The organism is Duganella sp. SG902 (genome assembly GCF_013376005.1).
In the GTDB taxonomy this organism is placed as follows: domain Bacteria; phylum Pseudomonadota; class Gammaproteobacteria; order Burkholderiales; family Burkholderiaceae_D; genus Rugamonas.
Genome location: NZ_JABMJK010000015.1, coordinates 57,672 through 139,207, shown reverse-complemented (window position 1 = coordinate 139,207; position 81,536 = coordinate 57,672). Strand labels below are relative to the sequence as shown.

The window sequence follows — 81,536 nt, the reverse complement described above, 5'->3', positions numbered from 1 at the left end:
CCGCCCGACTGGAGCGCGGGCACGCGGTACGAGGCGCCGCAAGGCGCCGCCGAGCAGGCGCTGGCCGAGGTTTGGGCCGAGGTGCTGGGCCAGGAACGCATCGGCCGGCATGATAATTTCTTTGAACTGGGCGGCCATTCGCTGACCGTCATGACGCTCGCCGCGCAGTTGCGTCAGCGGCACGGCATCAACCTTCCGCTGCGCGCGGTCTTCGAATCGCCGACCATCGCCGCGCTGGCGGCCATGCCGGCACTGCAAGGCATGAATGGTGGCGCCAACGACGACCTGGCCGCTATCGACGCTTTACTCGCTGAACTGGAATCCTGAAACATGCAATTTGATCCCCTCCAACTCGCGGGCCGGGTTGCCGCTTTACCGACCGACAAACGCAAGCTGCTGCTGCGCCGCTTGACCGAGCAGGGCGTGGACGTCGGCGCCTTGCCGATCGTTCGCGCCGCGCGCGACGGCAGGCTGCCGCTCTCGCATGCCCAGCGCGGCATGTGGCTCACCTGGCGGCTGGCGCCGTCCAGCGCGGCCTACAATATGGAAGGCACGCTGGTGTTGCGCGGCGCGCTGGACGCGGCGGCCATGGCGCGCGCGGTCGATGCGTTAGCCCAGCGCCATGAGGTGCTGCGCACGGTATTTCGCGCCATAGACGACAGCGATGCCGAACAGCTGGTGCTGGAGCAGCCGCCGTCCGCTTTGCAAACAGTGGACCTTTCCACGCTGCCGGTCGACGCCCGTCTGGCGCGCGCGGCCGAGCTGGCGACGGCCAACAGCGTCGCGCCGTTCGACCTGGAGACGGGGCCTGTCTGGCGTGTGCGCCTGGTGCGTCTGGACGCGCAAACCCACTGGCTGTCCATCGTGGTGCATCACATCGTGGCAGACGGCTGGTCGGCGTCGGTGTTGATGCGCGATCTGGGGGCGCTGTATGCCGCCTACGCCAGCGGCGCCATGCCGGCACTGCCTGAGTTGCCAATCCAGTTCGCCGATTACGTGCTCTGGCAGCGTGACTGGATCGAGGCTGGCGAACTGGATCGCCAGTTGGCATACTGGCGCCGCCAGCTCGGGGATGATCACGCGCCACTGGCCTTGCCGCTGGACCGCGCACGGCCGCGTGAACGTTCCGACGCCGCCGCGCGCCATGTCTTCGTCCTGCGTGACGCCAGCGCCGCAGCCGTCCAGCAGCTCGCCGAAAAACACGGCTGCACGCGTTTCATCGTGATGCTGGCGGTGTTGAAGCTAACGCTGGCGCACCTGAGCGGCGCGCGGCATGTCGCCGTTGGCGCGCCGGTGGCAAACCGCCAGCGCGCGGAGACGCAGCATCTGGTTGGCTACTTACTCAATGTGCTGGTGCTGCGCACGAGCATCGATATGAATGCTAGCTTCGATCAACTGCTGGAGCAGGTCCGCGCCACTGTGCTGGACGCACAATCGCACGCGGACTGTCCGTTCGATCTGCTGGTGTCGGACCTGAAGGTACGCCGCGAGGCCGGTGTTCATCCGCTATTCCAGGTCAAATGCACCGAGCAGCAGCAGGTGGCTGGCATCGCCGGCTTCGGCGGGCTGGAGGCCAGCGTGTACGACGGCGCCGCCAAGCTGGCGCACTTCGACCTGAGTCTGGACTTCGCCGCCAAGGATGGCGACATCGTCTGCGGCCTGGCCTATGCCTGCGACATCTTCGACGCCGGCACCATCGCCGGCATCGCGAGCCTGTTTGAAGCAGTGCTGCTGCGGGCTGGCGCGGACGCCGGTGCGCCGTTGCATCACCTGCTGCCGGAAAAGCAAGCATCTCACAGCGCCGGTGAAGCAGTGCCACGCGACGACGGACACGACGTGCTCGCATGCTGGGCAGGTGCCGTCGCATCCACGCCCGACGCACCGGCGGTGCGGCACGAGGACGATGTATTGAGCTTCGCCGCGCTGGACCGCCTGAGCGACAGGCTGGCGCTGCGCCTGCGCAAGCAGGGGGTGACAACGGAGGTCCGTGTGGGCGTCCACGCGCCGCGTTCGATCGAGCTGGTTCTTGGCTTGCTGGCTGTGTTCAAGGCCGGCGGCGTGTATGTGCCGCTGGATCCGGCGCTCCCCGTTGAACGGCTGCGCTACCAGGCGTCGGACAGCGGTATCGCCGTTCTGCTGCACGCCGCCGCGCCGGCATGGGACAGCGGTGTGCCTCTGCTGGACCTGGCGGCCGCGCTGGCGGACGCCGAAGACCTTGCGCGGCTTGAGCCTGCGCCGATCTCGCCAACCCAGGCGGCGTACGTCATTTATACCTCCGGTTCTACCGGCCAGCCCAAGGGCGTCGTCGTCAGCCGGGGCGCGCTGGCAAACTACGTGCAGGGCGTGCTATCCCGCCTGGGGCCGGACGTTGGCGGCATGGCGATGGTGTCGACAGTGGCGGCGGACCTGGGCCATACGGTGCTGTTCGGGGCATTATGCGGCGGCCGTCTGCTGCATCTGATTTCCGCCGAACGCGCTTTCGACCCCGACCGCTTTGCCGAATACATGGCGCGTCACGACGTGAGCGTGTTGAAGATCGTGCCGAGCCACCTTCAGGCCTTGCTGAGCGCCGCCGATCCCGCCGCTGTGCTGCCGCGCGATTGCCTGGTGGTCGGGGGCGAAACCACACGCTGGCCGCTGCTGGAAAAGCTCGGCCAGTTGCGCTCTGCGATGCGGGTGCTGAATCACTATGGGCCAACCGAAACCACGGTTGGCATCCTCACCCAACCGGCCGGAGAAGCCAGTCCGGCATCGGCCAGCTTGCCGCTCGGCCGTCCACTGCCCAACAGCGAAGCCTGGGTGCTGGACCAGAATCTGGAACCCGTGGCGTGCGGTGCGGCCGGCGAATTGTATCTGGGCGGCGACGGCGTTGCGCGCGGCTATCAGGCACGCGCGGCGCAGACGGCGGAACGCTTTGTCGCCCACCCGTTCGCTGAAGGCCGGCGCTTGTACCGCAGCGGCGACCGTGTTCGCATGCTGGCCGACGGCACGCTGGAATTCCTTGGCCGCGTGGACGATCAAGTCAAGATACGCGGCTATCGCGTTGAATTGCGCGAAGTCGCCCAGGCCCTGTCGGCACTGGACGGTGTCGCCGCCGCCGAGGCGATCGCCCGCGACAGCGACGATGGCCGCGCCAGATTGTATGGCTACGTGGTTCCCCATGAGGGTCGTCAACTGGGTGCGGTGGAACTGACGGCGCAACTGGCGGCGCGTCTGCCGGATTACATGGTGCCGGCGGCTATCATGCTGCTTGAGGCGATGCCACTCAACGCAAACGGCAAGATCGACCGCCACGCATTGCCGGAGCCGGAGCGCACCGCGCAGGAAGGCGACGCACCGCAGGGCGACACAGAGGAGGCATTGGCCTCGGTATGGTGCGAGGTGATGGGGCTGGAACACGTCGGCCGTAATGACAATTTCTTTGAACTTGGCGGCGACTCCATCCTCAGTCTGCAAATTGTGGCGCGCACCCGTAAGCGTGGCTACCGGATCGCACCGAAACAGCTGATGGAAGTCCAGACCATCGCCGCACTGGCTGCGTTGGCGCAGCCGATTGCCGCCGCCGCGCCGGCGCAGCGCAAGTCCGGGACGGCGCCAGAGGCAGGTGGCCTGCTGCCTGTCCAGCACTGGTTCTTTGAGCAGAATTTTGCCACCCCCACGCACTGGAACCAATCGATGCTGCTGTGCTGCACCGAACAGGTGTCGGCGGCGCGCATTGGCGACATCATCGCGCAGCTGGTCCGGCACCACGAGGCGCTGCGAACCCATTTCACCCTGGGCCCGCAGGGCTGGGAGCAGCACCCGGAGGAAGCGGGAGAAGTGTTCACCAGCGTGGATCTGGGCACCGAGACAGATCCCGTCGCCGCCATCACCCGCGTCGCGGACGAGGCGCAGCGCAGCCTGACCTTCGCCTTGCCGTTCCGTGCCGTGTGGATGTCGCTAGGCCAGCACCAACCCGGACGCCTGCTGCTGGTGGCGCACCACCTGGTGGTGGACGGCGTGTCGTGGCGCGTGATCCTGGAAGATTTGCAAACTCTGTACGCTGGCGAGGTGTTGCCCGCGCCGACCACCAGCATAAGCGCATGGTCGGAAGCACTGCGCCGCTACGCCAGCAGTGACGCGTGCGCCGCGCAGCTGCCATACTGGGGCGCGCTGAAGAGCGAGCCGGCGCTTCCCGCCGATGATCCGCAGGGATCGAACACGCTGGCGGATGCCCACACGCTGCAACTGGAACTGGACGCGGACCTGACCGCGCAACTGCTGGGCCCCGTCCACAAAGCCTATCGCACGCAGATCAACGACCTGCTGCTGGCGGCACTGGCGCGCACGCTCTGCGCATGGGCGCAACGCGACAGCGTGCTGGTCGAACTGGAAGGACACGGCCGCGAAGACCTGGTCGAGGGGCTGGACCTGAGCCGCACCGTTGGCTGGTTCACCGCGTTGTATCCACTGCGGTTGTCGGCCGCGGCGAAAGGTGAGGCGGCGCTGATCCAGTCGATCAAGGAACAGCTGCGCGCCGTTCCCGACCACGGCATCGGCTATGGCGCGCTGCGTTACCTGGCGCGCGATGCCGGACTGGCAAACGCCGCGCATCGTCCGCTGGTGACGTTCAACTATCTGGGACAGACGGCGCAGACGCTGGCGCCGCAGGCGGCATGGCGGCTGGCGTCGGAAAGCGCGGGCGTTAGCCGCGCGCCCGACAGCGCGCGCCGCAGCTGGTTCGACGTTGGCGCGATTGTGCGCGACGGCCGCATGCAACTGAGCTGGACTTTCAGCCGCGTGCTGCACCGCGAAGACACGGTGGCGCGATTGCTGGACAGCTTGCGGCACCATCTCACGCTGCTGGTCGCGCATTGTCGCGGCGGCGCGGCCGGCATCACGCCGTCCGACGTACCGCTGGCTGGCCTGAGCCAGGCGCAATTGAACACGCTGGAAGTGCCGGCAGCGCGCATCGAAGATCTGTATCCGGCGTCGCCGATGCAGGCCGGGATCCTGTTCCACCACGCGCTGGCGCCAACTGGCAGCGCCTACGTCAACCAGCTGTGCGTCGATATCGACGGCCTGGACGCCGAGCGCTTCGCGCAGGCTTGGCGCGCCGCCGTCGCCCGCCACGCCATCCTGCGCACCGGCTTTATCCTGCACGAACAGGGACCGCTGCAATGGGTGTGCCGCGATGCCGATCTGACGCCGCAGCTGCTGGATTGGCGCGAATATGACGATCTGGCTTCAGCGCTGGAGCGGCTGGAGCGGGAAGATCTGGCGCGCGGCTTCGACCTGGCGCGCCCGCCGCTGATGCGCCTGACGCTGGTGCGCACCGGACCACAACGCCATCGCGTCATCTGGACCCGACACCACCTGCTGTCGGATGGCTGGAGCAGCTCGCGTCTGCTGACCGAAGTGCTGAGTCGTTACGCCGGCCTGCCGCCGGTCGGACAGCCGCCTCGCTATCGCGACTACATCGGCTGGCTGGCGGCACGCGGTGAACCGGCGCAGCGCGCGGCGCAGACCTACTGGCGGCGGCTGCTGGCCGGCTTGGGGCAGCCATCGCTGCTGGCCGCCGCCGTGCGTCCGCCGGGGGTTGCGCAGGGCTACAGCTATCACTTCGATGTGCTGGACGCGCAAGACACCGCCGCGCTGGCGTCCTATGCGCGGACCGAGCGCGTTACCGCCAATACGCTGATCCAGGGCGCGTGGGCGCTGTTGCTGCAGTTGTACACCGGCAGGCGGGAGGTCGTTTTCGGCGCCACCAGCGCCGGCCGGCCGCCGGAACTGGCCGGCGTCGAACAGATGATGGGCTTATTCATCACCACCTTGCCGGTGCTGGCCGCGCCGCATGACGACGAGGACGTGGGCGGCTTCCTGCGCCAACTGCAAGCGCAGAATGTGGCGTCGCGCGAGCATGAGCATGTGCCGCTGTACCAGATCCAGCGTTACGGCGGCCACGCGGGAAGGGCGTTGTTCGACACGCTGCTGGTGTTTGAAAACTATCCGGTCGACCGCGCGCTGCGGCAGGACAGCATGAGCGGCCTGACGCCGGGCGTCATGGTCAGCCGGGAGGAAGTCAGCTACCCGCTGACGCTGACCATCGACATGGGCACGACGCTGAACATCGAATACGCTTATCAAGGCGAGATGCTCGATGCGGCGACAGTGTGCCAGATCGCTGCGCAGCTGCGTGGCATGCTGTTGGCGATGGCCGCCCGCCATGCGCCGACGGTATCCGCGCTGCGGCGCGGCCAAGCGGCGCCCCAGGGCGAGACGGAACAGGCGCTGGCGGCGCTGTGGACGGAGTTGCTGGGCGTGGAAGAGGTGGGCCGCCACGACAACTTCTTCGAGTTGGGCGGCCATTCGCTGCTGGCGTTGCGCCTGGTGCGCATGGCGGCGCAACGGCTGCCGGATTTGGGTCTGAGCCTGGCGGACCTGATGCGCGCGCCGACCATCGCGCAGGCCGCGCGGCCGGCATAAAAAAAAGGCCGTGGCGCGATGCCACGGCCCCAGCGTGGAAAACCGCCGCTTACCAGCGATAGGTGGCGGTAACCAGCACCTGGCGCGGATCGCCGTAGTTGCAATAGCCGCTGCCGCATTCCGCGAGATAGCGGCGGTCGGCCAGGTTCTTGAGGTTCAGCGCATACTTCCAGTGGCCTTGCTGGTAATTCAGGCCGGCATCCAGCACGGTGTAGGCGGGCACGGTGTAGTTATCGCCCGAAGACAGCGTCGAACCGACATAACGCACGCCGCCCCCCAGGCGCAGGCCGGGCAGGCCGGCCCCCGTGAACTGATAGTCGGCCCAGGCCGAGGCCATGCTGCGCGGCGTGTTAGGCTGGCGCAGGCCTACCGAGGCTTGGTCCGCAGCGCTAGCCTTGGTGATCTTGGCGTCGGTGTAGGTGTAGGACGCGATCAAGCGCAGGTCGCGGCTCACATCGGTGCGCGCCTCCAGTTCCAGGCCGCGCGCGCGCACGGCTCCCAATTGCACCGAATAGTCGCTGTCGACCGGATCGGTCGACAGCACGTTGCTCTGGGTGAGCTGGTACACCGCCGCCGACAGCAGCGTGTTGCTCTGCTTCGGCTGGTAGCGCACGCCGGCTTCATACTGCTTGCCCTTGGTCGGTTTGAAGCGCTGGCCTAGCCGGTCGCTGTCGCTTTGCGGCTGGAACGACTGGCTGTAGCTCAGGTAAGGCGCCACGCCGCCGTCGGCCAGGTACACCAGGCCCGCGCTGCCGGTGGTGGCGCTGGTTTTCTCCTCGTTCCAGTTCGTCACGAAGTAGCCGCTGTTCTTGTATTTGACGTCGTCGTGACGGGCGCCCGCCACCACCACCCAGCGCTGGTCGATCTTGATCTGGTCTTGCGCGTACAGACCGACCAGGCGCTCCTTGCGCTTGTAGCCGTCGGCGCCGTCGTCGCCGTACGGCTTGGCGCCGTACACCGGCGCGAACAGGTCCAGCGGCGCGATGAACTGGTAGGCGCGCAGGCGACGGTTGTCGGCGTCGCTGGCGTCCACGCCCAGCACCACCTGGTGCGTTGCCGCGCCGGTTTGGAAGCCGGTTTGCAGATAGGCGTCCATGGTCCAGGCCTTGACGTGCTCCATGCGGTTCACGTAGAAGCGGTTCAGCGTGCGCAGGTCGTCCTGCAGCGAGTCGCGTCCGGCGTAGTTCCAGTGCATCAGGGCGTCGCTGTGGCGGGCGGCGAAATTCAGGCTGGTCTGCTCGCCCAGCTGGTGCGAGATCAGCAGCGCGATGTTTTTATGCGTGTCCTCTTTCTTGTCGGTCGGCTCGCCGATATTCAGGTCGTACGGCAGCTTGCCGTTCGGGTTGGGCAGCAGCGAGCCTTGCGGCGCCACGCCCCACTGGCGGTTGTAGCGCGATTTCTGGTACTGCGCCAGCAGCGTGATCGAGGTGCCGGCCGCCGGCTTCCAGGTCAGCGCCGGCGCCACGTACAGGCGGTTGTCCGGCACGAAGTCGATGAAGGTGTCGCTGTCGCGCTTGAGCACCGTGAAGCGGTATGCCAGGCTGCCGTCGTCGTTGAGCGCGCCGCCGAAGTCGCCGGTGACCTGTTTGCGTTGGTAGCTGCCCAGTTCCACGCTGACCTCGTGCAGGCTGTCGGTGGTGGGGCGCTTGGTCACCAGGTTGACGATGCCGCCCGGCTCGGCGGCACCGTACAGCAGCGAGGCGGCGCCGCGCAGCACGTCCACCCGCTCCAGGCCGAACGGCTCCTGGGCGCCGGTGAAGGTATTGCTCGGCGAGCGCAGGCCGTCGCGGCGGATGCTGCTGTTGTCGACGGCGAAGCCGCGCAGCACCACGTTGTCGGCGTCGCGGTAGCCATTGCCCTGGATGCCGACGCCGGGCGTGTAGCCCAGCGCCTCGCGCAGCGAGGTCGCGCCCAGCGCCTCGATCTGGTCGGCGGTGACCACCGACACCGACTGCGGCGTCTCGATCAGCGGGGTATCGGTCTTGGTGGCGCTGGCGCTGCGCTTGGCCACGTAGCCGTCGACGTGGCCGGTGGCGGTCTGCTCGACGGCGCCGCTGACGGTCACCGTCGCCAGGGTTTTTTCCTCGGCCTGCTGGGCGTGCGCGTACGGCACGCTGCACACCGCGCCCAGCAAGGCGGCCTGCAGGGAGCGCGACAGCACATGGCGTTGAGGGAGGGTTGGACGCTGCTTGTTATGTTTGTTTTTCATAGACTTGCTTGGTCATGCTGGTTGATAAAAAGGGAAGGGTGCTCACGCCGCCAGTGGCGACGGCTGGCTGGCGCGTTGCAGAGCGCGCCGCGCGGCGGCAACCGCGACGGCGAAAATCTCGATCACATGGTCAAGCTGCGCCTCGGTGATGATCAGCGGCGGCAGGAAGCGCACCACGCTGCCGTGCCGGCCGCCAAGCTCGATGATCAGGCCGTGCCGAAGGCACTCGGCCTGGATGGCCCTGGCCATGGCGGTGGCCGCCGCCGGATGGCCCAGGCGGTTGCGCGGCGCGTCGGGATCGATCACCTCGACGCCGACCATCAGGCCGCGCCCGCGCACGTCGCCCAGTTGTGGATGCAGGCCCTGCAACTGGCGCAGCCCCTGCATCAGCCGCTGGCCCATGCGCTCGGCGTGCGCGGGAAGGTTCTCGCGCCGCAGCAGGCCGATGGTGGCGGAGCCGGCCGCCATGGCCAGCTGGTTGCCGCGGAAGGTGCCGGCATGGGCCCCGGGCTGCCACAGGTCCAGCTCCTGGCGGTACACCACCACCGACAGCGGCAGGCTGCCGCCGATGGCCTTGGACAGCACCACCACGTCGGGCGTGATGTCGCCATGCTCGAAGGCGAACCACTTGCCGGTGCGGCCAAAGCCGCTTTGCACCTCGTCCAGCAGCAGCGGCACGCCGGCCTCGCGCGACAGCTCGCGCACGCCGCGCAGCCAGGCGGCCGGCGCCGGGATCACGCCGCCTTCGCCCTGGACCGCCTCCAGGATGATGCCGGCCGGCGCCGGCACGCCGCCTTCCGGATCGGTCAGCACGGTATGCAGATAGTTGAGGCCGGCCTGCACCCCGGCGTCGCCGCGCTGGCCAAACGGGCAGCGGTAGTCGTAGGGATAGGGCATGAACTGCACGCCCTGCTGCAGGCCGCCCAGCGGCTGCTTCGGTCCGAGCGAGCCCATCAACTGCAGCGCGCCCTGGGTCATGCCGTGGTAGGCGCCGTGGAAGGCCAGCATGGTGGCGCGGCCGTTGGCGGTCTTGACCAGCTTGAGCGCGGCCTCCACCGCGTCGGCCCCGGTGGGGCCGCAGAACTGGATGCGGGCGTTGGCCGCCAGCGCCGGCGGCAGGATCTCGTACAGGTCCTGCACGAAGCGGTCCTTGACCGGCGTGGTCAGGTCCAGCGTGTGCAGCGGCAGGCCGTCGTCCAGCACCTGGCGGATGGCGTCCACCACCACCGGGTGGTTGTGGCCCAGCGCCAGCGTGCCGGCGCCGGCCAGGCAATCGATGAACACCCGGCCCTCCATGTCCTCGACATAGATGCCGTGCGCGCGCCGCAGCGCCAGCGGGATGCGGCGCGGGTAGCTGCGCGCGCTCGATTCGCGCGCGTCCTGGCGTTCCAGCAGCGGGTGGCGGGTGAGGGTGTAGGGGGCGCTCAGCGCCTGGTGGCGGCCGGCCAGTTCGCGGCCGAGCGCGGCGCTGCCGCCGTGTACAACGGATGAGATGGACATACGGGTCTCCAATAGGGGGCGGAGGCGGAAAGCCGGGCCGCGTTACCTGCATAGACGCGCGAGGCGGCCGGCTGTTTAATCGGTGGCGATTAAACAGGCGGCTGGCTGGGCCGTCTTGTACAGATCGATACGGACGGGAAGATGGTTTATGCGCACTCAATCTCTGCGTTTTGGCTTTGTCATGGCCTTCGGCGCGGCGCTGTTGGCAACCACAGCGTCGGCGGTGGAGACAAGGGTGCGCCGCACGGCCGACGGCGTGGTCCACGTGCGTGCCGCCGATTGGCGCGGCCTGGGGCTGGGCGTCGGCTATGCGCAGGCGCAGGACGCGCTGTGCACGCTGGCGGACGCGTTTGTCACCTTCGAGGGGCGGCGTTCGCTGTATTTCGGTCCGCAGGAGCGGCCGGCTTATCCCTCCACGTCCGGCCGCCCCGCCAACTTGGAGCTGGACGTGTTTTTCCTGGCCGTGGCCGACGAGGCGACGGTGGCGCACTACCGCGCCGCCCAGCCGCCGGCGTTGCGGCGAATGGTCGATGGCTATGTCGCGGGCTATAACCGCTACCTGCGCGAGGCTGGGCGCGAATCGCCGCCGCGCGCGCCGGCGTGCGTCCGGCAGCCGTGGGTGAGGCCGATCAGCGACGCCGACCTGTACCGCCGCATGTTTGCCGCCAGTGTCGCCGGCGGCTATGCGCGCTTCATCCCCGAACTGGCCAAGGCGGGGCCGTCGCAGGCGCCGGCGGATGGCGGCGGTCTGGCGGCGCTGTTGTCGCACAGCATCGGCGAGTCGGCCGGGCTGGGCAGCAATATGCTGGCCTTTGGCCGGGAGGCCAGCGGCGCCGATGGCGTCCTGCTCGGCAATCCCCACTGGTATTGGGGCGGCGTCGACCGCTTTTACCAGATGCAACTCACCATTCCCGGCAAGATCGACGTCGCCGGCGTGGCCTTCCTCGGCATTCCGGTGGTGATGCTGGGTTTTAATCAGCACGTGGCATGGAGCCATACCGTGTCGGCCGCGCGCCGTTTCGGCCTGTTCGAGCTAACGCTGGACCCGGCCGATCCCACGCGCTATCTGGTGGATGGCCGGTCCGAGGCGATGCAACGGCGTGAAATCGTGGTGCCGCTGGCGGACGGCGGCAGCGTGCGCCGGGTGCATTACAGCAGCCGCTACGGACCGTTGATCGACCTCGGCGGCCGCCATCCTGCGTTTGGCTGGAGTGGCCAGCGGGCACTGGCGCTGCGTGACGTCAACAGCGACAATCCGCGCGTGTTCAGCAACTTCCTGGCGTGGGGGCAGGCGCGCTCGCTGGACGAGTTCATCGCCATCCAGCGGCGCGACACCGCCACGCCATGGGTCAACACCGCCGCCATCGGCCGTGGCGACCCGCGCGTCTGGTACGCCGACATGGGCGCCACCCCCAACGTGCCGGACACCCTGCGCAGCAACTGCGCGGGGGCGCTGGCCAGTGCCTTCGCGACGGTCGATCCATTGACGCCGCTGCTCGATGGCAGCCGTAGCGCCTGCGACTGGCGCAGCGACAGCCAGGCGCGGCAGCCGGGCACGCTGCCGGCCGTCGCCATGCCCAGCCTGCTGACCGAACGCTACGTCGCAAATATGAACGACAGTTATTGGCTGGCGCAGCCGGCCATGCCGCTGGAAGGTTATCCGCTGATTCTCGGCGGCGAGCGCAAGCCGCTGTCGCCGCGCGCCCGTCTCGGGCATAGGCTGGCCGCCGGGTTGCTTGAGGAGCGGCCAGGCTCGCCGGCGGTGCTGGCGCAACGCTTGATGCAGGCCGCGCTGGAGCCGCGCAACGAGGCGGCGCGGCTGTTCAAGCAGCCGTTGCTGGAGCAGGCGTGCGGCGAGACCGACCTTGAACCCGCTTGCCTGGCGCTGCGGCGCTGGGGCGACAATGCCGATCCGGACGATCGCGGCGCCGTGCTGTGGGACGCTTTCTGGTCCGAACTCGATGCGATCCCGGCGGCGGAACTGTATGCGACGCCGTTCTCTCCTGAAGCGCCGCTGCAAACCCCGGCCGGGGTGCGCGCCGGGGACGCGCGGGTGGCGCAGGCGCTGCGGCGCGCGGTGGCGCAACTGGCGCGGCAAGGATGGGCGCTGGACGCGCCGCTGCGCAGCCAATTGACGGTGCGGCAAGGCGGCGTGGCGCTGCCCCTGTACGGCGGCTGCCATGACAGCGGCTATTTCACCGTGATGTGCCAGCCAGGCGGCGGTTACGCGATGGACGGGAATACCCATGGCAATAGTTATCTGCAGGTGGTCTATTTCGACAAGGATGGCGTGCATGCCCACACGCTGCTGGCCCACGGGCAGGGCGAGACGGCGCTGGACGGCGCCGCCACCGATCCGGCCATCGCGCGTTATGCACGCAAGGACTGGCTGCGCTTTCCGTTCACCGAGCGCGAGATCATGGACGCGGCCGGCGCCACTCAGGTGCTGCGCGAGTAGCGCGGGTCCAGCGGGCAGCACTCGCAGAATTCGCGCCCTGGCAGCAGATAAACCAGGCAGCACTGCCGGTGCAGCGTGTGGGTGACGGTGGCGCCATCCACGTTCAGCGTGGCCCGGCGCCGCCGGGTGTAGAGCGGGTTAGGCTCGCTGGCTGCGCTTAGCGGATTGTCGAGCAGCGCGTGGCGGTCGCTCGCCACCAATCCGGGATGGCCGAGACGCGGCTCCAGCGGGGCGGCATGCGACAGCACGCTGTCGATGTAGCGCGCGGCATTGCCCCACAAAATCTTCAGCGGCACGCCGCTCAAGGCCGCCAGCGCGCCGAACAGCGGCGCCAGATGTGCGTCCAGCAGTTGCCGATAACGGCCAGGCAACTCGGCGTTGGCGTACGGACGTCCCTGGTCGGGCAGGTAAAAGCGCTGGACGGCGCCGGCCGCGTCCAGGTCCACCAGCAACCGCGCGGGCGCCAGTTCAAAGCGGTGGCGCAGCAGGGTGGCCGCCACCACTACGGGCGGCAGCAAGGCGTCCAGGTAGTGCCGGCTCCAGGCCGAGGCTACCGGGCGCATCGCGTCGCTGCCGCACTGGCGCCCGTGCGCGGCCAACGCCTGCCGCAACAACGCCGGGCTGGCGATCAGTTCCGACAGCGGCACGGCGGACGGCGGCGGGGATGCGCAGCTGAGGGCGGCCCCGTAGGGCGCCCATTCGCCGCGAAAAATCGGGGCCAGCACGGTCATCATGGCCGCACCCCGGGAGATCTGATTGTTTGCATGCCGTCATAGACGCTTGGCGGGGCGCAAAAATTAGTAAACATCTGGCCGGGCCACCCGTCTATAGGGCCAGGACGGGCGCACCGTCCTTTTTTTGACGCTTAACAGGGATTTTCATGCTGTCTTATCTGATCAGGCAATCGCGCCGGCTGCTGGTCGCGGCCGCGCTGGCCAGCGTAATTTCGGGCGTCTGCAGCGTGCTGTTGCTGGTGCAGGTCAACACGGCGCTGACGGCGGAGGCCGGGGAGCGCGCTGCCCTGGCTTGGCTGTTTGCCGCCGTGGCGGTGCTCACCATGGTGGCGCGGATGTTCGCCGCGGTGCTGTTCGAGCGCCTGAGCCAGCACGTGCACGCCGAGCTGCGCACGTATATCTCCGCGCGGGTGGCCGACACCGACTACCGCAAGCTGGAGCTGCTGGGCGGCGCGCGCGTGCAGTCGGCGCTGGCCGAGCACAGCGCCCGGGTGGCGGAATTTTTCGTCAGCGTGCCGTCGCTGATCATCAACGGCATCGTGGTGCTGGGCTGCCTGGCCTACATGGCCTGGCTGTCGTGGCTGGTATTTTGCGTGGCGGTGCTGGTGATCGGGCTGGGCGGCCTGGGCTACCACCTGGCCCATCTGCGCGCCATCGGCCACCTGGACGCGGCCGCGCGCGAGCAGGACCGCCTGTTCGACTATTTCCGCGCGCTGGTCGATGGCGCCAAGGAGCTGCGCCTGCACCGCGACAAGCGCGCGGTGTTCTCCGAAGCCGTGCTGGGCGGCTCAATCGAGGCCGTGCGGCGCGAGCGCACGCTGGGGGCGTCGATCTTCGCCGTCTCGGCCAGCTGGGGCAATTTCCTGGTCTACGCGTTCATCGGGTTGGTGCTGTTCGTGCTGGTAGGCGACACGCCGGAGCGCGCGCGCATCATGACCGGTTTCGCATTGATGTTTCTGTACATGGTGACGCCGCTGGAAAACCTGCTGCTGAACGTGCCCCGGCTGAACCTGGCGCGCGTCTCGGCGCGCCGCATCGACGCCATCGCCGAAGACCTGCCGCCGGCGCCGCCGGAAGCCAGCGCGCCACCGGCGCCGCTGCGCCGGCTGGCGCTGGAGGACGTGCGGCACAGCTACTACCACGAGGTGCTTGACGATATTTTCACGCTGGGGCCGGTCCGGCTCGACTTCGCACCCGGGCAGATCACTTTCCTGGTGGGCGGCAACGGCAGCGGCAAGACCACGCTGGCCAAGCTGCTGGTGGGCCTGTACGCGCCGGAACAGGGGCGCATCGTGGTCAACGGCGAGGCGGTCAACGAGGCGGGGCGCGACCGCTACCGCCAGCATTTCAGCGCGATTTTCTCCGACTTCTATCTGTTCGACAGCTTGCTGGGCGATGCCAGCGCCGCGCGCGATGCGCGCGCCAACGCGCTGCTGACCAAATTGCACCTGCAGCACAAGGTGCAGGTGCGGCAGGGCGCATTCACCACGCGCGCGTTGTCGCAGGGCCAGCGCAAGCGCCTGGCGCTGGTGGTGGCGTATCTGGAGGACCGGCCATTCCTGGTGTTCGACGAATGGGCGGCCGACCAGGACCCGGTGTTCAAGGACGTGTTCTACCGCGAAGTGCTGCCCGAGTTGCGCGCCCAGGGCAAGGCGGTGCTGGTGATCTCCCACGACGACCGCTATTTCCCGCTGGCCGACCGTCTGGTGCGCCTGGAGAACGGCCAGGTGGTGGCGGTGGAGGAGCGGCGCGCGCCATCGGCGCAGAGCGGCCGCGCGTTGGAGGCCGATCCGGCATGAGCATGGTTGCAAGGATGTGGCCGGGGCGCGGCCTGCTGGTGCTGCTGCATCGCTACGTGGGCCTGGTGCTGGCCTCGTTTCTGCTGATCGCCGGTGTGAGCGGCACGCTGCTGGCCTGGAACGACGAGCTCGAAGCGCTGGCCGCGCCCGAGTTGATGCTGGCGCCGGCGCCGCCCGGCGCCACGCCGCTCGATCCCTTGCTGCTGCGGCAGAGCGTGCTCGAGCATTTCCCGGACCTGCTGCTGCCTTACACCGCGCTGCACGTCGAGCCGGGCCGTAGCCTGATGTATTCCATCAAACGCCGGCCGCCGGCGCCGGATGGCACGGCGCGCGACGACCAGGCATTCTTCAATCCCTACACCGGCGAATTGCTGGGCACACGCAAATGGGGCGATCTGTCGCAGGGCCGCAAGAACTGGATGCCGTTCATCTACCGGCTGCACACCTCGCTGCTGCTGGGGGTGGTCGGCACCTATGTGTTCGGCGTGGTGGCGTTGTTGTGGACGCTGGATTGCTTTGTCGGCGCCTGGCTGACGTTCCCGCCACGGCCGCAGCGTCCGGCGGCGAAGTCGTGGGCGGCGCGCTGGTGGCCGGCATGGCGGCTGCGGTCGGCGGGCGGCTACAAGCTGGTGTTCGACCTGCACCGCGCCGGCGGCCTGTGGCCGTGGGCCATGCTGCTGGTGATCGCCTGGAGCAGCGTGGCCTTCAACCTGAACGAGGTCTACCAGCCGGTGATGCGCGCGGTGTTCGCCCATCAACCGGGAGAGGACGCCTATCGGCCGCTGCCCCAGCCCCGGCTGCGGCCGGCGCTGGCGTGGCCCGCCGCGCTCGAGCGCGCGCGCGGGCTGATGGCGGACCAGGCGGCCACGCTGGGCTTCACCATCCACGATGAGGACACGCTGGCCTACGTGCCCCAGCTTGGACTGTACGTGTATGACGTCCGCAGTTCGCTCGACGTGATGCGCACGCACGGCGTGACCCGGATTGTGTTTGACGGAGATACTGGCGAGTTCCGGGGCCGCTGGCTGCCCAGCGGCGGCGCCGCCGGCGACACCATACGCTCCTGGATCACGCTGATACACCGCGCGGCGGTCGGCGGCGCGCTCGGCGGCTGGCCGATCAAGCTGCTGATGAGCGCGGCCGGCATCATGGTCGGCGTGTTGAGTGTGACCGGCGTCTGGATCTGGGCGCGCAAGCGGCGCGCCAGATCGCTCAGCCCGGCGGCATCGAGAGTGGCACGCGCACACGCCGGTTCAGGTTCAGCGCCTTGATGTCCGCGCCGAATTCCTCTTCGATCAGGCGCGCCTTGAGACCGGTGGCCTCCGCTTCCCTCAGCGCGCGCTCGATAATGGGGCGGTAGTGCGCGACCGATGGGTTCAGGTAGTAGGCGAAGTCGGCGTGGTACTCCAATAGCAGGTGCTGTTCCACCGCCAGTTCGGGATGCCGGCGCGCCTCTTCCAGCACCTCGATCACGCCGCGCGGCAGATAGTCGACGTGGCGATTGCCCGCCGCCACCATGGCGTAAATCGTGCTCCACGGGGCGGCGTGCTCGTACAGCGGCAAGCCCGCCGCCTTCCACACTTTGGTGTCGCCCCAGCCAGCGCCGAACCCGGCGATGCGTCCGGTGCGCTTCAAATCCGCCACCGAGCGAACCTGGGCGAAAACCTGGGTGTCGGCGTGACGTATCAACAGCACGCGCTGGCCGATCAGGCCATTGGTCAAACCGTGGCGCACCACAACCAGCCGCCTGTCGTTATCCTTTTCCTTCGACTGCATGCCGTAGAAAAGATTGATGTCGTCCTTGCCCAGCATCCACCACATGCGACGCGCGGGAATGTCCTTCACGTACTGGATATGGTAGGGCTGCTTGATCAGCTTCAGCGACGCTTCGAGCAGGCGGGTGAAGTAAGCGGCGTGGCCATCCGACACCACCGCGATGCGCAATTCCAGCGGCGCGGGGGGCGCCGATCCAGACGAGGGCGATATAAACAGGGCGCAGGCGAGAAAACCCATCCATCGCAGCTTGAACATCATTTCCGCGACTCCGGCGAAAAGTCGGGATTGTAGCCTAAGACGCCGGGAGCCCGCGAAATCAGGCGGGGCTGGCCTCGCCGGCGCCCATCACCAGGTTCAGGTCCACATAGCCGGCGCGCCAGGCGCGGTCCAGGTCCTGCTCGACCTCGTCCAGCGAGGTGCGCTGGAGGTTGGCGAAGCCGCGCACGCCGTAGGCGCGGTTGCGGCCGTTGCTCTTGGCCAGGTACAGCGCCATGTCGGTCAGGTTCACCACCCGCTCCCACGACAGCGGCTCGCCGGCCGGCGCCAGCGGGAAGGGCGCGTAGCCGATCGAGACCCGCACCGAGATGTCGCGCTCCTGGTGGCGCAGCGATTGCGACGACACGCCCAGCAGCACGCGCCGCGCGATCTCGTCGATGCGCTGGCGCGGAACGGCCGGCACGAAGGCGAGGAATTCCTCGCCGCCCCAGCGCACGATCAGGTCGGCGTCGCGCAGCGCCTGGCGCAGGCTGCCTGCCACCATCTTGAGCACGGCGTCGCCGGCGGCGTGGCCGTAGCTGTCGTTGATGTGCTTGAAATGGTCGACGTCCAGCAGGAACAGCGCGCCGATCAGGTTGTCGCCGGCCTGCGCCGGCCTCGCCTCCAGGCCGGCCATGACTTCGTGGCAGTAGCGGCGGTTGTACAGCCCCGTCAACGGATCCAGCGTCGATTGCTCCTTCAGCGCCAGGTTCTTGGTTTCCAGCGAGGCGTTGGCTTGCCGCACCTTGCGGTACAGCAGGCCGACCACCACCGACGCCAGCGCGAACACGGCCGCCAGCAGCCACCACACGCGCTGCTGCATCAGGTGGTGCTGGTTCTCGCTCTTGAGCGATTCGATCTGGCGCTGCTTCTTGTCCGCCTCGTAGCGCTCCTGCAGTTCCAGCATGGTGTTCTGGCGCTTGGTTTCAAACAGCTTGTTGGAGATGGTGCGCTCGCGGTGATAGGCGGCCAGCGCGCCGCCCAGGTCGCCGGCGTCCTCCAGCGCCTCGCCATATTCCAGCAGGATCTCCTGCTGATCCGGCAGGCTGTGCGATTGCTCGACCCAGGCCAGGCCGGCCTCGAAGTTCTTCTTGCCTTCGGCCATGCGCCCCATGCCCAGGTAGGCGTGCCCCAGGTTCACGTGGGCGGTGGCGTCGCCATCGAAGTTGTCCAGGCCCTTGCTGGAGGCCAGCGCCTCCGTCGCGTAATGGGCGGCGCGCGCGTAGTCGCGCCGCTTCAGGTAGGTGTCGGCCAGATTGTTCAGCGTCGAGTTCAGCATGTGGCGCGCGCCCAATTGACGCTGCAGCGCCAGGCTGTCCAGCTGCGCGCGCAGGGCGCGGTCCTGCTGGCCGAACGAACCGGCCACGGTATGCTCGCTGGTTTTCAGCAGCACCATCTGGATCGGCAGCCTTTGCTTCTCCGCCATGGCCGACAGTTCCGCCAGCGTGTCGAAGGCCTTGCCGCGCTCCTTGATCCGCACGTACATGCTGGTCAGCGCGCGCAGCGCGTGGAACAGCAGCATCGGGTCGTCGCCCACCTGGCGCGCATGGTCGACCGCCAGTTGCAGCTTGGCCAGCGCGGCCGGGAAGTTGCCTTGCTCGGAGTGGGCCGTGCCCACCGCCAGCTCGGCCCGCACCAGCACCGTCTGGTCGCCGCCGCGCAGCGCCAGTTGCTCCGCCTCGAACGCCAGCCGGTGCGCGGCGACCCGCTCGTCGCGCGCGATCAGCACGGCCGACCTGGCCAGCAGGCCGTTGGCCACGATGACGTCGTCGCGCAGGGTCTTGCCGTAGGCGATGACCTGCTCGGCGGTGGCTTCCGCCGTGCCCAGCTGGTTCAGGTGCTTGCGGGCCAGGCCGATCTGCGCCAGCAGCTCGGCCTGGACGCGCGGCGTGTCGGCGCGCGCCGCGGGCTGGAGCGCGAGCAACTCGGCCAGCGACTGGTCGGGCACCAGGCGCATCTGGTCGCGCAGCTGCATGATGCGCCGGTCCAGCTCGGTCCGGGCCAGGGCCGGCAGGGGCGCGCACAGGACGGCCGCCATCAGCGCGCCCAGCCAGGCGCTTCTCCAGGATGCGTGGTGTCTGCACTTTGCCAACTGAGGCTCCCGTTCGTGTTTTCCCTTTGCGATCCGGTGTCAGGCGCCCAGCAGCGCGCGCGCCGGCGCGGGCGGCGCCAGCCGGAACGCGCCCACCATGTCGGTCAGCCTTTGCGCCTGCTCGCGCAGCGACTCCGAGGCCGACGCCGCCTGTTCCACCAGCGCGGCGTTCTGCTGGGTGGTCGCGTCCAGCTCGATGATGGAGCGGTTGATCGCGCCGATGCCGATCTCCTGCTCGTGGCCGGCCGCGCTGATCTCGCCCATCATGTCGGTGACGCGGCGGATGCTGGCGACGATCTCGGCCATCGTGGCGCCGGCCTGGCCGACCAGCTTGTCGCCGCTGTCGACCTGGTGCACCGAGCTGCCGATCAGGGCCTTGATGTCCTTGGCGGCCTCGGCGCTGCGATGGGCCAGGTTGCGCACCTCGGCCGCCACCACCGCGAAGCCGCGGCCCTGTTCGCCGGCGCGCGCGGCCTCGACCGCCGCGTTCAGCGCCAGGATGTTGGTTTGAAAGGCGATGCTGTCGATCACGCCGATGATGTCGCCGATGCGCAGCGACGAGGCGCGGATCTGGCTCATGGTGCTGACCACCTCCGTCACGATGGCGCCGCCCCGGGTGGCGACCTCGGACGCGGCCTGCGCCAGCTGGTTGGACAGGCGCGCGTTCTCGGCGTTCTGCTGCACGGTGGCGGTCAGCTGCTCCAGCGACGCGGTGGTGCGCTCGAGGCTGGCCGCCTGCTGCTCGGTGCGGCGCGACAGGTCGAGGTTGCCGACCGCGATCTCGGCCGTGGCGGTGGCGATCGCGGCGCTGCCGTCGCGCACGCCGCCGACCGTGTCGGCCAGCCGCGCCTGCATGGCGGCCAGGCCGCGCATCAGCACCGCCATCTCGTCGTGGCCGCCGGTGTCGATCGGGTTGGCCAGGTTGCCGGCGGCGATGCTGGCGAAGTGCGCGGTGGCCTGGTTGACCGGCGCCAGGATGGCGCGCGCCAGCGAGACGGTGGACAACAAGATCATCGCCACGCCGGCGGCGATGGCGCCGATGGTGAGCCAGCGCAGCTGGCGATACGAGTTCTGGCTGTCCTCGTGGTGCTCGCGGTTGCTGCTTTCCTGGAATTCGGTGAGCCGGCTGGCGCTGTCCGACATGCGGCTGAACAAGGGCTGCATGAGGTTCATGGTGATGGCGTCGGCGCTGGCGTGGTCCTTGCGTCGCAGCGCCGCCAGCAGCGGTTGCAGGCCCTCGCTGAGGAAGCGCTTGCGCTGCGCGTCCATGTCGTCGGACAGGCGTTTTTCACCGGGGTCCTGCGGCAGCGCCAGGTAGCGCGCCCAGGACTGGTCGGACTGCGCCACGAACATGGCGGCGCGCTCGAGGATTTTTGCGGTGCCCGGGTCCTCCGGATGCATGGTGGCCCGGTCCAGCGCCAGCCGCGCGCGGCACATCGCCAATTGACTGTCGGCGATGGCGCTCATGGACGGCACGGTGTTGGTGTTGATGTCGCGCAGGCTGGCGTTGACCGTGTTCATGCCGTACAGGCCGCTGACGCCGGTGACGACGATCAGCAGGCCCAGCAAGGTCATGGTCGCGGTGACGCGCTGTCGGATGGTGGTCTTGATTAACATGCGAGGGCTCTCGAGAAAGGCGTGGGGGCGTCGGCGGTCTTGAAGGTGGCCACCATGTGCGTCAGGCTGTCGGCCTGCTCCTGCATGGCGGCGGCGGCGGCCGCCGCTTCCTCCACCAGCGCGGCGTTCTGCTGGGTGACGTGGTCCATCTCGCTGATGGCCTGGTTGATCTGTTCGATGCCCATGCTTTGCTCGGCGCTGGCGTTGGTGAGCTCGCCGATGATGCCGCTGACGTGGTTGATGCTGGTGACCACCTCGTCCATCGTGGCGCCGGCCTGGTCGACCAGCTCGGTGCCCTTGCCGAGCTCGGCCACGGAATCGTTGATCAGCTGCTTGATCTGGCGGGCGGCGCCGGCCGAGCGCTGCGCCAGGTTGCGCACCTCGCCGGCCACCACCGCGAAGCCGCGCCCCTGGTCGCCGGCGCGGGCCGCCTCGACCGCCGCGTTCAGCGCCAGGATGTTGGTCTGGAAGGCGATGCCGTCGATCACGCCGATGATCTCGACGATCTTGCTGGACGAGGCGTTGATGGCGCCCATGGTGGCCACCACCTGGCCGACCGCCACGCCGCCGCGCGCGGCCGCCTCGGTGGCGTCCAGCGCCAGCCGGCGCGCCTGCCGCGCCTGGTCGGCGCTTTGCTGCACGGTGCTGGTCAGCTCCTCCATCGAGGAGGCGGTTTGCTGCAGCGCGCTGGCCTGGCGCTCGGTGCGGCTCGACAGGTCGAGGTTGCCGGTGGCGATCTCGCGCGAGGCGGCGGCGATCGCGTTGGCGCCGCCGCGCACCCGCCCGACGATGTCGTTCAGGCTGCCGTTCATCTCGCGCAGGGCCAGCAGCAGCAGGCCCGACTCGTCGCCGGAGCTGACCGTGATATCGCTGCTCAGGTCGCCCGAGGCCACGGTCTGCGCCAGCGCCACCGCCTGCGCCATCGGCCGCGTGATCGAGCGGCTGATGCGCCACGCCACCAGCGCCCCCAGCAGCATCGCCGCGCCCGACAGGGTCAGCATCAGGCGCAGGGCCGCGTGGTAGGCGTGCTCGGCGTCCTCCATGTCCTCGCGGTTGCGCGTGGTCTGCAGCGCGATGAATTCATCGATGGTGTTTTGCCAGACGGTGTTGGCCGGGCCGGCGGTCTTCAGCAGGAAGTTGATGGCTTGCACGCGGTCGCCGTGGCTCATGGCCAGGAAGCGCTCGTTGAGCGGCTCGGTGACCTCCTGCTGCCGCCTGATGTCGGCCACCAGGCGCTGACCGCGCGGGTCCAGCGGCAGCTTTTCCAGCGCCGCGCTGGCCTGGGCGTAGGTCGCGCGCGCGGCCTTGACCTTGTTGTACTCGAAGGCCATGGCGTCGGCGTCCTCCAGCAGCGCGATGCTGCGGATCACGCGCGCCACCACGTGGGTCTGCGTGCCCATGGTTTGCAGCAGCAGCACCTTCTGGCTGTTGACGTCGACGACGTGGTGCAAGGCCTCGTTGGCGCGCGTCAGCCCCTGCACGCCGCACAGCGCGACGGCCGCCAGCAGCAGCAGCAGCAAGGCGTGGCTGATGCCGAGACGGGCAGCGATTTTCAGATTGGCGATCTTCATGACCCTATTCCTCATGCTTTAAGGTGAACCTCATGCCAGACACAGCATGGCGCGCAGCTTAGCTGAACAGGCGGGGTCGGCGGTAGCAAAAAATCGGCTTTTTTTTCGAGCGTTGTATTTGCTCGAATCGCCGCGCCGGCGCGCCAAAAAATTTCGCGGCGCGCGCGCGGGCGCCGGGCGGACGGCCGCGCGCCGGCGCCTCATAGGGCGGCGCGGCCGCGGCCGGGCACGCGTGTCAGGATTTCCCTACCCCCGATGAAGGATGCCCTACAGCACATTCAAGAATGCCCGATAGCGCGACAGGCGGCGCTCAGGCATGCTGGCACGGGACTTCAACTGTCGTTGAGGCCGCTGAAGGAGAACCAAGTGAATCAAACCGTCAGCGCCGACCAGGCGCCGGCAACGGGTCGTCCGTGTCACACCATCCTGATCGTCGATGACCGTCCGGCCAACCTGGGCTTTGTGGTCGACCATCTGGAGTCGCTGGGCTACCGGGTCATCGTCGCGCTGGGCGGCGCCGAGGCGCTGCGCCGCATCGGCTTCGCGCAGCCGGACCTGATCCTGCTCGACGCCATGATGCCGGACATGGACGGGCTGGAGGTGTGCCGCCAGCTGCAGGCGCAGGGCAGCATGAGCGAGATCCCGGTGATCTTCATGACCGCGCTCAAGCAGGCCGACGTCAAGCTGTCGGCGTTCGCGCTGGGCGCGGTCGACTACGTCACCAAGCCGGTGCAGGTGGACGAGGTGGCGGCGCGCGTGGGCACCCATCTGCAGCTGCGCGACATGCGCCTGCAGCTGCAACGCCAGACCCATCAGCTGCAGCAGGTGCGGCGCGACCTGCTGAGCGAGGCCGAGATCCGCACCGCCGAGCTGAAGGAGATCAACCGCCGCCTGCAGTTCGAGCTGGCCGAGCGCTACGCGGCCGAGCTGGCGCTGCAGGCCAGCATGGTGGGCTACCAGGAGATCTTCGACCACGTGTCGGACGCGCTGTACCTGCTGGAGGCCGGCGACGACGGCCAGTTCCGCTACGTGCAGATCAACCCGGCCTTCGCGCGCCTGATCGGCCTGCCGCACAGCGCGGTGCTGGGCCAGCCGGTGTCGCGGCTGTTCGGCGCCGCCGCCTGCGAGCAGCTGCAGGCGGCCTGCCGGCGCTGCAGCGCCGACGGCCAGACGGTGGAGCAGGAGCTGGTGCTGGACTTGCCGGCCGGCCGCACCATCCTGCAGCTGACCATGGTGCGCTCGTGCGTGCCCAGCCGCAGCGGCAGCCACCTGGTCGGCATCGGCCGCGACGTCACCCGCCTGCACGATTACCAGTCGCAACTGAGCTTCCTGGCCAAGCGCGACCCGCTGACCGGGCTGCCCAACCGCCACAGCTTCCGCGACCGCCTGACGCTGGCGCTGTCCCAGGCCGCCCAGCACGGCGGCCGGGTCGGCGTGCTGCTGCTGGGGCTGGACCATTTCCGCGACATCAACGACGGGCTGGGGCGCGAGATCGGCGACCGCCTGCTGATCGCCAGCGCCCGCCTGCTGGAGCAGGCCGTCGGCGGGCTGGAGCGCGTGGCGCGCATCGGCGGCGACGAGTTCGCCGTGCTGATCGAGGCGCGCGACGAGGGCCACGGCACCAGCGCGCTGGCGCGGCGCCTGCTGCGCGCGCTGGCGCGGCCGGTCGACATCGACGACTACGAGCTGGCGGCCGGCTGCAGCATCGGCATCTGCCAGGCGCCGCAGGACGGCGCCGACGCCGAGACGCTGCTGTGCCACGCCGACACCGCGATGTACCGCGCCAAGGCCGACGGCGGCAACCGCTACCAGCATTTCACGGCCGAGATGAGCACCAGCACGCGGCGCCGCCTCGAGGTCGGCAACGCGCTGCGCTACGCGGTGCGCCACGCCGAGCTGTCGCTGCATTACCAGCCGCGCGCCAGCCTCAGCGGCGGCGCCGCGGTCGGCATGGAGGCGCTGCTGCGCTGGGACGGCCAGCTGCTGGGGCGGGTGGCGCCGTCCGAATTCATCCCGCTGGCCGAGCAGAACGGCCTGATCCTGCAGATCGGCGCCTGGGTGCTGCAGCAGGCCTGCCAGCAGGCCCAGGCCTGGCGGGCCCGGCACGGCGTGGTGCTGCCGGTGGCGGTCAACCTGTCGGCGCGGCAATTCCGCGACGCCGACCTGGTGCGCATGGTGGAGGCCGCGCTGCAGGTCAGCGGCCTGCCGCCGCAGCTGCTCGAGCTGGAGCTGACCGAGAGCATGCTGATGCAGGACGCCCGCCGCACCCGCCGCACGCTGATCGCGCTCAAGTCGCTGGGCGTGCGGCTGGCGGTCGACGACTTCGGCACCGGCTATTCCTCGCTCAGTTACCTGAAGAGTTTCCCGTTGGACTACCTGAAGATCGACCGTTCCTTCGTCAACGGCCTGCCGGACGACCGCAACGACTGCGCCATCGTGCGCGCGGTGATCGCCATGGCCCACACCCTGGGCCTGAAGGTGATCGCCGAGGGCGTGGAGACGGCCGGCCAGCAGGATTTCCTGCGGGGCCAGCAATGCGACGAGGTGCAGGGCTATTTCTTCAGCCGGCCGCTGCCGGCGGTGGACATGGAAGCCTTCCTGCGCCGCCACGCGGCCGCCGCCGGAGTCCGGTGATGGCGCCCCGTGTTGCATTGATGGAACAAGCATGGGAGGGCTCGCCGTTGTCTGGTAGCATCATCGCTGCACCCAACCTTTTCGCGCACCGCTGGAGTTCCCATGAGCATGCCAATTGATCTGCGGGACCGTACCATCCTGATCGTCGACGACACCCCGGCCAACCTGACGCTGGCGGTGGCGATGCTGGAACAGCAGGGGCTGCGGCTGTCGGTGGCGCAAAGCGGCGACGAGGCGCTGCGGCGGGTGGCGTTCGCGCCGCCCGACCTGATCCTGCTGGACGTGATGCTGCCCGGCATCGACGGCTTCGAGGTGTGCCGGCGCCTCAAGGCCAGCGCGGCGACGGCGGCGATCCCGGTGATCTTCATGACGGCGCTGCGCGACACCGCCGACAAGGTGGCCGGCTTCGCCGCCGGCGCGGTCGACTACGTCACCAAGCCGCTGCAGTCGGAGGAGGTGGTGGCGCGCGTCACCACCCATCTGCGGCTGGCCGCGATGCAGGCCCAGCTGCAGGCCCAGAACGCGCTGCTGGCGCGCGAGAACCAGGAGCGCCGCATCGCCGAGCGCATCCTGCAGCAGTACCGCGACAGCCTGGAGCAGCAGGTGGCGGAACGCACGGCCGAGGTGCGCGAGCTGGCGGCCCACCGCGAGAGCGCGCGCGAGGACGAGCGCAAGCACATCGCGCGCGAGCTGCACGACGAGCTGGGCCAGTCGCTCACGGCGCTGCGCATGCGCGCCGCGCTGCTGCGGGTGCGCTTTGGCGCCGACGTGCCCGGCCTGAACGAACAGGTGCGCGACATGACCGAGCTGGTCGACCGCAGCCTCAGCGTGGTGCGCAACGTCGCCACCAGCCTGCGTCCGACCGTGCTGGACCTGGGCATCGGCTCGGCGCTGGAATGGCTGGTCGACGAGTTCCGCACGCATAGCGGCCTCAATTGCAGCCTGACGCTGATGCTGGAGGAGCAGGGCAGCCCGGGCGAGCAGCAGGCCATCGCGCTGTTCCGCATCGTGCAGGAATCGCTGACCAATATCGCCCGCCACGCCGACGCCAGCGAGACCACGGTCACGCTGCGCTGCGCCGGCGGCCGCTGCGAGCTGCAGATCGTCGACGACGGCCGCGGCTTCGACCTGGCGCAGGCGCGGCCGCACTCGTTCGGCCTGCTGGGCATCCGCGAGCGGGTGCTGAGCCTGGACGGCAAGGTCACCATCTCCAGCGTGCCCGGCAGCCGCACCTGCATCGAGGTGATCCTGCCGCGGGCGTCGGCATGACGCAGGGCTGGCGCCGCCTGGCCGCGCTGGCGTGGCTGCTGTGGGCGCTCGGCGCCCGCGCCGCGCCCGCCGTGGCGCCATCCCCGCCGGCGCGCTGGGCGGGGCTGGTGCAGCCGCTGTTCCACAACCTCGGCAGCCAGCAGGGCCTGGGCAATGTCATCGTCACCGCGCTCGCCCAGGACCGCGACGGCTTCCTGTGGGTCGGCACCCAGGGCGGCCTGTCGCGCTGGGATGGCTACCGCTTCCGCAACTACGCCAGCATCCCCGGCGACAGCCGCACGCTGCCCGACAATTTCGTCGGCCCGCTGCACGTCGACGCCGGCGGCCGCCTGTGGATCGGCACCGCCAGCGGCGGCCTGGCGCGCTACGAGCCGGGCTCCGACAGCTTCGTGACCTACGGCGTGGACAACGCCGGCCTGGCGGCGCCGGGCGTGCTGGCGATCGCCGACGACGGCGCCGGCGGCCTGTGGGTGGGCTCCGACCAGGGGCTGGACCACCTGCGCGGGCTGGCCGACCCGGCCCGCACCCGGGCCGCCCATTTCGGCGCCGGCGGCGCCCACGGCCTGCCGTCCAAGGTGGTCAAGTCGCTGCGGCGCGACGCCGCCGGCACCTTGTGGGTCGGCACCCTGCACGGGCTGGCGCGCTACGACCCGCGGCTGGGCGGCTTCGTCGGCGTGCGCGTGCCGACCCGCACCGGGCTGGCGCCGTGCGTGGACGCGCTGTTCCAGGACAGCGACGGCCAGTTGTGGATCGGCACCAACGGCGACGGCCTGTTCGTGCTGGACCCGCGCGGCGGCGCGGTGCGCCGGTTCGCGCCCGGCGAGGCGGCGGTGGCCTTGATGAAGAACGAGAGCGTCAGCGCCATCGCCGAGCCGGTGCCGGGCGAGATCTGGATCAGCTCGTACGCCGGCGGGGTGGCGGTGATCAACCGCGCCAGCGGCGCCGCGCGCGTGCTGAGCCACGACCCGCGGGCGCCGGCCGGGGTCCCCAGCGGCATCGTGCGCACCGTGTTTGGCGACCGCGCCGGCACCCTGTGGCTGGGCACGGACAACGGCCTCGCCCAGTACCAGCCGGGGCAGGCGGCGCTGTCGCTGGGGCGCGCCTCGCCCGGCCGGGCCGGGCTGGCGGACGGCGACGTCATGTCGCTCGCCGAGGCGCCCGACGGCCGCCTGTGGGCCGGCTTCGCGCGCCGCGGCGCCGACCTGATCGATCCGGTGCGCGGCACGGTGACGCCGTGGCGCCAGAGCGGCGAGCGCCATCGCGGCCTGCTGCCGTCCAACGCCGTCACCACCCTGTACACCGACGCCGACGGCCAGGTCTGGCTGGCCACGCCGTCCGGCCTGTACCGCTCGGACGCCGGCGGCCAGCGCACCGCGCGCGTGGCGGCGCCGTGGCTGGACGACCGCTGGCTGATCCACACCATCGCCCGCACCGGCGAGCTGTACTGGCTGGGCACCAGCGCCGAGGGCTTGTTCCAGGCCCGGCTGGACCGCGACGGCGTGCTGCGCAAGGTGCGCCACATCGAGGGCCTGAACGGCGCCGACATCAATGTGGTGCTGCCCGGGCCGGCGGGCGCGGGCTATGTCTGGGTCGGCACCGCCACCGGCCTGAACCGGGTGGAGGTGGCCAGCGGCGCGGTGCTGCAGCGCATCGGCGCCGATCCGGCCCGGCCCGGCGCGCTGTCGCACGCCTACGTGGCGGCGCTGCACCTGGACCGCCACGGCCGCCTGTGGGTGGGCGGCGGCGCCGGCATCGACGTGATGGAGGGCGGCCACGCCGACGGCCAGCGCCGCTTCCGCCGGCTGGGCGCGGCCCAGGGATTGCCGAACACCAACATCAACGCGCTGCTGGCCGACCGCGCCGGCCGCGTCTGGGGCAGCACCGACGACGGCATCGTGGTGGTCGACCCGGACAGCTACGCGGTGGGTGTGATCGGGCGCGCCGAGGGGGCCCGCTACGCGCCGTACTGGGCCGGCGCCGGCAGCGCCACCAGCAACGGCGAGCTGGTGTTCGGCGGCTCGGGCGGGCTCACCATCGTGCGGCCGGAACAGTATCATGGATGGCGCCTGAACCCGCCGGTGGTGGCGACCGAGGTGCGCCTCGGCGGCCAGGCGGGGCCGCCGGCGCCGCACAACGGCGCGGGCGGCCCCGGCCTGCGGGTGGCGGCCGCCGCCAACAGCTTCGCCGTGGAGTTCGCCGCGCTGGACTTCACCGCGCCCGAGCTCAACCGCTATGCCTACCGGCTCGAGGGGTACGACCGCGACTGGATCGCGGCCGACGCCGCGCACCGGGTGGCGGCCTACACCAACCTGCCGCCCGGCCAGTACCAGCTGCTGGTGCGCGGCTCCAACCGCGCCGGGCTGTGGAGCGCGCACACGCTGCGCATCCCGGTGCGGGTGCAGCCGTGGTGGTACCAGACCTGGGGCTTCCGGGCGCTGGCCACGGCGCTGGCGGCCGGCGCGCTGTACGGCGTCTACCGGCTGCGCATCTGGCGCCTGGCGGCCCAGCGCGGCGCGCTGGAGAAGGAGGTGGCCGCGCGCACCAACGAGGTGATGCAGCAGAAGGCGCTGGCCGAGCACCAGCACCGCGAGGCCAGCGAGCGCAACGCCGAGCTGGCCACGGTCAACGCCGTGGCGCAAATCCTCGCCGGCAAGCTCGACCTCGAGGCCCTGATCGCCCAGGTCGGCGACCACGTGCGCGCCAGCTTCGCGGCCGACGTCACCTGCATCGCGCTGGTCGATCACGACAGCGGCGCGCTGCAGTTCCGCTATCCGGACAGCTCGCCGGCGCTGGCCGCCTGCCCGGCGCACCAGATGTGCGGCCGCGTGGCGGCCACCGGCATCGGCGAGCTGGTGGTGCGCGACAGCCATTCCAAGCTGTGCGTGCCCATCATCGCCCACGGCCTGGCGCAGGGCGCGGTGTCGGTGCAGCGGCGCGCGCCGTACAAGGCCGGCGACCAGCGCCTGCTGGAGACCATCGCCGCCCACATCGGCGCGGCGCTGCAGAACACGCTGCTGTTCCGCCAGGCCGAGGCGGCGCGCGCCAGGGCGGAGGAGGCGACCCAGGCCAAGTCCATGTTCCTGGCCAATATGAGCCACGAGATCCGCACGCCGATGAACGCGGTGATCGGCCTGTCCTACCTGGCGCTGAGCACCGAGGTGCCGTCGCGCCAGCGCGACTACGTGCAGAAGATCCACAACGCCGGCAACTCGCTGCTGGGCATCATCAGCGACATCCTGGATTTCTCCAAGATCGAGGCCGGCAAGCTGGAGATCGAGCACGCCGACTTCGACCTGGACGACGTGCTGGCCCACGTCGCGGCCGTCAGCGGCGGCGGCCGCGGGCGCGAGGGCCTGGAGTGCAACTTCGACGTGCCGCCCGAGGTGCCGCGCGCGCTGTGCGGCGACGCGCTGCGGCTCGGGCAGGTGCTGATCAACCTGCTCAGCAACGCGCTCAAGTTCACCGCCCAGGGCGAGGTGGCGCTGGCGGTGCGGGTGCTGGAGCGCCAGCCCGAGCGGGTGCGGCTGGCGTTCAGCGTGCGCGACACCGGCATCGGCATGTCGCCGGCGCAGATGGAACGGCTGTTCCAGGCCTTCACCCAGGCCGACGGCTCGTCGACCCGCAGGTTCGGCGGCACCGGCCTGGGCCTGAGCATTTGCAAGAGCCTGGTGGACCTGATGGGCGGCACCATCCGGGCCGACAGCGTGGCCGGCGCCGGCAGCCGCTTCGTGGTGGAACTGTGGCTGCGGCAGGCGCGCGCGGCGGCGGCGGCGCCGCCGCTGCCGCCCTCGCTGCCGGGCTTGCGGGTGCTGGTGGTCGATGACAACGCCACCGCGCGGGCGGCGCTGCAGGGCACGCTGGCCGGGCTGGGGCTGGCCGCCGGCACGTGCGACAGCTGGCCGGACGCCATGTCCAGCCTGGCGGCGGACGGCGCCCACGTCGACCTGGTGCTGGCCGACGCCACGCTGCCGGGCCTGGGCGCCGACCCGGCGCTGCGGCGCGCCGGCGCGCGCGACGGCCTGCCGCCCAGGATCGCGCTGCTGACCAGCCAGGGCGAGAGCGAGCCGTCGGCCGCCGCCCAGGCGCTCGGCGCCGACGCCGTGCTGGTCAAGCCGGTCACCCGCGCCGGCATGGCCGACACGCTGCTGCAGCTGTTCGCGCCCGAGCGCCGCCTGGCGGGCGGCGGCGTGCGCCCGCGGGCGCCGCAGTTCCGCGGCGCGCGCGTGCTGCTGGTCGAGGACAACCAGATCAACCAGGAGATCGCCGTCGGCCTGCTGCAGGCCTGCGGCATCCAGGTCGACCTGGCCGCCAACGGCGCCGACGCGCTGGCGCGCCTGCAGGCGGCCGACGCCGCGCACCGCTACCAGCTGGTGTTCATGGACCTGCACATGCCGGAGCTGGACGGCCACGCCGCCACCGTGCGGCTGCGCGCGGAGCGGCGCTTCGATGGCCTGCCGATCATCGCCATGACCGCCAACACCCTGCCGGAGGAGTGGCAGCGCTGCAAGCGCGAGGGCTTCAACGACCATATCAGCAAGCCGCTGATCCTGGCCGCGCTGCACCGCCTGCTGCAACACTATCTGCAGGAGCGGCACGGCGGCTGGCAGGGCCACGGCGAGGCGCCGCGGACGGTGGCGCCGCTCGACAGCGTGGCCGGGCTGGACCTGGCGCAGGCGCGCCGCAGCGTCAACGGCAACGAGGCGCTGCTGCACAAGGTGCTGCGCTGGTTCCGGCGCGACGAGCACGATTGCGCGCTGCGCATCCGCGCGGCCCTGGCGCGCCGCGACCAGGCCGACGCGCTGCGCCAGGCGCACGCGCTGCGCGGCCTGGCCCAGGGCATGGGCGCGGCGCGGGTCGAGCACTGGGCGCGCGAGCTGGAGCTGGCGATCCGCCAGCAGCCGGCGCCGGAGTCGTGCGGCCCCGCGCTGGCCGCGCTGGAGGCGGCGCTGGCCGACCTGTGCGCCAGCCTCGACCAGAGCCTGCCGGCGGCCCGCGCCGACGCGGCCGGCGCCGGCGCCGCCGCGCGGCCGCCGGCCGCCTGGCTGGCGCAGCTGCGGCGGATGGCGGCGCAGATGCGCGCCGGCGACGCGGCGGTGGCCGAGGGGTTCGCCGGCTGCGCGGTGGAATTCGAGGCCACGTTCGGCATATGGGACCGCGAGGCGCTTCAGCGCAGCCTGGACAAGCTCGATTTCGACGGCGCCTACGCCGCCTTGCAATGGGTGGCTCACCAGCACGAACTGACGTTATGACGACACGCTCTCTCTTCACCGGCGGCCGCGGCGGCGCCTGGTTGGCCGCCCTCGCGCTGGCCGCGCTGACGCCGGCGCGCGCCCAGCAACTGCCGCTGCGCAGCTTCGGCCAGCTGGAGGGCCTGACCAACGTCAGCGTGCAGGCGCTGGCGCAGGACCGGGCCGGCTACCTGTGGGCCGGCACCGACAACGGCCTGTACCGCTTTGACGGCAGCCGCTTCCGCCGCCACAGCCTGAAGCAGAATTACCACATCAACGTCCTGCACGTCGATCCGGCGGGGCGCCTGTGGGTGGGCGCCGATCGCGGCCTGTTCGTGCTCGATGGCCAGCAACTGCTGCCGGTGCGGCGCGACGACGGCCGCGCGCTGCCGGTCAGGTTCGGGCGGCACCTGGTGTCGATCGACGCCGGGCACCTGCTGGTACAGGCCAGCGGCCGGCTGCACCAGGTCCAGCCCGACGGCAAGGGCGGCTGGCGCAGCGCCGAGGTGTTCAGCGAGGCCCAGGTGGACGCCCATCCCGAGCTGAAGGACCTGCATGGCGTGCTGCGCGACGCCGACGGCACCCTGTGGCTGGGCTGTGGCACCAGGCTGTGCCGTTACCGCGACGGCGCGCTGACGCTGCTGGGCGCCGCCGAGGGCTTGCCGGCGCAGCAATGGAATGGCTTGCTGCGCGACCAGGCCGGCGCCCTGTGGCTCAACAGCGCGGCCAAGGTGATGCGGCTGGCGCCGGGCGCGCAGCGTTTCACCGACCGCAGCCCGGCCAATTACGCCGCCGCGGTGCAGGCCTGGGCCACGCCGTTGGTGCAGGACCGCGACGGCCGGGTGATCAGTTTCAACGATAACGGCCTTTTCCGGCTCGGCGCCCAAGGGTGGGAGCGCTATGGCGCCGCCCAGGGGCTGCACTTCACCTCCGGTTTCCACGCCTTGCTGCTGGACCGCGACGGCGACGCCTGGCTGGGGCTGCCCGGGCGCGGTGTGGTCCAATGGCAGGGCTACCGCCATTGGGAGAACTGGACCCGCCAGGAGGGCTTGCCCGACGACGATGTGTGGACCATGTTGCGCACCCGCGATGGCCGGCTGCACATCGGCACCGGCGCCGGCCTGGCGCAATGGGACGGCCAGCGCTTCGCCGCGCGGCGCGACGGCGTGTTGGCCAGCCAGGCCTGGAGCGCGTTGGCCGAGGATGCCCAGGGCGGCTTGTGGCTGGGCGACCTGGTCGGGGTGCTGGTGCGCCGTGACGCCCAGGGCCGCGACCACCAGATCACCGGGATGCCGCCCGGCGTCATCTACAAGCTGCTGTTCGACGCCGGTGGCCAGCTGTGGATCTGCGCCGAGAGCGGCCTGTTTCTGATCGCCGATCCGCTGCGGGCGCCTGTGCCGCGGCGGGTGGCGGCCGATTTGCTGGGCGCCGACGCCCATGTCACCAATGGCTGCCTCGATGCCGGCGGCCGCCTGTGGGTGGTCGGTCCCGAGGGGCTGCTGCGCCTGCGCGATGGCCGTTGGTCGCGCCAGCCGTTGCCGGCCGGCGAGCATGTGTTCTCCCATGTGGCCTGCGACGGCAACACCATTTGGGTGGCCGACGACCATGGCGGCGGCCTGTGGCGCGGGGATGGCGCCGGCGCGCAGCTGCGGCTGGAGCCGCTGCGTGAACCCTTGCTGGACGGCCGCGCGGTGCAGGCGATGCTGGTCGACCAGCGGCACTGGCTGTGGCTGAGCACCGATACCGGCCTGATGGTGTGGAACGGCCAGCGCTGGCGGCTGTTCAACCAGCGCAGCGGCATGGTCTGGAACGACAGCAACCAGAACGCGCTGTACGAGGACACCGACGGCTCGATCTGGGTCGGCACCAGCAACGGCCTGTCGCACCTGCTGCGGCCGGAGGCCTTGTTCGAGCCGCGCACCATCCCCCTGCAACTGGCGTCGCTGCGCTACAACGGCGCCGCCATGCCAGGCGCCGGCGCCGACTGGAACGGCGGCTCGCTGGACGTGCAACTGGCCGCGCCGCTGTACCAGAATCACGAGACGCTGAGCTTCCGCTATCGCCTGCTGGGGCAGGAAACCGCCTGGTCGGCCAGCGACACCGGCGACCTGCGCTACACCGCGCTGGCGCCGGGCCGCTATCGCCTGCAGGTGGTGGCCGAGCACAGCTCGCTGCAGGCCGCCTCGGCGGTGCTGGAGTTGCCGTTGGTGATCGTCCCGCCCTGGTGGCAGACCGGCTGGGCCTATGCCGGCGCCGGGCTGCTGGCGCTGGGCCTGATCGGCATGCTGCACCGCTACCGGGTGGCGCTGGTGCTGCGCCAGCGCGCGCTGCTGGAACGGCGGGTGGCCGAGCGCACGGCGGAGCTGGAGGCGTCGCGCGAGGAGCACCGCCTGCGCTCGCTGAAGGATGGCCTGACCCAGGCCTGGAACCGGGTGGCGCTGATGGAGCGGCTGGCGGCGCTGAGCGCGCCCGGCGCGCCGGCCTTCCTGCTGGTGATGCTGGATCTCGATTACTTCAAGCGCATCAACGACACCCACGGCCACCTGGCCGGCGACGAGGTGCTGCGCGAAGTGGTGCGGCGGGTGCAGGCGCAGCTGCGCACCAGCGACACCGTGGGGCGCTACGGCGGCGAGGAGTTCATGCTGCTGATGCCGGGCCTGGACCTGGCCAGCGGCCGCCAGCGGCTGGAGCAGCTGCAGCGCGCGGTCGGCGCCACGCCGGTGCGCATCGACGCCCAGCAGGAGTTGCGGATCAGTTGCAGCTGCGGCGTGGTGTGCGGCCGGCCGGAGCTGGGGCGGGCGCCGGAGGAGTGGATCGGCCTGGCCGACCAAGCACTGTACCGGGCCAAGCAGCTGGGACGCAACCGCGTCGAGTACGCGGGCGAAGATGTGTTGTAACCATGGAACAAGCATTGATCCGGGCGGGGAAGCGGTAGCATGATACAGAATGTTGAGATTGTCTTTGGAAAGCGCTATCCCATGATACGAATTTTGATCGCCGACGATCACGCCATTGTCCGGGGCGGGCTGTTGCAGCTGTTCGGCCTGGCCGGCGACGTTACCATCGTGGCCCAGGCCACCAACGGCGGCCAGGTGCTGGAGAGCGTGCGCACGGTGCCGTGCGACATGGTGTTGCTGGACATGTCGATGCCCGGCATCAGCGGCATCGACCTGATCGGGCGCATCCGCGCCCACGCGCCCAGCCTGCCGATCCTGGTGCTGAGCATGCACAACGAGGCGCTGGTGGTGCGGCGCGCGCTGAAGGCCGGCGCCAACGGCTACATGACCAAGGACGGCGATCCCGAAACCCTGTTGCTGGCGGTGCGCAAGGTGGCCGCCGGCGGCCGCTACATCGACCCCGGCCTGGCCGAGCAGATGGTGTTTGAAAGCGAGGGCGGCCAGTTCGAGCAGGCCCATGAACAGCTGTCCAACCGCGAGCTCAGCATCTTCCGCCTGTTCGTGCGCGGCAAAACGGTCAACCAGATCGCCGACGAGTTGGCGATCAGCAACAAGACGGTCAGCACCCACAAGGCGCGCCTGATGCAGAAGATGGGCTTCCAGAGCAACGCCGACATGCTGCGCTACGGCATCGACCACGCGCTGGGCAAGTAGCTGTAGGGATTTCCCTAACGCAAATCCGCCCCGCCTGATAGCCGCGGCCCGACCGCTTCGGCATACTGCTCGCTTTGGCGAACGGGAGTGGCGGCATGGGAAGCGGGCGATGGCCGTCGGGCACGGCGAGGGCAAGGGCGGGGGCGGTGGCGCGCGGCTGGCTGCTGGCGGCCACCGTCGCGCTGGCGCCGGCCGCCGCCGCGCAGACGCTGCCGCAATGGCGGGCCGAGGTGGCGCGCGTGGGCGCGCTGGCGGAACGCGACATCCAGTCCGCCTCCATGCAGGCGCAACGGCTGCAGGACGTGCCGCCGGACGCCGCCGGCGCCGACCATACCGCCGCGCTCAACCTGCTGGCCCGCACCGAACTGATCCTCGCGCACAGCGAGCGCGCCGGCCAGCTGGCCGAGCGCGCGCTGGCGCAGGCGCAGCGCGACGGCGACCGCGTCGGCCAGGGCGAGGCCAACCTGGTGCTGGCGCTGAACACCGTCAACCAGGGCCGCTTCGAGGGCTTGCTGGCGATCACCCAGGCGGCCGCGGCCAGCCTGGCCGGCGCCGGCCGGCCCGAGCTGCACGCGGAGGCGCTGCTGCGGGTCTCCATGACGTACAGCCGGATGGGCAAGCTGGACGAATCGGTGGCGCTGTGCGTGCAGGCGATGGAGGTGGCGCAGGCCAGCGCCTCGCCGCGCGCGCTGGCGCTGGGGCACCAGTGCATGGCGCTGTCGTTCTCCCAGAGCGACAACCAGCAAGACGCCCTGCGCCACTATCTGGCCATGGCCAACGCCGCGCGCGCCGACGGCTCCAGCCTGCTGCGCGCGCAGGCGCTGGCCGGCGAGGGCGGGGTGCGCACCGCCAGCGGCGACCTGCACGGCGGCGAGGCGCTGGTGCGCCGCGCGCTGCTGCTGTACCGCGAGGTCGGCGGCCCCTTCTATGTCGCCAACAGCCTGCACAACCTGGCCGCCAATCTGTCGCGCCAGGCCCGTCACGCCGAGGCGCTGCGCCTGCTGGACGAGGCGGCCGCCGTGTACCAGCGCTATCCGAATCCGGTCGGCATGTGGTGGACGCTGTCGGCGCGCGGCGCGGAATATGCCGCGCTGGGCGAGCTCGGCGCGGCGCGCCGCGACGCCGACCAGGGCTATCTGCTGGCGAAACAGGTGGGCAAGGAGGTCTACGTGGGCGCGAGCGCGCGCCAGTTGGCCGAGCTTGCCGCGCGCCGCGGCGATTACCGCCGCGCCTACGCCTATGCGCAGGAGGCGGCCGCGCTGGCCGCCAAGGCGGTGCGCGACAAGAACAGCGCCCGCGTGATGGAGCTGGCCGAACGCTACGAGTCGGAAAACAAGCAGCGCCGCATCGACATGCTGACCCGCAGCAACACCAGCCAGCAAGCCGAGCTCGAACGGCGCGCGCTGCAGCAGCGCTGGCTTTGGACCGTGCTGGGCGGCAGCATCGCGCTGCTGCTGTGCATCGCGGTGTTCATGGTCCGCCTGCGCCGCTCGCACCAGCTGGTGGGCCGCCTGAACGCCGACCTGGAGCGCATCGTGCAGCAGCGCACCGCCGAACTGCGCCAGCAAACCCGCTATCTGCGGGTGCTGATCGACACCCTGCCGTGGTGGGTCTGGTTCAAGGACACCGAAAGCCGCTACCTGGCCGCCAACCGCGCGGTGGCCAACACCTGGTCGCGCGACGTCGAGGACATGGTGGGCCTGTCCGACGACGACGTGATCCCGGCGCTGGGCCCGCTGTTCCGGCAGGAGGACCTGGAAGTCATGACCAACCGCCAGGCGCGCACGGTGGAAACCCTGCAAAACGGCCCGGACGGCCCGGTGTGGGTCGAGACCTTCAAGGCGGCGGTGGTGGACGAGGATGGCACCGTGCTCGGCACCGTGGGCTTCGCGCGCGACATCACCGGGCGCAAGCAGGTGGAGGCGGCGCGCGAGGCGGCGCTGGAGGAGGCGCAGCGGCTGGCCAGCCTGCGCAGCGAATTCCTGGCGCAGATGAGCCACGAATTGCGCACGCCGCTCAACGGCATCCTCGGCTACGCGCAACTGCTGCGGCGCGATCCCACCCTGAGCGAGCGCCAGCGCGCCGGCGTGACGGTGATCCACGACAGCGGCGAGCAGTTGCTGACGCAGATCAACGACCTGCTGGACGCGGCCAAGATCGAGGCCAACAAGCTGGAGCCGCAGATGGCGCCGGTGGCGCTGCGCCAGTGCCTGCAGGGGCTGGCGGACCTGGTGCGGATACAGGCCGAACAAAAGGAGCTCAGCTTCGAATGCGAGATCGGCGCCACCGTGCCGGCCATGGTGCTGACCGATGAGCGGCGCCTGCGCCAGGCCCTGCTCAACCTGCTGGCCAACGCGGTCAAGTTCACCGACCGGGGCGGGGTCAGCCTGCGGGTCTCGGCGCTGGACGGGCAGCGCCTGCGCTTCGAGGTGGCCGACACCGGCGTCGGCATCGAGCCGGCCCAGCGCGAGCGCATCTTCCTGCCGTTCGAACAGGCCGGCGAGCTGCCGCGGCGCCAGGACGGCACCGGCCTGGGGCTGGCGATCAGCCGCCAGTTCGTGCGCCTGCTGGGCGGCGAGATCGAGGTCGACAGCCAGCAGGGGCAGGGCTGCCGCTTCCGCTTCGAGCTGACGCTGCCGGTGGTGGCGCAGGAGGCGGCCGCGCCGGTGGCGCTGCCATACGCCATCACCGGCTACCACGGGCCGCGGCGCCACCTGCTGGTGGCGGACGACCGCCCGGAAAATCGCCGCCTGCTGGCCGACATGCTGACGCCGCTGGGCTTCACGGTGGCGCAGGCGGCCCATGGCCAGGCGGTGCTGGAGCAGGTGGCGCGGCGGCGCCCGGACCTGGTGCTGATGGATATCGCCATGCCCGGCATGGACGGCCTGGCGGCTGTGCGCGCGCTGCGCCGCGATCCCGACACCGGCGCCTTGCCGGTGCTGGCGGTGTCGTCCAGCGTGGACGGCGCCGACCGCCAGCTGCTGCTGGACGCCGGCTTCAACGAGCGCCTGTCCAAGCCGATCGACCTCGAGCTGCTGCTGGCGGCCTTGAACCACTGGCTCAGGCTGGAGTGGCGCTACCACCTGCCGGCGGCGCGGGACGATGGCGCGGACGCGCCGCTGATCGTGCCGCCGCCGGCCGAGATGGCGGTGCTGCATGAGCTGGCGCAGCTGGGCAATATGCGCGCCATCGTCGAGCGCGCCGACTACCTGATCGGCCGCGACCGCGCCTACCGCCCGTTCGCCGAGCAGTTGCGGCAATTGGCCAAGGGCTACCAGTCGCAGGCGTTGCTGCAACTGGTGGAGCGCCACATGCCGGCGCAGGACGGCGGCGCATGAGTGGACACGGCAAGGTGCGCCTGGCCGCCGGCTGGACCGCGCTGGCCTGGACGCTGTGGGCGCGGGCGCAGGAGGTCACGCCGACCGTGGTGGTGGAGGGGCCGCGCGCCAGCCTGCAGGCGGCGCAGCAGGTCCGGCGCGAGCAGCTGGCCATCGTCGACGCGGTGGCGGCGGACGCGATCCAGGCGTTGCCGGACTTTAGCGTGACGGACGCCCTGCAGCGCGTCACCGGCGTGCAGGTGGCGCGCGACCGTGGCGAGGGCGGCGCCGTCGCCATCCGCGGCCTGACGCAGATGTCGACCACCTTCAATGGCCGCGAGGTCTTCACGGCCGGCAGCGGCCGCAATCTCGACTTCGCCGACGTCCCGGCCGAAATGGTGGCCGGCATCGATGTCTACAAAAGCGGCATGGCCGAGCAGATCGAGGGCGGCCTGGGCGGCGCCATCGACTTGCGCGGCCGCCGCCCGTTCGATTTCGCCGGGCGCCGCCTGGCCGGCACCGCGCGCCTGGTGCGCGACGAGCTGGCCGGCCACAGCCAGCCGCAATGGTCGCTGCTGGCCAGCGAGCGCTGGCGCGGCGCCGGCGCGGCCGAGTTTGGCGCCTTGCTCAACCTGGTTCACCAGCGCCGCGCCTGGCGCGAGGACCAGAGCAGCTTTGGCGCGCCGCTGCCGCGGACCGACTTGCTGGCGGGCCGGCAGGTGGCGGCCGCCAGCAGCCACACCGAATCCTCCAGCGCCGGCCGGCGCGAGCGCGACGCGGCGGCCGTCACCCTGCAATGGCGGCCGGCGGCCGGCGCGGAAGTGTACGCCGAGGGCCGTTACGAGCGGTTCCGCACGCGCCAGGACACCTACCAGATCGTGCTGGCCAACGGCGCCGGCGTGCTGCCGGGCAGCGTGACGCTGTTCCCCGGCACCAGCGACGTCAGCCGCGTCACCTGGCTGCGGGCGCCGGTCAGCATCTTCAGCTTCGCGCGTGACACGGTCGACCGCAACCGCGCGCTGGCGCTGGGCGGCGGCTGGAAGCTCGGCGCGCTGCGCCTGAAGGCCGATCTCAGCCACAGCGACAGCCACAACGCGCTGTACTTCGCCGGGCCGATACTGGCCGGCCAGCTGGACGCGGTGGGCGTCGACCTGTCGGGCCCGCAGCCGGTGGTGACGGCGGCGGGCGAGGATTTGCGCGATCCGTCGCGCCTGCGGCTGGCGCGCGTCTCGTACGCGGCCCGCCCTTATGACGGCAAGCTGGACGCGCTGCGGCTGGACGCCGGCTACCGCATGACCGGCTGGCTGGACGAGCTATCGGTGGGCGTGCGCGCGGCCGCGCGGGCCGCCGGCAACGCGCCGGGGCTGGTCACGGCCGACGCGCCGGTGCCCGGCGAGCCATCGCTGCTGGCGATGCCGGCGCTGGCCGCGGCGTATCCGTATCCGGCCTTCATGCCAGACGGCGGGCGGGGCCTGGACCACTACCTGGCCGGCAGCCTGGACCTGGCGCGCGACGTGGCCGCGCTGCGCCGCCAGCTCGGGGTGACGGCGCCGCTGCCGGCGGCCGGCCCGCTCGGCATGTGGCGCATCCGCGAGCGCACCACGGCCGCCTATCTGCAGGCGCGCTTCCACGCCGACCCGGCGGCGCTGGAGGGCAATGCCGGGCTGCGCGCGGTGCGCACGCGGGAGGCGGTGCAGGGCATGCAATCGTTGCCGTCGAGCGGCGCGCTGGCGCCGATCGCGCTGACGCACGCCTACCTCGACTACCTGCCCAGCCTGAACCTGCGCCTTCAACTGGCGGACGCGTGGTATCTGCGCGGCGCGGCCTCGAAGTCGCTGACGCGCCCCAACTTCGACCAGTTGTCGCCATCGCTGACGCTGCTCAGCAACAGCATCACGCCCAGCGCCAACAGCGGCAGCGCCGGCAATCCGGCGTTGCAGCCGATCCGCGCCAACAACCTGGACCTCGCGCTGGAACGTTACTTCGGGCAGTCCGGCGCGGCCACGCTGACGCTGTTCCATAAGCGCGTGACCGGCTTCATCACCAACCTCAGCCAGGCGGAAACCCACGACGGCGCGGTCTATCAGGTCAGCCGGCCGTATAACAGCAACCCGGCGCTGGTGCGGGGCGCGGAGCTCGGCTACCAGCAGACGTACGATTTCCTGCCGGGCTGGCTGAGCGGACTGGGCTTGCAGGCCAATTACACGCTGGTGGACAGCGCCACGCCGAACGCGCTGCTGGGCGCCGACATTCCGCTGCCGAATCTGTCGCGCCACAGCGTCAACCTGGTCGGAATCTATCAGCGCGCCGGCTGGTCGGGCCGGGTGGCGTACAACTGGCGCAGCCGCTTCCTCAGCAACGTCAACAATTATGTCGGGCTGGGCGTGTTGCCCGTGTATAGCGAGGGTTACGGCTGGCTGGACGCGTCCGTGGCCTGCAAGCTGAGCCCCGGGCTGACCGTGGCGCTGGAGGGCGGCAATCTGTTGCGCACCATCCGCCGCGCCAACTTTGGCGCCGAGACACGGCCGCAGAGCTGGTGGAGCAACGACCGCCAGCTCAGCGTGACGCTGCGTTATCAGTTCGACTGAGCAGTTCGACTGAGGATTTCCTGACAGCGGCCGGCGTCAATCCCTACCCGAATATCCGCCGTTGCCGATGGCGCCGCGCCGGTGCTTGCGGCAATGTCCTTGTCACGACTCACCATCACCACAGGACATGAAATGAGGGAAGCAGCGTTCTACCAGCAATACATGGCGGGATTGCGTTCAGTGTTGCACTTACTGGATGAAATACTGGCGAAGCGCCTGGAGGCGCCTCCCGCCGATCTGCAGTTGCGTTTGCGCCTGCTGTTCGAGGACTCGGCGCGCACGTACGAGTACGTGTTAGGGCGCCTGGGCGAACGCGAGCGGCGGGGCGCGGTGGAGATCGACGCCGTGTTGGCGGCGACCATGGAGGAATGCCGTGCGAAGCTGGCCGAGCTGAGCCGGCGCTACCCGGCCATCTCAATCGCGGCCGGGTAGTTCCGAGTAGCGGTGGCTGACAATGCGCCAGCGTTGCCGCACGCGCTGGTAGATGAAGCTGTAGCCCGCCGTGAGATGGCTGCCGTCGGCGAAGCGGAACGAGTAGGTGCCGGCATCGATCGCCGTGTCGCAATCGATGTCGATATGGCGGCTGTCGATGCGCACCACCGGCCGGCGTCGCAGGAGGCGCGCGAAGTAAGCGCGTTTCTGGCGCGCCGACAGCAGCGGGTCCGCCGTGGCGGGCGCCAGCAGCACCGAGCGCGGCGCGTAGTTGGCCAGCACCGCGTCCACCCGGCCGCTGGCCAGCGCCCGGCTCCAGCGCTCGAACAGGCCGGCGATGTCGTCGCTGGAGGCGGGACGGCAGGTTTCCGTCGCGGCGGCGCGGACATTGGCTGCCAGCAACAGGCAGGTGAGCGGTACGAGCATCAGGTGACGCATGGGTATCCTTGTGATGGTGGTGCGTATCATGCGGTCGAAGCGCTTGGCCTGCCATCAGGAAACGCTGTAGATGAGGTAAGGAAATTCCGACGCGGCGGCGCGGCATGGCCGTGCCGACCCGCTTATCAGGAAATCCCTACACCGAGATCAGCATGTGCCGATATGCGGCGCGGGCGGCCGTTGTTAGTATCAAAATGCAATAAAAATTGCGAATTTGAAAAAACTAAACAAAGGGATCCTATGTCGACTCGTAAATTCCTCGCTGGCGCCGCCTTGCTGGCCGCCAGCGTGTCCTCGCAGGCCGCGGTGACGGTATTTTTTGACAATTTTGACGCCGACGCCACGCGCAACAACGCCACCAGCTTCGTCAAAGGCTGGACCGTCAGCAACGGCACGGTGGACGTGGATGGCCAGGGCTTCGTGCACAACGAGCTGCCGGGCAACGGCCACTACATCGACCTTGACGGCTCCACCCTCAAGGCTGGCCTCTTCAGCAACAGCCTCAACATGCAGGCCGGCCAGACCTACACCATGAGCTTCCTGATCGCCGGCAACCAGCGCAACTGGGGTTCGGACACCGTCGACGTCACCTTCGGCACCACCCAGCAAACCTTCGTGATCGGCCAGTCGGCGCCGCTGAGCACCAAGACCCTGAGCTTCACCCCGAGCACCAGCGGCCTGTACAACTTCAGCTTCCACAACCGTGGCGGCGACAACCGCGGCGCCTTCCTGGAGCAGGTGAAGATCATCTCGTCGGTGCCGGAACCGCAAACCTACGGCATGCTGCTCGCCGGCCTGGTGTGCCTGGGCGCGATGGCGCGCCGCCGCCGTTAAGGGCGGCGCCGGTCCGCGCGTCAGTGGGGACTGGCTGCTACCGATATCGAAATGGATATCGGTAGCGATAAAAAAGTAATTGGTATGTTGCTAATGCCCGGTCTACATTGGTAGCGCTAACGTAAAATGTTACCGCTACCACAGATGTTTTTACTAAAAAAACAGGAGACAAGCATGCAACAACCACTTCAGCGCACCCTCATCAACCTTGCCGTGGCCAGCGCCTGCGGCGTGCTGGCGCTGCCGGGCCACGCCCAGCAAGCGCAGGCCGACGCGCCTGCCGCCACCGCTGCCGCCGCCGAGCCGGAGGAGGCGGTCAAAACCGTCACCGTGTCCGGCTCGCGCATCGCCGCGCGTGGCTTCACCCAGCCGACCCCGACCACCACGCTGTCGTCGGCCGACCTCGACAAGGCGGCCAAGCCGAATATCTTCGAGTCGCTGATCGAACTGCCGGCGCTGCAGGGCAGCACCGGCCGCACCACCAACACCTTCAGCACCTCCAGCGGCATCCAGGGGCTGTCGTCGCTGTCGCTGCGCGGCCTGGGGACGCTGCGCACGCTGACCCTGCTCGACGGCCAGCGCGTGGTGGGCGCCAACGTCACCGGCGTGACCGACGTCAGCCAGTTCCCGCAGCTGCTGGTCAAGCGCGTGGACGTGGTCACCGGCGGCGCCTCCGCGTCCTACGGCTCGGACGCCATCGGCGGCGTGGTCAACTTCATCACCGACAAGAAGTTCACCGGCTTCAAGGCCAATGTCGCGGGCGGCATGACCAAGTACCACGACGACAAGAGCGGCACCGTGCAGGCCGCGTGGGGCAAGGGCTTCGCCGACGACCGCCTGCACGTCACCGTCAGCGGCGAATTCACCAAGCAGAACGGCATCGATTCGCCGGGCTTCGGGCAGGTGGGCGCGGGCGGCCGCACCTGGTACAACAACCCGGCGCTGCAGGAATCGACCAAGGAGATGCAGGCGGCCGGCCTGCCGCGCTACCGCATGATCAGCAACGCCCAGCACATCCAGTACGCCAAATACGGCCTGATCACGAACGGCCCGCTGAAAGGCACGGCCTTCGGCCCGGGCGGCACGCCATATCCATTCCAGTACGGCACCGATTGCGTCGGCAACTTCTGTATCGGCGGCGACCGCTCCGGCAGCGTGGGCGCCGGCACCAATCTGGCGATGAACTTCAAGCGCCAGGTGGCGTACAGCCGCATCTCGTGGGACCTGGACGCCGACAATGAAATCTATGTCACCGGCAACTGGGCGCAGGTCACCTCGGCGTTCTCGCCGAATCCGGGCGCGGCCAAGCAGGGCAATCTGTCCATCAAGTGCGACAACGCTTACCTGCCGGCCTCGGTGGCGGCCGGCTGCGCGTCCGGCTACCCGAGCGGGGTGATGTCGGTCGGCACCGCCAACGCCGAATTCCCGGCCAACATCAATGTGCACCCGACCCGCACCCAGCGCCGCTTTGTGGTCGGCGCCAACGGCAAGTTCCAGCTGTTCGGCAAGGATTGGTCGTACGACGCCTACGCCGAGCATGGCGAGAACAAGACCATCATCGACGTCAAGGACATCACGCTCAACCCGCGCTACAACTTCGCCATCGACGCGGTCAGGGACGCCAACGGCCAGATCGTCTGCCGCAGCGCCGCCGCCCGCGCGGCCGGCTGCCAGCCGATTAATATCTTCGGCGACGTGCCGATCAACATGGCTGGCTGGAACTATATCGCGCCATCCAACGGGCCGCGCCAGCACACCGATTCGACGCAAAATGTAGTTAGCGCTAACATCAACGGCGACGTGGCGCAAGGCTGGGCCGGTCCGATTTCGATGGCGTTTGGCGCCGAGTGGCGGCGCGAGGATTACTCGGTGTATGGCGATCCGTACGGCGCCGGCGTGGCGCTGGAATCGCCATACAGCGCGGCCTATCCGGCCGACCCGACCTTGTCGGTCACCGGCGACAACTGGTTCGCGGGTAATTACCACAACGGCAAGGGTGCGTTCAACGTGAAAGAGGCCTACGTCGAGTTCAACATCCCGTTCCTGAAGTCGGCCACCTGGGGCGACGCCAACCTGAACATCGCCGACCGCGAGGAGAAGTACAGCACGGCCGGCAAGGCGCGCGCCTGGAAGCTGGGCGCCACCTGGCAGACCCCGATCGATGGCCTGCGCCTGCGCGCGGTGAGCTCCAAGGACGTACGCGCGCCGAATCTGTCCGAGCTGTTCGCGGCCATGACGGTGACCAACCAGGCGGTCAACAACAACCAGGGCCAGTCGATCCAGATCCAGCAGCGCAACGTCGGCAACCCGTCGCTGAAGCCGGAAGAGGCTCGCAACAACTCGTTCGGCCTGGTGCTGAGCCAGCCGAGCTGGGCGCGCAACTTCAACTTCTCGGTCGATTACTACGACATCAAGGTGCGGAACGTGATCAGCTCGCTGAATCCGCAGCAGGAAGTCGACCTGTGCTACGGCGGCAACCAGCAAGTGTGCTCGGCGGTGTCGATCAACGGTCCCGCCGGCACCAACTATGTGCTGGCGCAGAGCTTCAACTTCGCCTCGCTGCACACGCGCGGCGTCGACTTTGAGCTGGCTTACCGCAAGAACATGGGCGACTTCGGCCTGCCGGGCAGCGTCACCCTGCGCGGGCTGGCGTCGCGCATGATCCATTCGATCTCCGATCCCGGCGTGCCGGGCACCACGCCGATCGAGGGCGCGGGCGCGATGACCGGCGCCACGCCGAAGTGGAAGGCCATGGTGTCGCAGTCGTGGGATGGCCTGCTGGGCGGCAAGCTCGGCCTGAACCTGAGCGAACGCTGGATCGGCGCCGGCAAGTTCAACAACGAGTACATCGAGTGCCAGAGCAACTGCCCGCTGCCGACGGCGGCGCATCCGACCATTTACGACAACCACATGCCGGGCGCGGTGTACTTCGACTTTGGCGGCAACTACAACGTCAACAAGCAGGTCACGGCCTACTTCAAGATCGACAACCTGGCCGACCGCGCGCCGGTGCTGGTGCCGCAGACCAACCTGAGCCTGGGGCTCAACCCCGCCGTGTATGACTCGGTCGGCCGCACCTACCGCGTCGGCGTGCGCATGAACTTCTAGGCAAAAAAAAACCGCCGTGGCCTGTGCGGGCCACGGCGGCGATGGGGGAGATGCGGCTTAGAACGAGTACTGCGCCAACAGGGTGTAGCGCGGGCCGCTCATGAACACCTGGCGGGTGAAGTTGCCCGCGTGCTGCTCCATGATCTGGCGCGTGTACGTATTGGTCAGGTTGGTGCCTTCCAGGCCGACACGGAACTTGTCCGTGAAGTCATAGAAGATCGACGCGTCGACCTGGCCATAGGCCGCCTGGTACAACGGCAGGCCGAAGGCCTGGTCGTTGTTGGTGGTCGGAATCAGGAAGCGGCCAGGGCCGGAGTCCGGATTCGTGTTCAGGCCGTTGTTGCCGCGGCTGCCCCACTGGTTCACGCCCAGCAGGTAGCGCGAGCGCCAGTTGTAGGCCAGGCGCATCGACAGGCCGTTCTTGTCGTACAACACCGCGAAGTTGATCGTGTTGCGTGACAGGCCCTGCAACGGGGTCTTGCCGAACGCGCGCGCGTCGGTGTCGCAGCCGTTGATGCTCAGGTTGAAGTTGGACGAGGCGTCGTTGCCCGAGCACCATGCCTCGAACACCGGTTTCTTCAGGGTGCGCTCGCTGTCCACGTAGGTCCAGCTGGCCTGGGTGCCGATGCCGCGCAGCCAGTCAGGCACGAACTCGTAGTACTGCTGGTGGGCGATCTCGAAACCGCGCGCATAGCCGTTGGCGCCGTTGACCGGACCGGTGACCACGAAGGTCTGTGGCTTGCCGGTGACATCCTTCGCAGTGTACGAATAGTTCTGCGTCATGATGATGTCTTTGAGGTCCTTGTTGAAGGCCGAGAAGGTCAGCGAACCGGCCTTGGCGAAGTACCACTCGGCGGTCAGGTCGACGTTGGTCGACATGGTCGGCTTGAGCAGCGGGTTGCCGTCGCTGGTGCCGGTCAGGCTGGTGCCGTCGAAGCGCACGCCCACGGTGTTGCCGGCGGCGTCCTTGGTGACGGTCTGCAGGTGCTGGGCGCTCAGCGTGGTCTGCACCTGGAGCTGGTTGAAGTCCGGACGCGACATGCCGCGCGCCACCGCGAAGCGGAACTGCAGGTCTTCGCGCGCCTTCAGGCGCAGGTTCAGGCTAGGCAGCCAGTTGTCGTAGGAATTCTTGTACGACTGCGCCTCGGCGAACGGGGCGATGTTGATCAGCTTGTCCTGGCCGGTGGCGTTGGCGCCGGCCGGGATGGTCGGGGTGGACGGCGGCGTGAACGCGACGTAGCCACTGCCCGAGCCGTTGGTCTTCACGTAGCGCAGGCCGATATTGCCGTCGATCGGATACTTGAGGTCATCCCAGCCGAAGCGCAGCTGCGCGTACGCGGCCTTGGTGCGCTCCTTCTGTATGTTGGTGGCGGCCGGATCGTTGAAGGTGGCCGGCTTCCACGGATCGCAGGTGCCCCAGCCCTGGGCCGCCGACTGCTCCGCGCACAGCACGTCGTGATAGGCGTGGATCTTGCTCCATTCCTCGGGGAAGCCGCGCACCGTCGCCTCGTTGGCGAACAGCATCGGCGGCAGGTTGTATTTGCCGCCGAAGAAGTTGTCGATGGTTTGCAGCGAGGCGCCGCCGGCGAAGCGCGGATCGTTCAGGCGCGCCACGTGCGGGATCTGCCAGCCCTCCATCCACGGGAAGGTGATGCCCTGCCAGTTGTAGAATTTCTGGGCCTTGTTGTTCACGCCCTCGCGGTCGGTGAAGCGCACGCCGAAGCGGACGTCGCGCAGCACCGGATCGTCGAAGGTGTACTTGAAGTCGGACTTCCACGCCTTCTGGGTGGCGTGGGCGCGGTCCAGCGCTTCCTGGGTGTAGGCCCAGTAGTAGTTTTTCGGGTCGGCCATGTAGGCGGCCGAGCCGAGGCTGATCTGCGGCACGCTGCCGGTCATGTTCATGGTCTGGTCCGGCAGGATGAAGCCGGTCGAGACGTCGGCGTCGAAGCCCTCGGTGGTCGAGCGCACGTGCTGGAAGTCGTTGGTCCAGGTCAGGGACGGCGTGGCGCGCCACTGGACGTTCAGCGAGATGTCGCGGGTGCCGGATTCGCGGGTGTTGATGCGCTGCGAGCTGTTGAACGGCGAACCGCCATAGGTCGGGTTCGAGATGGTGCCGCTCTGGAACGCGCCATTGCTGTCGAACACCGCGTTGGCGCTGGCCACCTGCTGGTACCACTTGTCCTCGGACGAGGCCACGACGTGCTCGTCCAGGTCTTCCTTGTACTTGGTCTTGAAGTAGGTCAGGGCGGCGGTCAGGTCGCGGTTCGGACGCCACTGGAGGGCGGCGTAGTCGCCGCGGCGGGTGCGGTCGAAGTCCTGCGAGCGGTAGCCGACGCCGAGCGGGATCCACTGGGTCTTGGAGCGGTCGTACTTGGCCGGGTCGGTGGAGTTCACGTGCGGGAAGTAGGGGTCGACGCCGACGCCGTCCGAGCGGCTCGGGCTCTTGGCGTGGGCGATGTCGATCAGGGCGCCGATTTCGCCGAGCTCGGTGGTCCAGCGGTTCGACAGCAGGATGGTGCCGGTCGGCGAAGGTTTGCCCTTGCGCAGGGTGGAATACGATTCCGACACGCTCATCGTGCCCTTGAAGCCCTTGTAGTCGAACGGCATGGCGGTGCGCAGATTGACCAGCGCGGCGACCGCGCCTTCGACCTGCTCGGCGGACGGATTCTTGTAGACGTCGACGCCGGCCATCAGCTCGGGCGCCACGTCGGCGAAGCCGAGCGAGCGGCCGCCACCGGCCGAGAAGGCGTCGCGGCCGTTGACCTCGGAACGCACATAGGTCAGGCCGCGCACCGACACGCCCGAGCCCTCGACCGACTGGCGGTTCGGGTCGCCGGCCATGTTGCGGTCGATGGTGACGCCGGCGACGCGCTGCAGCACCTCGGTGACCGAGCGGTCCGGCAACTTGCCGATGTCCTCGGCCACGATCGAATCGACGATCTCGTCGGAATCCTGTTTGAGTTTCTGCGCCGATTGCAGCGCGGCGCGCTGGCCGCTCACCACCACCACGGTCGATGGCGCGGCGGCGTCGGCCGTTTGTGCCCATGCCGGGCTGGCGTGCAAAACAACAAGCTGCGCGACCGCGGCGGCGATCGCAGTTTTCTGTAACTTACTCAATTTGTCTCTCCCCCGTACAGGTGGTTTTTTTATACGAACAAGTCATACGTTCCGGCACGGCGTCCTAAAGCCGCGGCGGGGTTTTAAAAGTGCTCTTGGAAAGTTTATGCCTCCGTAAGTTTTTTTAATGGGATAACAATGGTCCGGCGTGGTGCTCAGGCGGCCGCCCGGGATGACGCTCCCGCCGCCGCCTGGCCCGCGACATAGGCGCCGTGATCGGGCATCCGCGCGGTGGTCTGCGCGATCATGTCGCGCAGGCTGGCAAAGTGGCCGTGCACCACGCGCATGTCGACGCGGTCGGCCAGCGGGTCGTAGCGCTTGGGCATCACGCCCAGGCCCATCATCATGGCCACGAACGACGGTTCGGCGAAGCCGGCGCGATCGAGGATGGCCACGCGCCCGGTTTCGCGGAACAGCTCGATCTGGTGGCGCAGCGAGTCCGGGATCGCCAGGCTGGCGCAGTGGCGCCAGAATTCCGAGTCGTCGCGCCGGGTCAGCTTGTAGTGCAGCACGATGAAGTCGCGCACCGATTCGTAGCGGATGCCCATGTAGCGGTTGAACTCGTCGGCCAGGGTCGCGCTGCAGGCGCGGTCGGGGAACAGTTCCAGCAGCTTGCCCACCGCCGTCTCGATCAGGTTGATGCTGGTCGATTCGAGCGGCTCGACGAAGCCGGCCGAGAGGCCGATCGCCACCACGTTCTTGATCCAGGACTTGCGCCGCCGCCCGGTGACGAAGCGGATCTGGCGCGGCTCGTCCAGCGCGGCGCCGTCGATGGCGCCCAGCAGCACGCGGCGCGCCTGCTCGTCGGTGGTGAAATTGTTGCTGTACACATAGCCGTTGCCGGTGCGGTGCTGCAGCGGAATGCGCCAGGTCCAGCCGGCCTCCTGCGCGGTGGAGCGGGTATAGGGCGTCAGCCGCGGCACCGAGGCGCAGGGCACGGCCAGCGCGCTGTTGCACGGCAGGTAGTCGCTCCAGTCCTCGTAGCCGGCCTGCAGCGCGCCCTCGATCAGCAGGCCGCGGAAGCCGGAGCAATCGACGAACAGGTCGCCCTCGACGCGGCGGCCGTCGCGCAACTTGACGGCGGTGACGAAGCCGGTCTCCGGATGCCGCTCGACCTCGACGATCATGCCTTCGATGCGCTGGGCGCCGCGCGCCACGGCGTAGTCGCGCAGGTAGCTGGCGTACAGGCTGGCGTCGAAATGGAAACCGTAGGAGTAGGCGTCGGTCAGACCCGGCGTTTGCTCGCTCGGCGGCACGAACTTGTTCTGGCCGGCCATGACCGAGGCCAGCGACCAGTGCTCGATGTCCGGCATCTTGTCGAACGCCCGCGCCAGCCGCAGCCAGTGATGGTGCGCGCTGATGCCGGCCAGCGCCGGGCCGAAATCGCCGAACTGGTGGAAGAAACGGTTGCCGACGTGGCCCCAGTCCTTGAATTCGATCCCCAGCTTGAAGCTGGCCTGGGTCTTGGCGATAAAGTCGGCGCCATCCAGGCCCAGCGCCTTGTTGTAGACGCGGATGGTGGGCAGGGTGGCCTCGCCCACGCCGATGGTGCCGATCTCGGGCGATTCCACCAGGATGACTTCGCAAGGCTCGGTGGGATGGCGCGCCAGGCGCTGGGCCAGCGGGGCCGCCGTCATCCAGCCGGCGGTGCCGCCGCCGACGATGACGATGCGGCGGACCGCGCCGTTAACCGTGTCGTTGGCGTTCATCATCGAGCAACCATGACAACGTTTTCATATTTCTGCGAACTAAGGACGCCGGCTGCATTTTGGTCCGAGCCCCAGACAAGCGGGGCCGCGCCCACGGCCATGGGCGTCTTCTGTACCGTACTCAATGTTGTCTCCCTTTTTTATATCCGGCAACTTAGTGCCGGTAGTTGAACGTTAACATTAATGCGAACAGCGAACAAATCAATGTTACGCAACTGTCGCTGTTTAACCTCATTTACTAAACAGGGTTGACAAAAAAGACGGGGCTGGGCAAGACAACGCCTACTTTCATAGTTGTTTCCTAAAGGGAATTTAATTTGTTGGCACGAATACTGCATCGCCATGCGCGAGGGCGGCCCGATTCCTCGTTTTGGTGCGCAGGCCGCGGATTGTGACCTAATTCGGAACCAGTGAATGCAGAACGACCTGGGCAACCTGTGCCCGCAGTGCGCCACCGCCGCCTATCGCGACCCGATCGACAATCTTGCCGGGCTCGGGCGTTGGTCCATGGTGCGCGGCGCCCCGCACCTGTGCCTGTCGGAGATGGCGATGCGCCTGCTCGGCATGGCGCCCGGCGACGGAACGCCGTGGATGGAACGGGTGGTGCCGGAGGACCGGCCGGCGCTGGACGCGGCCTTGCTCGAGATTATCGCGCGTGGCGCCTCGGTCAGCTGCGAATTCCGCCTGGCCGAGCCCGCCCACGGCGTGCGCTGGCTGCGCCTGCAATCGGTGGCGGCGGAGCAGCGCATGGTGGCCACCGGCATGCTGACCGATATCACCGGCATCAAGCGCGCCGCGCTGCGCGAGCGCTTCAACTTCGCGCTGACCCAGTACCTGATCGGCACCGACACGCTGGACGAGGCGGTCTACAAGATCATCCATCTGGTGTGCGAGGAGCTGGGCTGGGAGTGGGGCGCGTTCTGGGCGCCGGAACGCCACGGCGAGGCCGAGGTGCTGCGTTGCCGCCACGTCTGGCATGGCGCCGGCCGCGATTACTCGCCGTTGCGCGGCGTCGCCGCCACGCAGGGGGTGGCGCCGGGCGAGGGGCCGGTCGGCCAGGCCTGGGGCAGCGGGCAGTCGCTGTGGGTGGACGCCAGCGGCGAGCACGGCGACAGCGCGCGGGTGCGGGCGGCGCGGCACTGCGGCCTGCAGTCGGGCTTCTTCTTCCCGGTGACCTACGTGGCCGGCGACGGCCGCCTGCACAGCGCGGGCGTGCTGGAATTCTTCAGCGACGCGCCGCGTCAGCGCGAGGCCCAGCTGCCGGGGCTGGCCGAGTCGATCAGCGCGCTGATCGCGCAGACCGGGCAGCGCATGGCGCAGCAGGAGCGCGTACGCGTGCTGGCGCAGACCGATGAGATGACCGGCCTGTTCAACCGCGCCCACTTCCACGCGCTGCTCGACGCCGCTTGCGCGCAGGGCGAGCGCTTCGGTCTGATGTACATCGACCTCGACCAGTTCAAGCCGATCAACGACGGTTTCGGCCACGCGGCCGGCAACCTGGTGTTGTGCGAATTCGCCGGCCGCCTGCGGCAGCTGGCGCCGGCCGGCGCGCGCGTGGCCCGCCTCGGCGGCGACGAGTTCGCGCTGATGTCGCCGCCGGGCTGGGAGCAGCAGGCGCTCGACGCGCTGGCCGCCGCCGTGCTGGAGGCGGCGCGCGCGCGCTTCAACTACCTTGGCCATGATCTGTCGGTCTCGGCCAGCATCGGCGTCAGCATGTTCCCGCTGCACGGCGCCGACACCGCCCAGCTGCTGCACGCGGCCGACGCCGCCATGTACCTGAGCAAGCGCAACGGCCGCAACCTGGTGAGCTACTTCTGCAGCGAGAGCGACACCCAGCAGCGCGTGGTGGCGGCGCAGCTGCTGATGCTTTCGGCCCTGCAGGACGCCTTGCAGCGCGCCGAGTTCTTCCTCGAGTACCAGCCGATCCGCGACCTGCGAAGCGACCGCGTCGTCGGGCTGGAGGCGCTGATCCGCTGGCGCAAGGCCGATGGCGCCATCGTGCCGCCGGACCAGTTCATCCCGGTGGCCGAGCAAAGCCGGCTGATCGTGTTCATCGGCCGCTGGGTGATCGAGCAGGTGTGCCGCGACCTGCCGCGCCTGCGGGCGGCCGGCATGCCGGACATCCAGGTGCACGTCAACATGGCGGCGCCGGAATTCCTCGACGAGGATTTGCCGCGCGAGCTGATGGCCATCGTCAGCGCGGCCGGGGTCGATCCCGCGCGCATCTGCCTGGAGCTGACCGAGGGCGTCATCATGCGCCGCATCGACAAGACGCTGCCCATCATGCGCGAGCTGGTGCGGCTGGGTTTTGAAATCAGCCTGGACGATTTTGGCATGGGCTACTCCTCGCTGTCGCTGCTGAAGACCCTGCCGATCAGCTCGATCAAGATCGACCGCGTCTTCCTGCAAGGCGTGCCGCATGACCGCGACGACTGCGCCATCGTGCGCACCATCATCGACCTCGGCCTGAACATGCAGTTGCGGGTGATCGCGGAAGGTGTGGAAAGCGCGGCCCAGCTGGACTTCCTGCGCCAGTTCGGCTGCACCCAGGTGCAGGGCTATCTGCCCGGCAGGCCGGTGGTGCTGGCGCGGTTGCTGGAGCCCGCTTAGGAGAAGCGGCCGAAGTTCAGCAGCAGCCATGCCACCAGGATGACCACCATGCCGGTCACGGTCATGCACGACCAGGTGAAAAAGCAGGCCGACAGCATGGTGGCCTGCAGGCCGCGCTCGAACAGGAAACCCATGCCGAAGTCGAAGGTGGCCAGCACGCTCCAGCGGCGCAGGTAGACCGGCAGGTAGCGGCTCATGTATTTGTTGTGCTGCAGCGCGGCGTGGCGCTCGAAGCGGTTGCGCGCCGCGCTGACATCGCGGAACAGCCAGTCGAAGAACATGAAACGGTAGAGCAGGGTGCGGAACGGGATCGCGGCGGGCTCCGGCGCGTGGTTCTCTTGATCAGGCTTCAATGTTTCCGTCATCTTGAGCACTCCCGCTGAGATAAACCATCGCCCCGAGGTCCTAGGATATACGGAATGACGGTCGGTCTCAAGCGGCTGCGTGTCATGTGGCTAAAAAGTGCGCGCCGTCTCCTATTATATGTCTTATATAAGAGTTGTTGGTGTACAATAGCGGCCAGTACAGGCGGTCGATCATTGCCTGCCCTGCAATCAACCTGACGAGAACTATCATGCTAGCTGCTTATCGTGCCCACGTTGCCGAACGTGCAACCCTCGGTATTCCTCCGCTGCCGCTGTCCGCGGCCCAGACCACCGACCTGGTTGAACTCCTGAAGAACCCGCCAGCCGGCGAAGAAGCCTTCCTGGTCGACCTGGTCACCAACCGCGTGCCCGCCGGCGTGGACGATGCCGCCAAGGTCAAGGCGGCGTTCCTGACCGCCGTGGCCAAGGGCGCCGAAAGCTCGCCGCTGATCTCGCGCGAACTGGCGACCAAGCTGCTGGGCACCATGCTGGGCGGCTTCAACATCAAGCCGATGATCGATCTGCTGGCGGACGACGTGGTGGGCGACGTGGCCGCCGAAGGCCTGAAGAAGACCCTGCTGATGTTCGACTACTTCCACGACGTCAAGGAACTGGCCGACCAGGGCAACGCCCGCGCCAAGGCCGTGCTGCAATCGTGGGCCGAGGCCGAGTGGTTCACCTCGCGTCCTGAAGTGCCGCACAGCCTGACCCTGACCGTGTTCAAGGTCTCCGGCGAAACCAACACCGACGACCTGTCGCCGGCGCCGGACGCCACCACCCGCCCGGACATCCCGATGCACGCGCTGGCCATGCTGAAGAATCCGCGCCCGGGCATCGAGCCGGTGGAACCTGGCAAGGTCGGCCCGCTGAAGCAGATCGAGGCGCTGAAAGCCAAGGGCAACCTGGTGGCCTACGTCGGCGACGTGGTCGGCACCGGTTCCTCGCGTAAATCCGCCACCAACTCGGTGCTGTGGTTCACCGGCGAAGACATTCCATTCATCCCGAACAAGCGTTTCGGCGGCGTCTGCCTGGGCACCAAGATCGCGCCGATCTTCTACAACACCATGGAAGACGCGGGCGCGCTGCCGATCGAGCTGGACGTGTCGCAAATGGAGATGGGCGACGTCATCGAACTGCGCCCATACGAAGGCAAGGCCCTGAAAAACGGCGCCGTCATCGCTGAATTCAAGGTCAAGTCCGAGGTGCTGTTCGACGAAGTGCGCGCCGGCGGCCGCATTCCGCTGATCATCGGCCGCGGCCTGACCGCCAAGGCGCGCGAAGCGCTGGGCCTGCCGGCGTCGGAACTGTTCCGCCTGCCGCAAAACCCGGTCGACACCGGCAAGGGCTACTCGCTGGCGCAGAAGATGGTCGGCCGCGCCTGCGGTCTGCCGGAAGGCAAGGGCATCCGCCCGGGCACCTACTGCGAACCGAAGATGACCACCGTGGGCTCCCAAGACACCACCGGCCCGATGACCCGCGACGAGCTGAAGGACCTGGCGTGCCTGGGCTTCTCGGCCGACCTGGTGATGCAATCGTTCTGCCACACCGCCGCGTATCCGAAAGTGGTGGACGTGAAGATGCACCGCGAACTGCCGACCTTCATCGAGAACCGCGGCGGCGTGGCCCTGCGTCCGGGCGACGGCGTGATCCACTCGTGGCTGAACCGCCTGCTGATGCCGGACACCGTCGGCACCGGCGGCGACTCGCACACCCGTTTCCCGATCGGCATCTCGTTCCCAGCCGGTTCCGGCCTGGTGGCGTTCGCCGCCGCCACCGGCGTGATGCCGCTGGACATGCCTGAATCGGTGCTGGTGCGCTTCAAGGGCAAGATGCAACCGGGCGTGACCCTGCGCGACCTGGTCAACGCGATCCCGCTGTACGCCATCCGCGCCGGCCTGCTGACCGTGGACAAGAAGGGCAAGAAGAACATCTTCTCCGGCCGCATCCTGGAAATCGAAGGCTTGCCGGACCTGAAGGTCGAGCAAGCATTCGAACTGTCGGACGCCTCGGCCGAACGTTCGGCCGCCGGCTGCACCGTGCACCTGGACAAGGCGCCGATCATCGAGTACATGAACTCCAACATCACGCTGATGAAGTGGATGATCGCCAACAACTATCAGGACAAGCGCACGTTGGAACGCCGCATCAAGGCGATGGAAGCCTGGCTGGCCAACCCGCAGCTGCTGGCGCCGGACGCCGACGCCGAATACGCCGCCGTGATCGAGATCGACCTGGCCGACATCCACGAGCCTATCGTGGCCTGCCCGAACGATCCGGACGACGTGAAAACCCTGGCCGAAGTGGCGGGCGACAAGATCGACGACGTGTTCGTGGGTTCGTGCATGACCAACATCGGCCACTTCCGCGCCGCCTCGAAAGTCCTGGAAGGCAAGTCGGACATCCCGGTGCGCCTGTGGATCGCGCCGCCGACCAAGATGGACGCGCAGCAGCTGACCGCCGAAGGCCACTACGGCACGCTGGGCCGCACCGGCGCGCGCATGGAAATGCCGGGCTGCTCGCTGTGCATGGGCAACCAGGCGCAGATCCGCAAGGGCGCCACCGTGATGTCGACCTCGACCCGTAACTTCCCGAACCGTCTCGGTATCGAAACCAATGTGTACCTGGGTTCGGCCGAACTGGCGGCGGTGTGCTCGGCGCTGGGCCGCATCCCGACCAAGGAAGAGTACATGTCGCACATCGGCGTGATCGACAAGAACGCCGCCGACATCTACCGCTACATGAACTTCGACCAGATCGAAGAGTTCCGCACAGTGGCGGACTCGGTTCAAGTCTAAGACTAGCTAGCTGAACAAGGCCCCAATAAGTTGGCGACAACTTATTGGGGCTTTTTCTTTGCCGCGCGGATGGTCCCTGATCTCGGCACGCGCATCGACTGGCGGCGGGTGCTGATCCACATTGGCGTCCGGAAGGTCTCCATGAGCAGATGCATAACACAGCGATGACGTTTTCTTTCGGTACCGCAAAGTTGCTCGATTACGTGACTGATATGGAAGCGTTGGAATCCTCGGATAACCCGATTGCATGGGTCACGCTGGCGCATGCGCTGACGCAGCGGGCGCGTCACGATGCCGACAAGCTGTATGTGGCCAAGCGCCATTTGACTCAATTACTGTTCATGCATGGTTGGCGAGAGCGGCGCATAATTGTTTTATTCGACGTGATTAACTGGATGATGACCTTGCCTGAGCCATATGAGCGACGGTACTTGGAGGAAGTCATCTGGCTGGCAAAGGAGGGCGGGATGAAGAAGTTATTTAACCCACTGGAGCAAATGTTGATCAATGATGGCATCAAGATAGGCCTGGAGCGAGGTATCGAGCAAGGCATAGAGCGAGGCATGGAGCGAGGCATCGAGCAAGGGCTGGCACAAGGACGCAAGGAAGGCGCTACCGCGATATTGGAACGGCAATTGGTGCGGCGTTTCGGGCCATTGCCGCCCGTTGTCAGCGACAAGTTGGCCAAGGCGAGCCTGGCCCAGGTGGAAGTCTGGAGCGATGCGCTGGTGACGGCGCAATCGCTAAAGCAGCTTTTTCACGAGGAATTTCCTTCAGGCCGGCAGTGAGCCCTTTGTGCCTCACGGCGGCAAAGCACCGTACTCAATGCGGTCGCGGCCATTTTCCTTGGCGCGGTACAGCGCCTGGTCGGCCAGCTCGATCAATTGCGCCATGGGCAGTGGCCGCATCGGATCGAAGGCCATCGCGCCAAAGCTGCCGCTGACGGCGATGGCCTGCTGTTGGTCGATGCGCATCGGTTCGTGGCGGATCGCGTGGCGCAGCTCCTCCACCCGCGCATGGCCGTTGGCCTCGTTCAGGCCCGGCAACACCACCAGGAATTCCTCGCCGCCGTAGCGGCCCACCGCGTCGCTCTGGCGCACGGCCGCACCCAGGCGCGCGACCGCCTCGCGCAGCACGGCGTCGCCGGCACCATGGCCGTAGTTGTCGTTGATGCGCTTGAAGTGGTCCAGGTCGAGCAGTACCAGCAGCAGCGGCTGCCTCTGGGCCAGCGCCTGCGCCAGCGCGTGCTCGATGATTTCCATGATGGCGCCGCGATTCCAGGCGCCGGTCAGGCTGTCCCTCAGCGCGCGCTGGCGCAGTTGCTCGCGCGACTGTTCGAGCTCGCGCGTGCGCTCGCGCACCAGTTGCTCGGTGTGCAGCTGGCGCTGGAGCAGGTGCCGCACCCGCAGCCGGTAGGCCAGGCTCAGCAACAGCAGGCCCAGCACCGCGCACAGCAGGTAGAACGGCGTGGTACGCCACCACGGCGGCAGCACCGTCACCGCCTGCCGCTGCAGCGGCGAGGCGCTGTGGCTATAGGTGTTGGTGGCGTAATACTCGAACTGGTACTCGCCCGGCGGCAGGGCCGCGTAGCGCAGCTGCGGGGTGGCCGATTCGGCCCAGCCGCTTTCCAGGCCCGCCATCCGGTAGTGGTAGCGCAGCGCGCTGCGGTTCTGCGGATGCAGGCTGGCCAGTTCCACCTCCAGCGGCGCGCCGGACCAAGGCAAGGTCCATGGCCGGCCCGGCGCCAGCGCCGCGTTTTCGTGGCGCGCCTGTTCGATCCGCACGCTCAGCGGCTGCGTGGCGAACAACCGGTCCGGATACAGGACATGAGAGACGCCGTTGCTGGTGGCGATCCACATCGAGCCGTCGCGGTCTTCGTAGAACACGCTGCCGTTGGTGTCGTTCCAGGCCAGGCCGTCGTTCTGGTCGAAGAAGCGCCAGTGTTGGCGGTTCCAGATGGCGACGCCGGCGTCGGTGCCCACCCACAGCCAGCCGCGCCGGTCTTCCCACAGCGCGATGATGTGGGCGCCCCCCAGCGGTCCCTGGTCGACCGGCCGGAATTGCATGCCGGAGGCGGCGGTGGTCGCGTGCCACAGGCGATTGCGGCTGTCGGCAAGCCACAGCGCGCCGTCGGCGGAGCAAGCCAGGACGGAGAACTGGGCGTTGCCTCCCGGCGGACGCGCGGCGTACGCCTGCCAACCGTTGGCGTCCAAGTGCCGCAGCTGGATGTCGTCCAGGAACCACGGCGTCCCGTCCGGCGCCAGGCACTGGCCGTGCACGGGTGTGGCGTCCGCTTCGCCCGGCTTGGGCAGGCCCGCAGGCACGCGCACCGCCTGGTTGGGGCTGCCCGTGTCGAGTACCGAGATCCCGTCCCCTGTGGCCAGCCAGAGGCGCTGCTGGGGATCGGTCATCAGGGCATTGACGCCGGACAGCGCGCGCGTGTGCACGCGCGCCGGCCCGTGCGGACCGAGCCGCGCCAGCAGCCCGGAATAAGTGGCGGCCCACACCTGGCCGCCGCGGTCGAGCGCCAGGCTGCTCCATTGCGCGGCCGTGTGGTCGGCCGGCACCTCGGCAAAGCGCCGCGCGCCCGGCAGCAGGCGGGCCGGGCGCTCCCTGGTGGCGGCGTACAGCACGCCGCGCTCGTCGCGGACAAAGGACAGCGCCACGTCGCTGGGCAGGCCTTGCGCGCTGCTCCAATTTTCCCAGTTGCCATAGCCGAGCCAGTTGACCAGGCCGAGGCCGCGCGAGCCCAGCCACAGGCCGCCGGCGGCGTCCGATTGCACGGCCGTGATGCCGCCAGCCGCGCGCAGGCCGTTGGCAGGGCCGTAAAGTACCCAGTGATCGCGCTCCCAGCGCGCCAGGCCGTCGTCGGTGTTGCTGAGAATGCGGCCTTCGTGGTCTTCGGCCAGCACCGCCCGCAGCTTCTCCTTGCGCATGACGTCGCCGGCCGGTGTGCGGTCGGCAAAGCTTTGTGCGCCCGGCGCCAGGACGATGATGCGACGCTGCGAGCTTGCCCACAGCCGTCCCTCGCGGTCGCGCAGCAGGGCGTCCCAGCGCCCGCGGGGCACCCCTTGCGCCGGGCCCCACACCGTGACGCCGCCGGGGCCGGCGTGGCACAGCGCCTCGCCGCAGCCCAGCCACAAGTTGGCGCCGGCTTCCGCCAGCACCCCGGTGAGGTCGGCCAGCGCCGCCAGCCGCGCCAGTTGCGGCTGTGCGAACACCGGCCGCACCCGGGTACGGCCATCGCGCAAGCCCAGGGTGTACAGCTGGCCGCCCGTCACCAGGTAGCGGGTGCCGTCCGGCGCGATCGACAGGTTCTGTGAAGGCAAGCTGTCGATCTGCTGGCCATCGTCGTGCAGCACAGGCCGCAGGCGTTCGCCGACCTTCAGGTAGAGTTTGTTGTAGCTGGAGACCCAGAGATTGTCCTCGTGGTCCACCGTCAACGCGGTGACCGCTGGCTCGTCCATGCCCTCGTCCTGCGCGTACCGGCGGAAACTGGCGCCGTTGTAGCGATACACCCCGTTCTCGGTGCCGACCCACAGGTGACCGCCTCGGCCGCGCGCCAGCGCGGTGACCGCCAGGTTGGCCAGGCCGTCCTGCTGGCCGTAATAGCGCAACGGCGCCTGCTGCGCCGCCGCCATGACGGGCAGCAAGAGCAGCACCGCAAGCCGCCAAAAGAGGGCGAGGGCCGGCGCAGGCGAAACGGAAGATGCGTTGAAGCATGTTGTTGTCATAAGACAAGCTTATGGCGCATCCCGTTTTTTGCCAAGCAGAATTTTCAGTGGCCCCGTTCAGGGCCAGTGCGCCGGCTTGAACTCCTCCGGGCTGCATGGTATTTGCTGCGCCGCAGCGAAGCGCGCGAACTCCGCCGCTCCCACGCGGTTGGCGAAGATAGACCAGCTGAACATGCGCGCATACAGGCGCATGCGCTCACGCGGCGCCTGCTGGAAGGCCACGTCGGCGGCCAGCGCCTGTTTCAGGCTGTCGCTGTCCAGCCGCAGCGCGCTGGCGCGCACGCCGCCGCCGGCCGGGCCGTCGAACAGCATCAGCTTGTCGGCGCCGGGCTCGGTGTTCCAGCGCGGCCAGGCCGGCCGTTGCTGGCGCTCGCCGCGTCCCGGCACGCCGTCGCGGGCGAAGCTGGTCCAGTAGCCGGCCACGGCCTCGGACACCTGCTGGCGGCCGGCGCGGTTGCCTTTGGTGGCGCAACGCAGCGGATCGAACTCGCCGTCCAGATCGCGCAGCGCGAAGGCGATCTCGATCACGTGGGCCGCGCCCAGCAGCAGTTTCAGGCGCAGCAGCGGCACGTTGGGATGTTCGTCCCAGTCGAAGCGGTAGACCCACACCTGATCGTGCCCGCCGGCCAGCATGCTGCTGGCCGGCGCGTCGACGCAGTTGGCTTTCCACAGGTCGGACATGTAGCGCGCATGCAGCCGGTATTGCTCCGGATCGCGGATCAGCGGCACATGGCCGCCCAGCAGGCGCACGAATTCCGGGTTGTTCGCCATGAACAATTTGTATTCGTCGCGGTTGCAGCCGATGATGACCGGCACCGCGTTGTAGCGCGCGGGATCGGTGAACCATTGCTCCATCGGCGTCGGCGGCAGCACCACGCCGTCGCGCAGCACCACCGGCACGTCGTAGAAGCCGAGACCGGCCGGCTTGATCGCCGCGATGAGCTCGGCCGCCGGCCGGGCGCGCAAGGCGGCCGCCAGCTGCGGACCGGGTGCCAGCGACCAGCGGCGCAGCAATTCGCCGGAGCTGGCCGGGTGGCCGGGCTCGGCGGCGTCGGCCGGGTTGCGCGCCTCGGCCAGGCTATGGCTGAGCGTGATCGGCGATTGCAGGATGGCCTTGTGGAACAGGCCCTTGGCCAGCGGGCTGGCCAGCATGGTGTAGATGTTCTGGCCGCCCGCCGATTCGCCGAACAGCGTGACGTTGCCGGGATCGCCGCCGAAGGCCGCGATGTGCTCGCGCACCCAGCGCAGGGCGGCGATGATGTCCAGCGTGCCGAAGTTGCCCGAGCGGTCCAGCGCCGCGTAGGCCGGATCGGCGCCGGCGTCCTGCTCCAGACCGTCCAGGCTGAACCAGCCGAAGATGCCGAGCCGGTAGTTCATCGACACCACCACCATCTGGTCGTGTCCTGCCAGGTTGCGCAGGACGGTGTAGGCCGAGGCGCTGCCGGCGGTGTTGGCGCCGCCGTGGATCCACACCATCACCGGCAGCGGCGTTTTGCGCTGCGCCAGCTCGGCCGGCGTCATGCGCGGCGCGAACACGTTGAGCGTCAGGCAATCCTCGGAGCCGGTGATCTGGCCCCACTGCTTGCGCGGCGCGCCGATGGTTTCGCCGGCGAACTGCACCGCCACCTCGCCATAGCGCAGGGCCTCGCGCACACCTTCCCATGGCTGCGGCGGCCGCGGCGCGCGCCAGCGCAGCTCACCCACCGGCGGCCTGGCGTAGGGGATGCCCAGCCAGGCATGGGTGGCATGCCGCTCGCCGTAGCCCACCACCGAACCCAGGCCGGTCACGCGCAGCGAGTCGGGGTCCGGTTTGATCGATGGCTTGCCCGGCAACAGGAAGTGGGCCAGCGCCGGCAGCAGCACCAGCGCGCCCACCATATTCCAGAGGAACATGAAGGCCAGCAGGATGCCCATGTCGGCCTGGAACTTGATCGGCGACCAGATCCAGGTGGCCACGGCGATGGCCAGCGTGACGCCGGTCAGCATCACCACCTTGCCGGTGAATTGCAGCGCATGCTGGAACGCCTCCGACAAGCTGGCGCCGGCCCGCTGGCGCGCCAGCACCACGCTCAGCACGTAGAGCGCGTAGTCGACGCCGATGCCGACGCCCAGCGCGATCACCGGCAGCGTGGCCACCTTGACGCCCATGCCCAGCCACACCATCAGCACCTCGCACAGGATCGAGGTCAGCACCAGCGGCAGCACCGCCACCAGCACCGCGCGCCACGAGCGGAACGCGAGGTAGCACAGCACGATGACGGCGCCATAGACCCAGTACAGCATGTCGTGCATGGCTTTCTTGACGACGATGTTGGTGGCGGCCTCGATGCCGGCGCTGCCGGCCGCCAGCAGGAATTGCTCCTGCGGCGTGTTGTTGGCGGCGGCAAAGCGTTCCACCGTGGCGACCACGCCGTTCAGCGTGGCGGCCTTGTGGTCCTTCAGGTAGACGTACAGCGACAGCAGCGAGCAATCCTGATTGAACAGCTCGCGCGGCGCGCGGGTCTGCACCGCGCCCAGCGCGCCCTGGTTGGGCGTCAGGTTGTACCATTTGAAGTTGCCTTCGTTGTAGCCGCTGGCGGCCAGCTTGCTGAGCGCGGCCATGGAATTGGTCGAGTCCACGCCCGGCAGTTGTTCCAGCTGCCAGGCCAGCGCGTCGACCTTGGCCAGCGTCTGGTACTGGGTGCACTGGTCGGCGCCGGTCTTGACCATGACTACCAGCACGTCGGCGCTGGCGGAATAGTTGCGCACCATGAAGGCGTTGTCGCGGTTGTAGCGCGAATCGGCGCGCAGTTCGGGGGCGCCGGGATCGAGGTCGCCTACCTGCAGCTGCAGGCTGACCATGAAGCCCAGCACCACCAGCACCGCGCTGGCCAGCACCGCCGCCGTGGCCCAGCGGCGCTGGGTGAAGCGGTCCAGCACGCGCCACAGCCAAGGCGCGCTGCCTTGCTGGGCCTGCTCGGCCTGCAGGCTGCGCGCGGCGGCGCGGGCGCTGACGCCGGTGTAGGACAACAAGATCGGCAGCAACACCAGGTTGGTGAAGATCAACACCGCCACGCCGATGCTGGCGATCACGGCCAAGTCCTGGATCACCTTGATCTCGATCATGGCCAGCACCAGGAAGCCCACGGCGTCGCACAGCAGCGCCGCCATGCCGGCCGCGAACAGGCGGCGGAAGGTGTAGCGCGCGGCCACCACCTTGTGGGTGCCGCGGCCGACGTCCTGCATGATGCCGTTCATCTTCTGCGCGCCGTGGCTCATGCCGATGGCGAACACCAGGAAGGGCACCAGCACCGAGTAGGGGTCCAGCTCGTAGTGCAGCAGCGACAGCAGGCCGAACTGCCACAACACCGCCACCAGCGAGCACAGCATCACCAGCGTGGTGCTGCGCCAGCAGCGCGTGTACCAGTACAGCACCGCGCCGGCGATGGCGATCGCCACCACGAAGAACACCAGCACCTGTTGCAGGCCCTCGATCAGGTCGCCGACGATCTTGGTGAAGCCGGTGATGTGGATGTCCACGCCCTCGGCCTGGTATTTGGCGCGCAGCGCCTCCAGCTGTTGCGAGAACCGGCGGTAGTCGAGCGCCTGGCCGGTCTGCGGATTGATGTCCAGCAGCGGCACGAACAGCATGGTCGACTGGAAGTTGGCCGCCACCACCTGGCCGATCTCGCCCGAGCGCTCGACGTTGGCGCGCAGCACGTCCATGCTGCGCGGCGAGCCGTCGTAGTCGTCCGGGATCACGGTGCCGCCGTCCAGCCCTTCCTCGGTGACGGCGGTCCAGCGGGTGTTGGCGGTCCACAGCGATTTCATGAACGGCCGGTCAACCCCGGGCAGCAGGTAGATCTCGTCGTTCATCTTCTGCAGCGTGGCCAGGTAGCGGGCGTCGAAGATGCTGCCCTGGCGCACCGCCACCGCGATGCGCAGCGAGTTGCCCAGTCCGCTGAGCTCGGTCTTGTGGGCCAGGTAGTTGCGCACGTAGGGGTGCGAGGTGGGGATCATCTTGTCGAAGCTGGCGTTGAGCCGCAGGTGCGTGGCTTGCCAGCCCAGCAGCGCCGTCAGCAGCAGGCACAGCGTGATGATCAGCGGGCGGAAGTTGAACAGCGCGCGCTCGGCCAGGTTGCCCGAGCCGGTGTCGAAGTCCTGCAGCCGCCGGATGACGGGCTGCTGGTCCAGGTCGTGGTCGTTATGCATAAGGATTCCTGCCTAGTTGTTGGGTAAAGCCCGGCGCTGGACGCCGCGCAGGCCGGCCACCACCAGCGCGCCGTCGGCCGCCTGCGCCAGCGCGGCGGACGGCAGCGGCTGGGCGCCGGGCTGGCGCGCGAAGCTGCGGCCGTGGTCGCCGCTGATCAGCACCTCGCCGCCCTGGCTGAGCAGGGCCAGCCGGCCGTCGGCCAGCACGATGCCGGCGGTCAGCGCCTGCTGCAGGCCGGTCTCCACCGGCGTCCAGCTGCGGCCCTGGTCGCCGGACCACCAGGCGCTGCCGCGCAGGCCGAAGGCGACCAGCTCGCCGCCGGGCGCGGCCACCAGGCCGAAATAGCTGCCCTTGTACGGCGAGGCCAGCGCCTCGAAGGTGGCGCCCTGGTCGAGCGAACGGAACAGTGAGCCCTGTTCGCCGGCCAGGTAGAGCGCGTTGCCGGCCGCGCGCACGCCGTACAGGTGCAGGTTTTTCGCATTGGGCACGTGCTGCTGCCACGGCTGCCAGCTGCGCCCGCCGTCGCCGGTGCGGAACAGCAGGTTGTAGGCGCCGGCGATGTAGCCGTTGTTGGCGTCCGCGAAGTACAGGTCGAGGAAGGGCTTGTCGGGCCCGTCCGCCTGCATCAGCTCGGCGTTGCGTTTCTCGGCCGGGGTGCTGGCGGCGCGCGCCATGCTGTCGGCGGCCTGCAGGCCGTCGAACTGCTTGCGCCAAGTGTGGCCGCCGTCGCTGGTGTGCAGCACCACGCCGAGGTGGCCGACCGCCCAGCCCAGCCGCGGCGTCACGAACTGCACCGCCACCAGGCTGACCTGCACCGGCGTCGGCGCCTGCCGCCAGCTGTTGCCGTTGTCGTCGGACAGCAGCACGATGCCGCGCTCGCCCACCGCCACCAGCCGTGGGCCGGCCTGCGCCAGCGCCAGCATGACGGCGCCGCCGGCCTTGGCCGACAGGATCGCCGGGCTGGTCAGCACCGCCGGCGCCGGCTGCGCCGACCAGGCTGGCAGCAGCCAGGCCGCGGCCAGCGTCAACAACAGGGTTTTATGGATCGCCATGGCATCGCTCCGCATTAGCGCGAACCCTGGTTGGCCAGTTCCTCGGGACCGAAGTAGCTGACCGGCAGGCGCGGAATGGGCTTGTACTGCACCGGCAGTTCATTCGACGAGGCGTTCAGCAGGTAGGCGCCGGTCTGGACGTTGTAGGTGCCCCACATCACGCTGCCCAGCACCGCCGGCAGGTCGGGCGCCAGCAGCGTCAGGGTGTAGTTGCTGCGCCAGATCTGGCCCTGCGCGTCGTAGCCGTCGATCTGGATCACTTGCCAGCTGTCCTCGTCCAGGTAGTAGCGGCGCTTGGCCACCACGTGGCGCTTGCCGGGCGCCACCGTGGCTTCCACCTCCCACACGCGGTGCAACTCCCAGCGCACCAGGTCGGGATTGAGGAATTGCGGTCCCACCAGGTCGGCGATCTTGGCGGCGGCCGCGCGGTTGTTGTTGTAGGGGATGTACAGCTCCTTCTTGCCGATCAGCTTGAGCTCATGGTGGTCGATCGGACCGAACAGCATGAACGCCTCGTCGAAGAAGCCGATGCCCGAGGTGACCGAGTCCGGCGTGTCGTAAGCCACCGATGGCGCGCGGCGCACGCGGCGCTGGCCCACCAGGTATTGCCACAGCGCGCGCGGCGACGCCTCGTTCAGGCCGTCGTGGGCGAGAATCCCTTCGCCGGCCTTGGAGGCCGGCGCGCGCGTGATCAGGCGGCCGTACTGGTACATGCCCTCCATCTTCTCCAGGCTGCCTTCCTTGAAGTAGTAGGGCCGCATGACGGTCTGCTCGGCCTCGTTGGCCAGCGAGCGCTTGCCGTCCGGCGTGACGATCCAGGTGCGGGTGTTGTAGATCGCCGTCTCGCCGGTCCAGGCCAGGCGGTGGTTCCAGATCGCCTCGTAACCGGTCTTCGGAATCGGGAATGGAATGCCGCCGTAGGCGCCCTCCACGCCGTAGCCGCCATCCACCGTCTTGGCGCGGGTGGCGTTCTTGTAGGTGTTGTCATACACCCAGCTCGGGGCGCCGGCGGTGCGGTGGGTCGGATACACGTCGACCCGGTAGGCCGGATACTTCTTCAGCATGGCCACGGTGCCGGCCGACAGCTTGGCCGCGTACTGGTCGACGTTCTTGCCGGTGATGGAGAACAGCGGCTTCTCGGCGGCGAACGGGTCGGGGCGGGCGTCGCCCGGCTTGTAGCCGGGCGCCACCTTGGCGTAGGCGCCTTCCCAGGCGGGAATGCTGCCATCCTTGTTGCCGGCCTTCTCGGCGCCCAGCGGCGTCAGCGTGGTTTTCAGCGCGGCGGCTTCGTCGGCGGTGACGGCCGCCGTGGCCAGGCTGTGGGTGAGGATCAGGGCGATGGCGCCGGCCAGCAGGTGTGCGTTGGATTTCATAGGGTGTTCCATTCTCAGAAGGCGCGTTTGATGTTGAGCGAGATGTAGTTGCGGTCTTTCAGCGATTGCGCATAACTCAGGATCGGCGTGTTGGTGGCCGGGTTGTTCTTGAGGAAGGTGCCGGTGCCACCCAGGAAGCGCACGTAGCTGATGCCGAATTTCCAGTCCTGCTGATAGCTGCCGCTGAGGCCGATGTTGAAATCGCCGCCATGGGCGCTGCCGCCGTTGAAGTTGAAGATGGTGGACGAGCGGCCGGACAGGTTGTAGCCGACGCCGATCGGCACAGTCAGGTCCAGCCCGGTCAGCACCTGGTAATAGGCCGGCTCGAAGATCATGCGCACGGCGGTGGCGTCACGCGTGGTGTTGGGATCGAGCGAGCCCTGGAAGCTGACGCTGGTACGGCGGTTCCACGCCAGTTCGCCCAGCAGCGAGCCGCCCTGGAACAGGCTGTTGGTCGGCAGCACGTAGATGGCCGACAGGTTGACGTGGGCGCTGTTGCCCACCGCGTAGGCCGGGTTGCCGCTGTTGTCGGCCAGCGCGCCGCCGCCCTGGCGCGACAGGAAGTTGGGCGTCGGGTCGCTGACCAGCGGCGTATTGCGCCGCACCGACACTTCGGCCGCGACGTTGACGCCGCCCAGCACCGTGCTGGCGCTGGCGCCGTAGGTCTTGATGCCTTCGGCGTACACCGCCTGCACCGTGGCCGGCGCGCCGGGCGGGAAGGCCGGCGCGAAGCCGAGGTAGAAGTAGGGCGTCTTGTCATGGTAGCGCGCCGCGTACAGGCCGAACTCGATATCGCTGCCGGCCGGCGTGAACTTGACCTGGGCGCCGCCCTGGCCGGAATTCCTGGCCTTGCGGTCGGGCTGGGTGTAGAACGCCGGCGCGCCGGAGTTGGTGGGCGCGACCAGGAAGGCGCTGGCGCCGGCACCGGCGGCGTCGTAGCTGCTCAGGTAGCTGCCGGCGCCGGGAATCAGCGTCGGCCGCCATTCGAACTGGTAGTAGGCGCCGATCGACACGTTCGGCAGCACCTGCAGCTGGCCGGACAGCTGGTTCACCGGACGCAGGATTTCCTTGAACTGGGCGCCGGGCACGGACAGCAGCTTGACCAGGTCGACCGGACCTTGCGCGTTGGCGATGCCGTTGGCGCCGAAGAACAGGCTCTCGCCGTACTGCAGCGTGTGGCGGCCCAGCCGCACGGTGCCGGGCAGCTCGCCGAGGCTGCCCTTGCCGAAGACGAAGGCGTCCAGCAGCTCGGCGTTGCGGCCGTGCAGCACGCGCGTGCCCTTGGTGAACTGCTGGTTGCCGTTGCCGGTCAGGACGCCGGCGTTGCTGCCGGGCGAGGCGTTGTCGTTGCTGCCGTTGTAGACCGAGTCGTACCAGGCGGCGGCGCTGACGCGCAGGCCGGCGTTGCGGGTGCCAACATCGAGCTCCGTCAGCCAGTCGACCCGGTTCGAGACGATGCCCTTGTTGCGGAAGTTCTGGTTGCCGTCGTCCAGGTTGTAGCCGGTGAAGTCGGCCGGGCCGTAGCCGGGATAGCCGCCCGCCAGCAGGCGCGGATCGGCGTCCTTGAGGCGGTAGGCGGCGCTGTACTTGATGGTGTTGTTCCAGCTGACCTTGACGTCGGAACCGGTGTCGAATTCGAACGCCAGGGCCGCGTGGCAGGGCAGGGCGGCGGCTACCGCCAGCGCCAACAGGCGCAGTGCAGGTTGTTGTTTCATGTCTCCCCCAGGGATAGTTTTAGGTATGGGTGGTGGGTGCTGCTTGCTGCGTTAAATAAAGGTGGACGCCAACCCTCCATCGACAGGAATGTTGATGCCGCTGATCCAGCGCGCGGCGTCGGAGCAGAGGAAGGCCACCACCGGCGCGATCTCGTCCGGATAGGCCGGGCGCTTCATGCGGCCGGCATCGCGCTGCACGCGCTCCTGGCCCAGCATGGAGACGAAGTCGCCGAGGATGGGCGTGAACACCGGCCCCGGGGCCACGCAATTCATGCGCACCGACTTCTCCAGAAACCATGGCTGCGACTGCACGTAAGTCCAGACCAGCAGCGCCTCCTTGAAATACTGGTAGCAGGTCTCCTGCGGCACCGGATGGTCGCGCAGCCAGCCGGCGCCGGCCTCGAATCCCCGCACGGCGGCCAGCTCCTTGTGCGGCGCCAGCCGCTGCGGCCACTCGGCGCCCAGGATGGAGGCGATGTTGACGATCGACGAACCGGCCGGCATGCGTTCCAGCACGCGCTCGGTCAAGTGGCGCAGCCCCAGGTAGTTGACCCGCGCCACCAGCTCGGCGGGCGCGGTGCCGGGCACGCCGGCCACGTTGCACAGCGCGTCCACGCGCTGCGGCAGCTGGGCCACGGCAGCGTCGATGCCCTCGACGCTGCCGAGGTCGGCCTGGATGAAGCCGTCCAGCGTCAGGCCAGGGGTATTGCGGTCGATGCCGATCACGGTGGCGCCACGCGCGCGCGCCAGCCGGGCGGTTTCGGCGCCGATGCCGGAGCAGGCACCGGTGATGACAATGGTTTTATTGAGTAATTCCATGGTGTCTCTCGTGTTGTTGTGTGTGGTTAGAAGGGGTAGTGCGGGGCTTGGCTCTTGATGGTCAGCCATTGCCATTGGGTGAATTCGTCCCAGTCGGCCGGGCCGCCGTGGCGGCCGCCGTTGCCGGAGCTGCCGCTGCCGCCGAACGGCGCATGCACCTCGGCCACCACGGTCTGGTCGTTGATGTGGGCATGGCCGCAGGGCACGCGGTTGACGATGTGCATGGCGCGCGCCAGCGATGGCGAGATCACGCCCAGCGCCAGACAACCCTCGGTTTGGGAGGCCAGCGCGATGGCGTCGTCATCGCTGTCGAACACGCTGATCGAGGCCACCGGGCCAAACAGCTCTTCCTCGAAGCAGCGCATGCCGGGACGCACGTCAGCCAGCACCGTCGGCAGGTAAAAGCGGCCGTCGTGGGAACCTCCGGCCAGCAGCCGGGCGCCGGCCGCGATGGAGTCCTGCACGATGCCGTGCAGGCGTTCGACCTGGCGGCCGTTGATCAGCGGGCCGAGCGCCACGGTGCCGCTCATCGGATCGCCGACCGGCAGGCTGGCGGCCTTGTCCAGCAGGCGTTCGGTGACGGCGGCGGCGATGCCGCGCTGGAGCAGGATGCGGCCGGAGGCCATGCAGATCTGCCCTTGGTGCAGATAGGCGCCCCAGGCCACGTTGGCGGCGGCCACGTCGGGATCGGCGTCGTCCAGGATCACCAGCGAATTCTTGCCGCCCAGTTCCAGGGCCACCTTCTTCAGCGAGCGTCCCGCCAGCTCGGCCACGCGGCGGCCGACGGCGGTGGAGCCGGTGAACGACACCATGCCGATGTCCGGATGGGTGCACAGCGCCTCGCCGGCGTCGGCGCCGCCGGGCAGCACATGCAGCACGCCCGGCGGCAGGCCGGCTTGCTCGAAGATGCGGGCGATGATGACGCCGCCGGCGACCGGGGTTTGCAGGTCCGGCTTGTGCACCACGGCGTTGCCCACCGCCAGCGCCGGCGCGATCGAGCGCAGTGACAGGATCAGGGGAAAGTTGAATGGCGAGATCACGCCCACCACGCCGTGCGGCACGCGCCGCGCGATGCTGAACTGGCCGTGCGGCGCCGCCAGCAACTGGCCTTGCGGCTGGGTCAGCATGGCGGCGGCCTCGTGCAGGTGGGCGACGGCCTCGCGCAGTTCCAGCTGGGCCTTGGGCAGGATGCCGCCGGTTTCGCGCGCGATCCATTCGGCCAGCTCGTCGCGGTGCTGCTCCAGCAGCCCGGCGGCGCGGCGGAAGATGGCGGCGCGTTCTTTATAGTCGCTGGCGGCCCAGTCGCGCTGCGCGGCGCGGGCGAGGGCGGCGGCGCGCGCGACGTCGTCGCCGTTGGCCTTGCCGGTGTGGCCCAGCGTGGCGCCGGTGGCCGGTTCGATGATGGGCTGGCTGCCTCCTCGCGCGGCGCTCCAGCCGCCGTCAAAGATCTTGCCCTGCCAGATGATGTCGTGTAAAAACGCGATCGCGTCGGGTGCGCCCATGTTGGTCTCCTGTGGCGTGGTTGTTGTGGCTTTTACGCTTGTATTAGCCAATTCCGTGCCAGTGCCCTGGGAGCCGCGCATGCCGCACCGCAGGGGGTGCTAAATGCTTCAATTTATTCAGTAATTTTCACGGCGCGAGATCGCGCGCTGCGTTGCAGCAGAAATCGCGTCACGATAAATTTTGATCAATTGATCAAAACCCGTTGGGGCCGTTGTACCATTTGATCAATTCATTCAGCGTCGCAAGGAACTCGATGAAGCACGTGCAGCAGGTATCGCTGGCCGACATGGCCAAGTCGGAAAGCCGGATTCTCAATCGCGGCGATAGCGCCCATATGAACGCGGGCGCGCCGCCGACGCTGGACGACCTCACGCAGAGCCTGCAGTTCTCGCCGGGCGACGGCCGCATCTGGCTGAACGGCCAACGCATGCAGCTCATGCACACCAGTTCGCTGGGCGACCTGCGGCGCGAGTTGGTCGACAGCCTCGGCATGGAAAAGACGCGCGGCCTGCTGACGCGGGTCGGTTACTCGGCCGGCATGCGCGATGCGCAGCTGCTGCGCGAGCGCTGGCCGGACGCCGAGCCGGCGGCGCTGTTCGCGGCCGGTCCGCGCATGCACGCGCTGGAGGGCGCGGTCAAGGTGGAGCCGGTGCATTTCGAATTCGACGTCGAGCGCGGCACCTATCACGGCGAATTCCTGTGGCACCACTCGAGCGAGGACGAGGCGCACATCGCCCACTTCGGCATCGGCACCGAGCCGGCGTGCTGGATGCAGACCGGCTACGCGATCGGCTACACCAGCGCGCTGGTGGGACGCCTGATCGTTTACCGCGAGGTCGAGTGCCAGTCGATGGGGCACCGCCGTTGCCGCCTGCTGGGCAAGCCGGCCGACGAGTGGGACGACATCGAGGAGGATCTCAGTTATTTCAACGCCGAGGCGTTTGTCAGCACCGCCTACGGCCAGCGCAACGGCGCCAATTCCCGCAACACCGCCGTGTTGTTCCCGGCCGAGGGTGGCGGGCAGGACAAGCAGATGGTGGGCGTGTCGTCCGCCTTCAACGCGGCCTGCCACATGCTGCGGCGGGTGGCGCCGACCGAGGCCACGGTGCTGTTCACCGGCGAATCGGGCGTCGGCAAGGAGATGTTCGCGTCCATGCTGCATCAGATCAGCCCGCGCAAGGAGCGGCCCTTCGTGGCGGTGAACTGCGCCGCGATTCCGGAGACGCTGATCGAGTCGGAGTTGTTTGGCGTCGAGCGCGGCGCGTTCACCGGCGCCTCGGAATCGCGGCCGGGCCGCTTCGAACGCGCCAACGGCGGCACCCTGTTCCTCGACGAGATCGCCACGCTGAGCATGGTCGCGCAAGGCAAGCTGTTGCGCGCCCTGCAGGAGGGCGAGATCGAACGCGTGGGCGGCGCGCGCAGCATCCGCGTGGCGGTGCGGGTGGTGGCTGCCACCAACGTCAACCTGCGCGAGGAGATCCGCGCTGGGCGCTTCCGCGAAGACCTGTTCTTCCGCCTGAACGTGTTCCCGATCCACCTGCCGCCGCTGCGCGACCGGCGCGACGACATTCCGCTGCTGATGAGTTATTTCCTGCGGCACTACGGGGAGAAGCACCAGCGCCGCGTGACTGGCTTCACCGCGCGCGCGGTGGACGCGCTGCTCAATTATGCGTTCCCCGGTAATATCCGGGAATTGCAGAATCTGGTCGAGCGCGGCACCATCTACGCCAACGAGGATGGGCCGATCGACCTGCCGCACTTGTTCACCAGCGGCGAGGATGCGGCGCAGTCGTATTTCTCGCTCAGCGTGACGGGACAGCTGAGGCAGGGCGAGGCGCCAAGGGAAGAGGCGGGCGGACAGGGCAAGCAGCTGCTGGACATGGTGCCGGGCTTGTTGAATGCGTCCGGCGGCGCCTGGTCGCTCGACCAATTGGAGCAAGCATTGATCGTGGCGGCGGTCGAGCAGGCGCAGGGCAACCTGTCGGCGGCGGCGCGGTTGCTCGGCCTGACGCGGCCCAAACTGGCCTACCGCATGCGCAAGCGGGAAGAGGAAGCGGCCGGCGCCAGGCCAGCGGCCGATGAACGCTTATAAACTGGAGGAAGCAGATGGCATTGACGTGGTTTGATTCGATCGATACGCTGGATTGGGGTGAACTGAGCGCCCTGTATCACGCGGCGCCGCTTGGGAACAAGAATCCGGCCGACCTGAAGGTCGCGTTCGGCAACAGCCGCTTCGTGTGCTTTGCGCGCGAGGATGGCAAGCTGGTGGGCGTGGGCCGCGCGCTGGCCGACGGCATCGACTGTTCGTACATCTGCGACGTGGCCGTGATGCCTAGCCATCAGGGCACCGGCTTGGGCAAGGAGATCGTGGCGAGGCTGGTGAGTCTTTCCGCCGGCCACAAGAAAATCATCTTGTACGCAGTGCCGGGCAAGGAACCGTTCTATAAGAAATTTGGCTTCCGGCGCATGCGCACGGCGATGGCGATCTTTGCCAATCAGTCGCAGGCCGTGGAAAATGGCTATATCGACGAATCCTGACAATCGTAAAGAAGGACGTGTGCGCATGAAAACCGGACAGATTCGTTATCTCCTGATTGGCGGCTTGATTGCCGGTGCGCTGGACATCACCTTCGCGATCTCGTTTGCCGCCTATAACGGCACGGCACCGCTGCAATTGCTGCGGATCGTCGCCAGCGGCGCGTTTGGAAAGGAGGCGTTGAGCGGAGGCCCGGCGATGGCCGCGTTTGGATTGGCCGCGCATTTCGGATTGTCGTTGGCGTGGGCCGGCGTGTATCTGATGCTGGCGCGGTTGTGGCCTTCCCTGGCGCGACACGCGCTAGCATGCGGCGTTGTATTCGGCGTGCTGGTGTTCTTCGTCATGCGGCTGGTCGTGTTGCCGGCTTCCGCGTTTCCGTTTGCCGTACACTTCAAGCCACTTGCAAGCGCACTCGATCTGTTATCGCATATGTTCCTGTTCGGCTTTCCGATCGCATTGGCGGCGCGCAAAGCTATCAACGGAGATAATTAAATGAGCCTGTCATTCCATATCGACTTCAGCGGGCAGTGCGAGGAGGCTTTCCGGTTTTACGCCCAGCACCTTGGCGGCAGAATTGGCACGATGTTGCGGGTAAAGGACTCGCCGGTGCCGGCGGTGTCCGAGGCGCATGGCCAGACCATCGTCCATGCGAACATCAACATCGATGGCGTTGAAATCGCGGGCGCCGATGTCGATCCGGGCCGATATGAGAAGCCCAAGGGCTTCTATGTGCTGCTCGGCGTGGACTCGGAGACGAAGGTGAGGACTTTCTTCGATGCGCTGCAAGCCGGTGGACAGGTCGTGCTGGCGCCGCAGAAAACATTCTGGTCGCCGTGCTACGCCATCGTGACTGATCGTTTCGGCGTGCCTTGGAAGCTTAACTGCGGCACGTGAGGCCATTTACGCTGGCAGCAATAGTGAATGTTGGCTGGCGGTGTGGAAGTCACGCCAGACGCGGTTGATGGTGCTTTCCGCGTGGGCGGCGTGGAGGCCGCAGTAGGGATATAGCTCGTCGACGGCGGAGCGGGCGATGGCGACCAGACTCAGGGAGGTCGTCTGGATGGCGAGCATGTCGCTTTCATTCAGTGCCTGTTCATCGGCCACCCGGAGCCAACTGAGGTCCAGTACCTCATAGAACCGCGCGCGGGCGGCTAGCAGGCTGTGTTCTTTCTCTTCCAGCAGCGGCATGCCTTTCTTTCGGCGATGGACGCACTCGCGCGCGAGTTCGATGAAGTGGCTGGCCATGCCGGCCACGTTGGCCGCCAGCGTGACGTAAGCCAGCGAATAAAACGGGAATCGGTAGAGCGGGCCGTCAGCCGTCGCGGCATCGGGGCGGATGGCGAAGCCGTGATCTTCGCTCACCCATGCGTCTTCTATGCGGTAGCTGTGCGAGGCGCTGGCGCGCATGCCGATGCTGCGCCAGTTGTCTTCGACCCGCACCTGCGCCGCCGGTACCAGGAAGGCGCGGATGCGTGGCGTTCCGTCGGCGTCCAGCAGCGGCTCGCCGTTGGCGCGCAACACCGCGTTCAGGGTGAAGTGGCTGGCCATCGGTGCGCCGCTGGCGTAGTCCCAGCGGCCGGTGATGCGGTAGCCGTCGCCGTCTTCGTCGGCATAGCCGGTCGGCGCACCGCTGCCGCCCAGGCAGACGCGCGGCGTGCCGATGATCTGGCGTGCCAGCTCCGGCGACAGGAAACCGGCGAACCAGCCGGCGCCGGCGCACAGCGTCAGCACCCAGCCCATGCTGCCGTCGATGGCGGCCACGGATTCCTCCAGACGAACCACCTCCGGCAAAGGCAGTTCGGCGCCACCGGCGGCGCGTGGCGCCAGCATTTTCAGCCAGCCGCGCCGGTGCAGCAAGGCTTGCTGGACTGGGTGCAGGAAGCCTGCGGCGTCGGCCGCCGCCGCGTGGCGTTCAATCCGACGGGCGTCACGCTGGGAGAGCTGGGTCATTTTATAAGGCTGTGCGTTTCGACTAAAGGCCGATATTGTCGCACAGCCGGCACCGTTGGGCGGATCAGTAGGCGGTCGATAGCACCGGCATCTGGCCACGGGCGTATTGTTCGGCGGCGCGGCGCTCGTCCTTGAGCAGGCGGCCGTTGGCGATCCAGCGTACCAGCCATGGTATGCGGCCGACCGGCAGTCCGGCGCTGGTCGCCAGCACGTAGGCTTTGGCGCATTTTTCCAGCAGTTCGGCGTTGAAGACGGTGCGCTCGGGCAGGGTGCCGAAACACAGCACATGTCCGGGCGCGATCCACGCATTGGCGCCGCTGTGCAGGCGCGCCTGGTTGAGGGGGAGTTCAACCGGGCCTGCTAGCAGGGCGACAGTGCGGCCCAGATGGCGGATTTGTTCGTCGAATACGCCGGGCATGTCGTTCTCCAGCGCGTACAATGCGGACGCCCATGGCTGGCGATTCAACAGCACGCAGCCAACGTCGGCGCGGGTGCGGTACACCGCCAGATGCTGCGCCGCCAGCGGCGCTCGGGCGCCGTCATCGGCCAGCGGCACGATCTCCACCTGCTGCGCCGGGCCGGAGCCGGTTTGCAGCAGGATGTTGCCGCTGCCGGCCAGGCGCATGGACAGCGTGTCGTCCGGCTCCAGCAATCCCTTGGCACCGAGGCGCCTGGCGGCGTCGTTCAGGCGCGCGATGGCTGCATCGTAGTTCATTTGCATCGCTTCCATCACACCAGCCGCAGCACGGATTCAAAACGGTTCAGCGCTTCGTCTATGACGGCGTCGGTATCGGCCATGCTGGTGTAGATCCGGCTGCCCGCCAACGTCACCAGGCCATGCGCCATGTAGGCAGCGCCCATTTCCTCCATCATGTGTTTGCGCGCGTTGACCTCTTTCATCAGCTTGATCGGATTGCGCATGCTCATGAGCAGGACGGCCGAGGTTTGCAGATGCACGATCGAGCCCTGGTTGTAGACCACATAGGGCAGGCCGAGCCGCTCGACGATCTGAGACAGTCCTTTGCACAGCCGGTCACCCGCGCGCCCGGCCACCACCGCCGCGTTGGTGCGCGCCATTTCCGAGATGGCGTAATAGCCGGCCACGCAGGACAGCGGATTGGCCGACAGCGTGCCGCCGACAAATGCGCGCTTGCTGGTGGAGCCAATACCCCCGGCCAGCAGCATCATCACGTCCTTGCGGCCGCCGATGCCGCCCGCCATCAGGTAGCCGCCGGTCAGGCATTTGCCGAACACTGTCAAATCCGGGCGCACGTTGAAGTAGCCTTGCGCGCCGCCCATGCCGATGCGGAAACCGGTCACCACCTCGTCAAAGATCAGCAGCGCGCCGAATTCGTCGCACAGCGCGCGCACCTGGCGGTTGTAGTCCTCGTAGACGGGGCGAGTGCCGCTCTCCGGCCCGAGCGGCTCGACGATGACCGCCGCCGTGCCGCCGCGCAGCTTGTTGAGCCATAGCTTGCGCCGCAGCGCATCCAGATCGTTGGGGAAGCACTCCTGGGTGTAGGCGGTGGAGCCGGCAGGGATGCCGATCGCCTCGCGCCGGCCGGTGCCGGGCAGGCGCATGCCATATACCATCTGGTCGCTCCAGCCATGATAAGCGCCACCGATCTTGATGATCCATTTCTTGTTGGTGTAGGCGCGGGCCAGGCGGATGGCACCCATCACCCCTTCCGTGCCGGAGCCCAGCATGCGGAACATCTCGATGTTCGGCATGTACTGGCGGATCAGTTCCGCCAGCTTCACTTCGTATTCATGAAACAGGCCGGTCACGGGACCGCAGTGATCCAGCAGCTCATGGACTTTCTTGCGTACCGGGGCGTAGTTGGAACCGAGCAGCGTGGGGCCGCCTGCCTGCAGGAAGTCGATGTACTGGTTGCCGTCCACGTCCCACAGGTGCGCGCCTTCGCAGCGGTCGGCCGCAATCGGGAAGGGATAGTTAAATGCCAGGTTGTGCTGCACACCGCCGGGGATCACCTCCGCCGTGCGTGCGGCCAGCTGTTTCGAACGCTGGCATTTCTGTTCGAAATAGTTGAGTATCTCGTTCATTTTGTCGCGTTGGATGGGACGCACCGGTTCGCGCAGCAGCGCTTGCAGTCGGTCGTGGATGGCGGCGGTATCGTGCCATTGGCTGATCGCGTATTGATCGGCGGCGGGCTTTAGATCGGTGGCGGCAAGTGTCATGATGTTCCTCTAATCGTGCGTTCTATGGATTCCGGCTTTCGCCGGAATGACGGTCAGGTGTTCAGGCAGGCGAGCGCCATGTGGCGCACGGTCGCGGGAGCGGTGTTGGCGGCGGCGATGCGTTGGCGCAGGAACAGCGCTGCGGCCGACTCGATACGCCCGACGTGCGCGATGGCTTCCGTCATGTCGGGAGCGGCGCAGATCACGCCGTGATTCTTCAGCAGATAGCCGTGCAGGTCGGCGCGCAGCCTGCGGCCCAGGGCGCGCACCAGCATGCCTGTGCCGGACGGCGCATATGGCACGATGGCCACGCGTTCGCCCAGCGCGCGCCGCAGCGCCTCGTCCTGTACCGGCAAATCGATATTCAGCAGCGCCACCGCGCTGGCCAGCGGCTGGTGGGTGTGGACGCTGGCCTGCATGTCGCGCTTGTAGCGCAGCATGCAGGCGTGCATGGCGCTTTCCACCGACGGCTTGAGCGTGCCTTCCACCTGCCGCAGCGTATCGAGACGCAGCACGCAGATGTCGTCCGCGCGCAGCGTGTAGTAGTCGGCGCCAGAGGGCGTCACGGCGAACAGCTCGTCGTTGATGCGCAGGGCGAGATTGCCGCCGGTGCCGGCCAGGTAGCCTGCTTCGGCCAGCGTCAGGCAGGCCTGGATCACCTGCTCTTTGTGGGGAGTGTATGGGCTCATAATCCTTGGTGGTTCAGTCGCTGGTACAGTGGTGCGAGTCGGCGATGCAGTTCGGTGAAGGCATCGAAGCAATCGTCGTACAGGTTGCGATGCACGTGGTTGGGCTGATAGGTGGCACGGTAGCGGGTCTGCGCGGCGGCGCTGGCAAAGTCCAGTTGCCGCAGGCCGACGAAGGCGATGTACGCCGCGCCGATGGCGTTGGCCTGCATCGGTTCCGCCAGCTGGCGGATCGGCAGGCCCAGGACGTCGGCGAAGATCTGGCACCAGACGTTGGAGCTGGCGCCACCACCGACCGCCGTCAGGTGATCCAGTTTGCGGCCGAGGAAGCGCTGCACCGGGTCGACCATCCAGCGGGTATTCAACGCCACGCCCTCCAGGATGGCGCGGATCACGGTTTCGCGCGTGTGGTCGAGCGACAGGTTGAACAAGCCGCCGCGCAGCGAACGGTCTTCCACCGGACAGCGCTCACCATACAGCCAGGGAGCGTATAGCAGGCCGTGGCTGCCCGCCGGCACCTTGGCGGCGATGCGGTCGAAGATCTTGTACACGTCCGGGAGTTGTTCCTCGCGCAGCAGTTCGTCCTGGTGGTACAGGATTTTCTCCTTGAGGAAGCTGAGGTTATTGCCGGCCGAGGTTTGCATCGCCATCATCAGGTACTTGGATGGCACGGCGCACGGTATGGCCGCGATCATGGCGGAGATGTCGGTTTTCTTGCGCGGTACGTGCGCGCCGATCCACGACGAGGTGCCGAGGTAGAGATGGGCGTCGCCATCGGCCAGCGTGCCGGCGCCGATGGCGGCGGCGCTGTTGTCGATGGCGCCGGCCACCACGGCCGTCTCGCGCCGCAGCCCAAGCTGGTTGGCCACTTCGGCCCGCAACACGCCGATCACCTCGGTGCACGGCACCACTTCGGGGAATTTGTCCGCGTCGATGCCGCTGGCGCGCAGCAGCTTGTCGTCATAACGGATGTGATCCACGTCGCGGTTGTCGGTGACCCATGACGTCAGGATGGAGTCGTGCGAGGCGACGAAGCGGCCGGTCAGGCGCAGGTTCAGGTAATCGAGGACGTTGAGGAATTTGTAGGTGTTCTGGTACACCTGTGGATACATGTCGCGGATGAACAGCATGTGCGCGGCCGGGTCTTTGCCGGACAATGCCGGCGCGCCGCCGCACAGACGCAGCCAGCGCGCCAGCTTGAGGGGATCGTAGCCGGCCACGTTGAGCCAGCCGCGCACCTGCTTGCGCAGCGGCGCCGCGCCGCGCATGTCCATCCAGGTGATGGCGTTCATCAGCGGGATGCCTTCGCGGTCGACCGGGATGGTGCCTTCGCCCTGCGTCGAGCAGCACACCGCAATGACGCGCGACGCAGACACGCCAGCCTTGTCGAGCACTTCGCGCGCGGTGGCGAGCAGCGCCTGCCACCAGTCCTCCGGCACCTGTTCGGCGCCGGCGCCGTCCAGCAGGTGCAGGGCGACCGGGCGATACGCCCACGCCAGCACCATGCCGCCGCGCGTCACCAGCGCGGTCTTGCAGCCCGATGTGCCCAGATCGACCGCCAGTACCAGTTGTTCGTCCATGCCGCCAAACGCCTCTGTCGTGATGATGGCACGACTATAGAGGGAGGGGCGCGCGGGGCGTTATGGCAAAAGCGGACGGGATAGGGGGCTTATCCGGCCAAATGTGGCGACCGACGCCGGAACGGTGCTAGCGCATTTCGCTGGGCGTGTTGCCGGTCCAGCGCTTGAAGGCGCGGCGGAAGTTGTGCGAGTCGCAGAAGCCCACTTCAAACGCCACCTGCTCGATCGACAGGCGCGGATTGGCCAGCATCTCCAGCGCGCGGTTCTTGCGCACGTTGTCCAGCAGCGACTGGTACGACACACCATTTTCCGCCAGTCGCCGACGCAAGGTGCGCTCGCTCACGCAAAGTTTGCGGGCGATGTCGGCGAAGCTGAGCTGCTCGCGCAGATTCTGGCGTACGGCCCGTTCGATCGACTCGAACAAGTCCACCTTCTCGCGCTCCCGCGAAAAGCCGATCTCCATGAACTCCAGCGCCTGACGATGGCTGAGCGGATCGTAGGTCAGCAAAGGCCGCGCCGCCCATTCGATGTCGGTCACGAAGGCGGCCACCGGCTGGCCGAAATGCACCGGGCACTGGAAGATGCGCGTGTATTCGTCCGCATAGGCCGGCGCCGGATAGTTCAGGTCCACGCGCCGCGGCAGGAAGCTGTTGCCGGCCAGCCCGCGCGCCACCTGCAGAAAGCTGGCGAAGGCCTCTTCGACCAGGAACATCTGGATATCCGGCTCGTGAAAGCGGTTGCTGGCGCTGACCGAGACCACGCGTTCATCCTGACGCATGTCGAATTCCAGCATGCTGCCGGTGAATTTTTGCTGGCTCATGCCCAGCGCCACGGCGTCGCCCAGCGTGGCGCAGGTCATCATGGCGTAGCCCACCAGGCCGATGGAGGCGATGGTTTCGCGCTCGCCGATCAGCAGGCCCAGTCCCTTGCCCGGCGCCAGTTGCAGGGCGCGCCGGATTAGCGCGCTGCCCTGGCGGAACGAGACGCGGCAGGCCGGGTTGCTCAAGTCCTCCAGCGTGAAGCCCAGGCCGAGGCACAGGCGCGCCGGATCGTGGCCGAATTCGGCCATGGTGGCGGCCAGGCAGCGCAGCAGGTAGACCGGGATGTTGGCCGTGGTGTAGCGGGTGTAGTTGTCGGATTCGGTCATGAACCAGAGCGTCCCATGGCCGGATCGGCCCCGTCAAGTGCCGGCGTGGCTATCCTGCCACGGGCTTGCAGGGATGGAGCTTGTCCTGTGAACACCCCCGGTGTGGCCGAAAATGACCCACCGCAAGCGGGCGGCTTGGCGCTATTCTTGTCAACATTCCATTCCGGGAAAGGTTGATCATGCCGTTTACCGTGCCATCCAGCGCCATCCGCGTGAGCGGTTTGAGCGCGGCCTTTGCCGCCGCCCTCAATGGCACCATGGTGATGCCTTTGATTGTGATGGCGCTGTGCCGCGTTCCCGGCATCGACGAAGCCACGGCGACGGCGGTGGCCAGCGCGGAAGTCGGCGGCATCGCGCTTTACTGCCTGCTGTGTCCCCGCCTGGTGCGGCGCGCGCATTGGCAGGTGGCGGCCGGCGGGGTGTTGGCCATGGTGGCGGGACAGTTGCTGAGCCATGTGACGGACAGCGTGGCCACGCTTAGCCTGGCGCGCCTGCTGGCCGGCGTGGGCGAGGGTGCCT

The 81,536-nt window shown here is 68.4% G+C and carries 47 protein-coding genes (1 of these 47 only partly in view); 23 read left to right on the top strand and 24 right to left on the bottom strand.

All coding sequences use genetic code 11. The annotated features are described in order from the left end of the window. The coding region (locus FHW83_RS25000; protein ID WP_176649079.1) for a phosphopantetheine-binding protein at positions 1-327 on the top strand (327 nt) is incomplete at its 5' end. A gap of 3 nt (positions 328-330) precedes the next feature. Next, positions 331-6,465: a non-ribosomal peptide synthetase gene (locus FHW83_RS24995; RefSeq protein ID WP_176649078.1), complete on the top strand. Its 6,135-nt coding sequence runs from the start codon at positions 331-333 to the stop codon at positions 6,463-6,465. A gap of 49 nt (positions 6,466-6,514) precedes the next feature. Here FHW83_RS24995 and FHW83_RS24990 read toward each other — a convergent pair whose 3' ends face one another. Together FHW83_RS24990 and FHW83_RS24985 are read right to left on the bottom strand one after the other, a co-directional pair. Then, the gene (locus FHW83_RS24990; protein ID WP_176649077.1) at positions 6,515-8,674 is read right to left on the bottom strand and encodes a TonB-dependent siderophore receptor; all 2,160 of its coding nucleotides are present in this window, start codon (positions 8,672-8,674) and stop codon (positions 6,515-6,517) included. Positions 8,675-8,716: 42 nt separating this feature from the next. After that, positions 8,717-10,174 (bottom strand): diaminobutyrate--2-oxoglutarate transaminase, encoded by a 1,458-nt coding sequence (locus tag FHW83_RS24985; RefSeq protein WP_176649076.1) that lies wholly within the window; start codon positions 10,172-10,174, stop codon positions 8,717-8,719. Between the two features lie 148 nt (positions 10,175-10,322). On the opposite strand from FHW83_RS24985, the gene FHW83_RS24980 reads away from it, so the two are divergent. Continuing rightward, positions 10,323-12,632 carry a penicillin acylase family protein gene (locus tag FHW83_RS24980; RefSeq protein WP_218106441.1) on the top strand — a complete coding sequence of 770 codons (2,310 nt, stop codon included), beginning with the start codon at positions 10,323-10,325 and terminating at the stop codon, positions 12,630-12,632. On the opposite strand, the gene fhuF is transcribed toward FHW83_RS24980, so the two are convergent. Beyond that, positions 12,614-13,366 carry a siderophore-iron reductase FhuF gene (gene fhuF, locus FHW83_RS24975; RefSeq protein ID WP_176649075.1) on the bottom strand — a complete coding sequence of 251 codons (753 nt, stop codon included), beginning with the start codon at positions 13,364-13,366 and terminating at the stop codon, positions 12,614-12,616. The genes FHW83_RS24980 and fhuF overlap by 19 nt on opposite strands. 146 nt (positions 13,367-13,512) lie before the next feature. Here fhuF and FHW83_RS24970 point away from each other — a divergent pair, with 146 nt between their 5' ends. Then, positions 13,513-15,165 carry a cyclic peptide export ABC transporter gene (locus FHW83_RS24970; protein WP_176649074.1) on the top strand — a complete coding sequence of 551 codons (1,653 nt, stop codon included), beginning with the start codon at positions 13,513-13,515 and terminating at the stop codon, positions 15,163-15,165. Then, the gene (locus FHW83_RS24965) at positions 15,162-16,436 is read left to right on the top strand and encodes a PepSY domain-containing protein (RefSeq protein WP_176649073.1); all 1,275 of its coding nucleotides are present in this window, start codon (positions 15,162-15,164) and stop codon (positions 16,434-16,436) included. The genes FHW83_RS24970 and FHW83_RS24965 overlap by 4 nt, the downstream gene beginning before the upstream one ends. On the opposite strand, the gene FHW83_RS24960 is transcribed toward FHW83_RS24965, so the two are convergent. Genes FHW83_RS24960 through FHW83_RS24945 form a run of 4 tightly spaced genes read right to left on the bottom strand, consistent with a single transcriptional unit; the run spans position 16,378 to position 22,476 of the window. Beyond that, positions 16,378-17,199, bottom strand: a complete 822-nt coding sequence (locus FHW83_RS24960; RefSeq protein ID WP_176649072.1) for a hypothetical protein — start codon at positions 17,197-17,199, stop codon at positions 16,378-16,380. The two genes, FHW83_RS24965 and FHW83_RS24960, sit on opposite strands and share 59 nt — an antisense overlap. A 58-nt stretch (positions 17,200-17,257) precedes the next feature. Further along, complete coding sequence (locus FHW83_RS24955; protein ID WP_229224349.1) at positions 17,258-19,288, bottom strand: diguanylate cyclase; 2,031 nt, start codon at positions 19,286-19,288, stop codon at positions 17,258-17,260. 39 nt (positions 19,289-19,327) lie between these two features. Further along, positions 19,328-20,905: a methyl-accepting chemotaxis protein gene (locus FHW83_RS31185; protein ID WP_304506232.1), complete on the bottom strand. Its 1,578-nt coding sequence runs from the start codon at positions 20,903-20,905 to the stop codon at positions 19,328-19,330. Next, positions 20,899-22,476: a methyl-accepting chemotaxis protein gene (locus FHW83_RS24945; protein WP_176649071.1), complete on the bottom strand. Its 1,578-nt coding sequence runs from the start codon at positions 22,474-22,476 to the stop codon at positions 20,899-20,901. Before FHW83_RS24945 ends, FHW83_RS31185 begins: the two co-directional genes overlap by 7 nt. A gap of 366 nt (positions 22,477-22,842) precedes the next feature. Here FHW83_RS24945 and FHW83_RS24940 point away from each other — a divergent pair, with 366 nt between their 5' ends. From FHW83_RS24940 to FHW83_RS24905, 8 genes are all read left to right on the top strand, one after another. Continuing rightward, positions 22,843-25,110 carry an EAL domain-containing protein gene (locus FHW83_RS24940; protein ID WP_218106440.1) on the top strand — a complete coding sequence of 756 codons (2,268 nt, stop codon included), beginning with the start codon at positions 22,843-22,845 and terminating at the stop codon, positions 25,108-25,110. Positions 25,111-25,212: 102 nt separating this feature from the next. Next, a complete protein-coding gene (locus tag FHW83_RS24935; protein WP_176649069.1) occupies positions 25,213-26,379 on the top strand; it encodes a response regulator in 1,167 nt (388 codons plus the stop codon). Next, entirely contained in the window at positions 26,376-31,628 is a 5,253-nt protein-coding gene (locus FHW83_RS24930; protein WP_176649068.1) for a two-component regulator propeller domain-containing protein, read from the top strand. Before FHW83_RS24935 ends, FHW83_RS24930 begins: the two co-directional genes overlap by 4 nt. Continuing rightward, complete coding sequence (locus FHW83_RS31180; RefSeq protein WP_176649067.1) at positions 31,625-34,504, top strand: diguanylate cyclase; 2,880 nt, start codon at positions 31,625-31,627, stop codon at positions 34,502-34,504. The genes FHW83_RS24930 and FHW83_RS31180 overlap by 4 nt, the downstream gene beginning before the upstream one ends. Positions 34,505-34,585: 81 nt before the next feature. Further along, positions 34,586-35,218: a response regulator transcription factor gene (locus tag FHW83_RS24920; RefSeq protein ID WP_176649066.1), complete on the top strand. Its 633-nt coding sequence runs from the start codon at positions 34,586-34,588 to the stop codon at positions 35,216-35,218. Between the two features lie 95 nt (positions 35,219-35,313). After that, positions 35,314-38,556 carry an ATP-binding protein gene (locus FHW83_RS24915; protein WP_176649065.1) on the top strand — a complete coding sequence of 1,081 codons (3,243 nt, stop codon included), beginning with the start codon at positions 35,314-35,316 and terminating at the stop codon, positions 38,554-38,556. Then, entirely contained in the window at positions 38,553-41,123 is a 2,571-nt protein-coding gene (locus FHW83_RS24910; protein WP_176649064.1) for a TonB-dependent receptor, read from the top strand. Before FHW83_RS24915 ends, FHW83_RS24910 begins: the two co-directional genes overlap by 4 nt. 180 nt (positions 41,124-41,303) lie before the next feature. Then, positions 41,304-41,555, top strand: a complete 252-nt coding sequence (locus FHW83_RS24905; protein ID WP_176649063.1) for a hypothetical protein — start codon at positions 41,304-41,306, stop codon at positions 41,553-41,555. On the opposite strand, the gene FHW83_RS24900 is transcribed toward FHW83_RS24905, so the two are convergent. Beyond that, the gene (locus tag FHW83_RS24900; RefSeq protein ID WP_176649062.1) at positions 41,538-41,993 is read right to left on the bottom strand and encodes a nuclear transport factor 2 family protein; all 456 of its coding nucleotides are present in this window, start codon (positions 41,991-41,993) and stop codon (positions 41,538-41,540) included. The genes FHW83_RS24905 and FHW83_RS24900 overlap by 18 nt on opposite strands. Positions 41,994-42,233: 240 nt before the next feature. On the opposite strand from FHW83_RS24900, the gene FHW83_RS24895 reads away from it, so the two are divergent. Continuing rightward, complete coding sequence (locus tag FHW83_RS24895; protein WP_176649061.1) at positions 42,234-42,827, top strand: PEP-CTERM sorting domain-containing protein; 594 nt, start codon at positions 42,234-42,236, stop codon at positions 42,825-42,827. 174 nt (positions 42,828-43,001) lie between these two features. Next, entirely contained in the window at positions 43,002-45,935 is a 2,934-nt protein-coding gene (locus FHW83_RS24890; RefSeq protein ID WP_176649060.1) for a TonB-dependent receptor domain-containing protein, read from the top strand. A 57-nt stretch (positions 45,936-45,992) separates the two neighbouring features. Here FHW83_RS24890 and FHW83_RS24885 read toward each other — a convergent pair whose 3' ends face one another. Next, entirely contained in the window at positions 45,993-49,052 is a 3,060-nt protein-coding gene (locus FHW83_RS24885; RefSeq protein ID WP_176649059.1) for a TonB-dependent receptor, read from the bottom strand. Between the two features lie 155 nt (positions 49,053-49,207). Then, complete coding sequence (locus tag FHW83_RS24880) at positions 49,208-50,764, bottom strand: tryptophan halogenase family protein (protein WP_229224348.1); 1,557 nt, start codon at positions 50,762-50,764, stop codon at positions 49,208-49,210. A gap of 411 nt (positions 50,765-51,175) precedes the next feature. Between FHW83_RS24880 and FHW83_RS24875 the strand changes: the two genes are divergently transcribed. Further along, on the top strand, positions 51,176-53,371 hold the full coding sequence (locus tag FHW83_RS24875) for a bifunctional diguanylate cyclase/phosphodiesterase (protein WP_176649058.1): 2,196 nt from the start codon (positions 51,176-51,178) through the stop codon (positions 53,369-53,371). Here the strand turns inward: FHW83_RS24875 and FHW83_RS24870 are convergent. After that, entirely contained in the window at positions 53,368-53,736 is a 369-nt protein-coding gene (locus FHW83_RS24870) for a hypothetical protein (protein WP_176649057.1), read from the bottom strand. The genes FHW83_RS24875 and FHW83_RS24870 overlap by 4 nt on opposite strands. 209 nt (positions 53,737-53,945) lie before the next feature. Here FHW83_RS24870 and acnB point away from each other — a divergent pair, with 209 nt between their 5' ends. Further along, positions 53,946-56,531: a bifunctional aconitate hydratase 2/2-methylisocitrate dehydratase gene (gene acnB, locus FHW83_RS24865; protein WP_176649056.1), complete on the top strand. Its 2,586-nt coding sequence runs from the start codon at positions 53,946-53,948 to the stop codon at positions 56,529-56,531. Between the two features lie 164 nt (positions 56,532-56,695). Beyond that, positions 56,696-57,319, top strand: coding sequence for a DUF4351 domain-containing protein (locus tag FHW83_RS24860; protein ID WP_176649055.1), 624 nt, complete (start codon positions 56,696-56,698; stop codon positions 57,317-57,319). Positions 57,320-57,331: 12 nt separating this feature from the next. On the opposite strand, the gene FHW83_RS24855 is transcribed toward FHW83_RS24860, so the two are convergent. The 7 genes from FHW83_RS24855 to FHW83_RS24825 form a co-directional block, all read right to left on the bottom strand. After that, the gene (locus tag FHW83_RS24855; RefSeq protein WP_176649054.1) at positions 57,332-60,193 is read right to left on the bottom strand and encodes a diguanylate cyclase; all 2,862 of its coding nucleotides are present in this window, start codon (positions 60,191-60,193) and stop codon (positions 57,332-57,334) included. Between the two features lie 129 nt (positions 60,194-60,322). Next, positions 60,323-64,456, bottom strand: coding sequence for a carboxylesterase family protein (locus FHW83_RS31400; protein WP_176649053.1), 4,134 nt, complete (start codon positions 64,454-64,456; stop codon positions 60,323-60,325). Between the two features lie 12 nt (positions 64,457-64,468). Beyond that, complete coding sequence (locus tag FHW83_RS24845) at positions 64,469-65,509, bottom strand: YCF48-related protein (protein ID WP_176649052.1); 1,041 nt, start codon at positions 65,507-65,509, stop codon at positions 64,469-64,471. A gap of 14 nt (positions 65,510-65,523) precedes the next feature. Next, positions 65,524-66,882, bottom strand: a complete 1,359-nt coding sequence (locus FHW83_RS24840; protein ID WP_176649051.1) for a DUF1329 domain-containing protein — start codon at positions 66,880-66,882, stop codon at positions 65,524-65,526. 14 nt (positions 66,883-66,896) lie between these two features. Beyond that, positions 66,897-68,597: a DUF1302 domain-containing protein gene (locus tag FHW83_RS24835; protein ID WP_176649050.1), complete on the bottom strand. Its 1,701-nt coding sequence runs from the start codon at positions 68,595-68,597 to the stop codon at positions 66,897-66,899. Positions 68,598-68,648: 51 nt separating this feature from the next. Then, positions 68,649-69,416, bottom strand: a complete 768-nt coding sequence (locus FHW83_RS24830) for a coniferyl-alcohol dehydrogenase (RefSeq protein ID WP_176649049.1) — start codon at positions 69,414-69,416, stop codon at positions 68,649-68,651. 26 nt (positions 69,417-69,442) lie between these two features. Continuing rightward, positions 69,443-70,918: a benzaldehyde dehydrogenase gene (locus FHW83_RS24825; protein ID WP_176649048.1), complete on the bottom strand. Its 1,476-nt coding sequence runs from the start codon at positions 70,916-70,918 to the stop codon at positions 69,443-69,445. A 254-nt stretch (positions 70,919-71,172) separates the two neighbouring features. On the opposite strand from FHW83_RS24825, the gene FHW83_RS24820 reads away from it, so the two are divergent. The 4 genes from FHW83_RS24820 to FHW83_RS24805 are packed head-to-tail and all read left to right on the top strand — an operon-like array spanning position 71,173 to position 74,349. Then, a complete protein-coding gene (locus tag FHW83_RS24820) occupies positions 71,173-73,011 on the top strand; it encodes a sigma-54-dependent Fis family transcriptional regulator (protein WP_176649047.1) in 1,839 nt (612 codons plus the stop codon). A gap of 14 nt (positions 73,012-73,025) precedes the next feature. Beyond that, positions 73,026-73,457 carry a GNAT family N-acetyltransferase gene (locus tag FHW83_RS24815; RefSeq protein WP_176649046.1) on the top strand — a complete coding sequence of 144 codons (432 nt, stop codon included), beginning with the start codon at positions 73,026-73,028 and terminating at the stop codon, positions 73,455-73,457. A gap of 25 nt (positions 73,458-73,482) precedes the next feature. Beyond that, positions 73,483-73,947 carry a hypothetical protein gene (locus FHW83_RS24810; RefSeq protein ID WP_176649045.1) on the top strand — a complete coding sequence of 155 codons (465 nt, stop codon included), beginning with the start codon at positions 73,483-73,485 and terminating at the stop codon, positions 73,945-73,947. Continuing rightward, complete coding sequence (locus FHW83_RS24805) at positions 73,948-74,349, top strand: VOC family protein (protein WP_176649044.1); 402 nt, start codon at positions 73,948-73,950, stop codon at positions 74,347-74,349. Positions 74,350-74,355: 6 nt separating this feature from the next. On the opposite strand, the gene FHW83_RS24800 is transcribed toward FHW83_RS24805, so the two are convergent. From FHW83_RS24800 to FHW83_RS24775, 6 genes are all read right to left on the bottom strand, one after another. Further along, positions 74,356-75,405, bottom strand: coding sequence for an acyl-CoA dehydrogenase (locus FHW83_RS24800; RefSeq protein WP_176649043.1), 1,050 nt, complete (start codon positions 75,403-75,405; stop codon positions 74,356-74,358). A gap of 64 nt (positions 75,406-75,469) precedes the next feature. Next, positions 75,470-76,120, bottom strand: a complete 651-nt coding sequence (locus FHW83_RS24795; RefSeq protein WP_176649042.1) for a class II aldolase/adducin family protein — start codon at positions 76,118-76,120, stop codon at positions 75,470-75,472. 14 nt (positions 76,121-76,134) lie between these two features. Then, the gene (locus FHW83_RS24790) at positions 76,135-77,604 is read right to left on the bottom strand and encodes an aspartate aminotransferase family protein (protein ID WP_176649041.1); all 1,470 of its coding nucleotides are present in this window, start codon (positions 77,602-77,604) and stop codon (positions 76,135-76,137) included. A gap of 53 nt (positions 77,605-77,657) precedes the next feature. Next, positions 77,658-78,293: a class II aldolase/adducin family protein gene (locus FHW83_RS24785; protein ID WP_176649040.1), complete on the bottom strand. Its 636-nt coding sequence runs from the start codon at positions 78,291-78,293 to the stop codon at positions 77,658-77,660. Further along, on the bottom strand, positions 78,290-79,870 hold the full coding sequence (locus tag FHW83_RS24780) for an FGGY-family carbohydrate kinase (protein WP_176649039.1): 1,581 nt from the start codon (positions 79,868-79,870) through the stop codon (positions 78,290-78,292). The genes FHW83_RS24785 and FHW83_RS24780 overlap by 4 nt, the downstream gene beginning before the upstream one ends. A 127-nt stretch (positions 79,871-79,997) precedes the next feature. After that, positions 79,998-81,017: an AraC family transcriptional regulator gene (locus FHW83_RS24775; protein ID WP_176649038.1), complete on the bottom strand. Its 1,020-nt coding sequence runs from the start codon at positions 81,015-81,017 to the stop codon at positions 79,998-80,000. 179 nt (positions 81,018-81,196) lie between these two features. Between FHW83_RS24775 and FHW83_RS24770 the strand changes: the two genes are divergently transcribed. Next, positions 81,197-81,536: the 5' portion of an MFS transporter gene (locus tag FHW83_RS24770; RefSeq protein ID WP_176649037.1), read on the top strand. 887 nt of this gene lie beyond the right edge of the window; 340 of the gene's 1,227 nt are visible here — the first part of the coding sequence; its start codon is at positions 81,197-81,199; the stop codon falls past the right edge of the window.

Excerpts from the sequence above, each read along its gene's own strand:
- FHW83_RS24845 (WP_176649052.1), bottom strand. The coding sequence starts at position 65,509 with ATGGCGATCCATAAAACCCTGTTGTTGACGCTGGCCGCGGCCTGGCTG.
- FHW83_RS31180 (WP_176649067.1), top strand. The coding sequence starts at position 31,625 with ATGACGACACGCTCTCTCTTCACCGGCGGCCGCGGCGGCGCCTGGTTG.
- FHW83_RS24790 (WP_176649041.1), bottom strand. The coding sequence starts at position 77,604 with ATGACACTTGCCGCCACCGATCTAAAGCCCGCCGCCGATCAATACGCG.
- FHW83_RS24965 (WP_176649073.1), top strand. The coding sequence starts at position 15,162 with ATGAGCATGGTTGCAAGGATGTGGCCGGGGCGCGGCCTGCTGGTGCTG.
- FHW83_RS24995 (WP_176649078.1), top strand. The coding sequence starts at position 331 with ATGCAATTTGATCCCCTCCAACTCGCGGGCCGGGTTGCCGCTTTACCG.
- FHW83_RS31185 (WP_304506232.1), bottom strand. The coding sequence starts at position 20,905 with ATGTTAATCAAGACCACCATCCGACAGCGCGTCACCGCGACCATGACC.
- FHW83_RS24830 (WP_176649049.1), bottom strand. The coding sequence starts at position 69,416 with ATGGAATTACTCAATAAAACCATTGTCATCACCGGTGCCTGCTCCGGC.
- fhuF (WP_176649075.1), bottom strand. The coding sequence starts at position 13,366 with ATGATGACCGTGCTGGCCCCGATTTTTCGCGGCGAATGGGCGCCCTAC.
- FHW83_RS24910 (WP_176649064.1), top strand. The coding sequence starts at position 38,553 with ATGAGTGGACACGGCAAGGTGCGCCTGGCCGCCGGCTGGACCGCGCTG.
- FHW83_RS24785 (WP_176649040.1), bottom strand. The coding sequence starts at position 78,293 with ATGAGCCCATACACTCCCCACAAAGAGCAGGTGATCCAGGCCTGCCTG.
- FHW83_RS24880 (WP_229224348.1), bottom strand. The coding sequence starts at position 50,764 with ATGATGAACGCCAACGACACGGTTAACGGCGCGGTCCGCCGCATCGTC.
- FHW83_RS24900 (WP_176649062.1), bottom strand. The coding sequence starts at position 41,993 with ATGCGTCACCTGATGCTCGTACCGCTCACCTGCCTGTTGCTGGCAGCC.
- FHW83_RS24915 (WP_176649065.1), top strand. The coding sequence starts at position 35,314 with ATGGGAAGCGGGCGATGGCCGTCGGGCACGGCGAGGGCAAGGGCGGGG.
- FHW83_RS24860 (WP_176649055.1), top strand. The coding sequence starts at position 56,696 with ATGACGTTTTCTTTCGGTACCGCAAAGTTGCTCGATTACGTGACTGAT.
- FHW83_RS24935 (WP_176649069.1), top strand. The coding sequence starts at position 25,213 with ATGAGCATGCCAATTGATCTGCGGGACCGTACCATCCTGATCGTCGAC.
- FHW83_RS24780 (WP_176649039.1), bottom strand. The coding sequence starts at position 79,870 with ATGGACGAACAACTGGTACTGGCGGTCGATCTGGGCACATCGGGCTGC.
- FHW83_RS24875 (WP_176649058.1), top strand. The coding sequence starts at position 51,176 with ATGCAGAACGACCTGGGCAACCTGTGCCCGCAGTGCGCCACCGCCGCC.
- FHW83_RS24825 (WP_176649048.1), bottom strand. The coding sequence starts at position 70,918 with ATGGGCGCACCCGACGCGATCGCGTTTTTACACGACATCATCTGGCAG.
- FHW83_RS24920 (WP_176649066.1), top strand. The coding sequence starts at position 34,586 with ATGATACGAATTTTGATCGCCGACGATCACGCCATTGTCCGGGGCGGG.
- FHW83_RS24820 (WP_176649047.1), top strand. The coding sequence starts at position 71,173 with ATGAAGCACGTGCAGCAGGTATCGCTGGCCGACATGGCCAAGTCGGAA.
- FHW83_RS24775 (WP_176649038.1), bottom strand. The coding sequence starts at position 81,017 with ATGACCGAATCCGACAACTACACCCGCTACACCACGGCCAACATCCCG.
- FHW83_RS24815 (WP_176649046.1), top strand. The coding sequence starts at position 73,026 with ATGGCATTGACGTGGTTTGATTCGATCGATACGCTGGATTGGGGTGAA.
- FHW83_RS31400 (WP_176649053.1), bottom strand. The coding sequence starts at position 64,456 with ATGCATAACGACCACGACCTGGACCAGCAGCCCGTCATCCGGCGGCTG.
- FHW83_RS24805 (WP_176649044.1), top strand. The coding sequence starts at position 73,948 with ATGAGCCTGTCATTCCATATCGACTTCAGCGGGCAGTGCGAGGAGGCT.
- FHW83_RS24870 (WP_176649057.1), bottom strand. The coding sequence starts at position 53,736 with ATGACGGAAACATTGAAGCCTGATCAAGAGAACCACGCGCCGGAGCCC.
- FHW83_RS24945 (WP_176649071.1), bottom strand. The coding sequence starts at position 22,476 with ATGAAGATCGCCAATCTGAAAATCGCTGCCCGTCTCGGCATCAGCCAC.
- FHW83_RS24985 (WP_176649076.1), bottom strand. The coding sequence starts at position 10,174 with ATGTCCATCTCATCCGTTGTACACGGCGGCAGCGCCGCGCTCGGCCGC.
- FHW83_RS24970 (WP_176649074.1), top strand. The coding sequence starts at position 13,513 with ATGCTGTCTTATCTGATCAGGCAATCGCGCCGGCTGCTGGTCGCGGCC.
- FHW83_RS24890 (WP_176649060.1), top strand. The coding sequence starts at position 43,002 with ATGCAACAACCACTTCAGCGCACCCTCATCAACCTTGCCGTGGCCAGC.
- FHW83_RS24795 (WP_176649042.1), bottom strand. The coding sequence starts at position 76,120 with ATGAACTACGATGCAGCCATCGCGCGCCTGAACGACGCCGCCAGGCGC.
- FHW83_RS24800 (WP_176649043.1), bottom strand. The coding sequence starts at position 75,405 with ATGACCCAGCTCTCCCAGCGTGACGCCCGTCGGATTGAACGCCACGCG.
- FHW83_RS24810 (WP_176649045.1), top strand. The coding sequence starts at position 73,483 with ATGAAAACCGGACAGATTCGTTATCTCCTGATTGGCGGCTTGATTGCC.
- acnB (WP_176649056.1), top strand. The coding sequence starts at position 53,946 with ATGCTAGCTGCTTATCGTGCCCACGTTGCCGAACGTGCAACCCTCGGT.
- FHW83_RS24895 (WP_176649061.1), top strand. The coding sequence starts at position 42,234 with ATGTCGACTCGTAAATTCCTCGCTGGCGCCGCCTTGCTGGCCGCCAGC.
- FHW83_RS24835 (WP_176649050.1), bottom strand. The coding sequence starts at position 68,597 with ATGAAACAACAACCTGCACTGCGCCTGTTGGCGCTGGCGGTAGCCGCC.
- FHW83_RS24980 (WP_218106441.1), top strand. The coding sequence starts at position 10,323 with ATGCGCACTCAATCTCTGCGTTTTGGCTTTGTCATGGCCTTCGGCGCG.
- FHW83_RS24930 (WP_176649068.1), top strand. The coding sequence starts at position 26,376 with ATGACGCAGGGCTGGCGCCGCCTGGCCGCGCTGGCGTGGCTGCTGTGG.
- FHW83_RS24990 (WP_176649077.1), bottom strand. The coding sequence starts at position 8,674 with ATGAAAAACAAACATAACAAGCAGCGTCCAACCCTCCCTCAACGCCAT.
- FHW83_RS24840 (WP_176649051.1), bottom strand. The coding sequence starts at position 66,882 with ATGAAATCCAACGCACACCTGCTGGCCGGCGCCATCGCCCTGATCCTC.
- FHW83_RS24960 (WP_176649072.1), bottom strand. The coding sequence starts at position 17,199 with ATGATGTTCAAGCTGCGATGGATGGGTTTTCTCGCCTGCGCCCTGTTT.